Origin of the sequence: Nonomuraea sp. NPDC049625 (genome assembly GCF_040675285.1) — a bacterium.
Taxonomy (GTDB): Bacteria; Actinomycetota; Actinomycetes; order Streptosporangiales; family Streptosporangiaceae; genus Nonomuraea; species Nonomuraea angiospora_A.
In genome coordinates, this window is the sequence record NZ_JBFAOQ010000003.1 from 56059 (window position 1) to 170256 (window position 114198).

The 114198-nt window shown below is 70.7% G+C and carries 100 protein-coding genes, 6 tRNA genes and 1 riboswitch (2 of these 107 cut by a window edge); of the genes, 47 read left to right on the forward strand and 59 right to left on the reverse strand.

Annotated features, from left to right (window positions below; all coding sequences use genetic code 11):
• The 3 genes from AB0J87_RS13790 to AB0J87_RS13800 all read left to right on the forward strand — a co-directional run.
• Position 1 carries a 1-nt sliver of an NADH-quinone oxidoreductase subunit C gene (locus tag AB0J87_RS13790; protein WP_363965183.1) on the forward strand. It extends 1484 nt beyond the left edge of the window, so just 1 of its 1485 coding nucleotides falls inside the window; the start codon falls outside the window, past its left edge; only part of the stop codon is in view: it crosses the left edge, with 1 base visible at position 1.
• A 74-nt stretch (positions 2-75) separates the two neighbouring features.
• Positions 76-273: a hypothetical protein gene (locus tag AB0J87_RS13795; RefSeq protein WP_363965185.1), complete on the forward strand. Its 198-nt coding sequence runs from the start codon at positions 76-78 to the stop codon at positions 271-273.
• Positions 274-526: 253 nt separating this feature from the next.
• Complete coding sequence (locus AB0J87_RS13800; RefSeq protein ID WP_363965187.1) at positions 527-1879, forward strand: hypothetical protein; 1353 nt, start codon at positions 527-529, stop codon at positions 1877-1879.
• A 386-nt stretch (positions 1880-2265) separates the two neighbouring features.
• On the opposite strand, the gene AB0J87_RS13805 is transcribed toward AB0J87_RS13800, so the two are convergent.
• The 12 genes from AB0J87_RS13805 to AB0J87_RS13860 form a co-directional block, all read right to left on the reverse strand.
• Positions 2266-3525: a hypothetical protein gene (locus AB0J87_RS13805; protein ID WP_363965189.1), complete on the reverse strand. Its 1260-nt coding sequence runs from the start codon at positions 3523-3525 to the stop codon at positions 2266-2268.
• Positions 3526-3684: 159 nt separating this feature from the next.
• A tRNA-Leu gene (locus AB0J87_RS13810) sits at positions 3685-3758 on the reverse strand.
• A 116-nt stretch (positions 3759-3874) separates the two neighbouring features.
• Positions 3875-3950, reverse strand: a tRNA-Pro gene (locus AB0J87_RS13815).
• Between the two features lie 169 nt (positions 3951-4119).
• Complete coding sequence (locus tag AB0J87_RS13820; RefSeq protein WP_363965191.1) at positions 4120-5136, reverse strand: mechanosensitive ion channel domain-containing protein; 1017 nt, start codon at positions 5134-5136, stop codon at positions 4120-4122.
• Positions 5137-5192: 56 nt separating this feature from the next.
• Positions 5193-6188, reverse strand: a complete 996-nt coding sequence (locus tag AB0J87_RS13825; protein WP_363965193.1) for a ribonucleotide-diphosphate reductase subunit beta — start codon at positions 6186-6188, stop codon at positions 5193-5195.
• A gap of 10 nt (positions 6189-6198) precedes the next feature.
• On the reverse strand, positions 6199-8379 hold the full coding sequence (locus tag AB0J87_RS13830) for a ribonucleoside-diphosphate reductase subunit alpha (RefSeq protein WP_363965194.1): 2181 nt from the start codon (positions 8377-8379) through the stop codon (positions 6199-6201).
• Between the two features lie 124 nt (positions 8380-8503).
• Positions 8504-8699: riboswitch (cobalamin riboswitch) on the reverse strand.
• A 4-nt stretch (positions 8700-8703) separates the two neighbouring features.
• Positions 8704-9651, reverse strand: coding sequence for a tripartite tricarboxylate transporter substrate-binding protein (locus AB0J87_RS13835; RefSeq protein ID WP_363965196.1), 948 nt, complete (start codon positions 9649-9651; stop codon positions 8704-8706).
• 76 nt (positions 9652-9727) lie between these two features.
• Entirely contained in the window at positions 9728-10498 is a 771-nt protein-coding gene (locus tag AB0J87_RS13840; RefSeq protein ID WP_363965197.1) for an SAM-dependent methyltransferase, read from the reverse strand.
• A 58-nt stretch (positions 10499-10556) separates the two neighbouring features.
• Positions 10557-12377: a glutamine--fructose-6-phosphate transaminase (isomerizing) gene (glmS, locus tag AB0J87_RS13845; protein WP_350722052.1), complete on the reverse strand. Its 1821-nt coding sequence runs from the start codon at positions 12375-12377 to the stop codon at positions 10557-10559.
• A gap of 13 nt (positions 12378-12390) precedes the next feature.
• Positions 12391-12678 (reverse strand): hypothetical protein, encoded by a 288-nt coding sequence (locus AB0J87_RS13850; protein ID WP_350722054.1) that lies wholly within the window; start codon positions 12676-12678, stop codon positions 12391-12393.
• Between the two features lie 68 nt (positions 12679-12746).
• Positions 12747-13493, reverse strand: a complete 747-nt coding sequence (locus AB0J87_RS13855; protein WP_363965200.1) for an ABC transporter permease — start codon at positions 13491-13493, stop codon at positions 12747-12749.
• Positions 13483-14307, reverse strand: coding sequence for an ABC transporter ATP-binding protein (locus tag AB0J87_RS13860; protein ID WP_363965202.1), 825 nt, complete (start codon positions 14305-14307; stop codon positions 13483-13485). The genes AB0J87_RS13855 and AB0J87_RS13860 overlap by 11 nt, the downstream gene beginning before the upstream one ends.
• A gap of 56 nt (positions 14308-14363) precedes the next feature.
• Between AB0J87_RS13860 and AB0J87_RS13865 the strand changes: the two genes are divergently transcribed.
• From AB0J87_RS13865 to AB0J87_RS13890, 6 genes are all read left to right on the forward strand, one after another.
• Positions 14364-14972, forward strand: coding sequence for a TetR/AcrR family transcriptional regulator (locus AB0J87_RS13865; protein WP_350722060.1), 609 nt, complete (start codon positions 14364-14366; stop codon positions 14970-14972).
• A gap of 64 nt (positions 14973-15036) precedes the next feature.
• The gene (locus AB0J87_RS13870) at positions 15037-17265 is read left to right on the forward strand and encodes an N-acetylmuramoyl-L-alanine amidase (RefSeq protein WP_363965204.1); all 2229 of its coding nucleotides are present in this window, start codon (positions 15037-15039) and stop codon (positions 17263-17265) included.
• A gap of 91 nt (positions 17266-17356) precedes the next feature.
• Positions 17357-17428, forward strand: a tRNA-Gly gene (locus AB0J87_RS13875).
• 16 nt (positions 17429-17444) lie between these two features.
• Positions 17445-17515: transfer RNA gene (locus AB0J87_RS13880), tRNA-Cys, on the forward strand.
• 49 nt (positions 17516-17564) lie between these two features.
• Positions 17565-17636 (forward strand) — tRNA-Gly (locus tag AB0J87_RS13885).
• Positions 17637-17656: 20 nt separating this feature from the next.
• Positions 17657-17731, forward strand: a tRNA-Val gene (locus AB0J87_RS13890).
• A 367-nt stretch (positions 17732-18098) separates the two neighbouring features.
• Here AB0J87_RS13890 and AB0J87_RS13895 read toward each other — a convergent pair.
• Together AB0J87_RS13895 and AB0J87_RS13900 are read right to left on the reverse strand one after the other, a co-directional pair.
• Positions 18099-18827 (reverse strand): hypothetical protein, encoded by a 729-nt coding sequence (locus AB0J87_RS13895; RefSeq protein WP_363965206.1) that lies wholly within the window; start codon positions 18825-18827, stop codon positions 18099-18101.
• On the reverse strand, positions 18824-19312 hold the full coding sequence (locus AB0J87_RS13900) for a SigE family RNA polymerase sigma factor (RefSeq protein ID WP_363965208.1): 489 nt from the start codon (positions 19310-19312) through the stop codon (positions 18824-18826). Before AB0J87_RS13900 ends, AB0J87_RS13895 begins: the two co-directional genes overlap by 4 nt.
• Positions 19313-19583: 271 nt before the next feature.
• On the opposite strand from AB0J87_RS13900, the gene AB0J87_RS13905 reads away from it, so the two are divergent.
• Entirely contained in the window at positions 19584-20366 is a 783-nt protein-coding gene (locus tag AB0J87_RS13905; protein WP_363965210.1) for a DUF899 domain-containing protein, read from the forward strand.
• A gap of 147 nt (positions 20367-20513) precedes the next feature.
• Here the strand turns inward: AB0J87_RS13905 and AB0J87_RS13910 are convergent, their stop codons facing one another.
• The 3 genes from AB0J87_RS13910 to AB0J87_RS13920 all read right to left on the reverse strand — a co-directional run bounded on the left by AB0J87_RS13910 (position 20514) and on the right by AB0J87_RS13920 (position 23024).
• Complete coding sequence (locus AB0J87_RS13910) at positions 20514-21287, reverse strand: methyltransferase domain-containing protein (protein ID WP_363965212.1); 774 nt, start codon at positions 21285-21287, stop codon at positions 20514-20516.
• A gap of 79 nt (positions 21288-21366) precedes the next feature.
• On the reverse strand, positions 21367-22188 hold the full coding sequence (locus tag AB0J87_RS13915) for a class I SAM-dependent methyltransferase (protein WP_363965214.1): 822 nt from the start codon (positions 22186-22188) through the stop codon (positions 21367-21369).
• A 461-nt stretch (positions 22189-22649) separates the two neighbouring features.
• Positions 22650-23024, reverse strand: a complete 375-nt coding sequence (locus AB0J87_RS13920; RefSeq protein ID WP_363965216.1) for a VOC family protein — start codon at positions 23022-23024, stop codon at positions 22650-22652.
• A 127-nt stretch (positions 23025-23151) separates the two neighbouring features.
• Between AB0J87_RS13920 and AB0J87_RS13925 the strand changes: the two genes are divergently transcribed.
• Positions 23152-23967 (forward strand): hypothetical protein, encoded by an 816-nt coding sequence (locus AB0J87_RS13925; RefSeq protein ID WP_363965218.1) that lies wholly within the window; start codon positions 23152-23154, stop codon positions 23965-23967.
• A gap of 31 nt (positions 23968-23998) precedes the next feature.
• On the opposite strand, the gene AB0J87_RS13930 is transcribed toward AB0J87_RS13925, so the two are convergent.
• Genes AB0J87_RS13930 through pobA form a run of 4 tightly spaced genes read right to left on the reverse strand, consistent with a single transcriptional unit; the run spans position 23999 to position 27947 of the window.
• The gene (locus tag AB0J87_RS13930) at positions 23999-24310 is read right to left on the reverse strand and encodes a DUF6401 family natural product biosynthesis protein (RefSeq protein ID WP_363965220.1); all 312 of its coding nucleotides are present in this window, start codon (positions 24308-24310) and stop codon (positions 23999-24001) included.
• A 27-nt stretch (positions 24311-24337) separates the two neighbouring features.
• On the reverse strand, positions 24338-25459 hold the full coding sequence (gene pcaC, locus AB0J87_RS13935) for a 4-carboxymuconolactone decarboxylase (protein WP_363965222.1): 1122 nt from the start codon (positions 25457-25459) through the stop codon (positions 24338-24340).
• The gene (locus AB0J87_RS13940; protein ID WP_363965224.1) at positions 25456-26763 is read right to left on the reverse strand and encodes a lyase family protein; all 1308 of its coding nucleotides are present in this window, start codon (positions 26761-26763) and stop codon (positions 25456-25458) included. Before AB0J87_RS13940 ends, pcaC begins: the two co-directional genes overlap by 4 nt.
• 29 nt (positions 26764-26792) lie before the next feature.
• Positions 26793-27947 (reverse strand): 4-hydroxybenzoate 3-monooxygenase, encoded by a 1155-nt coding sequence (pobA, locus tag AB0J87_RS13945; protein ID WP_363965226.1) that lies wholly within the window; start codon positions 27945-27947, stop codon positions 26793-26795.
• 68 nt (positions 27948-28015) lie between these two features.
• Between pobA and AB0J87_RS13950 the strand changes: the two genes are divergently transcribed.
• Entirely contained in the window at positions 28016-28783 is a 768-nt protein-coding gene (locus tag AB0J87_RS13950) for an IclR family transcriptional regulator (RefSeq protein ID WP_363965228.1), read from the forward strand.
• Here the strand turns inward: AB0J87_RS13950 and AB0J87_RS13955 are convergent.
• Positions 28752-30512, reverse strand: coding sequence for a thiamine pyrophosphate-dependent enzyme (locus AB0J87_RS13955; protein WP_363965230.1), 1761 nt, complete (start codon positions 30510-30512; stop codon positions 28752-28754). The two genes, AB0J87_RS13950 and AB0J87_RS13955, sit on opposite strands and share 32 nt — an antisense overlap.
• A gap of 87 nt (positions 30513-30599) precedes the next feature.
• Here AB0J87_RS13955 and AB0J87_RS13960 point away from each other — a divergent pair, with 87 nt between their 5' ends.
• The 7 genes from AB0J87_RS13960 to AB0J87_RS13990 all read left to right on the forward strand — a co-directional run bounded on the left by AB0J87_RS13960 (position 30600) and on the right by AB0J87_RS13990 (position 37543).
• Positions 30600-31493, forward strand: coding sequence for an NAD(P)H-binding protein (locus tag AB0J87_RS13960; RefSeq protein WP_363965232.1), 894 nt, complete (start codon positions 30600-30602; stop codon positions 31491-31493).
• A gap of 112 nt (positions 31494-31605) precedes the next feature.
• Entirely contained in the window at positions 31606-32184 is a 579-nt protein-coding gene (locus AB0J87_RS13965) for a cupin domain-containing protein (protein WP_319711353.1), read from the forward strand.
• 32 nt (positions 32185-32216) lie between these two features.
• Positions 32217-33335 (forward strand): ABC transporter substrate-binding protein, encoded by a 1119-nt coding sequence (locus tag AB0J87_RS13970; protein ID WP_363965234.1) that lies wholly within the window; start codon positions 32217-32219, stop codon positions 33333-33335.
• Positions 33336-33341: 6 nt separating this feature from the next.
• Positions 33342-34217: an ABC transporter permease gene (locus AB0J87_RS13975; protein ID WP_363965236.1), complete on the forward strand. Its 876-nt coding sequence runs from the start codon at positions 33342-33344 to the stop codon at positions 34215-34217.
• Entirely contained in the window at positions 34214-35008 is a 795-nt protein-coding gene (locus AB0J87_RS13980; RefSeq protein WP_192786195.1) for an ABC transporter permease, read from the forward strand. The genes AB0J87_RS13975 and AB0J87_RS13980 overlap by 4 nt, the downstream gene beginning before the upstream one ends.
• Entirely contained in the window at positions 34995-36128 is a 1134-nt protein-coding gene (locus tag AB0J87_RS13985) for an ABC transporter ATP-binding protein (protein ID WP_363965239.1), read from the forward strand. The genes AB0J87_RS13980 and AB0J87_RS13985 overlap by 14 nt, the downstream gene beginning before the upstream one ends.
• Positions 36125-37543 carry an FAD-binding oxidoreductase gene (locus AB0J87_RS13990; protein ID WP_363965241.1) on the forward strand — a complete coding sequence of 473 codons (1419 nt, stop codon included), beginning with the start codon at positions 36125-36127 and terminating at the stop codon, positions 37541-37543. Before AB0J87_RS13985 ends, AB0J87_RS13990 begins: the two co-directional genes overlap by 4 nt.
• A 73-nt stretch (positions 37544-37616) precedes the next feature.
• Here AB0J87_RS13990 and ligD read toward each other — a convergent pair whose 3' ends face one another.
• Positions 37617-38819 carry a non-homologous end-joining DNA ligase gene (ligD, locus tag AB0J87_RS13995; protein WP_363965243.1) on the reverse strand — a complete coding sequence of 401 codons (1203 nt, stop codon included), beginning with the start codon at positions 38817-38819 and terminating at the stop codon, positions 37617-37619.
• 32 nt (positions 38820-38851) lie between these two features.
• Complete coding sequence (locus tag AB0J87_RS14000) at positions 38852-42034, reverse strand: BTAD domain-containing putative transcriptional regulator (RefSeq protein WP_363965245.1); 3183 nt, start codon at positions 42032-42034, stop codon at positions 38852-38854.
• Positions 42035-42100: 66 nt separating this feature from the next.
• Between AB0J87_RS14000 and AB0J87_RS14005 the strand changes: the two genes are divergently transcribed.
• Positions 42101-43381 carry an FAD-binding oxidoreductase gene (locus AB0J87_RS14005; protein ID WP_363965247.1) on the forward strand — a complete coding sequence of 427 codons (1281 nt, stop codon included), beginning with the start codon at positions 42101-42103 and terminating at the stop codon, positions 43379-43381.
• Positions 43382-43414: 33 nt separating this feature from the next.
• On the opposite strand, the gene AB0J87_RS14010 is transcribed toward AB0J87_RS14005, so the two are convergent.
• From AB0J87_RS14010 to AB0J87_RS14020, 3 genes are all read right to left on the reverse strand, one after another.
• Positions 43415-45832: a DUF4132 domain-containing protein gene (locus AB0J87_RS14010; protein ID WP_363965249.1), complete on the reverse strand. Its 2418-nt coding sequence runs from the start codon at positions 45830-45832 to the stop codon at positions 43415-43417.
• Position 45833: 1 nt separating this feature from the next.
• On the reverse strand, positions 45834-46046 hold the full coding sequence (locus AB0J87_RS14015) for a hypothetical protein (RefSeq protein ID WP_363966584.1): 213 nt from the start codon (positions 46044-46046) through the stop codon (positions 45834-45836).
• A gap of 132 nt (positions 46047-46178) precedes the next feature.
• Entirely contained in the window at positions 46179-46928 is a 750-nt protein-coding gene (locus tag AB0J87_RS14020) for a crotonase/enoyl-CoA hydratase family protein (protein WP_363965251.1), read from the reverse strand.
• Positions 46929-47308: 380 nt separating this feature from the next.
• Here AB0J87_RS14020 and AB0J87_RS14025 point away from each other — a divergent pair, with 380 nt between their 5' ends.
• Positions 47309-48907, forward strand: coding sequence for an AAA family ATPase (locus AB0J87_RS14025; RefSeq protein WP_363965253.1), 1599 nt, complete (start codon positions 47309-47311; stop codon positions 48905-48907).
• A gap of 749 nt (positions 48908-49656) precedes the next feature.
• On the opposite strand, the gene AB0J87_RS14030 is transcribed toward AB0J87_RS14025, so the two are convergent.
• The gene (locus AB0J87_RS14030; RefSeq protein WP_363965255.1) at positions 49657-51318 is read right to left on the reverse strand and encodes an acyl-CoA dehydrogenase family protein; all 1662 of its coding nucleotides are present in this window, start codon (positions 51316-51318) and stop codon (positions 49657-49659) included.
• A 31-nt stretch (positions 51319-51349) separates the two neighbouring features.
• Between AB0J87_RS14030 and AB0J87_RS14035 the strand changes: the two genes are divergently transcribed.
• Complete coding sequence (locus tag AB0J87_RS14035) at positions 51350-52078, forward strand: PaaX family transcriptional regulator C-terminal domain-containing protein (protein WP_363965257.1); 729 nt, start codon at positions 51350-51352, stop codon at positions 52076-52078.
• A 6-nt stretch (positions 52079-52084) separates the two neighbouring features.
• Here AB0J87_RS14035 and AB0J87_RS14040 read toward each other — a convergent pair whose 3' ends face one another.
• The 3 genes from AB0J87_RS14040 to AB0J87_RS14050 all read right to left on the reverse strand — a co-directional run bounded on the left by AB0J87_RS14040 (position 52085) and on the right by AB0J87_RS14050 (position 55320).
• Positions 52085-53068 (reverse strand): hypothetical protein, encoded by a 984-nt coding sequence (locus AB0J87_RS14040; RefSeq protein ID WP_363965259.1) that lies wholly within the window; start codon positions 53066-53068, stop codon positions 52085-52087.
• A 108-nt stretch (positions 53069-53176) separates the two neighbouring features.
• Positions 53177-54574, reverse strand: a complete 1398-nt coding sequence (locus tag AB0J87_RS14045) for a glutamate--cysteine ligase (RefSeq protein ID WP_363965261.1) — start codon at positions 54572-54574, stop codon at positions 53177-53179.
• A gap of 35 nt (positions 54575-54609) precedes the next feature.
• A complete protein-coding gene (locus AB0J87_RS14050; RefSeq protein ID WP_363965263.1) occupies positions 54610-55320 on the reverse strand; it encodes an SDR family oxidoreductase in 711 nt (236 codons plus the stop codon).
• Between the two features lie 103 nt (positions 55321-55423).
• On the opposite strand from AB0J87_RS14050, the gene AB0J87_RS14055 reads away from it, so the two are divergent.
• Both AB0J87_RS14055 and AB0J87_RS14060 read left to right on the forward strand, forming a co-directional pair.
• Positions 55424-56254: a helix-turn-helix transcriptional regulator gene (locus tag AB0J87_RS14055; RefSeq protein ID WP_363965265.1), complete on the forward strand. Its 831-nt coding sequence runs from the start codon at positions 55424-55426 to the stop codon at positions 56252-56254.
• A 1-nt stretch (position 56255) separates the two neighbouring features.
• Complete coding sequence (locus AB0J87_RS14060) at positions 56256-57293, forward strand: zinc-dependent alcohol dehydrogenase family protein (RefSeq protein ID WP_363965267.1); 1038 nt, start codon at positions 56256-56258, stop codon at positions 57291-57293.
• On the opposite strand, the gene AB0J87_RS14065 is transcribed toward AB0J87_RS14060, so the two are convergent.
• Positions 57271-57765, reverse strand: a complete 495-nt coding sequence (locus tag AB0J87_RS14065; protein WP_363965269.1) for a carboxymuconolactone decarboxylase family protein — start codon at positions 57763-57765, stop codon at positions 57271-57273. The two genes, AB0J87_RS14060 and AB0J87_RS14065, sit on opposite strands and share 23 nt — an antisense overlap.
• 125 nt (positions 57766-57890) lie before the next feature.
• On the opposite strand from AB0J87_RS14065, the gene AB0J87_RS14070 reads away from it, so the two are divergent.
• The gene (locus tag AB0J87_RS14070; protein ID WP_350723215.1) at positions 57891-58496 is read left to right on the forward strand and encodes a response regulator transcription factor; all 606 of its coding nucleotides are present in this window, start codon (positions 57891-57893) and stop codon (positions 58494-58496) included.
• Here AB0J87_RS14070 and AB0J87_RS14075 read toward each other — a convergent pair.
• The 6 genes from AB0J87_RS14075 to AB0J87_RS14100 form a co-directional block, all read right to left on the reverse strand.
• Complete coding sequence (locus AB0J87_RS14075; protein WP_363965271.1) at positions 58482-60443, reverse strand: prolyl oligopeptidase family serine peptidase; 1962 nt, start codon at positions 60441-60443, stop codon at positions 58482-58484. The genes AB0J87_RS14070 and AB0J87_RS14075 overlap by 15 nt on opposite strands.
• The gene (locus AB0J87_RS14080) at positions 60440-62161 is read right to left on the reverse strand and encodes an ABC transporter ATP-binding protein (protein ID WP_363965273.1); all 1722 of its coding nucleotides are present in this window, start codon (positions 62159-62161) and stop codon (positions 60440-60442) included. The genes AB0J87_RS14075 and AB0J87_RS14080 overlap by 4 nt, the downstream gene beginning before the upstream one ends.
• A complete protein-coding gene (locus AB0J87_RS14085) occupies positions 62158-63819 on the reverse strand; it encodes an ABC transporter ATP-binding protein (RefSeq protein ID WP_363965275.1) in 1662 nt (553 codons plus the stop codon). Before AB0J87_RS14085 ends, AB0J87_RS14080 begins: the two co-directional genes overlap by 4 nt.
• 65 nt (positions 63820-63884) lie before the next feature.
• Positions 63885-64016 (reverse strand): SapB/AmfS family lanthipeptide, encoded by a 132-nt coding sequence (locus AB0J87_RS14090; RefSeq protein WP_103955008.1) that lies wholly within the window; start codon positions 64014-64016, stop codon positions 63885-63887.
• Positions 64017-64019: 3 nt separating this feature from the next.
• A complete protein-coding gene (gene lanKC / locus AB0J87_RS14095) occupies positions 64020-66533 on the reverse strand; it encodes a class III lanthionine synthetase LanKC (protein ID WP_363965277.1) in 2514 nt (837 codons plus the stop codon).
• A gap of 125 nt (positions 66534-66658) precedes the next feature.
• Positions 66659-67780, reverse strand: a complete 1122-nt coding sequence (locus AB0J87_RS14100; protein WP_363965279.1) for a histidine kinase — start codon at positions 67778-67780, stop codon at positions 66659-66661.
• Between the two features lie 237 nt (positions 67781-68017).
• Between AB0J87_RS14100 and AB0J87_RS14105 the strand changes: the two genes are divergently transcribed.
• A complete protein-coding gene (locus AB0J87_RS14105; protein ID WP_363965281.1) occupies positions 68018-68986 on the forward strand; it encodes an aldo/keto reductase in 969 nt (322 codons plus the stop codon).
• A gap of 39 nt (positions 68987-69025) precedes the next feature.
• The gene (gene polX / locus AB0J87_RS14110; protein ID WP_363965283.1) at positions 69026-70705 is read left to right on the forward strand and encodes a DNA polymerase/3'-5' exonuclease PolX; all 1680 of its coding nucleotides are present in this window, start codon (positions 69026-69028) and stop codon (positions 70703-70705) included.
• 251 nt (positions 70706-70956) lie between these two features.
• Here the strand turns inward: polX and AB0J87_RS14115 are convergent, their stop codons facing one another.
• The 3 genes from AB0J87_RS14115 to AB0J87_RS14125 all read right to left on the reverse strand — a co-directional run bounded on the left by AB0J87_RS14115 (position 70957) and on the right by AB0J87_RS14125 (position 73750).
• Positions 70957-71997, reverse strand: a complete 1041-nt coding sequence (locus AB0J87_RS14115; protein ID WP_363965284.1) for a PP2C family protein-serine/threonine phosphatase — start codon at positions 71995-71997, stop codon at positions 70957-70959.
• A gap of 230 nt (positions 71998-72227) precedes the next feature.
• On the reverse strand, positions 72228-72848 hold the full coding sequence (locus AB0J87_RS14120; protein WP_363965286.1) for an L-threonylcarbamoyladenylate synthase: 621 nt from the start codon (positions 72846-72848) through the stop codon (positions 72228-72230).
• 335 nt (positions 72849-73183) lie between these two features.
• Entirely contained in the window at positions 73184-73750 is a 567-nt protein-coding gene (locus tag AB0J87_RS14125; protein WP_363965288.1) for a nucleoside deaminase, read from the reverse strand.
• 111 nt (positions 73751-73861) lie between these two features.
• Between AB0J87_RS14125 and AB0J87_RS14130 the strand changes: the two genes are divergently transcribed.
• The 4 genes from AB0J87_RS14130 to AB0J87_RS14145 all read left to right on the forward strand — a co-directional run bounded on the left by AB0J87_RS14130 (position 73862) and on the right by AB0J87_RS14145 (position 79594).
• Positions 73862-74833 carry an antibiotic biosynthesis monooxygenase gene (locus AB0J87_RS14130; RefSeq protein ID WP_363965289.1) on the forward strand — a complete coding sequence of 324 codons (972 nt, stop codon included), beginning with the start codon at positions 73862-73864 and terminating at the stop codon, positions 74831-74833.
• Positions 74834-74947: 114 nt separating this feature from the next.
• On the forward strand, positions 74948-76060 hold the full coding sequence (locus AB0J87_RS14135; RefSeq protein ID WP_363965291.1) for a serine hydrolase domain-containing protein: 1113 nt from the start codon (positions 74948-74950) through the stop codon (positions 76058-76060).
• Between the two features lie 700 nt (positions 76061-76760).
• Positions 76761-77807: a sulfite oxidase gene (locus tag AB0J87_RS14140; protein WP_363965292.1), complete on the forward strand. Its 1047-nt coding sequence runs from the start codon at positions 76761-76763 to the stop codon at positions 77805-77807.
• 143 nt (positions 77808-77950) lie between these two features.
• Positions 77951-79594 (forward strand): wax ester/triacylglycerol synthase family O-acyltransferase, encoded by a 1644-nt coding sequence (locus AB0J87_RS14145; RefSeq protein WP_363965293.1) that lies wholly within the window; start codon positions 77951-77953, stop codon positions 79592-79594.
• Here AB0J87_RS14145 and AB0J87_RS14150 read toward each other — a convergent pair.
• Positions 79532-80077: a TetR/AcrR family transcriptional regulator gene (locus tag AB0J87_RS14150; RefSeq protein ID WP_350722143.1), complete on the reverse strand. Its 546-nt coding sequence runs from the start codon at positions 80075-80077 to the stop codon at positions 79532-79534. The two genes, AB0J87_RS14145 and AB0J87_RS14150, sit on opposite strands and share 63 nt — an antisense overlap.
• 126 nt (positions 80078-80203) lie before the next feature.
• On the opposite strand from AB0J87_RS14150, the gene AB0J87_RS14155 reads away from it, so the two are divergent.
• Positions 80204-81133 carry an aldo/keto reductase gene (locus AB0J87_RS14155; protein ID WP_363965294.1) on the forward strand — a complete coding sequence of 310 codons (930 nt, stop codon included), beginning with the start codon at positions 80204-80206 and terminating at the stop codon, positions 81131-81133.
• A gap of 25 nt (positions 81134-81158) precedes the next feature.
• Here the strand turns inward: AB0J87_RS14155 and AB0J87_RS14160 are convergent, their stop codons facing one another.
• Positions 81159-82169 (reverse strand): polyprenyl synthetase family protein, encoded by a 1011-nt coding sequence (locus tag AB0J87_RS14160; protein WP_363965296.1) that lies wholly within the window; start codon positions 82167-82169, stop codon positions 81159-81161.
• A gap of 297 nt (positions 82170-82466) precedes the next feature.
• On the opposite strand from AB0J87_RS14160, the gene AB0J87_RS14165 reads away from it, so the two are divergent.
• Positions 82467-83828: a cytochrome P450 gene (locus AB0J87_RS14165; RefSeq protein ID WP_363965298.1), complete on the forward strand. Its 1362-nt coding sequence runs from the start codon at positions 82467-82469 to the stop codon at positions 83826-83828.
• Positions 83829-83839: 11 nt separating this feature from the next.
• Positions 83840-85363 (forward strand): prenyltransferase/squalene oxidase repeat-containing protein, encoded by a 1524-nt coding sequence (locus AB0J87_RS14170; protein WP_363965300.1) that lies wholly within the window; start codon positions 83840-83842, stop codon positions 85361-85363.
• Between the two features lie 17 nt (positions 85364-85380).
• Here AB0J87_RS14170 and AB0J87_RS14175 read toward each other — a convergent pair whose 3' ends face one another.
• The gene (locus AB0J87_RS14175) at positions 85381-86262 is read right to left on the reverse strand and encodes a terpene synthase family protein (RefSeq protein WP_363965302.1); all 882 of its coding nucleotides are present in this window, start codon (positions 86260-86262) and stop codon (positions 85381-85383) included.
• A gap of 609 nt (positions 86263-86871) precedes the next feature.
• On the opposite strand from AB0J87_RS14175, the gene AB0J87_RS14180 reads away from it, so the two are divergent.
• The 4 genes from AB0J87_RS14180 to AB0J87_RS14195 are packed head-to-tail and all read left to right on the forward strand — an operon-like array spanning position 86872 to position 90575.
• Positions 86872-89217 carry a nitrate- and nitrite sensing domain-containing protein gene (locus tag AB0J87_RS14180; RefSeq protein WP_363965304.1) on the forward strand — a complete coding sequence of 782 codons (2346 nt, stop codon included), beginning with the start codon at positions 86872-86874 and terminating at the stop codon, positions 89215-89217.
• Positions 89214-89633, forward strand: coding sequence for a roadblock/LC7 domain-containing protein (locus tag AB0J87_RS14185; RefSeq protein ID WP_185077532.1), 420 nt, complete (start codon positions 89214-89216; stop codon positions 89631-89633). The genes AB0J87_RS14180 and AB0J87_RS14185 overlap by 4 nt, the downstream gene beginning before the upstream one ends.
• Entirely contained in the window at positions 89630-90007 is a 378-nt protein-coding gene (locus AB0J87_RS14190; RefSeq protein WP_185077533.1) for a DUF742 domain-containing protein, read from the forward strand. The genes AB0J87_RS14185 and AB0J87_RS14190 overlap by 4 nt, the downstream gene beginning before the upstream one ends.
• The gene (locus AB0J87_RS14195; protein WP_350722156.1) at positions 89988-90575 is read left to right on the forward strand and encodes an ATP/GTP-binding protein; all 588 of its coding nucleotides are present in this window, start codon (positions 89988-89990) and stop codon (positions 90573-90575) included. The genes AB0J87_RS14190 and AB0J87_RS14195 overlap by 20 nt, the downstream gene beginning before the upstream one ends.
• Positions 90576-90619: 44 nt before the next feature.
• Here AB0J87_RS14195 and pip read toward each other — a convergent pair whose 3' ends face one another.
• Positions 90620-91552, reverse strand: a complete 933-nt coding sequence (pip, locus tag AB0J87_RS14200; RefSeq protein WP_363965307.1) for a prolyl aminopeptidase — start codon at positions 91550-91552, stop codon at positions 90620-90622.
• 50 nt (positions 91553-91602) lie between these two features.
• Positions 91603-92142, reverse strand: coding sequence for a dihydrofolate reductase family protein (locus AB0J87_RS14205; RefSeq protein ID WP_363965309.1), 540 nt, complete (start codon positions 92140-92142; stop codon positions 91603-91605).
• A gap of 131 nt (positions 92143-92273) precedes the next feature.
• On the opposite strand from AB0J87_RS14205, the gene AB0J87_RS14210 reads away from it, so the two are divergent.
• A complete protein-coding gene (locus AB0J87_RS14210; protein WP_363965311.1) occupies positions 92274-92432 on the forward strand; it encodes a hypothetical protein in 159 nt (52 codons plus the stop codon).
• A 37-nt stretch (positions 92433-92469) separates the two neighbouring features.
• Positions 92470-92934, forward strand: coding sequence for a hypothetical protein (locus tag AB0J87_RS14215; protein WP_363966586.1), 465 nt, complete (start codon positions 92470-92472; stop codon positions 92932-92934).
• Here the strand turns inward: AB0J87_RS14215 and AB0J87_RS14220 are convergent, their stop codons facing one another.
• Positions 92935-93426: a hypothetical protein gene (locus AB0J87_RS14220; protein WP_363965313.1), complete on the reverse strand. Its 492-nt coding sequence runs from the start codon at positions 93424-93426 to the stop codon at positions 92935-92937.
• Positions 93423-93728, reverse strand: coding sequence for a hypothetical protein (locus tag AB0J87_RS14225; RefSeq protein WP_363965315.1), 306 nt, complete (start codon positions 93726-93728; stop codon positions 93423-93425). The genes AB0J87_RS14220 and AB0J87_RS14225 overlap by 4 nt, the downstream gene beginning before the upstream one ends.
• A gap of 146 nt (positions 93729-93874) precedes the next feature.
• On the opposite strand from AB0J87_RS14225, the gene AB0J87_RS14230 reads away from it, so the two are divergent.
• Positions 93875-95263, forward strand: a complete 1389-nt coding sequence (locus AB0J87_RS14230) for a hypothetical protein (RefSeq protein ID WP_363965317.1) — start codon at positions 93875-93877, stop codon at positions 95261-95263.
• On the opposite strand, the gene AB0J87_RS14235 is transcribed toward AB0J87_RS14230, so the two are convergent.
• The 3 genes from AB0J87_RS14235 to AB0J87_RS14245 form a co-directional block, all read right to left on the reverse strand.
• On the reverse strand, positions 95158-95625 hold the full coding sequence (locus AB0J87_RS14235; protein WP_363965319.1) for a PPA1309 family protein: 468 nt from the start codon (positions 95623-95625) through the stop codon (positions 95158-95160). The two genes, AB0J87_RS14230 and AB0J87_RS14235, sit on opposite strands and share 106 nt — an antisense overlap.
• 152 nt (positions 95626-95777) lie before the next feature.
• Positions 95778-98327, reverse strand: coding sequence for a polysaccharide lyase family 8 super-sandwich domain-containing protein (locus tag AB0J87_RS14240; protein ID WP_363965321.1), 2550 nt, complete (start codon positions 98325-98327; stop codon positions 95778-95780).
• A gap of 59 nt (positions 98328-98386) precedes the next feature.
• On the reverse strand, positions 98387-99607 hold the full coding sequence (locus AB0J87_RS14245) for a cytochrome P450 (protein ID WP_350722173.1): 1221 nt from the start codon (positions 99605-99607) through the stop codon (positions 98387-98389).
• A 307-nt stretch (positions 99608-99914) separates the two neighbouring features.
• Between AB0J87_RS14245 and AB0J87_RS14250 the strand changes: the two genes are divergently transcribed.
• Positions 99915-100250 (forward strand): hypothetical protein, encoded by a 336-nt coding sequence (locus AB0J87_RS14250; protein WP_363965323.1) that lies wholly within the window; start codon positions 99915-99917, stop codon positions 100248-100250.
• Positions 100251-100347: 97 nt separating this feature from the next.
• Here the strand turns inward: AB0J87_RS14250 and AB0J87_RS14255 are convergent, their stop codons facing one another.
• Complete coding sequence (locus AB0J87_RS14255) at positions 100348-101052, reverse strand: TetR/AcrR family transcriptional regulator (RefSeq protein ID WP_363965325.1); 705 nt, start codon at positions 101050-101052, stop codon at positions 100348-100350.
• A gap of 94 nt (positions 101053-101146) precedes the next feature.
• On the opposite strand from AB0J87_RS14255, the gene AB0J87_RS14260 reads away from it, so the two are divergent.
• Genes AB0J87_RS14260 through AB0J87_RS14270 form a run of 3 tightly spaced genes read left to right on the forward strand, consistent with a single transcriptional unit; the run spans position 101147 to position 103680 of the window.
• Positions 101147-102553: an MFS transporter gene (locus AB0J87_RS14260; protein WP_363965327.1), complete on the forward strand. Its 1407-nt coding sequence runs from the start codon at positions 101147-101149 to the stop codon at positions 102551-102553.
• Positions 102550-102897, forward strand: a complete 348-nt coding sequence (locus AB0J87_RS14265; protein ID WP_363965329.1) for a nuclear transport factor 2 family protein — start codon at positions 102550-102552, stop codon at positions 102895-102897. The genes AB0J87_RS14260 and AB0J87_RS14265 overlap by 4 nt, the downstream gene beginning before the upstream one ends.
• A 57-nt stretch (positions 102898-102954) precedes the next feature.
• Positions 102955-103680: a DUF998 domain-containing protein gene (locus AB0J87_RS14270; protein ID WP_363965331.1), complete on the forward strand. Its 726-nt coding sequence runs from the start codon at positions 102955-102957 to the stop codon at positions 103678-103680.
• Here AB0J87_RS14270 and AB0J87_RS14275 read toward each other — a convergent pair.
• Positions 103622-104611 carry a hypothetical protein gene (locus AB0J87_RS14275; RefSeq protein ID WP_363965333.1) on the reverse strand — a complete coding sequence of 330 codons (990 nt, stop codon included), beginning with the start codon at positions 104609-104611 and terminating at the stop codon, positions 103622-103624. The genes AB0J87_RS14270 and AB0J87_RS14275 overlap by 59 nt on opposite strands.
• A 149-nt stretch (positions 104612-104760) precedes the next feature.
• Between AB0J87_RS14275 and AB0J87_RS14280 the strand changes: the two genes are divergently transcribed.
• A complete protein-coding gene (locus AB0J87_RS14280) occupies positions 104761-106254 on the forward strand; it encodes an APC family permease (RefSeq protein WP_363965335.1) in 1494 nt (497 codons plus the stop codon).
• 99 nt (positions 106255-106353) lie between these two features.
• Here AB0J87_RS14280 and AB0J87_RS14285 read toward each other — a convergent pair whose 3' ends face one another.
• The 3 genes from AB0J87_RS14285 to AB0J87_RS14295 all read right to left on the reverse strand — a co-directional run bounded on the left by AB0J87_RS14285 (position 106354) and on the right by AB0J87_RS14295 (position 110381).
• Positions 106354-107994, reverse strand: a complete 1641-nt coding sequence (locus tag AB0J87_RS14285; RefSeq protein WP_363965337.1) for a cation acetate symporter — start codon at positions 107992-107994, stop codon at positions 106354-106356.
• Entirely contained in the window at positions 107991-108320 is a 330-nt protein-coding gene (locus AB0J87_RS14290) for a DUF485 domain-containing protein (RefSeq protein WP_350722185.1), read from the reverse strand. Before AB0J87_RS14290 ends, AB0J87_RS14285 begins: the two co-directional genes overlap by 4 nt.
• Before the next feature lie 165 nt (positions 108321-108485).
• Positions 108486-110381, reverse strand: a complete 1896-nt coding sequence (locus tag AB0J87_RS14295; protein ID WP_363965339.1) for a hypothetical protein — start codon at positions 110379-110381, stop codon at positions 108486-108488.
• A 396-nt stretch (positions 110382-110777) separates the two neighbouring features.
• Here AB0J87_RS14295 and AB0J87_RS14300 point away from each other — a divergent pair, with 396 nt between their 5' ends.
• Positions 110778-111281 carry a hypothetical protein gene (locus AB0J87_RS14300; RefSeq protein WP_363965341.1) on the forward strand — a complete coding sequence of 168 codons (504 nt, stop codon included), beginning with the start codon at positions 110778-110780 and terminating at the stop codon, positions 111279-111281.
• Positions 111282-111423: 142 nt separating this feature from the next.
• On the opposite strand, the gene AB0J87_RS14305 is transcribed toward AB0J87_RS14300, so the two are convergent.
• The 3 genes in view from AB0J87_RS14305 to AB0J87_RS14315 are tightly spaced (each overlapping or abutting the next) and all read right to left on the reverse strand, a layout consistent with a single transcriptional unit that may run on beyond the window.
• Entirely contained in the window at positions 111424-112248 is an 825-nt protein-coding gene (locus tag AB0J87_RS14305) for a carbohydrate ABC transporter permease (RefSeq protein ID WP_363965343.1), read from the reverse strand.
• The gene (locus AB0J87_RS14310) at positions 112245-113129 is read right to left on the reverse strand and encodes a sugar ABC transporter permease (protein ID WP_350722188.1); all 885 of its coding nucleotides are present in this window, start codon (positions 113127-113129) and stop codon (positions 112245-112247) included. Before AB0J87_RS14310 ends, AB0J87_RS14305 begins: the two co-directional genes overlap by 4 nt.
• Positions 113126-114198 carry the 3' portion of a sugar ABC transporter substrate-binding protein gene (locus tag AB0J87_RS14315; protein ID WP_363965346.1) on the reverse strand. Its footprint extends 184 nt past the window's final position, so the window shows 1073 of its 1257 coding nt (coding positions 185-1257); its start codon lies beyond the right edge, outside the window — the gene reads right to left on this strand; its stop codon occupies positions 113126-113128. The genes AB0J87_RS14310 and AB0J87_RS14315 overlap by 4 nt, the downstream gene beginning before the upstream one ends.

Consider the following 114198-nt stretch of genomic DNA (forward strand, 5'->3'; position numbering starts at 1 on the left):
ATCGCCGCCCGCAGGACCGGCAGTCGGTTGCCGGACCGGCGCACGCGGCGGCGTCTCCTACCGGACACTGCAGCGGTGGCCGGCCCCGGCCGGCCGGTGCCGGGCCACTGGACGGTGCGGGGCATCGTCGCCGACCTCGGCCCTGCGCTGGTCACCCTCGGCGTGGAGGACACCACGAAGTATCGGAAGTCCTTCGAGTCGGGGTACCGGCGTGAGGCCACCAAGCCGAACGAGACCTGGCAGGCGACCACACCGAGCTGGACATCTGGGTGATCGACGAGCGGGGCAGGCCGACCGCCATCGAAGACGACCACTCCCGCGCCGGCCTTCCGGCACGCGATCTGGCGCACAACCAAAAGAGCCGCCATACGAGATGTATTAGGCGTTGCATCAGATATCACATCTATTGACTTATCCCTCAAACATCCATGATCGTTCTCTCATGAATCCCCCTCCAGAAGGGGCGTCTCGCGCGAGTCAGACGTCCCGAAAGTTTCGTGCTCTCCGGCGCCGCAGCCTGATCTTCGTGGCACCTACTGCCCTGATAGGGGGATTGCTGGTCGCTACTCCTGCGGCGGCGCAGCCCGAGCCCGAGTCCGATGTGATCGTCCTCGCCGCCGATCAGCAGACGCAGATCGCGCGTCCCACGCTGGACGCGATCAAGGCCGACGCGACGCAGCGCGGTGTGCCCCTGGAGGCTGCCTTAGACGCATATCTCTCTGGTGCCCGCATGAGCCTTACCAGCGAACTCGAACCCGACGGGCCCGCGGATACGCCGGAGGTCAATGTCGACGACTTGACGGCGGGTGAGCTGGAGGACCTGCGGCTCATCGCCACCCAGGACGGGATCAGCTTCGAGGAGGCCGTCGCAGCGCACGGCTGGCAGGGTGCGTTCAACGACGTCGCGGACGAGATCGAGGCGAGCTACGGGACCGAGTTCTCCGGCGCGGCCCGCAGCCAGGATGGCAAGAGCGCATGGTTCGCGTTCAAAGGCGAAGTCCCCGAGGGGGCCGTCGCGCTGGCCAGAAAACTGCCGGTGGAAGTGAAACTGCAGGGCGGACGCGGATTCACGGAGGCCGACCTGGAACAGGCGAGCCTGACGGCGCGCGATCAGGTAGCGGCCAAGCCCGAGGTCGCCGGCGTGGCCACCTGGTACGACATCGAGACCGCGACCATCGGCGTCGGGGTGCAGCTGCAGCCCTCGATCGCGAGAGACGCTTCCGCCATCGAGCAGGTCACGCCTCCGCAGCCACAGATCCCGGGTGTCGGCCTGGCGGTATCGCTCATGGATGAGGTGACCGCCCCTGAGGACAAATACATTCGCGGTGGCGGGTTGTATTCGGGGTGCACCGCCGGTTTCAACCTGAAGTACAAATCCAGTAACACCAAGCGCCAAGGCACCGCCGGCCACTGCGCACGCGGGAGCGGTGGCGCGACCCAGGCGTACAGCAATCACAGCCAAGCAGGCGGCAGCACCACCATCAAACGAGTTTGGAAACACGAAGGCCGATACGGAGACCTGGCCTACTACACGACCGGTAGCAAGACCCCGACTCGCACGTTCTACCACAACTGGAACAAGACCCGGTATGCAACCGAACGAGGTGGCCGTCCACGACGGGGCACACGGATCTGTCACTTCGGAAAGACGAGCGGCGGGAGCTGCGCCAGCGTCGCCAACAGCGTCGTCAACGTCGGCGGGATAGAGGGAATGGTGCAGATGGACCGGAACGTCAGCGAGCCAGGCGACTCCGGAGGCCCGTGGTTCTACGGCGGCACTGCCTACGGCGTGCATTACGGCAAGGTCGGCGGCAAGTCGACATTCACTCCGACGCTGCGCTTCGACTCGGCTCGCGACTACCAGGTGTGGATCAAATAGCCGATCCTCCGCCGCCTTCCAGGAGTTGCCCGCGCGCATCTCGGTGATCAGTTCGGTCGATCCTGCGGGAACGCAGCCTTGGGCCGGCGGAGCGGATTTGTTTCCTATGAGTCATCTGTGCAGCGGAACGGTGGTGGTGCGTGGCGCCCGAAGCGCGCCACCACAAGGTGTCCGTGGCCGCCTCAGCGTAGAGCCCGGCCCCGGTGCTTCGTGCTCGTCGACGGGCTGATCGCCGCCCCGCGCGGCAGCCGCGGCTGGGTCCTGCGGGCCGAGCAGAGCGTGATGGACCTCTCCCGACTTCCTTTACAACGTAGATTTCCTTGGGACAGCGGGCTGTTCGTCGAGGCGTCCGCGTCTGCCTGGCGCACATAGCCAAGCGAGCTGTTCTAGCCGGGCAGGCCGTCGAGTGTGCGGATGAGGGCGGCGCGGCCCTCGCGCAGGGCACCGGCCAGGTCGGCTCCCGCCGGACCCTGCCAGAGCAGGCGCACAACGGTGGCCCCGCGCCGGACGATCAACGCGACGTGCGCCACAGAGTCCTGGTACGTCGGCTCACGAGGCAAATCCGGACGCCGCACGGCGAGGCTCTCCATCTCACCCATCCAACCGCCCCGTCCGAAGGGCTCCACTTTGAACGGGATCCGCACCGGCTCGGCCTCACCCTCGTACCCGCAGGGCGCGATGACGTCCTTGCCCGTGACGTCGTTCTTGAACTCGTCCTCCGGCGTCACCAGCAGCCGCCGCGCCCTCTCCGCACCCGCCGCGTCAGGCATGACGAGGACCTCCTCGCGCACGGTGACCCGTCCCGTCAGGACCCTGCCGGCCACGGGAACCGCAGCAGGCAGGTTCTTGTAGAACAGGTCGTACGTGCATGTCAGATCGGACCGATCATCCTCGCCGGTCCAGGGCGCGACGTCCGGCCCGTACGCCGAGGGCCGTGGCAGGGCCGCGGCCAGCGCTCCCAGGCCCGGCCGCGGGGACGGAACGGGCATGGGGCCATCCCAGCGGCCTCCGACGGCGGTCAGCGCGGACACGGACGCCGCGACACCCTGACCCACCCAGTGCGAGTCCTCGGTCTCGCCCTGCTCGATGGGCCACCACCACGACGCCTCGGCCAGGAACTGGCCGCGGGCGGCCACGATGTAGGCCTCGGTCGACACGTCCCCCATGTCCGGACTCCGCGCGGCCGTGTTCATGAGCTGCGTCCCACGCCAGCCCTCGCGGTCGAAGGGCAGCGTGACGGTGCTGTCGTTCTCGTCCGCGCACCGCCGCGCAGCGCGGCCCGCGAGATCCGCCAGCGGCCGCGACCGCTCCGGCGGGACGACCCAGAGCCTCAATGTCAGCGACCTCGGCAACTCGGCCACCCTCAACTCCGCACTGTAGGCGGGCACGCCCATCGGCGGCCTCAGACCGCTCTCCTCCTGGCACGCCAGCATCAGAGGCACGGCGGGCGACGTCGCGACTCGCTGCCCGTCGAGCAGGTGCCTGTCATCGACGTGGCGGCGCAGGCGCTCGGCGATGTCCTCGATCGTGGCAGCCGCGGCATACGGCGTGTCGAACGGCGGCGCGGCCGGCACCTGACCACCGTAAGTGGCCAGGAGCAGCGCCGCCCCCACGGCCATGGCAAGAGCGAGTGCGCGGCTTCTCACATGACCCACATGTGGTTCGACGCAACCCGGCACGCCATGGTTCGGCGCCTTCGACGCAGCCGTGGGCGCTGATGGAATCACGTTCCGGCGGGGAGACAGGCGGATCCTCACGCCCCTCCATGGAGCAGCGGCCCGGCAGACGACACGAAAGGTCACCTGTGCCGCTCCAGGGATTCGAACCCTGAACCTCCGCCTCCTGAAGACGGCGCCTCTGCCAGTTGGGCCAGAGCGGCTGGGCCCCGGGCTTGGCTGGCGTGGGCCGGCCCGGGGCGGGGGCCGGGTCCGGCCGGGGGGCGCCAATCCCGCCGGTCAGGCCGTGGCCCGCGGCCCTCTTCTTTCAGGGCCGCTGTCCGAGTGGCAGGATTCGAACCTGCGGTGCTCCTGCTCCCAAGGCAGGCGGGCTGACCAAACTGCCCCACACTCGGTCGTCAATAAATAAGCCGCCCCGGTGCACTCCGGGACGGCTTTCCGATAATCGGCTCGGTTATCCGGAAAGCCCTTGCCACAGGCGGGGGTAGCTCACTTCGCTGCCTTTCTTTCGTGCGGCTGGACAATGTCCACGGTAAAGGAATGATCGGCGGCCTTGCCACACATTTATTTCTGCGCGCGCGATTCCGGGGTCTCCACGCGGAAGTGGGGCAGGGACTCGGGGTAGTTGTCCCTGACGTGGTTGACCAGGAACTCGCGTACGTCGCACTTGAGGTCCCACGAGGACGGCGAGTCCGCGGCGCTCATCAGGGCGCGCAGTTCCACCAGGCCGTTCGGCAGCACGTCGGTGACCTGGAGCGTCCAGTCCTTCTGGTCCCACAGCGGGTTGCCCTGCAGGAACTCGTACAGCGCCTCCCGGAGTTTGGGCACCGGCACCGACCAGTCCACGCGCAGGAACACGACGGCGAGGACGCGGCTGCCGTGCCGGGTCCAGTTCTCGAACGGGTTCTGGGTGAAGTACGACACCGGCAGGACCAGGCGGCGCTCGTCCCACAGGCGCACGACGACGTAGGTGAGGGTCAGCTCCTCGATCCGGCCCCATTCGTTCTCCACGACGACCACGTCGTCGAGCCGGAGCGCGTCGCTGAAGGCCAGTTGGAGGCCGGCGAGGGCGTTGCCGATGGTGGGCTGGGCGGCGATGCCGACGATGGCGCCGGCGATGCCCGCCGAGGCCAGGATGCCCGCGCCGAGCGCGCGGACCTGCGGGAACGAGAAGAGCATCGCGCCGATCGCGATCACGACGATGACCGCGGCGGCGATGCGGCGGACCAGCCCGATCTGCGTCATGATCCGCCGCGCCCGGCGGTTGCGCTCCCCTTCGACCAGCACCAGCCGGTCGAGCACCACGTCCGTCAGCGCGTACGTGGCCTGCACGATCAGCCAGGTGACGGCGGCGATGGTGGCCAGGCCGAGCACCCGGTTGACGGTGGCCGCGACGGCCTTCGCGTCCGCGCTCGCGCCGAACATCCCCGGCGCGAACGCCAGGTTGAAGGCCGCCACGACCGCCACGGTGAAGGCGGACCACGTGCAGTGCTCCACCAGGTGCCGGGGGAACGCCCATTTGCGTCCGGCCCTGTTCAGCACCCTCCGGACCAGCTCAACCAGGAGGATCGAGCCGATCACCGAGATTACGAGAATCGGCCAGCCTGCTGGAGACTGCACGCCTATGCCCCCAATGTCTAGAAAGTCTCGTCAAAGGTCACATTGCCCTCAACTGCCACTTGATACGCAGAGACACGCCGTTCGAAGAAATTGGCCAGCTCCTGCACGTCCTGCAGCTCCATGAACGCGAAGGGGTTGGCCGAGCCGTACCTCGTGGGCAGGCCCAGCCTGGCCAGCCGCTGGTCGGCGACGTATTCCAGGTATTGGCGCATCTGTGCGACCCCCATGCCGGGCATGCCGTCCCCGCAGAGGTCCTCGGCGAAGGCCAGCTCGGCGGCCACGGCCTCCTCCACCATGAGGGTAACCTGTTTGCCCAGCTCATCGTCGAAAAGGTCGGGCTCCTCGGCCCGCACGGTCTCCACCACGCTGAAGGCGAACTCCATGTGCATGGACTCGTCGCGGAAGACCCAGTTCGTCCCGGTGGCCAGGCCGCCGAGCAGGCCCCGGGAGCGGAACCAGTAGACGTACGCGAAGGCCCCGTAGAAGAACAGGCCCTCGATGCAGGCGGCGAAGCAGATGAGGTTGAGCAGGAAACGCCGGCGGTCGTCCCGCGTCTCCAGGCGCTGCAGCTCGTTGATCGAGTCGATCCACTTGAAGCAGAATTCCGCCTTGTCGCGGATCGAGGGGATGTGGTCGATCGCGGCGAAGGCCTTCACCCTTTCGGCGGGATCCGGCAGGTACGTGTCCAGCAGCGTCAGATAGAACTGGACGTGCACGGCCTCCTCGAACAGCTGCCTGCTGAGATAGAGGCGCGCCTCGGGCGCGTTGACGTGCTGGTAGAGGTTGAGCACGAGGTTGTTGGCCACGATGGAGTCGCCGGTGGCGAAGAACGCGACCAGCCGGTTGATCAGGTGCCGCTCCTGCGGCGTCATCCTGGCCAGGTCGGCGAGGTCGGTGTGAAGGTCCACCTCCTCGACGGTCCACGTGTTGCGGATGGCCGCGCGGTAGCGCTCGTAGAAGTCCGGGTAGCGCATGGGCCGCAGCGTGAGGTCCATACCTGGGTCGAGCAGCACAACAGTCTCCTTACTGGCAGGCTTCGCAGGTCTCGGGGTTCTCCAGGGAGCAGGCGATCGCCTCTGCGGCGGCCTCCGTGGGGGCCGCCTGGACGGTGGTCTGGGCGATGCGGGTGGCGGGCCGGGAGCGCAGGTAGTACGTGGTCTTCAGGCCCCGCTTCCAGGCGTAGGCGTACATCGACGAGAGCTTGCCGATGGTCGGGCTGGCCATGAAGAGGTTCAGGGACTGGGACTGGTCGATGTACGGCTGGCGCGCGGCGGCCAGGTCGATCAGCGCCTTCTGCGGCAGCTCCCAGGCGGTGCGGTAGAGCACCTTGAGGTCGTCGGGGATGCCGGGGACCGTCTGGACCGAGCCGTCGGCCCGCTTGATGTCGTCCCGCAGCTGCTGCGTCCACAGCCCGCGCGCCTGCAGATCGGCCACCAGATACCGGTTGACCTGGAGGAACTCGCCCGACAGCGTCTCGCGCTTGAACACGTTGGACACCTGCGGCTCGATGCACTCGTAGCAGCCGGCGATGGAGGCGATCGTGGCGGTGGGCGCGACGGCGATCATGAGCGAGTTGCGCAGGCCGGTGCGGGCGACCTTCTCCCGCACGGCGTCCCAGCGCCGCGTGCTCGTGACGTAGTGGTCCGGGTGCAGCACTCCCCCGGCCGCCCGCGTCTCGGCGTACGACGGGTGCCGGCCGCGCTCGGCCGCCAGGTCGGCCGAGGTGTCGTACGCGGCCAGCGCGATCTCCTCGGCGATCCTGGTGGACAGCTCCAGCGCCTCGGGCGAGTCGAACGGCAGCCGCAGCGTGAAGAACACGTCGGCCAGGCCCATGACGCCGAGCCCGATGGGCCGCCAGCACTTGTTCGCCGCCTCGGCCTCGGGCGTCGGGTAGAAGCCCAGGTCGATGGTCCGGTCCAGGAAGCGCACGGCCGTTCGCACGGTGCCGCGCAGCCGGTCCCAGTCCAGGTCACCGGCCAGGTCACCGGCCAGGAGGTGGGCGGCCAGGTTGATCGAGCCGAGGTTGCAGACCGCGGTCTCGGCGTCGCTGGTGACCTCCAGGATCTCGGTGCACAGGTTCGACAGGTGGATGACGTTCCCGGGGCGGCCGGTCTGGTTGGAGGTGCGGTTGGCGGCGTCCTTGAAGGTCATCCAGCCGTTCCCGGTCTGGGCGAGCGTGCGCATCATCCGGCCGTACAGGGTCCTGGCCGGGATCTGCCGGACATGTCGCCCGGCGGCCTCGTACGCGCGGTACGCCCGCGTGAACGCGTCACCGTACAGGTCGGTGAGGTCGGGCACCTCCTTCGGGTCGAACAGCGACCAGACCTCGTCCGCCTCCACCCGGCGCATGAACTCGTCGGGCACCCAGTTCGCCAGGTTCAGGTTGTGGGTGCGGCGGGCGTCCTCGCCGGTGTTGTCGCGCAGCTCCAGGAACTCCTCGATGTCGGCGTGCCAGGTCTCCAGGTAGACGCAGGCCGCGCCCTTGCGCCGCCCGCCCTGGTTGACGGCCGCGACGGACGAGTCGAGCGTGCGCAGCCACGGGACGATGCCGTTGGAGTGGCCGTTGGTGCCCCGGATCAGGGAGCCGCGCGAGCGCACCCGGGTCCAGGCGATGCCGATGCCTCCGGCGTACTTCGACAGCCGCGCCACCTGCCCGTACCGGTCGTAGATCGCCTCCAGCTCGTCGCGCGGCGAGTCGAGCAGGAAGCACGACGACAGCTGCGGGCGGCGCGCGCCCGAGTTGAACAGCGTGGGCGAGCTGGGCAGGTACGACAGCGTGGACATGAGCGCGTAGAGCTCGGCGGCCTCCGCCACCGACTCCGACAGCCCGCAGGCCACGCGGAGGAAGAAGTGCTGCGGGCGCTCCAGCACCGCCCGCGTCTCGGGGTGGCGCAGCAGGTAGCGGTCATAGACGGTGCGCAACCCGAAATACTCGAACCGGTCGTCCGCCGCCACGGAGACCAGCGCGTCCAGCTCGGCGGCGTGCGCGGCGACGAACTCCGCCAGCCCGTCCTGGATCAGCCCGGCCGCGTGGGTGGCGGCGATGGACTCGGAGAACGTCCGCACCCCGTGCGCGGCGGCCTCGTCGGCGATCTCCTCGGCCAGGAGCCGGGCGGCGACCCGGGAGTTGGCCGGGTCGGTGATGACCCGGGCGGCGGCCTCCTCGATGGCCAGGCGGCGATCGACCTCGATGATCTGCGTCACGTGCTCTCTCCTCGCGAGCTCGTCCCCCGTGAGGGCGCGCGAGAGCACGGCGGCACGGATCATCCCCCGGCCGTTTCGCTCCCCGGCCCTCCCGCGAGGCCATGGTCACTTCGTGCCGGGCGGGCGGCCCGGGCACACCGCTGGCAGGTCTTCGGGCTCGCGGGCGCGCGCATCGCTCCTAATGGCCGTCGCTTCCCAGATCGCTCCAGTGCACCTGACGGCGGTCGTTCCCGCTCACCGCTGCGGGGCAGCCCCGGAATCACACCGGGTTCCCTTTTGCTCCGCCTCCGGAGAGGCGAACCAGCGACGAGCAGGATCCTACATCTAGTGGCCGTTCCCGCAACTACCCCAGCATGTTGTGGCCTTGGTGGTGCCGAGCAGACCGAGATCCCGCAGGACGGCGCGGGTGCGCTCGACCTCGGAGCCCAGCCACTGCTTGAAGTCGGCGCCGCTGAGCGGGATCGAGATCCAGCCCGCGGACCGGCAGGCCGCCTCCCAGTCGGCCGATCCGGTCACGTCCTCGCACATGCGGATGGCCGATTCGCGGCTCTCATCCGTCATGCGCTCGGGCCCGAAGGCCGCCGCCCAGTCCACGAAGTCGACCCGTACGCCGGACTCCAGCAGCGTCGGCGCGTCGAGGCCGGGCACCTGCCTGGCCGAGGACACCGCGAGCGCCTTGACCTGGCCGGCCTTGATGCTCGCGCGCCAGTCGGCCAGCGGGCCCGCGGCCGCCGCGGCCTTGCCGGACAGCAGCGCGGTGACGGCCTCCTGGCTGCTGGGGTAGCCGGTGTACTCGAGCTGGCGGGTGTCGGCGCCGAGCCCCCTGGCGATCAGGCCGAACAGCAGGTGGTCGGGCTCCCCCTGGGGCCCGCCCGCCAGCTGCGTCTGGCCCGGACTGGCGAGCAGGTGGGCGCCGAACGCCTCGAAGTCCCCGAACGGCGAGTGGACGGGCACGACCACGACCTCGACCTCGCCGGTGAGCCTGGACAGGGGGGTCGCGGTGTCGAGGAGGGTCTGGCCGTTGTTCAGCTCGGCGGCGGCCAGCGCGGGCAGCCCGCTCACCATGATCCTGGTGCCCGCGCCGGTCTCGTATCCGGCCGTCCGGGCCGCGCCGGCGAACGCCTGCCCGACGCGCTCCCAGCGGCGCCCCTGAGGGCCGATCGAGTATCGGGCGCGCAGGCCCGCCGCGCTCCCGGCGAAGCGCTCCGTCCCGCAGCCGGCCGCGCACGCGGCCAGGCCCAGCCCCCATGCGAAGAACCGCCGACGGCGCATGTGCCTCTCCCCCGAGCATCGCGAGTCATCGCTCACTCTAAGTTATCGACACAATACGCAGAGATACACATATCTCTCATAGTGGCTTTTTGCCGACCCCGGCCATCAGGGACGACGGCAGCGACCAGTCCCCCACCAGCTTGGGCCGGTCGGGACGCCAGTCGACGGCCTGTACCAGGCCCGGCGGCTCCAGCGGGAAGTCGCCGAAGAAGGCGCGGATCTCGGCGGGCGTGCGGTCGGTGCCGCCGCTCGGATCGTCCGAGGAGGCGCCCCGGTAGCGCTGCCCGTCCTCCAGACGGCCCATCGAGGTGGCGTGGGTGATCACCAGGTAGCTGCCCGGCGCCAGCCGCTCGCGCAGGGTCGCCAGAGCCTGCTGCGGCCGCGCCGAATCCGGCAGGAAGTGCAGGATCGACACGAGCAGCACCCCGACCGGCCGGCGCAGGTCCAGGAACCCGCCCGCTCCCGCCAGCACCGCGTCGGGATCCAGGAGGTCCGCCTCGACGAGCGCGGCCCTGCCCGAGTGTCCGAGCAGGGCCGTGGCGTGTGCTGCGACGACCGGATCGCGATCGACGTAGACGACCCGGGCCTCGGGCGCCACCTCGTGCGCGCTGCCCTGGGTCGGCAGCCCGCTGCCGAGGTCGAGGAACTGCCGTACCCCGGCGGCGGCCACGTAGCGCACGGCACGCTGGAGGAAGGCCCGGTTTGCGCGGGCCAGCGGGACCGCCTCCGGGATCAGCTCGGCGAGCTGCTCGATGGCCTGGCGGTCGACCGCGAAGTTGTCCTTCCCGCCGAGCATGTAATCGTACATGCGTGCGAGATTGGGCCTCTCAGCGTCGAACTGCCGCACGTATCGAATTTATGTCGTCCGCAGCAAGATAACGAGGTTTGAGGCCAAATTAGCCTGTTTATTCAACCGTGACGCTCTTGGCGAGATTGCGAGGCTTGTCCACATCCCGGCCGAGCGCCACCGCGGCATAGTACGCGAGCAGCTGAAGCGGGATCGTGAGCAGGATCGGGTCCAGCTCGATCTCGTTCTTGGGGATCACGATCACGTCGTCGGCCAGCTTGACGTCGGGCTCGCGGTGACCGACCATGAGCACCTGCCCGCCGCGCGCGCGGATCTCGCCCAGCGTGGTGAGGTTCTTGTCGAGCAGCTCGTCGTCGGGGACGATGGCGACCGTCGGCATGTCGGGGCCGATCAGCGCGAGCGGCCCGTGCTTGAGCTCGCTGGCCGGGTACGCCTCGGCGTGCACGTACGAGATCTCCTTGAGCTTCTGCGCACCCTCCCTGGCCACCGGGTAGCCGCGCACGCGGCCCACGAACATCATGCTCGGGTGCTTGGCGTACTTCTGCGCCAGCTCGGCGATCTTGTCGCTCTGGGTGAGGATCTCCTCGATCTGCCCCGGCAGCCTGCGCAGGCCGTCGACGATGCGCCGCCCGTCGGCGGGCGACAGGTCGCGCACCCGGCCCAGGTGCAGCGCGAGCAGCGCGAACGCCAGCGACGTCGAGGTGAACGCCTTGGTCGAGGCCACCGAGACCTCGGGACCCGCGTGCAGGTAGATGCCGCCGTCCACCTCGCGGGCGATGGCGCTGCCGACCGCGTTGACGATGCCGATGACGCGGCCGCCCTTGCGCTTGAGCTCCTGCACGGCGGCGAGCGTGTCGTACGTCTCGCCCGACTGGCTGATGGCGACGTAGAGCGTGTCGGGGTCGACGACCGGGTTGCGGTAGCGGAACTCGCTGGCGGGCTCGGCGTCGGACGGGATGCGGGCCAGCTCCTCGATGAGCTGCGCCCCGATCTGTCCCGAGTAGTACGCGGACCCGCAGCCGATGATCTTCACCCGGCGGAAGCCCCGCGTCTCGCGGGCGTCCATGTTGAGCCCGCCCAGGTGGGCCACGTGGAAGCGCTCGTCGAGCCGGCCGCTCATCGTACGGGTGATCGTCTCGGGCTGCTCGGAGATCTCCTTGAGCAGGTAGTGCTCGTAGCCGCCGGTGTCGTAGTGGCCGGCGTCCCAGTCGACGGTCAGCGGCTCCTTGGCGGTCTCGCGGGCGTCGCTGGCGAAGGTGTGGAAGCCGTCGGCCTTGAGCACGGCCAGCTCGCCGTCCTCCAGGTGCACGACCTGGCGCGTGTAGCGGACGAGCGCGGCCACGTCGGACGCGGCGAACATCTCCTTCTCGCCGATGCCCAGCACGATCGGGCTGCCGTTGCGCGCCACGACCACCTCGCCGGGGCGTTCGCGGTCGATGACCGCGATGCCGTACGTGCCGACGATGCTCTTGAGCGTCTTCCTGACCGCCTCCTCCAGGGAGTCGTTCTCGTCGGCGGCGCGCGCGATCAGGTGCGCGAGCACCTCGGTGTCCGTCTCGGAGGCGAACACCACGCCGTCGGCCTCCAGCTTCGCGCGCAGCTCGCCGGCGTTCTCGATGATGCCGTTGTGCACGACCGCGATGCGCTCGTCGGAGGAAAGGTGGGGATGGGCGTTCTCGTCACTCGGCACGCCGTGCGTGGCCCAGCGGGTGTGCCCGATGCCCAGGGTGCCCTTGAACCTGGCCGGCACGACCTTGGCCAGGTCCGCCACGCGGCCCTTGACCTTGCGTAGCTTGAGCCCCCGGTTGGACACCACGACCCCGGCCGAGTCGTACCCCCGGTACTCCAGACGCTGCAGGCCCTCCAGCAGGATGGGCGCCGCGTCCCGTGGGCCGACATAGGCCACGATTCCGCACATCGAGGTCTCCTCTTCATCCGTAGACGATCCTGCGCAGCTGCCGCAGGGACAGCTCCGGTGCCGCGACCCGCCGACCGCGTAATTCGGCGGCGATCCTGGGGAAGATCTCGTCGTTGGTGTGGCCGACCGTTTTCAGCTCGGCGTGCCGGCGGCGGACGTACTCCTCGACGGACTCGGAGAAGTACGACAGCACGTCGGCGATCACCTTCGCCGCCTCACCCGGGCCCAGCGGGCTCGTCTCGGTGAGGTGGACGATGAGGTCTTCGTAGGGATGTCGTGCCGGGGACACAGACGAGGACATTACGCATCTGGAACGAGACACTTCAACATCCTGCCCGAAATCGGGCAGGAATTAACTCGAACGCCTGTCTAGAGCAGGCTGCCGCGGCCCCAGCCCTTGCCGAAGCGCCACCAGGCGAAGGCGCCGGCGACGAGACCGAGCCCGACGAGGACGGCCGCGGGACGGACCGTGCCCGCGACGTCACCCCTGACGGCGGCCTGGAGCATGGTGGTCGCCCAGTATCCGGGCGAGATCGGCGCGATGGCCTGCGCCCAGGCGGGCATCATCGCGTACGGCACCAGCGCACCGCCCAGCGCGCTGACCGACAGCGCGGCGATGTTGCAGAGCGTGCTCAGCTCCCCCTGGCTGCGCACCACCCCGGCCAGGGCCGTGCCGACGCCGAGCAGCGTGAAGCACCACGCCGCCACGGCCAGGCCCAGGGCCGGCGGCCACGCCGTCCCGGCCGGCCGCAGCCCTACCGCGATCATCCCGTACGCGAGCAGCACGACCTGCTGGAGGACCAGCACGGCGAACACCGGCAGGGCCTTGCCGATCATGATCTCCGGGACGCGGGCCCTGGTGGCCTTGAGGCGGTCCCAGGTGTGCCAGGTGCGTTCGGCGAGGCCGGCCGTGGCCACGTCGGCCATCGACAGCACCGAGAACATGACCAGCAGTCCCGTCACGACCTGGGCGGGCTCGCGCAGCATCGACTTGAAGACGAGCATGAGGACCATGGGCATGACCAGGTAGCTGACCAGGTGGGCCGGGTCGCGCCGGCGCAGGAGCACGTTGTGCGCGGTCAGGACGGCGATGCGGTGCAACGTCTCACGCGGCATCTGCGGGCTCCTTGCGAAGATCCTTGTAGAGGTCGTCGAGCGACGGCTGGCGGATGTCGATGCCGCGCACCGGGCGGTCGAGATCGCGCAGCAGGTCGGCCAGGGTGGCGGTGGGGTCGGTGGTCGCGACCGTGATCTCGTCGTCGTCCAGGGTGACGCGGACCTCGCCCGGCAGCCCCTTGAGCAGCTCGGCGCCCGTGCCCCTGGCGATCACCCGCCCGCTCCGCGCGACGGCGATCGTGGCCTTCAGCTCGGTGAGCTCGGGGAGGTAGTGCGTGCAGTAGACGACCGCCGCGCCGCCGTCCGCCCTGCGGCGCACCGCCGCCAGGAGGGCGCTGCGGGTCTCGGGGTCGGCGCCCGCCGTGGGCTCGTCGAGCAGGAGCACGTCCGGGTCCGGCAGGAGGGCGGTGGCCGCCTGCGCGCGGCGCTGCTGGCCGCCGGAGAGCACGCTCACCCGCCGGTCGAGCACTCCGGTCAGCGCCAGCTCCTCCGCCACGGCTTCGACGGCCCCGGCCAGGGCGCGCCGCCGCAGCCCGGCCAGTCCGCCGAACAGCCGCAACGTCTCCCGTACGGTGACGCCGGGGTAGAGGGCGAGCTGCTGGGGCGCCATCCCCACCTCGCCCCGCACCACGACACGCCCGGCGTCCGGGCGTGTCAGCCCGGCGGCGATCTCGAAGAACGTCGTCTTGCCCGCGCCGTTGTGGCCGACCAGCCCGACGATCTCGCCCGGCTCCACCCGCAGGTCGAAGCCGTCCAGCGCGGCGACGTCGCCGTACCGCTTGACCAGCCCGGCCGCCTCCACCAGCCCGCCCATGCGTCCCCCTTCCCTCAGTCTACGACGTAGACTGCTCTACACTGTAGACTGGCGCGGTGCGGAAGCTCAAGACCTCCCGGCAGCCGGAAATCCTCGACGCGGCCCTCGCCATCGCCGACGAGCGCGGCCTCGAAGCCCTGTCCATGCGGGCCGTCGCCGAGCGGGTCGGGGTAACACCCATGGCCTTGTACGGATATTTCCGGAACAAGGATGAGCTGCTCGACGGCCTCGTCGGCCGCCTGCTCGACCGGCTCGCGCCCGGAGATCCCGGGCAGACCTGGCAGGAGCGCCTGGGCGCGGTCGCCTGGGCCACCCGGCGACTGGCCCGCGAGCACCCGTCGGTCTTCCCGCTCCTGCTGCTGCGCACCTCGGCGACGCCCGACGGGGTCCAGGTGGTCGACCAGCTCTACCAGGCGCTGCTCGACGCGGGCGTGCCGGAGGCCGACGTCCCCCGGATCGAGCGGCTGGTGAGCACGTTCGTGATGGGGTTCGCGCTCTCCGAGGTGAGCGGGCGCTTCTCCGACGCCTCCCGGGAGATCAGGCTCAGCCGCGGTGCCGACGCGCCCGCCCACCGCCGTTTGGCCGGGCATCTGACGCCTGATGACTGGGATGCCGAGTTCGCAGCCGATCTGGCGGATCTCATGCGTATCATCCGACCCGTCTGACCCATCCCTTTCTGGGAAAGGTTACGGTGAGTAGTCGTATCGTGACCTTCCTGGGGGAGATGTCATGCGCCTCTGGCTCGCCGCCGCCCTGACCGCCGGCACGTTCACCGCGCCCGCGGACATGCCCGCATCCGGCTCTGCCCCAGCGCGACCGCCCGGCCTCGCCCTCGCGAGCTCCGGCCACCGGACCGCCCCTGCCCTCACGGGCCCACCCGGCCTCTTCGCTTGGGGCGCGCCCGGCCGCCGGACCGGCGCCCTCCCTCCCGCGAACCCTTCCGGGCGGCAGGCCGAGTTCGCCGCGGCCGCCCGGGAGTTCGGGGTGCCGGAGAGCGTGCTGCTCGGCGTCTCGTACCTGGAGTCCCGCTGGGACGCGAACGGCGGGTCGCCGAGCACGGCGGGCGGCTACGGGCCGATGCACCTGGTGGACGCGTTCCCCGCCGACACGCTCAGCCCTTTGAGCGCCGCCGCCCCATCGGCCGGGGGTGGGCACGCGTGGCCGATCGGTGACGCGCTGGGCGACGCCCGGGGGGACGACGCCCGCCCGCTGCCCCGTACGTTCGCCGAAGCCCCTCCCGCCTCGGCGCCGAGCGCGGCGCCGCCGCCCGCCACGCTGCCCGAGGCCGGGCGCCTCATCGGCGCGGACCCCGCCCGGCTGCGCACCGATCCGGCCGCCAACATCAGGGGCGGCGCCGCCCTCCTGGCCTCGTACCAGGACCGCCCGAGCGGCAACCCGGCCGACTGGTACGCGGCCGTCGCCCGCTACTCGGGCGCGGAGAACGCGGCCGCGGCACGTGAGTTCGCCGACGAGGTGTTCTCGGTGATGCGGGAGGGGGCGCGGCGGCGTACCGACGACGGCCACCTGGTACGCCTCGAACCCGTGCCCAACCTCCCCCACCCCGTGGCCGCCACCGCCAAGGACCCCGCAACCGCCAAGGACTCCGCCGCCGCCCCGCCCGTGGTCAACGAGCAGACCGACAACGACCCACCGCCCCCGTACGACGACCAGTACGACACCTTCTTCGGGGAGGAAGCCGGGTCGGACGATCAGACCGACCCGGACGGGAACTGGACAGAGCCCGGAAATGTGGAGAAGACCGGAAGCGGCAGGCAGGTGGAGTGCCCCAGCTCGCTCTCCTGCGAATGGATACCCGCCGCCTACGAGCGCTTCGGCAGGAAGAAGAACCGGGACTACGGCAACCACGACCGTCTGAGCCGGTCCCGTTCCGTCGACTACATCGTCATTCACGACACGGAGGGCTCCTACCAGGGCATCCCGTCCTTGATCCGCAACCCGAGGTACGTGAGCTGGCACTACACGATCCGCTCCCGTGACGGACATGTCGCCCAGCACGTGGCGACCAACGACATCGCCTGGCACGCGGGCAACTGGGACGTCAACACCCGTTCGATAGGGATCGAGCACGAGGGCTACCTGGCCAAGGGCACCTGGTACACGGAGGCGATGTACCGTTCGTCGGCCAAGCTGGTCAGATACCTGGCCGGCAAGTACCGCATCCCGCTCAACCGGGCCCACATCCTCGGCCACGACAACGTCCCCGGCACCACCCCGAAGATGGTCGCGGGCATGCACGAGGACCCCGGACCGTACTGGGACTGGTCCCACTACTTCGACCTGCTGGGCAAGCCGCTCAAGGGGGTGCAGAGCGGTAACTCCATCATGATCCGGCCCTCGTACGACACGAACCGGCCCCGCTTCACCGGCTGCGTCGCCGTCAAGCCGGACAAGGCGTGCCCGGAGCACGGCGCCGCCACGGTCTGGCTGCACCAGGAGCCGCGCGAGTCGTCCCCTCTGGTCAACGACCAGGGCAAACATCCGGGCAAGCCCAGCACGTACAGCGTGTACGACCACAGCGCCCGCGCCTCCACCGGCCAGCGCTTCGCGGTGGCGGACCGGCAGGACGACTGGACGGCCATCTGGTACCTCGGCCAGAAGGCCTGGTTCCACAACCCGCCCTCCGACCCCACCGCCGTCCCCGCCAGGGGCCCGCTGGTGACTCCTCTCAGGCCGAGGACCAGGGTGTACGGCCGCGCGTTCCCCGAGCAGTCCGCCTACAAGCTGGCGTCGTACCAGCCGCTGGCCCCGCTCCAGTACAAGATCGGCCCCGGCCAGACGTACACGGTGGGCGACACGATCACCGGCTCCTACTACGCCGCGGGCGCCTTCAGCCCGGCCAAACACGTCACCACGACCGGACAAACCCGCTACTACCAGATCCAGCTCGGTCACCGGGTGATGTTCGTCATGGCCAAGGACGTGCGCCTGATCCGCTGAATTTCGCCCCGCGGGCCACTCAGTGCGCACGGGCACTCCGGGAAGACGATATGGTTTTCCCGTAGCCCGGCGCATGTCGCCAGGGGTTAACGCGGAAGTGGCTCAGTGGTAGAGCATCACCTTGCCAAGGTGAGGGTCGCGGGTTCGAATCCCGTCTTCCGCTCGGAGCAAGACTCCAGGGTGGAGTGGCCGAGAGGCGAGGCAGCGGCCTGCAAAGCCGTCTACACGGGTTCAAATCCCGTCTCCACCTCGGCGACCGGCGGACCCCTCGGGATCCGCTAAAGTAAAGGCAGCACCACGCGGAAGTGGCTCAGTGGTAGAGCATCACCTTGCCAAGGTGAGGGTCGCGGGTTCGAATCCCGTCTTCCGCTCTGAGTTTCTAACTCAATATGGACGATTAGCTCAGCGGGAGAGCGCTTCCCTGACACGGAAGAGGTCACTGGTTCAATCCCAGTATCGTCCACCATCATGAGAAAGCCCCGGGTGCGATCAGCATCCGGGGTTTCTTACTGCTCCGGGTACGCGCTGACTTCGATCCTGCGAGTCGATCAAATCGCGCCCGGGTCGACCGGCCTCGGCAGGGCCGGGGGTTCGCAACATGGCCCGGGTGCGCGATCGCGGACCGGCTGGAGACCGCGGTCGCCTCCAGCGGTCCGGCCGTCTGCCGCATGGCAAGGAGAGGCCATCCCGTCGCGGGCCGGCGGCCAACGCGTGTGGCGAACAGATGCGCCCGGCGCTGTTGGAGGCCCGCTCTGCCCGGGGCGGTTGGTGGTCAGCCATTGGGCCGAGCCTGGGCCACGTCCGCGCCGGCCCGGCTCAGCCGCCTGCCGCCCTCACCCTGAAGATGAGCTCCCGTCATAGACTCCCGCGGCCCAGGTTCCGGGCTTGGCGCCCAGGTCGGCGGCCAATTCCAGGGCGACGTCGTACCTGACCAGCTCCTGAGCCACGTACCTGCCGTCGCAGGTTCCCTTCCGCTTGTCGGCCACGGCGCAGCCGTCCAGTGACGCCTGTCCGATGAGTTCGGTGGGAGGGAAGACCCACACGCGGATGGACTGGCGCCCGGCCGACCATGTGGACGGGAGCGAACCCCGGTCGTAGGCGTGCCGAGCCATGCCGCCCTGGCACCGGCTGACCTGCCCCGCGCGGCTGCCCTCGACGGCCGTGACCACCCACGACTGCGGGTCCGCGCAGGTGACGACCACAGTGGTGGCATGGCTGGCCGGCTTGACCTTGATGTCCATTCCGGTCGCGGACATCGAGGTGAGCACAGCCCCGATCCTGGTCAGGCCATCGATACTGGCCGGCAGATCGGGCGCGCGCGACGGTGCCGCGGAATCCACGCTCGACGAGGTGACCGGAGCGGCAGGGGTCGTCGCCGTCCCGGGCAGCGTCCAGATCACCACGGTCGCGGCGGCCCCCGCCAGCGCCGCGCCCGCGCCCCATCGGGCAAGCCTGCCGCGCCTGCCCCTCCATACGATCTCGGCCACGTCCACGTCCCCTCCCGGTCCGTACGCCGTGCGCTCGGCGAGCAGCTCGCGCAGGTCGTCTTCGGTATGGTTCATTGCTCCACCTCCATCAGCTCGATCGCCGGTTGCACCCGCAGCCGCGCCAGCGCCCGCCCCAGCTGCGTCTTGACCGTGCCCAGCGAGCAGCCGAGCACGTCGGCGCACTGCGGCAGTGTCAGGTCCTCGAAGTAGTGCAGGACGATGACCGCGCGCTGCCGGTCCGACAACCCCCTGATCGCCGTCCAGAGCGCGTCCTTCTCGCCGACCTCGCCGGCGAAGTCGCCGCGGGCGGTCGTGTCGGGAAGCGACTCCGTGGGCACTTCGCCGCGCCATCGTCTGCGCCACCAGGAGGCGTGCGTGTTGGTCAAGATGCGATAGACGTACGGGTCGGGATCGCCCTCGATGCGCCGCCACACCTGCCAGGCCCTGGCCAGCGTCGTCTGCACCAGGTCCTCGGCCGTGCCCCAGTCACCCGTGAGCACATAGGCGGTACGTCGCAGCCGCCCCGACCGGGCTGTCACATACTCAGCGAATCCTTCCATCACCGATCACTACTCGCCGGGGAGCCCGAACCGGATGACAGCCGCCCCAGGGATTTCTCACCGTGCCTGCGCCATCGCCGTACGGTGGCGACATGCCAGGGGCCGTGACGGTGATTGCCATGTGGCGATGGCAAGGCGTACCGGCGAAACTCACCGCCGCTCCCCGGGCACCCCTGCCGCGATGAGTTCCGGCCTGGCCGCGGGTCTGTTCTGGTGACCGTCGTTGGGCGTCTTACGACGCTGCCCGGCACGAGATACCACGGAGGACCTCATGACGACCACGCCGAGTGACCCGACCACCGCGCTGCCCGGCCGCCCGCCCATCGTCGACCTGGCCACCTGGCAGGCTGCCCGGGACGAGCTTCTGGTCCGCGAGAAGGCCCACACCCGCGAGGGCGACGCCATCGCCGCGGCCCGCCGCCGGCTGCCGATGGTGGAGTTCGACGGGACGGTCGAGGTCGTCGGACCCGACGGCCCGGTCCCGTTCCTGGACCTGTTCCAGGGCCGCGACGAGCTCGTGGTCTACAAGCACATGTGGTACGACGGCGCGCCGCACCAGGGGCAGTGCGAGGGCTGCACCACCACGGCCTGGCACCTGAAGGACGCCGTCTACCTCAACGCCCGCGGCGTCTCGTTCGCCATCCTGACCACGGGCCGCTGGGACGAGGTGGCCTCCTACGTCGAGTTCATGGGCTACACCCAGCCCTGGTACTCGGTGCGCGGTGTGGAGGAGCCGGTCGGCGGCAGCATGGGTTACCTCACCTGCTTCCTGCGCGACGGCGACCGCGTGTTCCTCACCTACTCCACGACGGGCCGTGGCAACGAGCGGGTCAGTGGGTCCTTGGGCCTGCTCGACATGACGCCCTATGGCCGCAGCGAGGCGTGGGAGGACAACCCCGAGGGCCGGCCCGAGGGGCGCAGCCCGTCCTGGAGCTGGCGCTCGGACGCGGACGGGAACGCCGTCTGGGGCCCGACCAGCCGCCCCGTGCCGCAGTGGACCCGCCCCGGCGCGACCCCCGCGCAGACCCTCGGCCGGCACGACCACCACCACTGACAGGCCTTCGTCGCCGGCGTCGGCGTCAGGTGCCGGGCGGAACCTCCGGGCGGTGCGAGTCCCAGCCCGCGCGCTCGGTCGATGGGGGGCGCCCGGAAGGTGAAGGACTCCTGCGGCGGCGCAGGAGTTTCACCTGTTCGCGGTAAGTCATACGTGGGAGCAGCCGTTGCCGGTCGGGGCCAGTGTGGCCAGATAACCTCGGAAAACCACGGTCATCTCCCCGTTCCGGAACACCTCCGCAAGCGTGCGGTGACACCAGTCGCGCGCCTGCTCGGCGCTGTCGTCCCCGCGTCCGATGGCGCTGTCGACGTTGACCTCGCCCAACACATAACGGAGGTAGTCGTCGAGTGACATCTGTAGCGGGATCTCAATGTCGGCGTAATCGAGCAGGCGCAACCCCGTCCCCTCCAGACGCAACTCCTGTGCGACCAGCGGCCGCCATCCGGATACTGATGGAAACCGCTGCTGGAACGACTTGAACCACGTCGCCAATGCGTCGCCTGTCCGCGAATACCGGCCTTGCGAGAAGTCGTACAGAAGAAAGGTTCCGTCTGGAGTCAGTACGCGGGCCACCTCGGCAAGGGCCGACGAAAGATCGGTGTAGTTCAGCGAGCCGGCGGCGACGACCAGGTCGAACGACGCCGCGGCGAATGGCAGCCCTTCCGCTGCGCCGATGACGAATCGAGCGGACGGCGCGACGGATCGTCGGTGCGCAAGCATCGCCGGGACCGGCTCCAAGCCGATCACATACTCGGCCAATGGTGCGAGCGCGGCAGTGGACACGCCGGCACCGCATCCGATATCCAGTGCTCGCCCGACCGGGCGCTTCAGGCGAGCCGACTTGAGAATCTGCTGATGCACCGGAGGCCGGTCGAAGGCATAGCTTGCGGCCAGCCGTTCGCTGTCATAGATGCTCTTCATGGCTCCTCCGAGATCGGCATCGGATACGCAAAGGACCACGCCGCATGCCTTTGAACACGTGGCTGCGGCTGAGCGGTGCTTACCCCCGGACGCCCTGATCTTCCGAGAACGCCGGACAGTACTGCCAGACGAATTCCAGCCACGGCGGAGCCACCCCCGTGAAGTGCGCCCAGCTACCCGGTTCCGCACCGGGATAATCACCTCTGACCTCGGAAAGGAACGTCAGCGTGAAGCCTTCCCGGATCAGGCTGTTGACTATCCGGCTCAGCGTCTGCCTGTACTCCCTGGGTTCGCGGATGCGACGGCCGTCCTGCTCGCGGTCGTAGACCCAGGCCTGGTCGGGATAGCTGGTCGCGGCCTCGTCCGTGTAGGAGTGCTTCAGCGTGTAGCCCTCCCCGTTCCACGAGTGGTGAGTGAGCCCGGAGAAGAATGGGTTCGCGCACATCAGGTAGTAACAGCCGCCTTCGTCGACGACTCTCGCGACCTCGCGGAAGACGATCCGGGAGTCCGGGACGAAGGTCAGCGAGTACGGATGCCAGACCAGATCGAACGAGGAGTCGTCGAGGGCCGACAGGTCCCGCATGTCCCCTTGGATCGTACGGATGCCGACGCCGTAATGCTCGGCGGCCAAGCGGTCCCGCTCCAACTGCCCGGACGAGATGTCGAGAACCGTCACGTCGGCTCCGAGCAGAGCGAAGGCCGCCGACTGCTGCCCGCCTCCTCCCGCCAGGCAGAGCACCTTCCGGCCTGCCAGGTCGCCGGCGATGCCCAGCCTCTCCAGGCCCAAATAGACCTGGGCCTTCTCCGCGTCCAGGTCGAGCATGGGACGGGTGAACAACGCGTCCGCCTCCACAAGGGCTTCCCAGCGGTCCTCGTTGTAGTGGTAGACCTCGTCCTGCACGGCAGACACCCTATCCGTCGCCTAACGGCCGGGACGAACCATATTCGGCCGGGCCTTGCTTACGGACCCGACCGGAAGGCCGAACCGGGCACCAAAAATGATCTCCTTTCGGACGCGATGAGCGCCGGATGGAATTTCTCCTCGGAGACCGAGATGGGCACGTCCAGGCGTGTCCTTGAGCCACACCTTCGCAAAGAGACCAGAGACGATCCCAACCGAGGCTCCCGCCACAAGCGCCAGCGTGACCGCTTCGCCGATCCCAGCCGGCCTCGCCTCGCATCGCCTCGCATCGCCTCGCATCGCCGAGAATTCCGGCTTCCTGTCGGGCAATCAGGGGGCGAAAGCTTTCGGGAAGGCGCCCGAGCGAAGCGAGCACCTTTGGTTCGGGGCGGGCGTCAATCGCGTCACCACCCAGATGGGCAACGGGTGGGTGAGCCCGCCGCACCTACTCTGACCGGGGGTCAGGGCCAGGTCTTCGCCTCCGCCTCGAAGCGGTCGCTCTCCGCGGGCAGCACGCAGAGCAGGTGCCCGCCGGGCACCCGCAGGATGCGGCACTCCTGCCACCGTGACACCTCCGTCGCGCCGAGCGCCAGCAGCCGCCGGGTCTCGGCCTCGACGTCGTCGGTCTCGATGTCGAGATGGAGCCTCGGCGCGTCGTCCACCGCCTGGACCGCCACGTCGAGGCCGGGAACGGCACCGTGCAACGAGGTGAACTGCTCGTACCCGGGAAGCGGGTGCGCGCTGGCCCCCAGCGCCGCGGCCCAGAACGCCGACGCCTGCTCGGCCTCGGACGCGGGGGTGTCGATCAGAAGGGCATAGACCCGGCTGCGATGCATGTCGATCATCCTAGCCCGGGAGAACATGTCCGAAATGTCGCTTTATGCGAAGTTTCGACTGCTCTGTGTGCATAAACGGCATATGTCCGGGTAGCGCCGTTGGAGTGGCTCCTCGGAGGAGGAAACCGTGGACATCAACATAGGCCAAGGCATTGAGGCCGCCTGGCGGCAGATAGCGACGTTCGTTCCGAAGTTGGTCGCGTTCCTGGTCATCCTCATCATCGGATGGATCGTGGCCAAGGCGCTGCAGAAGATCGTCGACAAGGTGCTCGAGCGCGTCGGCTTCGACCGGGCGGTGGAGCGCAGCGGCGTGCGGCGCTGGCTGGAGCAGAGCAAGTACACCGCCCGGAGCCTGCTCGCCAAGATCGTCTACTATGCGATCCTGCTGGTCACCCTCCAGCTGGCCTTCAGCGTGTTCGGGCCGAACCCGATCTCGTCGATGCTGAACAGCGTGGTGGGCTGGCTGCCCGCGGCCCTGGTCGCCATCGTGATCATCGTGGTGGCGGGCGCCATCGCCATGGGAGTCAGGGACATCATCGCCGGCGCGCTCGGCGGGCTCACCTACGGTCGCTGGGTGGCGACCGCCGCGGCGGTCTTCATCTGGGCGCTGGGCATCATCGCCGCGCTCAACCAGATCGGGGTGGCCACCACGGTCACGACTCCGGTGCTGATCACGGTCCTCGCCACCATCGGCGCGATCGTGGCGATCGGCATCGGTGGCGGGCTCGTCCGCCCGATGCAGCAGCGCTGGGAGCGCTGGCTGAGCCGGATCGAGCGGGAGGCCCCGCAGGCCAGGGCGCACGCGGAGGCGTACCAGCGAGGGCGTGAGGACGCCCGCACGATGGCAGGGGAGCCTGTACGCACCACCCCGGCGACCCCGGGAGCTCCGGGCGCTCCGACCACCCCGAGCACCCCGCCGCGCTCCGAGATGCCTCCGGACTGAACCGTCCGCCCGCCTGACCCGGGCCGATCGGTCAGGCGGGGAGGCCGTCTTCCAGGAAACCCGCTTCGCGGGCCAGCCAGCAGACCGCCGTCAGCCGGAGCGCCGCCGCGTCCGGCTCGCCGGTGAAGACCCAGTCGCGCTCCCGCAGCTCGTCGAGGAAGCCCAGCAGGTAGTCGCCCAGGGTCTCCCGGTCCAGCGGGATGGCGTCGCGCAGCACCGCCGCGTGCTGGTCGACCGCGGCGACCAGGCCGGGGTCGCCGTCCATCCGGGCGAGCTGGGCATCGCCCAGCGTGTTCATCAGCCAGCGCAGGGGCGAAATCGCCCAACCATCCTCAAAGACCACCAAACAACCTTAAAGCATCCCCCAAGGTCAGCGACCCTCCGCGTCGATGTCGGCGAGCGTGCGGCGGGCCACCGCGAAGGCGGCGTTGGCGGCCGGAACCCCGCAGTAGACGGCCGTCTGGAGCAGCACCTCCTTGATCTCCTCGCGCGTGAGCCCGTTCCGCAAAGCCGCGCGGACGTGCATGGCGAGCTCCTCCATCTGCCCCCTGGCCACGAGCGCGGTGAGCGTGACGCAGCTGCGGGCGCGCCGGTCCAGGCCGGGCCGGTTCCAGATGTCGTTCCAGGCGTAGCGGGTGATGAGCTCCTGGAAATCGCGGGTGAAGTCGGTGGTGGCGGCGACCGCCCGATCGACGTGCGCGTCCCCGAGCACCTCCCGCCTGGTGCGCATGCCCGCCGCGAAGGCGTCCTCGGCGGGCTCGTCGCGGCGCAGGTGGCCCAGGACGGCGGCGGTCACCGCGTCGGGGCGCTCCACGTTGGCCAGGTGCGAGGCCCTGGGCACCACCGTCAGGGACGCGCCCGGGATGTCGCCGGCCAGCGTGAGCGCGTGGTCGAGCGGCGTGGCCGGATCCTCGGAGCCGGCGATCACCAGCGTGGGCGCGGTGATCTCCCCCAGGCGGCCGGTCAGGTCGAAGGCGGCGATGGCCTCGCAGCAGGCCGCGTACGACTCGGCGTCCACCTCCACGAACCGGTCGAACACCCCCTGGCCGTCGAAGCCGGGGGTGAACCAGCGGGTCCTCAGCGTCGGCACGAGCGCCGCCAGACCCTTGCCGCGCACCAGCGCCGCCCGCTCCAGCCACGGCCCCGGCTCGCCGAACTTGGCCGACGTGCAGCACAGCACCAGGCTGCGCACGCGGTTCGCAGCCTTGACGGCGATGGTGGAGGCGATCGCGCCGCCGAGCGAGACGCCGCCGACCGCGAACCGCTCGTCCCCGACGAGTTCCAGCACGGCCCGCGCCAGGTCGTCGATGGTGAACCCGGCCGCGGCCGGTGCCGAGCCGCCGTGGCCCGGCAGGTCGTACCTGAGGACCCGCCAGGACTCGGTGAGCGCGGGGAGCTGGGGCTGCCAGATCTCCATCGTGGTGCCGAGCGAGGGCCCGAGCACCAGCAGCGGCGCGCCGGCCGGGCCGTCGATGCGGTGGTGGAGTTTCACGGTTGCTCCCGGTAGGTGGCGAGGATGCGATCAACGAGCTCGGGGGCCGCCCCCAGGTAAGCCGCAGGATCGAGCAGTTCGGCGTGGTCCTGCAGCGGGCCCTCCGCGGACAGGGCCTCGTCGAGCGCCTTGCGGTCGAGGTGGGCGGCCAGGCGCTCGGCGAGCAGCTGGCCTCCGGTCAGCTCGGCGTTGGCCCGCATCCGGTCGGGGAAGACCCGCAGCCCGGCCACCAGCTCGGCGGCGGTCTCGGCCGCGCCGCCCGTCAGGCGCAGCGCCTCGCGCAGGGGCAGCCACTCCGCCTGCCAGGCCCCCGCGGCCCGCTCGTGCTCGCCGACCTGCCCGAGGATCTGCGCGTACGCGGGCACCTGGAACGCGGCCGACCGGACCAGGACGGACAGGGCGGGATTGCGTTTCTGCGGCATGGCCGACGAGGAGCCGGCCGACGACTCGGCCACCTCCCCCACCTCGGTCTGGGCCATGAGGACGATGTCGGTGGCCGGTTTGCCGAGCGCGCGGGCCGTGGCGGTGAGCGCCGCGCCGAGCTCGGTGACGGGAGAGCGCTCCGCGTGCCACGGCATCGGGGGCGCCGCCAGCCCGATCTCCTCGGCGAACACCTCGGCCAGCAGCAACGCGGTGCCCGCATCGGCACCCCGCGCGCCCGCTGCCGGGGAAGACGCGCCGGATGCCGGGGAAGACGCACCCGCGTGCTCGGCGAACGCGGCCAGGGTGCCGGCCGCGCCGCCCAGCTGGGCCGGCAGCCGCAGCTCCCGGAGCCGGGCCCGGGCGCGCATGAGACCGGCCAGCCACCCCGCCGCCTTCAGCCCGAACGTGGTCGGCACCGCCTGCTGCCCCAGCGTCCGCGCGGCCATCACCGTGTCCCGGTGCCGCTCGGCCAGCTCGCTGAGATCCCGCATGATCGCGCTCAGATCGCCCACGATGCCGCGGATCGCCCGCGTGGCCACCAGCATGGCGGCGCTGTCCAGGATGTCCTGGCTGGTCGCCCCCCGGTGCACGGACGACGCCGCGCCCGGCACGGCCCGCCGCAGGTCGGCCACCAGGGGCACGACCGGGTTGGCCGACTGGCGGGCCCGCCGGGCCAGGTCGGCCGAGTCGAGCACCAGCGTGGCGGCCGTCCTGTCGATGGCCGCGGCCGCCTCAGAAGGGATGAGGTCCAGCCGTGCCTGGGCGCGGGCGAGCGCCCCCTCGGCCTCCAGCATGGCCCGCAGCCAGGCCGCGTCCGAGGTGATCGCCTCCGCCCGCGTCCCCGCCCAGACCGGGGCGAGCAAGCCGCCGTCAGAACCCACGCGGTCCACCTCCTCAGTCAGGCCATCATTCACGGCAGGCCCACGTAGTTCTCGGCCAGGGTGGTCGCCGCCGCCTCCGACGAGGTCACGTAGTCCAGGTACGACAGCTGCAGCCGCCGCGCGTACGGGTCCTCGTCCTCGAACGTGTGCAGCAGCGTCGTCATCCACCACGAGAAGTGCTGCGCCCGCCACACCCGCTTCAGGCACGCGTCGGAGTAGCCGTCGAGCAGCCCGGTCGAGCCGTCGGCGAAGTACGCGGCCAGCGCCTCGGTCAGCACGCGGACGTCGGCCACGGCCAGGTTGAGCCCCTTGGCGCCGGTCGGCGGCACGATGTGGGCGGCGTCGCCGGCGAGGTAGAGCCGCCCGTACTGCATGGGCTCGGCCACGAACGCCCGCATCGGCGTGACGCCCTTCTCCATGATCTCGCCGGTCGTCAGCGTGAAGCCGGGCACGCTCTCCAGCCGGGCCTTCAGCTCGGCCCAGATCCGCTCGTCCGGCCAGTCCTCGACCCGCGCGTCCGCCGGGACCTGCAGGTAGAAGCGGCTGACGGTGGGCGAGCGCATGCTGTGCAGGGCGAAGCCGCGCTCGGTCCTGGTGTAGATCAGCTCTTCCGACGAGGGCGCCACCCTGGCCAGGATGCCCAGCCAGGCGAAGGGATAGTCCCGCTCGTAAACGCTCAGAACGCCCTCGGGGATGGCCGGCCTGGACACGCCGTGGAAGCCGTCGCACCCGGCGATCACGTCGCAGTCGAGCCGCTCGCCGCCGAAAGTCAGATAGGGATCGGACTCCAGCGAGTGCGCCTCCACGTCCTCGACCTCGAACCTGATGTCGCCGCCCGCCGCCAGCCTGGCCGCGATCAGGTCCTTCACCACCTCCTGCTGCCCGTACACGGTGATGGACCTGCCCGGCACGAGCTTCTCGAACGCGATGCGGTGGCCCGCGCCCCCGTACCTGAGCTCGATGCCGTGGTGCGGCAGCCCCTCGCGCAGCAGGCGCTCGCCGACGCCCGCCTCGACCAGCGTGTCCACCGTGCCCTGCTCCAGCACCCCGGCCCGCACCCGCCGCTCGACGTAGTCGCGGCTGCGCTTCTCCAGCACCACGGAGGTGATGCCGCGCAGGTGGAGCAAGTGGGAAAGGAGCAGCCCGGCGGGGCCTGCCCCGATGATCCCGACCTGAGTTCGCATGAGGGAAGCATCCTGCCTTGACCGCGCTTGGCCGAGATTCTCCTTCCACTCAGTGGAAGAATGGCTCCATGGCAGGCGGGGCCCGGGAGGGCGGGCGCTCGGTGACGTCCAAGGTGCTGGCCATCCTGGGCGCGTTCGACTCCGCCCATCCGCAGCTCACGCTGACCGACGTGGCCCGGCGCAGCGGGCTGCCGCTGAGCACGGCGCACCGGCTGGTCGCCGAGCTGGAGGAGTGGCAGGCGCTGAGCCGCGCGCCCGACGGGCGGCTGCGGGTCGGGCTGCGGCTGTGGGAGCTGGGCCAGCTCGCGCCCGGCCGGCTCCACGACCTGGCCCATCCGTGGCTGCAGGAGCTGTTCGCGACCACGCGCGAGAACGTGCACCTGGCCGTGCGCGACGGGCTCGAGGTGCTGTACGTGGACAAGGTGTACGGCCGGCGGGCGGTGCCGATCGTGTCGCGGACGGGCGGCCGGCTGCCGATGCACCCGACGGGCGTGGGCAAGGCGCTGCTGGCGTACGAGCCGGACTGGTTCGTGAAGTCCTACCTGGCGCGCAAGCTCGAACGGCCCACCCCGCACACGATCACCGAGCCGGGCCGGCTGGCCAGGGAGCTGGCCGTCGTGCGGGCCCAGGGGTACGCGCTGACGTACGAGGAGATGACCCTGGGCACCTGCTCGGCGGCGGCGCCGATCCTGGTGGACGGGCGGCCCGTGGCGGCCCTGGGCATCGTGCTGTCCTCGCGGCGCGCCCGCGAGCTGCCCCAGCTGATCGACCCCCTGCTGAGCACCGCGGCGGCGATCGCGACGGCTATTCCCCCAGCCGCTGGATCCGGTCCTTGAACAGGGTCGTGGCGATGGCCGCCTTGTGCGGCTGCCCCTTGAGGAACGCCTGCGCGAAGCTCTTCGCCTGCTCGTAGGTGACCTTGGCCGGCATGGGCGGCTCGTTCGGGTTCACGTCCACGTCCACCAGCGCCGGGCCGTCGTGCGCGAGCGCCTGGCCGATCGCCATGGCGACGTCCTCCGACTTGGTGACCTTGGCCCCGAACCCGCCGCACGACCTCGCCCAGGCCGAGAAGTCGGCCTCCGGCTCCGGGAAGCGCACCCCGTGCTCCGGGTAGCCGAGCACCATCTGCTCCCACAGGATCTGCCCGAGCGAGTTGTTGTTGTTGATGATCACCTTGACCGGCAGCCGCTGCTGGACCGCCGTCAGGAACTCGCCCATCAGCATCGTGAACCCGCCGTCGCCGACGTACGCGATGACCTGCCGTCCGGGATAGGCGTGCTGCATGGCGATGGCGTACGGCAGCCCGGGGGCCATCGTCGCCAGCGTCCCGGACAGGTAGAACTGGCGCTCGCCGCGGATCGTCCAGTGCCGGGCGGCCCAGGTGGCGATGGTGCCGCTGTCGCAGGTCATGATGGCGTCGTCGGTGGCGAGCTCGTCCATGATGGACACGACGTACTGGGGCGCGATGGGATCCCGGTCCGGGTTCTCCAGAGCGTCCATGTCGGCCCGCCACTTGTCCATCATCTCCTGATATTTCCGCAGGTGGGCGTGGCGGTCCCGGGCGGTGAGCAGCGGCAGCAGCGCCCGCAGCCCCTCCTTCGCGTCGCACACCACGGGCACGTCGGTCGCGATCCGCGCCCCCGCCCTGGTCGGGTCCGCCTCGAACTGCACCACCCGCGCCTGCTCCGGCAGGAACTTGGAGTAGGGGAAGTTCGTGCCGACCATGAAGAGCACGTCGGCCTCGTCCATCAGCTCCTCGCTCGGCCGGGTGCCGAGCAGCCCGATCCCGCCCGTCGTGTACGGCGAGTCGTCCGGGATGACCGCCTTGCCGGGCAGCGTCTTGGCCACGGGAGCACCGAGCGCCTCGGCCACGGCCAGCACCTCCTGCCGGGCGTGCAGCGCCCCCTGCCCGACGAGCATGGCGGGGCGCCGGGCGTTGTTGAGCACCTCGGCCGCCCATTCGACGTCCTCCTGGCGCGGCAGGCCGGACGGGCGCAGGTAGATGGGCGCGGTCTCCGGCGGCCGCGCCGGTGCCACGGCCCGGTACGGGGCCATCCCCGCCTCGGCCACCTGCAGGTCGTTGGGCAGCGTGAGATGGGCGACCCCGCGCCGCGCGTAGGCGGTCCTGATCGCCAGGTCCACCAGCGAGGGCAGCTGCGCCGGGTTGGTGATCATCATGTTGTACTCGGCCACGTCCTCGTACAGCCGGTCGAGGTGCACCTCCTGCTGGTAGCCGGTGCCCAGCACGGACGTCTCCTGCATGCCCGTGATCGCCAGCACGGGCACGTGGTCCAGCTTGGCGTCGTAGAGGCCGTTGAGCAGGTGGATGCCACCGGGCCCCGAGGTGGCCAGGCACACGCCGATCCGGCCGGTGGCCTTGGCGTAGCCGGTGGCCATGAAGGCGGCCGCCTCCTCGTGGTGGACGAGGACGAAGCGCACCCGGTCACGGTGGCGCCGCAGCCCTTCCATGATGCCGTTGATGCCGTCGCCCGGCATGCCGAAAACGGTGTCGACACCCCACTCGGCGAGCCGCTCTACCAGGGATTCCGCTGCGATTCGAGCCATGGGAGCCGCTCTACCCCGCTCCGCAGGTCGCAGACGCTTTTACCAGATTCCTTGTCATTTCTAGGCATTCGCGGGTAGAGGGGCGTCATGCGCATTCTGGTCACGGGAGCAACGGGCACGCTGGGGGGCGCCTTGGTGCCCGCACTGCTCAGGTCGGGCCACCGGGTGCGGGCGCTGAGCCGTACCAAGCGCGAGAGCCGCGGGAACGTCGAGTGGATGTGGGGCGACCTCGTCTCCGGCAACGGTCTCGCGGAGGCCGTGCGCGACGTGGACGTCATCGCGCACCTGGCCACCGGCGGCCGCAAGGGCCGCGGCGCCGTGGACGTGGCCGGGACGCGCAAGCTGGTCGCCGCCGCCCGCCAGGCGGGGTACCCGCACCTGCTGTACGCCTCGTGCGTCGGGGCCGACAGCGTGGCCAGCGGCCACCTCCGGCACAAGCTGGAGGCCGAACGGCTGATCTCGGAGAGCGAGCTGGGCTGGACGATCCTGCGCTCCACCCACTTCCAGCAGACGCTCGACCGGCGGCTGAGCGACTTCGAGTCGCTCCCCGTGCTCGCCGTGGACCGCTCGATGCCCTGGCAGCCGGTCCACACGGGCGAGGTGGCGGCCCGCCTCAACGAGCTGATCGCCGCGGGCCCCGCGATGGACGAGATCGAGTACGGCGGTCCCCAGGTGCTCAACACGGACGAGCTGGTCAGGACCTGGCTGGAGGCCAAGGGCCTGCACCGCCCCTGCCTGCCCGTGCGCTTCCCCGGCAGCCTGTACGCGGCCCAGCGCGCCGGCGAGCTGCTGACCGACGCCGAGCCCAAGGGCCGGATCACCTGGCACGACCACCTCTTCCCGCAGCCGGTCGAGGTTTCCGACGACTTCGCCTCGGAGCACACCGCCTCGCCCACCAGCCCCGCCAACCAGCCGGAGCAGGACCCCGACCTGCACGTCTACGGAGGCGACGAGGGCTACGAGCGCCCCACCCGCGGCTGACTCCTTTACGTAGTCGTTACGTAACGCCCCCTTGATGGGCATTCGGCTACCTATGTACGGTCCTTTCATTGCCACTTAACAACTTGTTCAGTGCAGCCAATCGAGAGGTTCGATGACGGAGTCGGAGAACGCCCGCTTGGGTGCGCGAATCCGCGCCTACCGCAACATGCGCCGCATGACCGTGCGCGCACTCGCGGCGGAGGCCAGGGCGAGCGCGAGCTTCATCAGCCAGCTGGAGCGCGGGCAGACCAGCTCCAGCATCGGGATGCTCAGGCGAATCGCCTCGGCTCTCGGGCTCACGGTCGCGGATCTGTTCAACGAGGAGGACGAGGTCGGCCACCGGGTGGTGCGCCGCGACGCGCGTCCGGAGCTGCACACGGCTCCCGGCACGCGCAAGTTCCTGATCTCCCAGCGCCCGCTTCAGAACGTGGAGGTGTACGCCGGGGAATTCGATCCGGGCTCGTCCACCGGGGACGAACCGTACACCCACGGCGACTCCCAGGAGATCTTCCTGGTCATCCGCGGGCGGATCACTCTCTGGCTCGGACCCAACGGCTCCGCCGCCGCACACGTGCTGGAGCCCGGGGACAGCGTGGAGTACCGCACGTCGGTCCCCCACCGGATCGTCAACGAGAGTGACGAGACCGCCGAGGTCCTCTGGGTGGTCGCCCCACCTACTACATCCTCCTGAACCCCAGCTACACCTGCCCTAGGGGGTAACCCATGCCGAAGCACCCAGCGCGACTGGCCGCCATGGCCGGCGTCGCGGCTTCGCTCCTGCTCGCGACCGCCTGCGGAGCCGGCTCGGCGGCGCCCGCCTCGATCGATCTCGGGTCGGGGCCCGCCAAGTCGGGCACGATCAAGAAGGACGCCCTGAGCGGCCTCAACATGACCTTCGTCTCCTACGGAGGCGTCTACCAGGAGGGCCAGCAGAAGGCGGCGGTGGACCCGTTCGCCCAGGAGTCGGGCGCCAAGATCCTCCAGGACGGCCCGACCGACTACGCCAAGATCAAGGCCCAGGTCGACTCCTCCAACGTCACCTGGGACGTGATCGACGCCGACTCCATCTGGGCCGATGCCCAGTGCGGCAAGCTGCTCCAGCCGCTGGACTACTCGATCATCGACAAGTCCAAGGTCCCCGAGGGCCTGTCCGCCCAGTGCACCGTCCCCGCGATGCAGTACGGCATGGTGCTCGTCTACAACAAGGACAAGTTCGGCGCCAACCCGCCCAAGGGCTGGAAGGACTTCTTCGACACGACGAAGTTCCCCGGCAAGCGCGCCATCTCCGGCAACCCCGGCGACTCGGCGCCCGGCCCGTTCGAGGGCGCGCTGATCGCCGACGGCGTGGCGCCCGACCAGCTCTACCCGCTGGACGTCGACCGGGCGACCAAGAAGCTGCAGTCGGTCCGCTCCAACCTGGTCTTCTGGAAGACCGGCGCGGAGGCCCAGCAGCTGCTGGAGTCCGGCGAGGTGGACATGGGGATGGTCTGGAGCGGCCGGGCCTACGCCGCCGTCAAGAACGGCGCGCCGTTCCAGATCGCCTGGGACCAGTGGATGCCGATCATGGACTCGCTGGCCGTGCCGAAGAACGCCAAGAACCCGAAGGCGTCGATGGCGCTGATCAACTACTACCTGGGCGCTCAGCAGCAGGCCAAGCTGACGGAGCTGACCTCGTACTCGCCGATCAACACCGACGCCAAGCCGAGCCTCGACCAGACCGGCCAGGCGTTCCTGACCACCGCTCCGGGCGTCCCGGAGAAGGCACTCAAGATCGACTCCAAGTGGTGGGCCGAACACCAGCCGGAGATGATCGAGAAGTGGTCGGCCTGGCTCGGCGGCTGATCGCGGATGGCCTCCACCCTGCAGGCGGTAGCCCCGCCCGCCGCCGCCAGGCAGCCGGCGGACCCTGAGCGCCGCCCGGCGCTCCTGGTCCTGCCGGCGCTGGTGGCGCTCGCCGTCTTCTTCCTGTTTCCGCTGATCTCGATGGTGATCAGCGCGTTCACCGATCCGGTGCCCGGTCTGGGGAACTTCACCTGGTTCTTCAGCGAGTCCCAGAACCTGCGGGTGCTCGGGCGCACGTTCACCACCGCCCTGTGGGTGACGGTGGTCGCGCTGATCCTGTCGTACCCGTACGCGTACGCCATGACGATCGCGGGCCCGCGGGCCAGGGTCGTGCTGACGCTGCTGGTGCTGGTGCCGTTCTGGACCAGCCTGATGGTGCGGACCTTCGCGTGGGTGATCCTGCTGCAGGACACCGGCGTGGTGAACGACCTGCTCGGGACCATCGGGCTGGGTCCGTTCAGCCTGATCCGCACCCAGACGGGCGTCGTGATCGGGATGGTGCAGCTGCTGATGCCGTTCATGGCGCTGCCGCTCTACGCGGTGATGAGCGGGATCGACCGGCGGCTGCTCACCGCGGCGGGCAGCATGGGAGCGCGGCCCGTCAAGGCGTTCCTCGACGTCTACGTGCCGCTGTCGCTGCCCGGGGTGTCGGCGGGGTGCCTGACCGTGTTCATCAGCGCGCTCGGGTTCTACGTCACGCCCGCGCTGCTCGGCTCCCCCACCGACGCGCTGCTCTCCCAGCAGATCTTCACGCAGGTCAACGGCCTGCTGAAGTGGGGGCGCGGCGGCGCCATGGGCGTGGTCCTGCTCGGGCTCACGCTGGCCATGATCGCGCTGCTGGCGGTCACGCTGCGCCGCGCAGGGAAGAAGGTGACCGGATGAGCGCCCGGGTGGGACGCGGGGCGCTGTGGGCGTTCTGCGCGCTGGTCGGCGTCTGGCTGGTGGCCCCCGCGCTGATCGTGGTGCCGCTCAGCTTCACCTCGAAGGCGTCGCTCAAGTTCCCGCCGGACGGCTGGTCCACCCGCTGGTACGAGCACTTCTTCGGCGACCCGGCCTGGATGTCGGCCCTGTGGACCTCGCTCGAGGTGGGCCTGCTGGTCACCGTCGTCGCCACCACGCTCGGCACGGCGGCGGCGCTCGGCCTGACCCGGGCCAGGATGCGCGGGCTCGCGCTGGTCCAGGGGTCGATGCTGGCCCCGATGATCGTGCCCGGGGTCGTGCTGGCCATCGGCGTCTACGCCGTGTTCCTGAAGCTGCAGCTCGTCGGGACGCTCATGGGCTTCGTCATGGCGCACACCGTGCTGGCGCTGCCGTTCGTGATGATCCCGGTGACCGCGTCGCTGAGCGGGTTCGACCGGCGGCTGGAGAGCGCGGCGGCCAGCCTGGGCGCGGGCCGCTGGACCACCTTCCGCACCGTGACGCTGCCGCTGGTCGCCCCCGGCGTGGCCGCGGGCGCGCTGTTCGCGTTCGTCACGAGCTTCGACGAGGTGGTCGTCTCGCTGTTCATCCAGAGCCCCTACCTGCAGACCCTGCCGGTGAAGATGTACGCGAGCGTCACCCGCGAGACCGACCCGACCATCGCCGCGGCGGCCACGATGATCATCGTGCTGACCACGAGCCTCGTCCTGATCGCCACCTTCTTCGTCGCCAGGAGGTCACGTGCCCACCAGTAACGATCTCGCCGCCCGCGGCGCCGGCATCGAGCTGACCGGACTGACCAAGCGCTACGGCGACTTCGTCGCCGTGGACGACGTCTCGCTGTCGATCAAGCCGGGCGAGTTCATCACGCTGCTCGGGCCGAGCGGCTCGGGCAAGACGACCACGCTGAACATCATCGCCGGCTTCGACCACCCCACCACCGGCGAGCTGACCGTGGACGGGACCGCCATCGCCGCGACGCCCGCCCACAAGCGGGACATGGGCATGGTCTTCCAGCACTACGCCCTGTTCCCGCACATGACGGTCGCCGAGAACATCGCGTACCCGCTCAAACAGCGCAAGGTGCCCAAGGCCCGCCGCGCCGAGCTGGTCGCGGCCGCGCTGGCCACCGTCCACCTCGGCGAGTACGGCCACCGCTACCCGCGTGAGCTGTCCGGCGGACAGCAGCAGCGCGTGGCCGTGGCCCGCGCCATCGTCTACAGCCCGCGCGTGCTGCTGATGGACGAGCCCCTGGGCGCGCTGGACAAGAAGCTGCGCGACTGGCTCCAGCTCGAGATCAAGCGCATCCACGGCGAGCTCGGCACCACGTTCGTGTACGTCACGCACGACCAGGACGAGGCGCTGGTGCTGTCGGACCGGATCGCGGTCTTCAACCGCGGCCGCATCGAGCAGGTCGGGCCCGCCGAGGAGCTGTACGAGCGGCCCGCCACGCTGTTCGTGGCCCGCTTCCTCGGCGAGTCGACGATCCTGCGCGGCGACGTCACGCCCGACGGCATCGGCGTGTGCGCGCGGCTGCTGCGGGCGCCCGGCAGCCTGCCCGGCGGCCCGTCCGACAGCCTGGCCAACAAGGCGGGCGCGCTCGTCGTACGCCCGGAGCGGCTGGCCGTGCGCGAGGCGGGTTTCTCCCCCGATTCGGAATGGAACGCCCTGCCGGCCACCGTCACCGGCGAGATTTACCTGGGCTCCAGCAGGAAGCTGGAGCTGAGGCTGCCCGACGGCTCGTCCGCGCTGGTGCGCGAGCAGGCCGGCAGCCTCAGCGACGCCCGTGGCGGCGACGAGGTCACCCTCACGTGGCGCGTCGCCGACTCCGTCCTGCTGCCCGACTCGCCCGATGTGGAGGCTGTGCTCACGTGAAAGGCATCCCGCTCACCAAGGACTTCGCCAACGGCGGCGTCTCGTTCTGGTACCGGCAGATCGGCCTGCCGGACCGGCGTCCCCCGCTGCCGGGGCCGCGCTCGTACGACGTGGCCATCGTCGGCGGCGGCTACACCGGCCTGTGGACCGCGTACTACCTGAAGAAGGCCGAGCCGGGGCTGCGGATCGCGATCCTGGAGAAGGAGTTCGCCGGCTTCGGCGCGTCGGGGCGCAACGGCGGGTGGCTGTCGGCGGAGTTCGCCGGGTCGCGCAAGCGGCACGCCAAGGCGCGCGGCCGGCAGGCGATGATCGACCTGCAGCACGCGATGTTCGACGCCGTGGACGAGGTCATCGAGGTGACCCGCGAGGAGGCCATCGACGCCGACATCCACAAGGGCGGCCTCATCCACGTCGCGACGAACCCGGCCCAGCGGCGCCGGCTGCGCGCCGAGCTCGATGACCTGCGCACCTGGGGGTACGGTGAGGGCGACCTGCGGCTGATGGACCGCGACGAGCAGCGCGAGCGCGTGCAGGTGGCGGGCACCCTGGAGGCCACCTACTCGCCGCACTGCGCCCGCATCCAGCCCGCCAAGCTGGCCGTCGGCCTGGCCGAGGCGGTCGCCCGGCTCGGGGTGGACATCTTCGAGGACACCACGGTCACGAAGATCATCCCGCGGCGGGACGGCAGCCAGGCGGCGGCGGTCACCACGCGCGGGGCGGTCACGGCGGACTACGTCATCCGCGCCACCGAGGGCTTCACCGCCTCGCTGGCCGGGCAGCACCGGCAGTGGCTGCCGATGAACAGCTCCATGATCGTCACCGAGCCGCTGCCGCCCGAGGTGTGGAAGCACATCGGCTGGCAGGGCAACGAGCTGATCGGGGACGAGGCGCACGCCTACATCTACGCGCAGCGCACCGCCGACGACCGCATCGCGATCGGCGGCCGGGGCGTGCCCTACCGGTACGGCTCGCGTACCGACGTGCGGGGCGCCACGCAGCCGCAGACGGTCGCGCTGCTGTGGCGGATGCTGGTCAAGCTCTTCCCCGCGGCGGCGGACGCGCGGATCCAGCACTCCTGGTGCGGTGTGCTGGGCGTGCCGCGCGACTGGTGCTCGACGGTGCACCTGGACCACGCGACCGGCCTCGGCTGGGCGGGCGGCTACGTCGGCAGCGGCGTCACCACCACGAACCTGGCCGGCCGCACCCTGCGCGACCTGGTGCTGCGCCAGGACACCGAGCTGACGGCCCTGCCCTGGGTGGGACGCCAGGTGCGCCAGTGGGAGCCCGAGCCGCTCCGGTGGACGGGGGTGCAGCTCATCTACGCGCTCTTCCGCGCCGCCGACCGGCAGGAGAACGACCACGGCACCACGACGTCGCCGTTCGCGCGGCTGGCGAACCTGATCTCCGGCCGCTGACGCGTCTCCCCCGGAGCGTGCTCAACGCTCCGGGGATCCGGCGCCGCTCAACGCTCCGGGGCCCGGCACGTGCTCAGCGCTCTGAGGGCCCGGCGCCGCGCCAGGGGTCGTAGTCGACCTCCAGCGGCTCCTGCGGCGGCCGCTCGGCCTCCGGCACGTGCTGGAGGTTGACCCGGATGCGATACCACACGCTGCTGCGTCCCCGCATGCCGTCGACCAGCACGTCGGCGGGCTCCAGCCGGGCGGCGACCGCCGGGTGCCGGGCCTTCCACCGCTCGAACCCGGCCAGCGCCTCCTCCTTGTGCTCCGCCCGCGCGATCTCGATGACGGGCATGGTCTGCTGCCGGCCCCCCGTGCCCTTGGGTGGCTTGGGCGCGGGCCCGAGCTCCTCGGCCAGCGCCAAGAGCCCGTCGAGCGAGCCCGGGTGCAGGTCCATGTCCTCCCACGGGTCGCCGGCCTCGGCCAGCCGCTTGGCCACGGTGTCGATCGTGAACGCCTCGGGGCGGCAGCCGGGCACCTCGTCCCAGGTCAGCGGCGTCGAGACCCGGGCGTCGGGCACGGCCCGCACGGAGTAGGCGGAGGCCACGGTGCGGTCGTAGGCGTTCTGGTTGAAGTCGACGAACACGCCGTGCCGCTCCTCCTTCCACCACCGGCTGGTGGCCAGCTCGGGCGCGCGCCGCTCGACCTCGCGGGCCACCGTCTCGGCCGCCTTGCGCACCTTGGCGAACGGCCAGCGCCGCTCGATGCGGGCGTAGACGTGGAACCCTCGCGAACCGGACGTCTTGGGCCAGGCGACCAGCCCGTGGTCGGCCAGCACCTCGCGCGCCACCTGCGCGGTGGCCAGCACGTCGGCCCACTCGACGCCCGGCACCGGGTCGAGGTCGATGCGCAGCTCGTCGGGCCTGGACAGGTCGTCGGCGCGCACCGGATGGGGGTTGAGGTCGACGCACCCGAGGTTGACCACCCACAGCAGCTGGGCCAGGTCGGTGCAGACGACCTCCTCCGCGCTCAGCCCCGAGCGGTATTTCAGCTCGGCCACCTCGATCCAGTCGGGCCGCTTGGCCGGGGCGCGCTTCTGGAAGAACGCCTCCTGCTCGATGCCGTGCACGAACCGCTTGAGCACCATCGGCCGCCCGTGGACGCCCCGCAGCGCCGCCTCGCCCACGGCCTGGTAGAAGCGGATCAGGTCGAGCTTGGTGTGGCCGGACTGCGGGAAGACCACCTTGTCGGGGCTGGTGACGCGGACCTCGTGACCCGCGACCTCGATGTCAGGCATACGGTCACGATACGCGGGGCCACCGACAAGGCTCAGGGCGCCAGCTCGGCGCGGCGGGCGCGGCTGCGCGACTCCAGGTAGGCCAGGCCGAGCTGCCGGTGCCTGGCGATGGCCGCCCGATTGTGGTCGAGCGCCTGCTCCGTACGCCCGAGCCGGAGCGCCAGCTCGGCCAGCACGTCCTGCACGCAGCCCAGGGCCGCGCTGCCCGTGCCCAGGACGATGGGCTGGTCGGCGATCGGCAGCAGCCGCTCGTACATCTCCCCGGGGTCGGGGGTGCCGAGCTGGGCGGCCACCAGACCCCAGACCGGGAAGAAGAAGTCGGCCGACCAGTCCTCCCGCAGGTCCACGCCCCACCGCCCGAGGAGTTGCCGCGCCTGTTCGGTGCGGCCGACGTCCAGGGAGGCCAGGATGGCGAGCGGGCGCACCATGCTCATCAGCGGCTGATCGCCCGCGGCCACCAGCTCGTCCAAGAGCTCCGCCACCCGGCCCTGGCCGCGCCGGCAGGTGTAGAGGACGCCGAGGCGGCGGGCCTCCTGGCCCCACAGGCTCGCCCCGAAGGAGATCTTGGGGAAGTGCTCGGCCAGCGCCTCCGCCTCCGCCCATCGGCCGTGCAGGGCGTGGTCGGCGGTCTGCGCGACGCGGACCATGGCCTCCAGCTCGGGCCGGGCGACCTCGTGCAGCAGGTGCTCGCAGCGGGCCAGGTCCCTGCTCCACTCGGCCAGCTCGCCCGCGCGCAGCAGGCACGCCATGCGCAGCACCCGCGCCACCAGCCTGGCCTCCCTGGGCAGTCCGGGAATGGCCAGCATCTCCTCGGCCGCCGCCAGCCGCTCGGGGTTGCGGCCGGGTACGAAGCTCGCGATCACGTAGTTGTTGAGCGCCCTGGCCAGCAACATGGGGTCACCGGAGAGGCGGGCCAGGCCGACCGCGTCGAGCGCCAGCCGCTCACCCTCGGCGCGCCGGGGGCCGTAGTGCAGCTCGATGCCGAGCGTGCCCAGGAGCGCGGCCCTGGACCGGTCGTCGAGGTCGCCCGCCAGGAGATCCTCCAGGATCGCGACCATGTCCTCGTCCACGATGCCGTACGGGCGCCAGTTCCACACCGACAGGCCGCCGAAGACCGAGACCGCCGCCACCAGCGCGTCCCGGTCGCCGAGCCGCTGGGCCTGGGCGACGGCCTCGGTCAGGTCGCGGTAGGTGCCTTCGGCGTCGCCCGTGGTGCGCCGGGCCTGGCCCAGCTCGGTGAGCACGCGGCAGCGCTCGGGCGAGTCGCCGGGCGGCAGGTGGTCGAGCGCCAGCTCCCACAGCTGCACGGCCTCCTGGTAGCCGTGGCGTTCCGCGGCCTGCGCGGCGGCCCGGATGGCGTACGTGACGGCCTTGGGCGCGCCGCCCAGCCGGGCCGCGGCGGCGAAGTGGCCGGCCAGGATCGCCGGGTCGGCGCCGGGCAGGGTCTCCAGGTGCCCGGCGGCCCGCAGATGCAGGCGGGCGCGGCCGAGCCGGGTGAGGCCCTGGTCGAGCGCCTGCCGTACGAGGGCGTGGGAGAAGCGGTAGTCGGCGGCCCCGGCCGGCATCTCGGCCAGCAGCCCGGCGGCCAGCGCAGGCTCCAGCCGCGACATGACCTCCTCGACGGGGCGGTCCACGAGGGCGGTCAGCAGGTCCAGCTCCACCTCCCGGCCCGCGACCGCGGCGGCTCTGAGCAGGTCCCTGGTGGGCTCGGGGAGGCGGGCCAGGCGGCGTTCGATGACGTCGCGGGCTCCGGGCGGGACGAGGTGGCGCTCGCGTTCGGGCAGGCGGAGCAGCTCGGTCAGGTAGAACGGGTTGCCGCCCGAGCGGTCGAGCAGCTCCTGCGGGTCGGCCGCCACGTCGCGCAGGCGCAGGTAGTCGCGCACGCCCGAGGCGTCGAACGGCGCCAGCGGCAGCCGGCGGCCCTCCCTGGCCAGCGCGCCCAGGGTCTCGCGCAGCTGCTCGGGGTGGTCGCCCGGCTCGGGCCTGAGCGTGGCCACGACGAGCGCGGAGGTCCTGGCCAGCTCGCCGGCGACGTGGCCGAGCAGCTTCAGCGAGGAGGCGTCGGCCCAGTGCAGGTCCTCCAGCACCACGAGCAGGGGGCCGGTCCGCAGCTCCGCCAGCACGGCGTCGTACAGGTCGAACAGCTCGGCCTGCGGGGACGGCGGGATCAGGCCCGCGCGGGTCCACGGCCAGAACGCGGGGGCCGTGCCGCCGTCGAGGCTGCGGCCCCACTCCACCCGGAAGCCCCTGGCCGTGGCCAGGTCGGCGACGGCCCTGGCCAGGCTCGTCTTCCCGATGCCCGCCTCGCCGGTGACCAGCGCCAGCCCGCCCCTGCCGTGTCGGGCCCGCGCCAGCAGCTCCTCCAGGACCCGCAGCTCGCCCTCCCTGGCCACGAGCCTGTCGGACCCCGGCCCTGCGGGGACAGGCGCGGGAGCGGGGTCCTGGATGTGCGCCGGGTTGAGCTTGGGGCCAGGGTCGAGCTCGGGCGCCTGCTCGAACACCGCCTGCTCCAGCCGCCTCAGCTCGGGCCCCGGCTCGATGCCCAGCTCGTCGGCGAGCAGGGCGCGCACCTTGCGCAGCGCCGCGAGCGCGTCGGCCTGGCGGCCCGCCCGGTACAGCCCGAGCACCAGCAGCCCCCACGCCCGCTCCCGGTACGGGTGCGCCTCCGTCAGCGCCTCCAGGTCGGGCACGCTGGCCTCGCCGAGCGCCAGCCGGGCCTCCAGCCGGTCCTCCTCGGCCACGAGCCGCAGCTCGTCCAGCCGCGCGGACGCCGCCGGCGCCAGATCGGGGAACTCGGCCAGCGGCTCCCCCCGCCACAGCGCGAGCGCCCGGTCGAGCGTCCGCGCGCCCTCCGCGTGCCGCCCCTGCCTGACCAGGCGCGCCCCGTCGGCAGCCCACGCGGCGAAGCGGCCCACGTCCGTCTGGCCGGGCGTGACGTCCAGCACGTAGCCGGGCTCGCGGGTGAGCAGCACCCGGGGCGGCGTACGCGGCTTGCGGTCCGGCTCCAGCACCCGCCGCAGATGCGAGACGTACGCCTGCAGCGTCGCCGTGGCCTTGGCCGGCGCCTCCCCCGCCCACAGCTCCTCGATCAGCCGGTCCAGCGGCACGACGCGGCCGGGCTCCAGCGCCAGCCTGGCCAGGACCGCCCGCTGCTTGCGGGTGCCGAGGTCGAGCCGGTTGCCGTCGCCGTCGTCCACCTCAAGCGGACCGAACAATCTGAACTCCACGAACCCCAAGTCAACCTCAAATAGTTCCCAAGTGCCGAAACGCATGCTTGATCCATGAACGAACTGAAGAACCTGACCACCGGCCGCGTGCTCCTCCCCGGCGACGAGGGTTTCGACGAGGCGCGCAGGCCGTGGAACCTGGCCGTCGACCAGCGGGTGCGCGCGGTCGTCGAAGCGGCCGACGCCGACGACGTGGCGGCCGCGGTCGGCTACGCCCGCCTGAACGGGCTGGCGGTGACCGCGCAGCCGAGCGGCCACGGCGCCTCCGGCGACACCAAGGGCACGATCCTGCTGCGGACCGGCGGCCTGGGCGGAGTGGAGATCGACAACGGGGTGGCGCGCGTCGGCGCGGGTGTGAAGTGGGGCGAGGTGCTGGCGGCGGCGAGCCCGCTCGGGCTGACCGGCCTCGCGGGCAGCTCTCCCGTGGTCAGCGTGACCGGGTACACGCTGGGTGGCGGGCTGAGCTGGTTCAGCAGGAAGTACGGCTTCGCCGCCGACAGCGTGCGGGCCTTCGACGCGGTGGACGCCGGGGGCCGGCGGATCCGGGTGACGGCCGAGCGGGACCCCGAGCTGTTCTGGGCGCTGCGGGGCGGCGGCGGCGACTTCGCGGTCGTGACGGCGATGGAGTTCGATCTGCGGCCCGCCCCCTTCCTGTACGGCGGGCGGATCACGTGGCCGATCGAGCGGGCGCCCGAGGTGCTGGCCGCCTACCGCGAGGTCACCGCGACCGCGCCGGACGAGCTGACGGTCTGGTTCGACCTGCTGCAGATCCCCGGCGGGCCGGGGTTCGTCATGATCGACAGCACGTACCTGGGCCGGGACCCGGGCACGCTGCTGCGGCCCTTCGAGCTGATCGGCGGCGCACTCAGTGACAACCGGCGGCTGCTGCCGGTCGCCGAGCTGGGCTCCATCTGCGACGAACCCACCGATCCCCAGCCCGGCACCAGCCGGTGCGAGCTGCTGACCGGGCTCGACGACCAGGTGGCCGGCGTGCTGCTGGGCGAGCCGATCGACCCGATGATCAGCGTGCAGATCCGGCACCTGGGCGGCGCGCTGTCCAGGCCCGCCGACGGGGGCGGCGCCGCGGGGCACCTGGACGAGCCGTACCTGATCTACGCGATCGGCGCGCCCACCGAGGCCACGGCCGAGCGCCTGGAGCGGCTGGGCAAGGCGCTGGTGCCGTTCAGCAGCGGGCGCAGGCCGTACACGATGCTGCACGGCGGCGAGCAGGCCGCGGCGGCGTTCCCGAGCGAGTCGCTGGCCCGGCTCCGCGACCTCAAGCGCTCCCGCGACCCGCACGGCGTCATCCGAGCCAACTTCCCCGTGCTGGGGTAGAGCCGCGTTCCGGCGTGCGGGTCGCGGCGCCGCTCAGGGCCGGATCTGGTGCGTGATGGACGGGTCGGTGATCGCGGTGTCGGCGGCCAGGAGGAACGCCTTCGACAGGACGATCGACAACATGCCGCCGTCCTCCTCGAAGGGCAGGAAGACCGGGTCGCCGGAACCGCGGCGGGGGACGATGCACAGGTAGGCGTCGTTGGGTTCCATGAGGACGTTGCCCGAGCCGAGGTGGATCTTGTAGGTGCGCAGGTCACCGCGGACACGCAGGAACCGGTCGGCGATGGTGCAGCGGTCGGCGATGGCCAGGCGCGGCAACAGCCGGGTCAGCGCGTCACGGCGGATGCGGGCGGTCTCGGTCAGGTCGCCGAAGCCGTAGGACTGCCAGTACTCGCCGTCTCCCTCGGGGTCCAGGCCGGTGGAGGTGACGCCGACAGCCAGGTCGGCGTCACGCAGCGCCTCCGACAACGTCAACGGGGCCACCTCGGCCAGCGGGACTCGGCGCCCGCCGGCGTCGGTGAAGTGGAGATCGCCGCTGACGCAGATGGACACCGTGCCCAGGTCATCTCGCTCGAACGAGCCCTCATCCAGATGAAAGCCCCAGTGGGCGACCAGGCCGCCGGGGAGCTCCTTGGTGGCTTCGGCCTGGTCGGAGCCGTACTCCCAGCCCCAGTGGCCCAGTGACATCCCGGTCCAGCCGCGTCCGGTCAGCAACGCCTTCGCCTGACCGTAACGCAGCAGATGACCGGTGAAGCGGCGCGAGTGGTCGAGAGTCTCCTCTTCGGCGGGGGTGAGCAGGTAGACCTCGCGGAATGCCTGTTTGAACGGCTGGCGCAGGCCGTACTCCATGAGGTGGTCGCGCCAGGCGCGCACTTCTTCCATGCTGTGGGAGATGGGGTGCCAGAGGAGCACCGGGGTGTCAGAGTCGGGCTGGATGCGGCGCCCTGCCGGGTCGGTCAGCTCCCAGGTGCCGTCCACGAGCACCGGGCGCCCGGCCGGTCCCTGGAGGATCTCCCAGATCAAGGTCCTGCCCATGGAACCGGTGACCGGGTGGTCGAGGTAGTACTCGCACACCTCGCTCCAGCGCCAGATGCGTTCGGCGGCCAGTGCGCGCTCGATCCGGAAGCGCTCGGCCGGCAGGACCTTCTTGATCTCCTTGGCGGTGGCCTTGAGCTCGGCCAGCAGCTCCTTGTGCTCCTCGCGGACGGCCTTGGGGATCGTCTTGCGGATCTTGCCGGAGGGGTCGACGAAGCCCACGACGCCGTCGAGAGCCAACCGCAGGCCGTGTTCGGTACGGGTGCCGTCGGTGCCCAGCCCGAAGGCCGGGACCGTGCGCTCCAGCAGTTGCTCGGGCGACAGCCCGCTCTGCTCGGCGACCGCGTCCAAAGTCTTGGTCACGCCCGCCAGGATGGTCTTCTTGCGCACCTTGGCCTGCACCCGGGCCAGCTGGGCGACCACCTCCAGACCGCCGCGCCGGGCCAGCACCCCTATCGCGGCGTTGGCCAGCATCTCGCTGCGCGCGTTGGCACCGGAGCCGCCGATCCCGGTGCCGGTCGCCACGGCGACGTCGCCCAGCAGCGCGGTCACCCACGGCTTGTCGATCAGCTCGCAGGTCCACACCATGCCGCGCAGCGGTACGGCGGTGCGCTCGCGCAGGAAGACGGTCTCGGTCCACTCGCCGTCGCGGATGGGGTACCGGAGCGTGACCTCACGATGGGCGATGACCTGGCCGAGGATGTCTTTGATCAGTTCTGCGGCCTGCGGGGTCAGCAGCTCGGTAGCCCGTCTGGTCCACCTGGCGCTGGGTCTGGAGGCGGTGGCGGTGGTCCAGTGCCGCAGCAGTGGCAGGACCTCGGGAGCGGTGAGGCGGGTGGCGTGATCGGCGATCATCCGGGTGGCGAACGCGTCGTCCTCCCACATGATGTTGCGGACCGTGGCGCCGGGATCGCCGGCCTCCGGTTCGGTGAGCAGCGCCTCCAGCGGCTCGCGGAGGACCTCCCAGGCGGGCTTCCAGTACTGGGCGAACCACCTGGGCAGGGAGTTCAGCACGACGCGCCGCTCGTGGTAGGGAAGCCGGGCGGTGGCGGCCAGTGGCAGCCGGTACAGCTCGGCGTAGTTGGTGTGCCGCCAGGTCATCAGGCCGTTGGCCGCGCTCCACAGCTGGGTGACCACCGCCTTGGGAACCTCCGGCAGGTGGCCGATCACCTCGCGGATGACGTCGAGCCGGCGTTCGTCGTGATCGTGGCCGCCGTCCCAGCCGAGGCTGAGCCGCATCTGCGCCCACACGGCGAAGAGGCGTAACTCGCTCTCGTCGTACTCCGCGACCTTGAAGGCCTGATGAGCGGCGAAGGCGGAGTCGAACCGCTCGAACACCTCTTTGTGGTCATTGGCCAGATAGACGAAGTCGTAGTGGTTGTTGAGTGGAGAGTCCTTAAGAATGTCGTAGTTCACGTCAGCCCCCGACCAGGGTGACGAGCTTGACGAAGGACACCACCGGATCGACGGTCAGATCGATCCCGGTGTCCCGGTCCTCGATCTGACGGTCGCCCACCAGCAGCAGGAATCCGTTGCGGGCGAACGCGGCGTCGGCCTGCTTCTCCCAGTCCAGCCTGCGAGCGGTGCGCGTCTCCAGCTCCCGGCCTGTCGCCGTCTCATCGCGAAACATCACTGATGCCATCGAACGCCCTGTTTCTCGAAATGTCAGATGATGACGCCATCTATAGCAACGCAGGGCGACAAAACATCAGCGACAGTGGGCTCTGATGCTCTTCGAGATGTGGGCGCGAACCCGGACGTCTTAGAGGTCGCCGAAGTCACCGTGGCGGCCCGCGCCCGCGGCGAAGCGGGCGGCGCCGCCCACCGCGTCGGGCAGCGAGACGAGCCCGTGACGCAGCTCGTTCAGCATCGCCTCCTGCTCGCTCAGCCCTTCCTGCTCCAGCGCCGACATCCGGTCGCCGCGCAGGCAGGTCTGCGGGAAGCGGGCGATCTCGCGGGCCAGCTCCTCGGCCTGCCGCCGGGCCGTGCCGGTCGGCACGAGCCGGTTGGCCAGCCCCCACTCGTACGCCTCCCGCCCCTCGACGGGCCGGCCGGTGAGGATCATGTCCATCGCCCGGGAGGCGCCGACGAGGCGGGGCAGCCGTACGGTGCCGCCGTCGATGAGCGGCACCCCCCACCTGCGGCAGAACACCCCGAAGACCGCTCCCTCCTCGGCCACCCGCAGGTCGCACCAGAGGGCCAGCTCCAGCCCGCCCGCGACGGCGTGCCCGGCCACGGCGGCGATGACCGGCTTGGACAGGCGCATCCTGGTCGGGCCCATGGGCCCGTCGCCGTCCTCGCCGACGTGGTTGTCGAGTGCCTTGAGGTCGGCGCCGGCGCAGAACGTGCCGCCCTCGCCCCACAGCACCGCCACGGCGGCATCGGAGCCCTCGAAGTCACGGAACGCGGTCACCAGCGCGTCGGCCGTCTTGCGATCGACCGCGTTACGCGCCTCCGGCCTGCTGATCACCACGGTGGTGACCGGTCCCTCGCGCTCCACGCGTACGGTCATGCGGCCCTCCTCGGGGAAGTCCTCGGGGAACGGGCCGAGCGTACGTCCAAGCCGGGGTTCCCGGCCAGCAACTCACCGTCAGTGGTGGCCAAGAGACTCCAGACGGACAGGTTCCATCAAAGCGACCTGGGCACCCTCGAAGCCCGCCAGACGGATGGCGACGGTCGCTGCCGCCAACTGCCTTCCAAACAGCCGGCGTGAGGTCTTGGCGAAGCCGAACCGCGAAGTCGGTCGGCCGTTGCACCGGGTCGCGTTGGCTCGCATCGCGTGCGTCAGGGCGATCGGGCGCATGCTCGCCGAGCTGCTACGCGGAGCACGGCCTCGGCGGTCTTGATTCGGAATCTCGCAACAGGCCCAGCGGATGGTGGCAGAATGTGACCATGCGGCCACCCCAAGCGAAGTACTTCAACACCACCGGCCCGTGCGGCCCGCAGGACCACTACATGGTGCCTCCCGCGCAGCGGCTCCCGGAGGCACGGACGCTCATCGACATGGACCGCTACTTCGTGCTGCACGCGCCCCGGCAGACCGGGAAGACGACCGCGCTGCGCACCTTGGCGTCCGAGCTCACCGCCGAGGGCGACGTCGCCGCCCTGATGTTCTCCTGCGAGCGTGCCAAGGCAGCTCGTGACGACGTCGGCTGGGCGGAGTCGCTTCTGCTGGATTCCATCCGCGAGGCCGCCGAGCGGTCGGGATGGCCGGACGAGTTGCTGCCGCCGGATCCCTGGCCCCAGGTCACGCCGGGCAGTCGGTTCGGTGCGGCGCTGAGCGAGTGGTGCCACCGCTGCCCGCGCCGGGTGGTGCTGTTCTTCGACGAGATCGACGCCCTGCAGGGCACCGGCATGATCAGCATTCTCAGCCAGCTGCGTGACGGTCACAACGCGCGACACGAGGGCCGTCCCTTCCCCACGTCCGTCGTGCTGTGCGGGTTGCGCAACGTGCGTGACTACAAGGTCGCCTCGGGCCGCAATCCTGACGGGTCGAACCCGGCCAGCCCATTCAACATCATCGCCGAGTCGCTGCGCCTTGGCGACTTCACCGCCGATCACATCGCCGAGCTGTACGACCAGCACACGCAGGCGACCGGCCAGGAGTTCACCAAGGACGCGGTGGATCGGGTCTTCGAGCTGACCCAGGGACAACCGTGGCTGGTCAACGCCCTCGCCTATGAGATCACCTTCCGGATGAGGGCGACCGGCGCCATCACCGCCCGGCAGGTGGAGGAGGCCAAGGAGCGGTTGATCCGGGCGCGCGCCACCCATCTGGACGCCCTCGTGGCACGACTGCACGAGCCCCGGGTCAAGCGGGTGATGGAGCCCGTGGTCGCCGGGTCGTTCCCCAACGTCGATCCCACCTTCTCCGACGACCTCTCCTACGTCCGCGATCTGGGCCTGGTCAAGCAGAAACCTCCGCTGGAGGTGGCGAACCCGATCTATCGGGAGGTCATCCTGCGGGTGCTGGGAGATCCGTCGGAACAGTACGTGATGGCCGAGCCGCGCAGCTTCGTACTGCCGGACGGCCGTTTCGACCTGGACCGTCTGCTGAAGGAGTTCGTCGTGTTCTGGCGCGAGCACGGCGAGGTGCTCATCCGGCAGGAGGGCTACCACGAGGCCGCCTGCCAGATCATCCTCATGGCCTTCCTCCACCGGCTGGTCAACGGCGGAGGCTATCTCGACCGGGAGTACGCCGCGGGCACCAAGCGCCTGGACGTGCTGGTCCGCTGGCCCTACACCGGCCCGGAAGGCGAACGGCTGATGCAGCGCGAGGCGATGGAGCTGAAGGTCTGGCGGGCAGGCGGGGACGACCCGTTGCCCGACGGCCTCGCGCAGCTCGACCGGTATCTGGACCGGCTCAGCCTCGACACCGGCGTGCTGGTGGTCTTCGACCGGCGCCCAGAGGCCCTGCCCTGGAAGGAGCGAGGCCATTTCAAGCAGGCGCCAACGCCGTCCGGCCGCCAGGTCACCGTCCTGCGAGTGTGACGGGTGCCCGAGTCTCCGGCAAGAGCCGATCCCGCGGTTGAAGACCATGGCGATGGATGAGATACACCGCAGCCCTGCCCCGGGACCCGGTGGCCCGCCTCGACCGCCGTCTTCGCCTGCCGAGCCGCCCTCCGATGTCCAAGCGCGACCGATCCGCGATCTTGGCTGCTCCCGCCGTACAGCTCAGCGCCCTGCCGCCTGGCTCGCGGCCTGCGCGATTGGATCAACCCGCGGCGAGTGTCTGAAGCAGACGGCTGGAAGGCGCTGATATCCGCGCGGGCGAAGGCGATCTCCGCCATGCCGTTGTGACCTTGCTGCTTCAGCCACTCGGTGGGCGCCCTTTCCACGTCGTTGCTGGAGCGGCGGCAGTTCACCGGCCTGGCGTTGCCCTCCGGGTGGCGGACACACCTGCTCGAACACAGGCGTATTCGCCGTCGAGGGCCGGTCCTCGCGCTCGCCACAGGACTGCTCACGACCCAGGTCGTGACCGCCGGCGTCACCCGCGGGTGGGCTCACCTGGGTGGGGACACTCAGTAGCTTGACACCGCGTGGATGGACTGGACCCGGGACGGTGGCAGGACCTGGCTCCAGTGCGGCCCGTTCGAGGTGAGCTCCAGCGGGCAGACCAGGACCAGCGCCGCACAGCGCACCAGCGTGCTTGAGGTGGGGCCGCCACGACCCGCCCTCCATTCGCTGCACGAATTGGTGGTGATCGCCGGCTGGGGTGAGCGGACCCACCCCAGCGGTCGTCAGAGCGTGACAGCCCCCGAAACGAGCTCGTCGAACAGCTCCGAGCCCTCCGCCGGGCGGTCGATGCCGCGCAGCGGGCCGTGATCCACGAGGTGGGCCTCGGCGTAGAGCCGGGCCACCAGCGCCTTGCGGCCGTCGTCGAGCCCCCAGGCGGCCTGGTCCTCCAGGAGGGCGGCGGCGTACACGTCGGCCATGAACTGCGCCAGCGGATACAGCCGCTCCTCCGCCACCGAGGGCTCCAGCGCGGCCCACGCCGTGACGGCCTTGGCGAGGTCGTCGATACGGGCGTGGACCAGGTCGGAGGTGGCCAGGTCGCGCAGGCGGTCGAGGAAGGGCAGGTGGGCCTGCTCCTTCACCATGGCCCGCCGGACGTCGAGGCAGAGGATGTTGTCGCCGCCCTCCCAGATCGGGTTGACCTGGGCGTCGCGCAGGAGGCGGGCCACCGGCCACTGCTCGATGTAGCCGTTGCCCCCGTGCACCTCGATCGCGTCGCTCGCCGCCGTCACGCCGAGGCGGGCGGCGCGCAGCTTGATCAGGGCGGGGGCGATGCGCAGGCGGGGGCCGGCGAGGCCGTCGAAGGCGAGCGCCTGGGCGGCCTCGACCTCGACGATCAGCTCGCTCAGCTTGCGGCGCATGAGCGGCTGCTCGATGAGCGGCCGTCCGAACGCCTCGCGGGACCGGGCGTAGCAGATCGACTCCACGAGCGCGCGCCTGGCCACGCCGACGCCCATCATGGCCACGCCGAGCCTGGAGGCGTTGGTGAGCTTCATCATGGTCCCGAGCCCGGAGCCGGAGCTCTCTCCCGAGAGCGGAAAGGCCTCCGCGTCGCTGAACTCGACCTCCGCCGACGCGACCGAACGGGTGCCGAGCTTGTCCTTGAGCCGCCGGATCCGCACGCCGTTGCGGCTTCCGTCCCGCCGGTCCCACAGCACGAGGAACGGCGACACGTTCCCGTCAGGGCGCCTGGCCAGCACCACGAACGCGGATCCGTTGGCGTTGGAGGCGAACCACTTGAAGCCCGTCAGCAGCCACGCGTCGCCCGCGGGCTCCGCCGTGGCCTCCAGCGCGGCCAGGTCGGAGCCGCCCGTCCGCTCGGTGAACATCTGAGCGGCCTCGCCGGAGTAGTAGCCGTTGGCGAAGATCTCTCGCACCCGATCGCGTACGTCCTCGGGCGCGTACTTCTCGGCGAGGGAGACCACCATGTCCCCTCCGGTGCCGAGCGCGCAGCCCATCCCGATGTCGGCCTGATCGAGCAGGTACGTCCAGGCGGCGGCGAGCGCGGCCGGGTTCGCCCCGTGGGCCCGGGCCTCGGCGGCGAAGGACGGAGAGGTGAAGTTGTCCTCCATGAGCGCCCGCCGGGCCGCGTGGAACGACGGCGGCATGACGACCTCGCTGACGTCCCTGCCCCACTTGTCGTACTTCTCCAGCCGCGGCGGGTTGCGGTCGGTCTCCTCGGCGCACTCGGCCACGAGCCCGCCCATCAGCGCGCCCAGCCGGTCCAGGCGCGGCTCCGCCCAGGCGAAGCCCTCGCCCAGGTGGCGCCGCATGAGCAGGCGCAGCGTGGGATCGCAGGTCCACCAGTTGCGCCCGGCGGCGCCCTGGTAGCGCTCGGTGGCGTAACGGTCGCTGCGGTCGAAAGGTTCGATGAGATAGCGCCCCATACTCGCGAGTGTTACATATACTCGACACGCGATGGAAGAGCGTAACACCCTGAGCGCCAGATCGGCCGTGCTGAGCGCGCTGCTGGGCAGCCACCCGCCGCGGCTGCCGGCCCGGCAGCTGGTGCGCATCGGCGCGCTGTTCGGCATCGCCGAGGGCACCGTACGGGTGGCGCTGTCGCGCATGGTCGCGGCCGGCGACCTCCTCCAGGACGGCCGCTTCTACACGCTGTCGGAGCGGCTCGCCGAGCGCCAGGCCAGGCAGGACGAGAGCCGCGACCCGCACACCAGGCCGTGGGACGGCACGTGGGAGGTCGCCGTGGTCACGGCGGAGCGGCGCGCGCCCGCCGACCGGGCCGCGTTCCGGACCATGATGACCGCGCTGCGCCTGGCCGAGCTGCGCGAGGGCACCTGGATGCGGCCCGCCAACCTGGTGCGCGCGTGGCCGGAGGCCGTCACGGCGCAGTGCACGCTGATCGACGGCCGCCCGCACGACGACCCCACTCCCCTGCTGTGGGACCTGGACGGCTGGGCGGCCGAGGCCCGCAAGCTGGAGCGGGCCCTCGACCGCGCCTTTGACCGGGCCGGCGGCCTGGCCGAGGGCTTCCTGGTCTCGGCCGCCGTGCTGCGCCACCTCCTGGCAGACCCGCTGCTCCCGCGGGAGCTGCTGCCGACCGGCTGGCCGGGCGCGGAGCTGCGCGCCCGCTACGACGACTTCGACCGCCACTACCGCGAGGTGCTGTACGAGCACCTCAAGGACTGAAAACCGTCAGAGGGGCACGCCGAAGATGATCCGGCGGTTCCTGAACTCGGTGACGCTCCACAGCTTGCCGCCCTGCACCGTCAGGTCCTCCGGCCCGATGGGGAATCCCCGCGTCTCCAGCTTGCCGTCGGTCTGGACGAGCAGCTTGCCGTTGGCGTTCGCGCCGGCCGCCTGGCTCAGGTACCACTTGCCGCCCCACGAGATGGCCCCCTGGATCTTGGGCTGTCCCATCACGAAGGCGTCCTCGGGCTCGCCTCCGGCCAGGCCCAGGGGCCAGCGGCCCACCCAGCCGCCCGGGTCGTTCTCGCGGTACTCGCCGGTGACCAGCCGCGGCGTGCCGCCGCTGCGGTCGATCGAGACGAACGAGAAGAGCGGCCCCGGCTTCGCGACCTTCCAGAAGTCGGTCTGCGGCATCACGTACCGGTAGCCGAAGGCGTGGAACTTGCCGCCCTGCCGCCCGACCCGCGTGGGGTCGCCCAGGTCGTTCTGGGCGGTACGCAGGTCGAGCACATGCTTCAGGTCGAAGACGCGCAGCCCCCGCTTGGTGTCGGCGATGTAGACCAGGTCGCCGTCGCACGCGATGCCGCCCGCGTGGATGTTGATGGGCCCGTACGAGCCATCAGGCTTCGCCTCGACCAGCAGCGCATGCTGATATTTCAGGGTCTTGGGGCTGAGAAAGGACACCCTGATGCCCCGCTCACCCACCTCCGGCTTGAAATACCAGGATGCCAGGAACGCCGGCACCCCGATGGAGCCCGACTCGTCCGAGCAGGTCAGCCCCTGCGGGTACCAGTCGACCGTGTCCTGGTCCTTGATGTCGAACGCGTACCACTCGGACGGTTTCGGGCTCATCGCCCCGAGCGCGCCCGATGCCCCCTTGCGGATCGCCGTCCTGTTCGCCTGCGCCAGCACCGCCTCGACACCGGCGCCGCCGATCTCCCCCGCCAGCCTCGCCGCCCCTTCGGCCAGGTCGCCCGTTTCCCTGCGCAAGGCGAAAGGTGCCTTGTTCGTGGGTACCATCCCCGTTGCCGCCATAACTTCCTCGCTTTGCCGTCCCTTGACCTAGTTTGACGGACGGAGTGCGATAGAAGTTTGCCTTCAGGGCCACAAATGCACCGGAAGTCCCGACAGTGACAGCTCACGGTAACGCTGTACGAGTCGTTCCCTGTCGCCCTGGAAACGTTCCAGAGCCTCCCGCTGCCAGGCCGCGCCCGTGCGGCGCAGCCGGGTGCGCTGCGCGATCACGTCCAGCGCGCCGTCGGCGTCCGACGGCGTCACCCCCGCCGCGAGCAGCCCTTCCCGCGCCTCGGGCAGCAGGCGGAGCACCAGGTCGGCGGCCTCGAAGTCGACGTCGGAGCCGGGCCAGGAGAGCTTGGCGTCCAGCCCGTGCATGGCGGCGCGGTAGAAGTTCTGGTACGCCTCCCCGAACCGGAAGCCGGTCAGGTCACGCTCCGCCTGCGACAGCGTGAGCCCGAGCAGGAACGCGGTGTTGGCCGCCATGTCCGCGCACGACGGGCCCGCCGGCAGCGCCCGCATCTCGATCCGCAGGTGACCGCCGTCGGCCGGGTCGTAGACGGGCCGGTTCCACTGCCAGATCGTGCCCTGGTGCAGCCGCAGCTCCGGCACCTCGTACGGCTCCGCGTCGTCCCTCAGATCGGGCACCACGGGGTCGTAGTCCCGCACGTACCGCTCGAACAGCTCATACGCCCCCTCACGCACCCAGTCGGAGCCGAACGTGACCCGCCCGTCCCTGCGCTCGCGCCGCTGCACGTCCCGGTCGTCGGCGGCCTCCTCCATCAGCGCGATGCGCGTCTCCTCCCACAGCCGCCTGCCGAGGAAGAACGGCGAGTTCCCGCAGGCGGCCAGCACCGGGCCGATGGCGAGCTGGGCGGCGTTGAACAGCCGGGCGAAGCGGTCGGGCGGCGTGCGGATGTGCACCTGCCAGGAGGTGTTGGCACTCTCGAGGATCACGTCCTCCACCGACAGCTCCAGGTCGTCGATCTTGACCAGGAACGGCTCCAGCCGCAGCCGCCTGATGCCCCTGCTCATCGCCCGGTAGCGGTTCTGGTCGCTCATCGCGCCGACCGTGAAGTCCTCGGCGTCGAGCGTGGGCAGGATGCCGATGGGCAGCGCGCCCCCGCCCTCCACCGCCCCGTCCACCTTCACGATCGTCTCCTGAACCTCGCCGCTCAGCCGCTCGAAGGGCCGCCCGGCCAGCGGCGTCGGGGTCAGGTTCACCTCGACGTTGTAGCGGCCCAGCTCCAGCACCACGCGGGGGTCGCCGAGGGCTTCGAGCACCTGGCTGTTGCGGGGCAGCGGCCGGCCCCGCTCGTCGATCAGGAACAGCTCCAGCTCGGCCCCGACCGTCGCCGGGCCCTGGCCGAAGCCGGGGGTGGCGAGCAGCTCGCGCAGGACGCCGAGCTGCTCCCGGATCCGCTCCCCGAAGGCGGCGTACTCCGCCTCGGAGAAGCGCTCCTTATCTAGATCTCGTCCCATCACCCCCTTCTGTCCTATTCACCAGGCTTGACACATCACCAATGGATAGATCCCCTGTCCTCCAGGAACGCCCCGGTGGGGCCGTCGGCGTCGAGGGTCGCGAGCCGCACGGCGATGGCCGCCCCCTGCTCGGCGGTCTGGAACCCGCTGTGCCCGTTGAGGTCGGTGGCGCAGTAGCCGGGGTTGGCCGCGTTCACCTTGATCGGGGTGTCGATCAGCTCCTTGGCGTAGCTGACGGTGACCATGTTGAGCGCGGTCTTGGAGGAGTTGTAGGGCATGATGTTGACGTCCCAGAAGGGGCTCTCCCGGTCCATCGCCATGGTCAGCGAGCCCAGCTCGGACGTCATGTTCACGATCCGGCCGGCCTCCGACTCCCGCAGCAGCGGCAGCATCGCGTTGGTGACCGTCACCACGCCGAACACGTTCGTCTCGTAGACCTCCCTGAGCACCCCGGCGGGGGTGGCGCTGGGACTCGGGTCCATGAAGCCGCCGGTGATCCCGGCGTTGTTGACCAGGATGTCCAGCCGGCCGTACTCCTGATCGACCCACTTCGCGGCGGCGGCCACGCTCGCCTCGTCGGTCACGTCGAGCCGCACGTACGGCTGCCCCAGCCGCTCCGCGGCGGCCCGCCCGCGCTCCTCGTCGCGCGCCGCCACGATCGTGGTGACACCCTGCTCGGCCAGCAGCCGCGCGATCTCGTAGCCGATCCCCTTGTTGGCGCCCGTGATGAGGGCAATCTTCGTCATGCGTCCACGTTCGCCCAGGTCACAGCGGGTCCGGGAGAGGTCTGGAGAGGCTGGTATCACCGGTACCACCCAAGCGCGGCCGGACATCACTGAGGATGGAGGCATGAACCGCGACGAACTCGCCGACTTCCTGCGCGTCAGGCGCGCCCGTGTCACCCCCGCCGAGGTGGGCCTGCCGGGCGGCGAGCGGCGCCGCACGCCGGGCCTGCGCAGGCAGGAGGTCGCGCAGCTCGCCGGCATGTCGATCGACTACTACATCCGGCTGGAGCAGGGCCGGGGCCCGCACCCGTCCAGACAGGTGCTCAACGCGCTGGCCAGGGCGCTCATGCTGGGCCGGGACGAGCGCGCCCACCTGCTCCACCTGGCCGGACACGCGGTGGAGACGCCCCGGATCAGGGAGGACGTGCCCGAAAGCCTGCTGCACCTGATCGGGTTCATGGAGGAGGTCCCCGCGTACGTGCTGGACGCCAGGTACGACATCCGCGCCTGGAACCCCCTGGCCAGCGTGCTCATGGGCGGCCTCGACACCGTGAGCCCGGACGACCGCAACGTCATCCGCTGGGTCTTCATGTCCCCCGACATCGCCGAGTACCTCAGCGACGAGGAGAAGGGCCGCTTCGCCCGCTCCTCCGTCGCCGACCTGCGCGCCGCCGCGGGCCGCTACCCCGACGACCGCAAGATCCAGGCGCTGGTGGCCGAGATGCTCGCGCTCAGCCCGCACTTCGCCGAGCTGTGGGCCAGGTACGAGGTCGAGATCCGCAGGGAGCAGCGCAAACAGGTCACGCATCCGCTGGTCGGCACCATCGACGCGATCTGCCAGGTCATGCCCGTGCCCGACCGCGACGACCTCCGCCTCGTCCTCTACACCACCGAACCCGGTTCACCCTCCCACCAGGCCTTGCGCGACCTGCGGCAACTGACCCTAAGCTCATGAGATGCGAGCGGTTGCGTTTGACATCTTCGGCGGTGAGCTCGACGTGCGCGAGCTGCCCGACCCGTCCCCCGCCCCGCACGGAGCGGTGATCAGGGTCGAGGCGACGGGGCTGTGCCGGTCCGACTGGCACGGCTGGCAGGGGCACGACCCCGACATCAAGGTCCTGCCCCACGTGCCGGGCCACGAGCTGGCGGGCGTCGTCGAGGCGGTCGGCTCCGACGTGCGCGGCTGGCTGCCGGGGGCGCGGGTGACGGTCCCGTTCATCTGCGCCTGCGGCTCGTGCCCGTCGTGCGCCACCGGCGACCAGCAGGTGTGCGAGCGGCAGACGCAGCCCGGCTTCACCCACTGGGGCTCGTTCGCCGAGTACGTGGCCATCGACCACGCGGACGTCAACCTGATCGCGATCCCCGAGGACATGGACTACGCCACGGCGGCCGGGCTCGGCTGCCGCTTCGCCACCGCCTTCCGCGCCGTGGCGCAGGTCGGCGAGGTGCGGCCGGGCGAGTGGGTCGCGGTGCACGGGTGCGGCGGCGTGGGCCTGTCGGCCGTGATGATCGCGACGGCGGCCGGGGCCCGCGTGGTGGCCGTGGACATCAGCACCGACGCGTTGCACCTGGCGGAGCGGGCGGGCGCCACGCACTTCGTCAACGGTTCGGCCGGGGACGTGGCGGCCCAGGTCAGGGAGCTGACCAGGGGCGGCGCCCACGTGTCGATCGACGCGCTGGGCAGCCCGCAGACCTGCGCCGCCTCCATCGAGAGCCTGCGCCGCAAGGGCCGCCACGTTCAGGTGGGGCTGCTGCCGGGAGGGCCGACGCCGGTGCCGATGGGCCGCGTGATCAGCCATGAGCTGCGGCTGCTGGGCAGCCACGGCATGGCCGCGCACGCGTACCCGCCGATGCTGGAGATGATCAGGGCCGGGATCCTCCATCCCGACCAGCTCGTCACCCGCACGATCGGGCTGGCCGACGCCGGCAAGGCGCTGGCCTCGATCGGCTCGGTGCCGGGCGTCACGATGATCACTCCTCGAGCTCCACTCTGAGCGTCCTGAGCACGAGCGCCAGCATGGTGTAGTGGGCCACCAGCACGACCAGCTCGATCCGGCCCGGCTCGTCGTAGCGGTCGCAGAGCGCCGTCCAGGTGGCGTCGGTCAGGTCGCCGATGGAGTGGAGGTCGTCGGCGACCTGGAGGATGAGCTGGTCCTCGACCGGCCAGAGGGCGTCCGGGTGGCTCACCGAGGCGATCTCCAGGTCGGTGAGCCCGGCCGCGCTGCCCAGGCGCGCGTGGTGGGCCCACACGTAGGCGCTGCCGGTGTGGTAGGCGGTGCGCAGGATGGCCAGCTCCCGGTCGCGGGCGGGCAGCGTGCCGTCGAGCAGCGCGCCGCCGAAACCCAGCCACTCCTTGTAGAGCGCGGGGTGGCGGGCCAGCGTGGTGAACACGTTCTGCGGGTTCGCCTTCGTGAAATCGTCCCATTCTTCGGGCGGGAGGGGGCGTACGCGTGGTTCCATGTCCATGACCATTCCACAAAAGCGCATGTTTGGCCTGACGGTTATTTGGCAGGACTTTTCACATCTGGGTCAATAAGTCAGGATTAGGAAGCCCGCAGACGTTGCAAGCCGGCCGACCGCAAGGACGCATGGTGATTCGAACGTTGCTCGCTGAGGACATGAACCTGGTACGCGGGGCGATCGTGGCGCTGCTGGCTTATGAGGAAGACATCGAGGTCGTGGCCGAGGTCTCCAGGGGAGATCGCATCCTGGCCGCGGCCAGGGCCACCCGGCCCGACGTCGCCGTCATCGACATCGCGTTACCCGGCAAGGACGGGCTCACCGCCGCCGGCGAGCTGCACGCGAAGCTGCCCGAGTGCGGGGTGCTCATCCTGACCGGCGTGGGCACGCCGGGCCTGCTCAAGCAGGCGCTCGACGTGCACGTACGGGGCTTCATGGCCAAGGACGCCCCGCCCGACCGGCTGGCGGACGGGATCCGCCGGGTGGCCGAGGGAGAGCGGGTCATCGACTCGGAGCTGGCCATCGCGGCCATGCGGCCGCCCGAGGCGCCGCTGACGCCGCGCGAGCTGGACGTGATCGGGGCCGCCGCGGACGGGGCGTCGATCGGGGAGATCGCGGCGTCGCTGTTCCTGTCGGAGGGCACGGTACGCAACTACCTGTCCAAGACGACGGCCAAGCTGGGTGCCCGCAGCAGGATCGACGCCATCCGCATCGCCAGGGAGTCAGGCTGGATCTAGGCCGATCACCTCCAGGCCCGTGTGCGCGGCCAGGAAGGCGAGGGCGTCCGCCGCCAGCGCGACCGACCTGCTGGCCGCCCGCGCGCCGTGGCCCACGTCCGGCTCGTGCCGGAGCAGGATCGGCCGGTCCCCGCCGGCCGCCCACTGCAGGGCGGCGCACATCTTGCGCGCGTGCATCGGATCGACCCGCGTGTCGGCCGCCGAGACCGTGAACAGCGTCGCCGGGTAGTCCGTCCCCTTTCTGACGTGGTGGTAGGGCGAGTAGGCGAGCAGCCAGCCGAGCTGTTCGGGGTCGTCGGGGTCGCCGTACTCGCCGGTCCAGGAGGGGCCGAGGCCGCCGAGGTGGTAGCGGGCCATGTCGAGCAGGCCCGCCGAGCACACCGCCGCCGCGAACAGGCCGGGCCGCTGGGTGAGGGCCGCGCCGACGAGGAGGCCGCCGTTCGACTCGCCCCAGATGCCGAGCCGCCCGGGGGTCGTCCAGCCGTCGGCGATGAGCTTGCCGGCGGCGGCCGCGAAGTCGTCGAAGACGTTCTGCTTGCGCTCCAGCATGCCGTCCCGGTGCCACTCCTCGCCCTCCTCGCCGCCGCCTCTGAGGTTGGCGACGGCCAGCACGCCGCCCGCCTCGACCCAGGCCAGGGAGTCGGCGGCGTAGCCGGGCCGCAGGGGGATGCCGAAGCCGCCGTACCCGGTGAGGATCGTGGGACGGGGGCCGCCCGCCGACGGGCCCGCCACCACGACCATGCGGACGCGGGTGCCGTCGGCCGAGGCGTACTCGATGTGGTGGCTGCGCACGGCGGGCCGGCTCACGCGGCCCGGCGGGGCCGACCAGAGGGTGGTCTCGCCGGTGCGGACGTCGTGGCGCCAGACCTCGGGGGGCGTGACGGCGTCGGTGTAGGCGAACCACACCTCGGAGCCGCCGCCGGGGCGCGAGGTCAGCGAGGCGATCGTGCCGCTGCCGGGCAGCGGCACGGAGCCCAGCCGCTCCCCCGTGCGGGCGTGGTGGACGGCGATCTCCCCCACGGCGTGGCGGGTCCGGGCGACGAGCAGCCGGTCGCCGTCGAGCACGGTGAACGCGCCCAGCACCGCCTCCGGGTCCTCGGGGATCAGCTCCCGCCACGCGCCGGGCTCCGCCGGATCGGCCACGCAGAGCCTGCGCCGCGGCGCGTCCCGGTCGGTGACCAGGTAGAGGCGGCCGTCGCAGGCCACCGCGGCGGCCAGGGCGTCCGGTACGGGGCGGGGCTCGCCCCGGCCGCCCGGCTCGGCGAGCCAGAGCGAGCCGCCGGCCGAGATCGTCAGCCAGCGGCCGTCGGCGCTGATCTGCACGCCGTACCGGACCGGCCCCCGCGTGAAGACGGGGACGTCCGCCGCGTCGCCGATCGTGTGCAGGTAGACGCCCTCGTGGAAGCGCACGTAGTAGAAGGCCGCGCCGCCCGGCAGCCAGGCGACCGCGGAGTAGCGGCAGCCGCCGATGGGCCCGTCCACGACGGCCCCGGTGTCGACGTCCCTGACGTACAGGTCCGCCTTCTCGTCGCCCCGGCGCGAGATCTGGTACGCCAGCAGGCGCCCTTCCAGATCGGGCTGCCAGTCGTCCAGGGTCGTGAGGCCCGTGGGGTCGAGGTCCATGGGGTCGAGGACGACGCGGTCGCCGCAGTGGAGGACCGGGTGTTCCTGGGAAGTGGTCTGGCGCAGGTGGAAGCTCCGGTCGCCGCGCCAGACCGGCGGGGTGACCAGGCCCGTCTCCCTGAGCTCGGTGAGCCGGGCGAGGAAGCGCTCGCGCTGGGGCAACCGGGCGGCGCTGTCGTGCCACAGCCGGTCCTGCTCGGCCAGCCAGGCCTTGGTGGCGGGGTCGTCGGGGTCTTCGAGCCCGCGGTACGGGTCGTCGATCTCACCTGGCGTCGAGCTGCCGGGGAGGCGCTCGGCGCGCGGATACTTGTCCAGAAATTTCATGACACGGGCTCCGGGTGCCAGTGGCCGGCCAGGTCGGCGTAGAGCGGAGAGGTCCTGATCAGTTCGTCGTGGGTGCCGATGGTCACCCGGGTTCCGTCCATGAGGAGGATGCGGCGGGCGCGCAGCGCGGACGTGAGGCGGTGCGCGACGACGACGAGCGTGCCGCCGCGCCGCGCGAACGCGCTCTCCGCACGTGCTTCGGCGGCGGGGTCGAGGTGGCAGGTGGCCTCGTCGAGGATGACCAGGGGGGCGGGGGTGAGGTAGGCGCGGACGAGCGCGATGAGCTGGCGCTGCCCGGCCGACAGCGCCGCCGGGTCGAGGCGGGCCTCGTAGCCGCCCAGCTCGTCCACCAGCTCGCGGGCGCCGACGGCCGTGACGGCCTCGTCCAGCTTCCCGGCGAGATCGGGGGCGTCCGGCGTGCCGAGGGCCATGAGGTTCTCCATGAGGGTGCCGCGGAAGACGTACGCCTCCTGGGGGATCAGCACGCGGGCGGCGGGGTCGAGCCGGTCGGCGGGGACGCCGCCGACCAGCGCCTCGCCCGTATCGGGCTGGAGCATGCCGCTGACCAGGGCCGCGAGCGTGGACTTGCCGGCGCCGCTGGGCCCCACGACCGCGAGGTGGTCACCCTCGGGGATGGTGAGGTCCAGGCGGTCGACGACGGGGGCCGAGTGCGGGCCGTACGCGAAGGTGACGGCGGAGAGCCGCACGTCGCAGGCGCTGGGGCGGATCCGGGGCCGGGGCGGCCCGATGGACGGCCCGATGGGCGGGGCGGACGCGGCGATGCGGCCGAGCGTGGCGGCCAGCCGGATGCCGCTGACGCCGAGGCCCTGCACGAGGCCGCCGAGCGCGGGGGCCAGGGACTGCGTGACGTACGCGAGCGTGCCGGCGATCACGCCGGGGCCGAGGCCGCCGTCCAGCAGCCGTGGGGTGCCGGCCAGCACGAGAACGACCGGCAGCCAGCCGCCCACGGCCAGGGCCGCGGTGCGGGCGGCGGTCACCCGGGCGAGCGCGCGGGCGGCGGCGGCCTGCGCGCGGACCTGGCGATCCAGCCGCGCGGCCACGGGTTCGCGCAGGCCGCACGCCTCGATGTCGCGCAGGCCACCCGCCGTGGCCGTCATCTCGTCGGCCAGCCGTTCGTCGGCCAGCAGGAACGCCCGCTGCCTGCGTGCGAGGGCGGGCAACGAGGCCAGGAACAGCCCGAGCCCGATCGCGAACGGCGGCAGCACGAGCGCGAGCGCCTGCGGGGCCAGCGTCGCCAGGCCCAGCACCACGCCGGCCACCGTGAACACGAACCCCCTGACGGTCGTGACCACGGCCGCGAAGGCGTCCCTGGCCAGCTCGACCTGGAGCGTCGCCCTGGCCACCGCGGCGCTGTCGCGGCTCGCGCCCCGGTTCAGGGTCCCCTCGACGACGTGCGTCAGGAGGTCGTCCCTGAACGGCTCCGCCACCGCCGCGACCCCCAGCACGACCTGCCGCGCGGCCACCGCCCCGGCCAGCCACGCGACGCCGAGCGCGGCCAGCCACGCCAGCCCGGTCGCGGGTTCGGCCCTGGCGAACCCGTCCTCGATGGCGCGGGCGACGGCGTGCCCGATGAGGAACGCGGGCGCCGCCTCGAGCACGGACCAGAACCCGATCGCGGCCAGCCGCCGCGGCTCCCGCCCCAAGGCCCGCCAGAACACACCCCGCGCCGCCTGCCGCCGTCGGACGAGCGCCTTCATGGGGTCGCTCCCTGGAAGACGGCCCGGTAGGCCGGGTCCCGCCACAGCACGTCGTGCGGCCCCCGGGCGCGCACCCTCCCGCCCTCCAGCCAGACGACCTGGTCGGCGCGGGCGGCCGTGGCGAGCCGGTGGGCCGCGATCAGCCGGGTACGGCCCCGCCGATCGGTGGTGAGCGCCCGGCCGACCTCGCGCTCCGTCACGGTGTCGAGGCTGGAGGTGGCGTCGTCGAGCACCAGCAGCCGCTCCCCCTGCGCGAACGCCCTGGCCAGGCCGATCCGCTGCCGCTCGCCACCGGACATCGGGGCCTCGCGCAGGGGTGTGCCGTAGCCGAGCGGCAGCCGCCGGACGAACGCGTCCGCGCACGCCGCCTTCGCCGCCTCGACGGCAGGGGGCCCGGCGGCCGCCGTGATGGCCTCCGCCACGGTCTCACCCACCAGGACCGGGCGTTCGAAGGCGTACCCGATGGCCCTGCGCAGCTCCTCCCGCGACAGCTCCCGCAGCGGGACCCCGTCGAGCAGGACCGTGCCCCGCTCCGGGTCGGTCAGGCGGCCCGCCAGGGCGGCCAGCAGGGACTTGCCCGCGCCGGACCGCCCGACGACGGCGGTCACCGAGCCCCCGGGCAGCGTGAGGTCGCCGACGGTCAGGCCGTCCACCGCCACGTCGCGGAACTCGACCGTGCCCCGACCGGGCGGGAGTGTCCGCGTGCCGTGCGCGACGGGGGCGAGTTCGAAGATCTCGGCCACCCGTCCGGCTGCCGCCCGGGCCCGGGCCAGCCCGCCGACGTAGCCCAGGGAGGTGCTCAGGGACGCCCCGAGCACGGCGTAGCGGGCGGCGGCGTACAGCTCTCCGACCGTGAGCCGGCCGGAGGCGAGCATGAACCCCCCGACGATCAGCACCGCCACCTCCAGCAGCGGCACCACGAGCCCCGACTGGACCGCGGCCCCGGCGTTGGCCCGCCACAGCGACATGCCGTGGGCCCGCAGCCGGGGCAGCGGCTCCAGGACGCGCCGCGCCTCCTGGGCGGCGGTCCCCGCCGCGGCGATCGTGCGCGCCCCCTCCATGGCGTCCACGAGCCGGGCGGCGATCTCCCCCTGCACCTCCTGGTACCCGCCCGAGATCACCGTCGTCGCGCGGAGGAAGGCGCGCAGCACGAACAGGATGACGACGATGCCCACCCCGAGCGTCAGCGTCAGGACGGGCGCGATGAGCGTGAGCGCGACGAGCGCGCCCGCCGTGGGCACGAGCAGCGCGAGCGCGCCGGTCACCGTCTCGGGGGCCCGGCCCGCCTCCTCGGCGTTCAGTCCGGCCCGGGTGACCAGCTCGCCTTCCGGGAAACGCCGGGTGGCGCCCGGCCCGGCGCCGAGCACGTGGCGCAGGACGCCCAGCCGCAGCCTGGCCGCGGCGAACGCGCCGCAGGCGCCGCGGGCCCAGACGCCGAGGCTCTCGCAGAGCACGACGGCGGCGACAGCATAAGCGGAGAGCGCCAGCCAGGACGAGCCGTCCGGCCGGCGCAGGACGAAGGCGTCCACGGTGCGCCCGACGAGGTACGGGACCGCCAGCTCACCGGCCGCGCCCACGAGCGCCGTGACGGCCAGGACAGCGGGCCAGGGGCCGCTGCGCCGTACCGTGCCGATCACCAGCCGGTCTCCCGCTAGCACCCGATGCCTCCTTGAAGTCGGCGTCCCCGCGCCGTGTGACACGGCGCGGGGACCGATATAGCGGATCAGTGGCAAAGCGCGACACTGAGGTTGCTGGGCTTGCCAGAGTGACACGAGAGAACCGTCAGCGTGCTGCCACCACTGGCGACGTCGCTGGCCGCGGGCGCCTCGAGACCCTGCAGGTCGAGAAGAACCATCCGTTACACCTCCTTCCGTGACTCGTAGGGGGCGCGCCGCCCGGGAGCGGCCGCCAGGAACGGCAGGTGGCCAGGCTGGTCGCCCAGGGCCGTGCCGAGGGCGAAGAGCACGCCCGCCGTTCCGGTCGCGAAATCCATGGAGAGGCGCAGCAGCTGGTCGCCGGGGAACGCCAGTCCCCCGCCGTACGGCAGCGCGTGCCATCTCAAGCCCTTGATGTGCTCCCGCGGGTCGCCCGCGCGGGCCGCGAGCATGCCCGCCCGGCCGGTGAACAGCCCCGACTGGACGAAGAAGCCGGCGTGCCCGGCCAGCCGCAGCTCGGCCAGCGCCGTCGCGAGCTCCTCGTCGTGGTGGTGCTCGAGGTAGCGCTCCAGCACGAGGGCGATGCCGGCCGACCCCTCGTCCAGGTACGGCAGCACCCGCCAGCCCTGGTTCACCTGGAGCGAGCCGTCCGCGGCGTGCCGGCAGCGCCGCAGGTCCTGCCGGAGCGCGGTCGCCGCCAGGTCGAGCAGGGCCCGGTCGCCGGTGTGCTCGTACGCGTGCAGGAACAGCAGCGCGGGCCCCGACGAGCCGTACATGAGCCCGGCCCTCGGATGGGGGCCGCCGCTGAGCTCGGGGACGGGTTCGGCGAGCCGCTCGGCGCAGATGTCCACGGCGCGCAGGGCGAGGTCGGCGCGGCCGAAGTCGAGGAGGTTCAGCCCGATGCCGGACAGGCCGGAGAACAGCGCCGACTCCATCCGCTCCCATTTCTCGCGCAGGCAGACGTCGACCAGCTCGTGCGCGTGCTCGTGGTGTCCGAGCAGGCCCAGGACGTACGCGATGCCGTGCAGCCCGTCGTACAGGCCGAGCCCGGAGCCCTGGACGGGGCGCAGCGCCCGGTCGCGTAACCAGCGCTCGTACTCGGGGAACGGCCCGAGGCCAGCCCGGTGGAGCGCGAAGAGCACGCCGGCCGCGCCGTAGGCCAGGTTGAGCCCGCCGCCCGGCCGGAACTGGGCCACGTCGCCGGGGAAGAGCCGGTCGTCGCGCGCGGGCGTGGCGCCGGCCACGATGGCCCGGCACATCGCGTCCCGCAGCTCGGGCCAGGTGTCCGGCATGATCACGGGCTCGCCGTCTCCGCCGATGGCCGCGACGGCGGCGTCCACCGTCGCCTCCGGCACGGGGAACGTCTCCTTGACGATCTCTCCCAGCTGGGCCGCCTTCGCCCGGTGCAGCGGCAGCATGATCGTGCACTGCGGCGCGAACAGGCCGAGCCGCAGGCAGGCCAGCGCGTAGCGGTCCACGTCCACGCCCTGGCGGTCGGGGGGCGCGATGAAGGCGGGGTGGGCCAGCGCGGCGCGGGCCCCGTCCGCGACGAGGGTGGCGACCTCGTAGTCGATCAGCGCCACCCGGCCCTCGGCGGTCAGCAGGATGTTGTCCGGGTGCAGGTCGCCGAAGACGATCCCGCGCCCGTGCAGCGACTCGACGGCCCGCTCCACGCTCTCCAGCGTCTCGACCGCCCATGCCGTGTAGTCGGCCAGGTCCGGCTCGGTGCGGTCGGCGCGGGTCAGCGGGTAGCGCTGCACGAGCCGCCGCTGCAGCGGCGTCCCGTCCACGAACTCCTGCACGAGGAACTCGTGCTCGCCCAGGGCGAAGTAGCCGAGCAGCGCGGGCACGGCGGGCAGGCCGTCCAGGCGCCGGAGGATGTCGCGTTCGTGGCGGAGCCGGGTGAGGGCGTCGCGTCCGGCCGCGTCGAGCCCGGCGTGCGGCCTGGCCTCCTTGAGCACGACCCGCTCCTCCGTACGCGTGTCCCGCGCGAGGTAGACGCCGCCGCCGTTGGAGAAGTGCAGCACGCTCTCGACCCGGTACGGCAGCCCGGTCGTCGTCACGGCGTTGCGCGCGGCCAGATGCGGCTCCAGGAACCCGGGCAGCGTCGTCCACGGCGGCACCGAGAACGTCGCGCCGCGCACGTCGGGCACCAGCCGCCCGTCGCCGTCCTCGACGGCCAGCACGCGCTCGCCGGAGCCGGACAGGCAGTGCCGCTCGGCGAACCCGCCGTACCTGACGAACAGCGGGCCGGCGCCGTAGCGCAGGTCGCTGAGGATGTACGGGCCCTCGACGCCGCGCAGCAGCTCGTCGAGCTCCTTCAGGACGAGCTCCAGCTGGCCCTCGTCCCTCGGGTAGACGGTGATCAGCTTGCCGCTGGACGCCCGGGAGGCGGCCTTGGAGTTGACCATGACGAGGACGGGGGTGCCGCGCAGGAACTTGAACGCGATCCGGCGCTGCAGGCAGTAGTCCCACACGGCGGCGATGGCCTGCTCGGCGTCCTCCACGCGGGCGGACACGTGGATCTTCCAGCCTTGGGCGGGCAGGGGCGGCTCGTTGTCGGGGGCGTAATAGCACCACGTGTCGGTCAGGGCGGTGGACCAACCGTCGGGCAGGGGTTCACGCAGGATGGGAAAGTCGGCGTCTTCTGCCGTGCCGTGTTCGAGCGAGTCGTAGAAACGCGGATCCACCAGGCAGTACAGCTCGTACTTGTCCATCTGGCGCCGACCTCCAAGGCGTTGTCCCTTAGAGATTGCCGTTGGGGAGGCGATTCGGTCTAGTTACACGTAACAACAGCAAAATATGGTTATTGAAATTGCATTTGTGCGTTTTTCACAATTGGCTATTTCTTTCGTGGAACGTACGCGCTGAAGGTGAACTGCCCGGTCCGGGAGGAGGTGGCCTCGAGCCAGCCGCCGAGGCCGGAGACGCGTTCGGCCAGGTTGAGCAGGCCCTGTCCCGCGTCTTCCGGCCGGCGCGGCGGACGCACGCCGTCGTTCCTGATCGTCAGGCGGACGAGCTGGTCGCGTTCGAGGAGCTGGATCGAGCACTGCCGGGCCTCGGCATGTCTGAGGACGTTCGTCACACCTTCACGCAGCGCGTGTGTGAGCGCCTCCTCCACATCGCCCGGGAGGTCGGGGCAGGACATCTTGATCTGGCAGCGGACCCGTACCGACTCCAGGAGCGAGCGCGCCGAGCCGAGCTCCGCCGCCAGGGAGGAGCTGCGCAGGCCGTGGGCGACGGCCCGGACGTCGGCGGACAGGCTGCGCAGCAGCTCCAGCGTCTCGGACGACTCGTCCCGTGCCCGCCGGTCGCCCTCGGCCACGAGCCGCTCCAGGAGCTGCGCCTTCAGCACCAGGACGGTGAGCCGGTGGCCGACCAGGTCGTGCAGGTCACGGGTGAAGCGGCGGCGCTCCAGGGCGACGGCCTTGCGCATGACCTCGGTACGCGCCTTCGTCAGCCGCGTGACCCGCCTGCCCAGCGTCACCAGCGCGTACTCGACCAGGCCGAGCACCGGGCCGGCGAGCGCCCAGGCGGGATCGATCATCGCCCGCTCCGGCGCGGCCAGGATCACCGGGCCGCAGGCCAGGGCCAGCGCCACCAGCACGATCGAGCGGATCCGGGCCGCCATCACCAGCAGCGCGCCCGACAGCAGGGCGCACACCGGGGTCCACGCCGCGCCGAACACCGTCAGCGGCAGGTACGTCAGCCACGCCTGCACGGCCACGATCCACCACGAGCCCGCCCGCCGTACCGGGGTCTCCATGATGAACCTGACGTGCAGCGTCAGCAGGACGAACAGCGTCACCCCGCCCGCGATCCCCATCCCCGACCGCACCAGACCGAGCTGGACCGGCACCGTCACGCCGACCATCCCCGCCGCCAGCCCGAGGCCGCCCAGCCAGCCGGGGTTCTTCAGTTTGGAACGTGCCCACGACAGGAGCGCACGGTGCGTGGCTTCCACCTCACCCCCGGTATGCGGTTGGGCGCCGGATGCGGCCGTGTCGCGAGAGCCCGCCCGCCGTTGTCTCGCTTCTCCCTAATCGACCCGATCGGGCCCGCCCTGTAAAGGTCATTTCCGCTTTTGGCCACCCATGACTTCCCGTCGGACCGCCGGTTAACCAGACCAATCCGGCTCCTGCCCCTCGTCACCGTCCAGCCTGCCCGCAGACCACCACAATGCCGCCCCTATGGTGGGCCTATGGATTACACCCGACTTGGCAACACCGGCTTGAAAGTTTCGAGGATCTGCCTGGGCATGATGAGCTACGGCGACCCCGCCAGGCAGGAGTGGGCTCTGGCGCGCGACGAGGCCGAGCCGATCATCCGCAGGGCAGCCGACGCGGGCGTGACCTTTTTCGACACGGCGGACGTCTACAGCCAGGGTGCGAGCGAGACCGTGACCGGCGAGGCGCTGCGCGCGATCTTCCGCCGCCGCGAGGACTACGTGCTGGCCACCAAGGTCTACTTCCCCATGGGCAGGGGCGCCAACGACCAGGGCCTGTCGCGCAAGCACATCCACGCGGCCATTGACGCCTCGCTCGATCGGCTCGGCACCGACTACGTGGACCTGTACCAGATCCACCGGTGGGACGACGAGACGCCCATCGAGGAGACCATGGAGGCGCTGCACGACGTGGTCAAGGCGGGCAAGGCCCGCTACATCGGCGCGTCGAGCATGTGGGCCTGGCAGTTCTCCAAGGCGCAGCACGTGGCGGAGAAGAACGGCTGGACGAAGTTCGTCTCGATGCAGAACCACTACAACCTCCTCTACCGGGAGGAGGAGCGGGAGATGCTGCCGCTCTGCGCCGACCAGGGCGTGGGCGTGATCCCGTGGAGCCCGCTGGCGCGCGGCGTGCTGGCCAGGGCCGGCTCGTCCGCGACGACCGCGCGGACCGGGTCGGACGGGCGCATCGACTTCCTGTACGACCCGGAGAACGACAAGACGATCCTCGACCGGGTGGCGCACGTGGCCGGCGAGCGCGGCCTGCCGGCCGCCCAGGTGGCGCTGGCCTGGCTGCTCCACCAGCCTGCCGTGACCGCGCCCATCGTGGGGGCCACGAAGGACCGGCACGTGGACGACGCGGTGGCGGCCGCGTCGGTGTCGCTCTCGGAGGCGGAGCTGGCCCACCTCGGTGAGCCGTACCGCCCCCGTGAGGTGCGCTTCTGACGGTCCTGGATTGTCGGGGCCGACCTTTAGGGTTGTGCCATGCGGGCAAATGAGGAGGCGGCGTCGGCGCTGCAGGAGTACGCGGAGCTGTTCGCGCTCTGCGGCGGCGACGCCTTCCGGGTGCGGAGCTACCAGAAGGCGGCCAAGGCCATCGCGGGGTTCCCCGAGGACATCTCGGTGGTCGACGTGCGCAGCGTCCCCGGGGTGGGCGAGGCGATCGCCAAGAAGATGGAGGAGTTCCTGCAGCGCGGGAGCTTCCGGCAGCTCGACGACCTGCGCGGCCGGGTGCCCGACGGCGTGCGCGCGCTGACGCGGGTGCCGACGCTGGGGCCCAAGACGGCGATCATGCTGTTCGAGGACTACGGCATCGACTCCACGGTGGCCCTGCGCGAGGCGATCACCTCCGGCCGTCTCGACGGCGTCAAGGGCCTCGGCCCCAAGACGCTGGCAAACCTGCTCAAGGGCATCGAGCAGCTCGAGCAGTCCGGCCGCCGCGTCCACGTCGGGGTCGCCATGTCGCTGGCCGAGCAGGTGATGGCCTCGCTGGAGGCCGAGCGCATCGCGTACGCGGGCTCGCTGCGGCGGATGAAGGACACCATCGGCGACATCGACATCCTGGCGGTCGCGCCCGAGTCCATCATGACCGCCTTCCGCGCCCAGCCCTACGTCGCCGAGATCATCGCGGCGGGCGACAAGAAGACCTCGATCCGCACGACGTCCGGCATCCAGGTCGACCTGCGGGTGGTGCCCGCCGAGTCGTGGGGCGCGGCGATGCAGTACTTCACGGGCTCCAAGGAGCACAACGTCGCCATCCGGGAGATGGCGGTGAAGAAGGGCTGGAAGCTGTCGGAGTACGGGCTGTTCGAGGGCGAGCGGGTGATCGCCGCCGCCTCGGAGGAGGACATCTACGACGCGCTCGGCATGCAGTACGTGCCGCCGCCCATGCGCGAGGACGGCGGCGAGGTCAAGGCGGCCCTGCGCGGCGAGCTGCCGGAGCTGGTGGAGCTGGGCGACCTGAAGGGCGACCTGCACACCCATACCAACCTGACCGACGGCATCGCCTCGCTGGAGGACATGGTGGCGGCCGGGCACGCCCGCGGCTACGCCTACTACGCGGTCACCGACCACGCCCCCGACCTGGCGATGCAGCGGATGACGCTGGACAAGGCGCTGGAGCAGCGGGGGCAGGTGGCCGAGCTCCAACGGAAATATCCCGACATGCGGATCCTGCACGGCACGGAGCTCAACATCGCTCCCGACGGGTCGGTCGACTGGCCCGGGGAGGTGCTGGCCGGGTTCGACGTGTGCGTGGCGTCGGTGCACTCGCATTTCGGGATGTCGCGCGACGAGATGACCCGGCGTTTCATCGCCGCCTGCGAAAACCCGTACGTGGACATCATCGGGCACCCGACGACCCGCAAGATCGGCAAGCGTCCGCCCGTGGACGCCGACTGGGACGCGATCTTCCGGGTGGCCGCCCGCACCGGGACCGCCATGGAGATCGACTCCTTCCCCGACCGGTCCGATCTGCCGTCGGACCTGGTGCGGCTGGCCAAGCACCACGGGGTGAAGTTCTCGATCGACAGCGACTCGCACGCGATCCCGCACCTGGCCAACCAGCGGTTCGGGGTGGGGCTTGCGCAGCGGGCCTGGCTGACCACGGACGACGTCATCAACACCTGGCCCCTGGACCGGCTCCTGACATTCCTCGGCCGCTGACCGCCACGCCGCCCTCGGCCGAGCGGGGGCGACTTTCCGGCGGGGGCGGCTTTCCGGCGCGGAAGGCTTTCCGGCGCGGAAGGCTTTCCGGCGCGGGCAGCTTTCCGGCGCGGGCGGTGGAGGCACCGATGTGCTCGGGCCTCGGGAGGTTCTTCGTCGTCGGGGCTGACGTCTCCAGCTCGGCCGGCCGGGGCTCAAGCGCGGCCCGGATGCGGCGGGCCGGCTCGTACCGTACTGATGCCGGAGCGGATTCACGGGGCCGGTTCACCAGCACGCCGGGTGATCGCCAGAATCGCCATGTCGTCATCGCGCGGACCGCCGATCCAGCGCTCGACATCTCGTACCAGCACCTCGACCACCTCCTCCGGCCGCCGGAACGGGCCCCGGCCGGCGAGCCGGCTCACCGGGTCGTAGAACGTCCCGGAACGGCCTCGGGCCTCCGTCACCCCATCGGTGACGAGCAGGAGCGTGCTCCCGGTGGGGAAGGGCCAGTGATCGGGTCGTGCCCGCGGTACGCCCAGGCGGCTCATGCCCAGGGGAAGACTCGGCTCCGCGGGATCCAGGCAGGACACCGTGTCACCCTGAAGGAGGAACGGCGAGGGGTGGCCGCAGTTCAGCAGCCGTACCCGGTCCGCGTCCGAGGTGATCTCGCCGAGCACAGCGGTGACGAACCCCTCCATCCGGACGTTCTCCTCGCGCGAGGAGGCTTCCCTGATCAGTGCGCGCTCCATGCGCTCGGCCAGCATCCCGAGGTCGGCTTCCTGGTCTGCCGCCTCTCGGAACGTGCCGAGCAGGACGGCCACCGTGCCGACCGCGTCCAGGCCCTTGCCTCGCACATCCGCGATCAGCAATCTGGTGCCGTACGGCGTGTCTTGGACGGCGTAGGCGTCTCCGCCGATCAAGGCCTCGATCTGGGCGGCCTTGTAGACCGCGGCGATGGCCAGCGGACCTACCCGTGCCGGTGGTGCGGGCAGCACGGCGCGCTGGACGGCCTCGGCGACGGAACGCACCACTTGCAGCCGGCGGCTGTGGCCGGCGACCACGCGGTTCACCCCGAGGCCTATGAGCGCGGTGAACGCCGCGCTGATCAAGGAGAGTGTGCCGACGGCATGACCGAAGTAGCGATCCTTGATCAACAACACCAGCTGGACCAGGACAACGGCCGCCGCGACCGCGATCGTGTGCCGTCGCGACAGCAGCGCCCCTGCCACCACGACCGCGGCGCCCAGCAGGTAGTCGCCCCAGTAGTAACGCGGGGACAGCAGGTTGAAGACGGAGCCGATGACGATCATGGCGGCCGGTATGAAGGAGACGTACCGGGGCAACCTCGTGAAGAGTGGGTTCATCCGCGCCCCGATCCCGCAGCCGATCGACCTGTGGGGGAAGGCCGCATGACGTCCTCTGGTGGTCCCTGCACGCCATTCCCTCAGGTGCCGGATCTGATCCTTTTCTAGTGAATGTCGAATCGCCTGTCGAGGCGACACTCCCAGGGCGCCCTGAGAGCCGGCCCCTCAGGCGTCGCCTATTCGAACAGGGACGTGTCTCCCGTGCCCCGGCGGAGAATCTCGGGTTCATCCTGCGAGAAGTCGACGACGGTCGTCGGAGTGGCGCCGCATTCGCCGGAGTCGATGACCGCGTCCACCACGTGGTCGAGCCGCTCCTTGATCTCCCAGCCCTGCGTCGAAGGTTCGGTCTCGTCGGGCAGCAGCAGGGTGCTGGACACCAGCGGCTCGCCGAGCTCGGCCAGCAGCGCCTGGGTGACGACGTGATCTGGGATGCGTACGCCGACCGTCTTCTTCCGGGGATGCAGCAGCCGCCGCGGCACCTCCTTGGTCGCGGGAAGGATGAACGTGTAACCGCCGGGAGTCGCCGCCTTGACCTGGCGGAACAGGGCATTGCTCAGGTGAACGAACTGGCCGAATTGGGCGAAGTCACGGCATACCAGGGTGAAGTGGTGGTCGCTGCCAAGGCCGCGGATCTCCCTGATCCGGTCGAGGCCCTCCTTGTTGCCCGGTCGGCATCCGAGGGCATAGCACGAGTCGGTGGGGTAGGCGATGAGCCCGTCCGCCCGCAGGATCTCGACGATCTGGCTGATCAGGCGAGGCTGGGGGTTGTCCGGATGAAGATCGAAGTATCTGGCCACGCCTCGGATCCTAGGGTCCGGCAAACCGTGGCATGACAGGCGACCCCAGGGCGGTACAGTCTCGCCGCCCGGCAGCGTCTCCTGATTCAGGTGGCTGACGTCGGCGAGGAGGGCCGGTCCCCCGGCTCCATGGGCCGTGCCGGGGGTCGGGGTGAAGGGTTCGAGGCTCATCTCATGCCGGGGAGCGGTAGGCCGATCAGCGGCCGGCTTGGCCAGACGCCCGGCTGGGGCCCGGTGAGCGTCACCTGGTCCGCGATGTCCTCGTCGCCGAGTTCCGCGAGCGCGCCACCGCCGCGCTCGCACATCTGGACGAGCCCGCCTGGGCGTCCTGCGGATCAGTACGGGTGGTGGTTCGGCTTGTTCGCCCAGGCGGCGTAGGCCTGGGCGCCGAGCTCGGGATAGATCTGCTCGATCCGGATCTTGCGCTGGTCGAGGGGCCGCTGGAAGTCCTCGTACTGGAAGGCGTCGTCGAAACCGATCTTCCTCGTCGCCTCGAGGTCGGAGCTGAAGTGGACCGCGTCGATCCGCGACCAGTAGATGGCGCTCATGCACATCGGGCACGGAGCCCCGCTCGAGTAGAGGGAGTATCCCATGAGCATCCGGGCCCGCTCGGGCAGGAGGTCGGGCGATCCTTCCGGGCGCGGCACGAGTTCGAGCGTCGAGGTGTTCAGGCGGTCCTCCGCAACGGAGGGCGCCTCCGGGTTCAGGATCTGGATGGCCTTGCGGATGGCCTCGATCTCGCCGTGCGCGGTCGGGTCGCCGGTGAGCAGGACGCGGTTCTGCCCGCGGGCGAGAATCTCCCCGTCCTTGGTGATGACCGCGCCGAACGGGCCGCCCCAGCCGTTCACAACGGACTCCGTGGCGAGTCGCACGGCTTCGGCCATGAATTCCTTCGGTCCCATCTCATAACCTCCGGCAGGTAAATTACGGCTGAAATTTCGTCATGATCGACTGCCGTGCCCGAGCCATTGCCGCCATGCTTCTCCGGGCGGCCGTGGACTATACTTTCCCAGGTGAAGCCTGGTTCGAACCGTGAGGCCTCTGATCGCGGCGTGACCGTGGTCATTTCGTCAAAGGTTCGAGAAGGCCGCGAGGATGATTATCGCCGCTGGCAGCAGAAAACAAATGAGAGCATGCGCTCATTTGCCGGCTTCGAGGGGGCGGAGGCTTATCCGCCGATTCCCGGCGAGCAACCCTCCTGGGTGTCTGTTTTTCGTTTCTCGAGTATCGCCCGGCTGACCGGGTGGCTGAATTCGGAGTCGCGCAGGGCGCTGCTCGACGAGGTCCGGCCGCTGCTGGAGGAGCCGCCGGCGATGGAGGTCCTCGCGGGAAGGACTCCCGACAGCGAAGCGGTCACGGCGGTGATCTCCCACGACGTGCGGCCGGGCCGCGAGGACGACTACACGCGCTGGCAGGACAGGGTCCACAAGGCAGAGGAGAGGTTTCCCGGCTTCCTCGGATTCGAGGCGTTCGCGCCCGTGCCGGGCGTACAGCCGCACTGGGTGGTCATGACCCGGTTCGACACCCGCGAACACCTTGAGAGCTGGCTCGCGTCCGACACCCGCAGAAAGCTCCTGGACGAAGGTCGCGACTGCGTCATCGACTTCGACGTGCGCACCGTCAAGTCGGCGTTCGGCGGCTGGTTCCGGTTCGGCGGCGGAGCTGCCGGGGAGGGCGCTCCGCCCAACTGGAAGCAGGCCATGTGCGTGCTGCTGGCCCTCTATCCGACCGTGATGGCGCTGAACCTGACGGTGAGCCGGGTGCTGACCGGCGCGCGCCTGCCCCCCTACCTCGTCCTGTTCATCGGCAACGTGCTGAGCGTCGCCATCCTCACCTGGGTCCTGATGCCGCTCGTCAACAGGGCCTTCGCGGCATGGCTGCGCCCCGGTGTGCCCCGCTCGTTCCTCGCCGGCGCCGCCGGAGCGCTCGTGATCGTGCTGTGCTACGCGCTGTCCGTCGCCGTCTTCGCCGTGATCACCCGTTAGCGGCGACACACCACCCTGTACCGGCCGTGACCCCTCACCCTCCCCCGGCGGAAACCGTCAGGAAACACCCCCCGCCCTACAAAGGATCCCGCACATCACGAAGGGATCATCACCATGAATCACGCCATTACGGCACGCCTCGCCGGTCTGGCCTGCGCGATGCTGACGCTCGCCGCCGCCGCCACGCCCGCGACCGCCGCCACCCCCGAGGTAGCCAATGTGCAGCAGGCCCTGGACGCACTCGCCCGGACCAGCGGGGTGGTGGGGACGATCGGGGAGGTGTACGTGGACGGGAAGCGCGTCGGCCAGGGCTCGGCGGGTTCGCGGCTGCTCAACGGCAAGGGCGGGCGCATCCCCGCCGGTTCCCGCTACCGGATCGGGTCGCAGACCAAACTGCTGACGGGGACGGTGGCGCTCCAGCTGGTCAAGGAGGGCAGGCTGGGACTGGAGGACAAGCTGAGCGATCTCCTGCCGGAGGTGGCGAGCCGGGACATCGTGGAGCGGGCCGACGAGATCACGGTACGGCAGCTCATCCGGCACACGTCCGGCATCCCGAACTGGTTCGCTCCTGATCTGGTCGACATATACGACTTCACCACCTATTACCCGCCGATCGACCTGGTGAAGAAGTCACGCAGCCAGCCGCGCACCGGGGAGCCTGGCGAGAAGTTCTCCTACTCCAACTCCAACTACACGCTGCTCGGCATGATCATCGAGAAGGTGACCGGCCACTCGCTGGCCTCCGAGTTCGCCCGCCGGCTCTTCGTACCGCTCGGGATGAGCCGTACGTACCTGGCGGTCAAGCCGCCGCAGGGCATCGAGGGCCCGCACGGGCACGGCTACAGCACCGACGACCAAGGCCAGGTGCACGACATGGACCGGCTCAACGCGAGCTACGGGAACGGCTCCGGAGGCGTGATCTCCACCTCGCGCGACATCAGCGCCTTCTACCGCGCCTTCGGCCAGGGCAAACTCCTCCCGCCGGCCCTGCAGAAGCTGCTCACCGATCCGCCGGAGAACGCCCCTTCCCAGCCGCCCCTGTGCGGAGGCGAGCCGGAGCTGCGGGTCATCGCGGGCGGCACCGCCAGCTTCACCTCCGTCACCTTCAGCTCCCCTGACGGCCGCATCCAGTTCGCGACGTCCACCACGACGAACACCCAGGACCCGGCCGCCATCGGCCGAGCCATCAACCAGACGGCGAAGGCCGTCCTCTGCCCCGGCAAGTAGGACAGACCGCCTGCCTGCCACCCAGGTGAGCACACGAGCCCCCGCGAAGCCGAAGCCCACCGAGTCGGCGCCGACCCAGGCGACACCGCACCCCATCCACCCGAGCCGAATCCGGCCGAGCCCGATCCAGCCGAGCCCGATCCAGCCGACGAGGAGGCGCGACTCGCCGCCTGTAGAGCGCAGCCAGCCAACACCCGTGCGACACCCGCCCGCCGCCCGTGCCTCTCGCACGTCGCCACCTCCGACCCCAGCGAGCTGACCGGGCGCCGGACGGCCGGACGCGGAGCGATGAACGCGAGCCTGCGGACGCGGGACGGCCGGACGCGAGCGGAGCGGACGCGAGCGGAGCGGACGCGAGCTGACCGGACGCGGGACGGCGAATGCGGGGCGGCCGGACGCGAGCCGGGCGGGTGCGGGGCGGCCGGATCCGAGCGGGCGGGTGCGGGGCGGCCGGATCCGAGCGGGCGGGTGCGGGCGGATGCATGCGAAACGGACGCGGGCGAACGGGCGGGTGCGAGGGCTGGTGGGAGCGGCGCCGGGGCTCGTTGTGGGAGCGGCGGCTGAGGGTAAGGGGCGGGGTGGAGGAGTGGAACGTTCCCGTACCGGTCGGACAGAATTCGGCAACGAGGGGCGCCACAGGACAGCGTGAAGGGATTAAATGGTTTACAGGTAGGAAATAGCTCTTACGGAGGCGGTGTCCATGAAGCAAGCACTGGCGACGATCGTGAAGCCGCTGCCCGACCACCTGTTCAGGGTGCACGGTGCGAGCGCGGAGATGCGGTGGGAGGCCATGTCGGGGCAGGGATACCACACTCCGAACGCCCGCTTCTTCGTGCGCAACCACACCGCCACGCCGATCATCGACGTCACCACCTGGCGCCTCCTGGTGCACGGGGCGGGCGTTCGATGTCCGCGTGAGTTCGGCTACGACGAGCTGCGGGCCATGCCGTCCCGCACGCTCGACGTGGCCATCGAGTGCGCCGGGAACGGGCGGCGCTTCTACGGCACGCAGCAGCACGAGGCCGCGCCCGGCACGCAGTGGGGGCTCGGGGCGATCGGTGTCGCGCGGTGGCGCGGGGTGCCGCTGAAGTACCTGCTCAAGCAGGCCGGGGTGCTGCCGAGCGCAGTGGACGTGCTGCCCACGGGGCTGGACGCGCCGTTCGAGGGGTACGGGCACGTACGCCGGCCGCTGCCGATCGACAAGGCCATGGACGACGTCCTCGTCGCCTATGAAATGAACGGCGAGCGCCTGCCGCCGGACCACGGATTTCCGGTGCGGCTGGTGGTGCCGGGATGGGTGGGAATAGCATCGATCAAATGGCTGGGTGAAATAGAAGTTTCAACGAAAGAGCTCTTCACGCCATGGAACACGGTCTTTTACCCGGACGTCACGACGCAGCCGGTGAAGAGCGCGTTCGAACTCGCCTGGAATGCGCGCCTGTCCCGCTCCGGCCCGCACATCGTGCGCGGACGGTCATGGTCGGGACAGGGCAGGATCGTCCGGGTGGAGGTCAGCTTCGACGCCGGGCTGAGCTGGCGCCCGGCCGAGCACCACGGGCAGCACCTGGTCAGCGCCTGGCTGCCATGGCACATTTCATGGGCCCCCCGGCGCACGGGGGCGTACGTGCTCATGGCGCGCGCCACCGACGAGAGCGGGGCCACCCAACCCCTGGTCACGCCGCGTCATCCGTTCGGGTACCACTTCGACGCGGTCGTACGGCACCCCGTCGACGTGGTCAATGGATAGGTAATTGTCACCGACCGAGGCTGAGCTGGACATTCACTAAAAGCCGGCACGGCGCACCTGAATTCATCTGAAAGACTCGCGCGGAAACCTTCCAGAAATCCCATCGTGCGACGCTGCACAGATCACGGGAAAAAGGAGAGCAGATGCGCCAGCTGACCGCACTCGACGCCCAGTTCCTCAATGTCGAGACCGCGACCACCGCCGCTCACGTGGCCGGGCTGGCGATCCTCGACCCGGCCGACGGCGCGGTCAACAGGGCCGCGCTGGCCGAGCTCCTCCTCGAACGCCTGCACCTGTCGCCCGCGCTCAGCCTCCGGCTCGCCGCGGTGCCGCTCGGGCTGGACCATCCGTACTGGGCGGAGGACCCCGCGTTCGACCTCGGCAACCACCTGTTCGAGCTGACGCTGCCCGCTCCGGGGGACGACTGGCAGCTCGCGGACGCGGTGGCGGAGATCCACGCGCGGCGGCTGGACCGGGCGCACCCGCTCTGGGAGATGCACCTGATCAACGGGCTGGTGGACGGCCGGGTGGCCGTCTACACCAAGGTCCACCACGCCGCCATCGACGGCGTCTCGGGCGCGGAGACGCTCGCCACCCTGCTCGATCTCACCCCGGACGGTCACCTCAAGAGGCGCGACATCCCGACCGCGAGCGCCGACCACCTCCGCCGCTCCGGCCCCCGTCCCACGCCCGCCGCCGTCCACGTCCAGGTCGCGAACGACACCCGTCCGACGCCCGCCGCCGTCCACGTCCAGGTCGCGAACGACACCCGCCCGACACCCGCCCCCGTCCACGCCACGAACGGCACCCGCGCCCCGGAGGGCGTCCCAGGGCTGGCCGCGATGCTGGCCGGGGCGGCCATGCGGACGGCGACCCACCCCGTGCGGGCCGTCCAGTCGGTCGTCAGGGCGGCCGAGGACCTCGACGCCATCCCGCTGGCGGCGGGCATCCCGGGCGCGAAGCTGATCGCCAAGGCCGCGCGGCTGGTCGCCGGCGACCGGCACGACCGCCCCGAGCTGCCCAGCCTCACCGTCCCCCGCACCCCGTTCAACGGCCCGATCAGCGCCCGCCGCCACCTCTCGTTCGGCTCGCTGTCGCTCAAGGACGTCAAGAACGTCGCCAAGGCCCACGACATGAGCGTCAACGACATCGTCATGAGCCTGTGCACCTCGGCCCTGCGGTCATGGCTGCGCGAGCGCGACGCGCTGCCGGAGGCCCCGCTGATCGTCGCCGTGCCCGTGGCGATCCGTACGGCCGGGGCCAAGGACCTGGTCGGCAACCAGATCTCGGCCATGGTCGCCCCCATGCCCACGAACGTCCCCGACCCCAAGGAGCGGCTGCAGGCCGTCGGCTCCGTCATGGGCCGGGCCAAGCGGCGTTTCGCGCTGGCCCCGGCGACCTGGCTGAGCGAGCTGTGCTCGGTGCTTCCCGCCCCTCTCACCAGCCTGGCCACCCCGGCGATCTTCCGGCTGGCGGGCATGGCGTTCCCGCCCATCAACCTCATCATCAGCAACGTCCCGGGCCCGCAGTTCCCGCTGTATCTGTGCGGCGGGCGGGTGCTGTCGTACTACCCGCTGTCCGTGCTGACCGACGTGAGCGGCGGCCTCAACATCACCTGCTTCTCCTACGACGGCATGCTCGACTTCGGCATCGTGGCCTGCCCCGAGCGGATGGACGACGTGTGGGGCCTGCTCGGCCACCTGCGCACGGCGCTGGACGAGTTGCTAGACGAGCGAGTGGGCGATGAGTTCCGCGACGGCGTCGGGATCGATCTGGTGGCCCGTTAGCTGGCAGAGGTTTTCCTGGTAGAGCAGGACGGCGGCGAACGTGGCCGCCGCCACCTCCAGCCGGGCCAGGTCCCCGCGCGCCCCGGGCAGCGCCAGCTCCAGCGCGAACCTGGAGCGCCTGATCAGCTCGCCGTTCAGCCGCCCGAGCCGCTCCTTGACCGAGCCGTGCGTGTCGGCCTCCCTGAACAGGATGCGCCGCATCGCCGGCGAGGCCCGCAGCGGCAGGCCGCGGGCGAGCTTGGACAGGGTCCGCGCCGGATCGCCCGGCACGGCGTCGACCTCTCGCCCCTCCTCGACCAGCGTGCGCTCGTCGACCAGGGCCACCAGGACGTCGATCTTGCGCGGGAAGTAGTGGAAGATCAGCCCTTTGGGCACTTTCGCGAGCCGCGCGATGACCGCGGTCGGGGTGGCCTCATAGCCGCCGCCCGCGAACAGCTCCTCGGCCGCGTCCAGGATGCGCGTGCGCGCGTCACCGATCACCACAGCTCGCACCATAGCGTCACCCGCGACCGCCCCGCCATCCCGCGGAAGCGAGACACCCGTGTCCACCCGGCGCCGATCGAGGGGGTGCCATCGGGCCTGCTCAAGGGAGGTGCGGATAATGGCGGAATGAGATCGATAGGCACCACGGAGCTGTCCGTTTTCCCGATATCGCTCGGTACGAATGTCTTCGGCTGGACCGCCGACAAGGAGTCCTCTTTCGCCGTCCTGGACGCGTACGTCGAGGGCGGCGGCAACTTCATCGACACCGCCGATGTCTACCCGTACTGGGTGACCGGCGAGTCCACGTCAGAAATGATCATCGGCGAGTGGATGCACGTGCACCGCAACCGTGACTCGCTCGTGCTCGCCACCAAGGTCGGCATGCTGGAGGGCCTGACCGGGCTGTCCCCCGCGACCATCCGGACGGCGGTCGAGGACTCGCTGCGCCGGCTGCGTACCGACTACATCGACCTCTACTGGGCACATGTGGACGACCACGACACGCCGCTGGTGGAGTCGCTGGCGACGTTCGACGCGCTGGTCCACGAGGGCAAGATCCGGTACGTCGGCGCGTCCAACTACGGCGCGGACCGGCTGGCCGAGGCCCTCAAGACCTCCAGTGACGAAGGGCTGACCCGGTATGTGGCGCTGCAGCAGCAGTACAACCTGGTCGAGCGCGGCTACGAGAGCGAGCTGCGGGACGTGGTGGCCCGGGAGGGGCTGTCCAGCACGCCGTACTTCGGGCTGGCGCGCGGCTTCCTGACCGGCAAGTACGCGCCCGGGGTGACCATCGACAGCCCGCGGGCCGGGATGGCGGCCGAGTACCTGCAGAAGGAGCACGGGCGCCGGGCGCTGGAGGCGCTGCTCAAGGTGGCGGCCGAGCAGGAGGTGGCCCCGGCCACGGTGGCGCTGGCCTGGCTCGCCGCCCAGCCGACGATCACGGCCCCGATCGCCAGCGCCCGGGACGTGACGCAGCTCCAGCCGCTGCTGGCGGCCGCCGAGCTGACCCTGACGGAGGAGGAGCTCGCCCTCCTGAACGAGGCCTCCCAAGCCTGACGCATCCGACGGGCCGTGCCTGCGGTCAGCGGGCGCGGTCCGCCAGGGAGAGGCACAGGGCGCGCAGGTCGGCGGCGTCCGGCAGGTGCTCGTCCATCACCGCCACCGCCGCCGCGACGTACCGCTCCGCCTGGGCCTGCGCGGCGGCCCGGCCGCCGGCCTCCTCGACGAGGCGGGCGGCGTGGTGCACGGAGTCCTCGTCCGAGACCCCCTCCGCGAGGAGGTCGGAGAGCTCGCGGGCGGCGGGGTGGTCGGCGGCGAGGGCCGCGAGGACGGGGAACGTCTTCTTGTCGCGCCGCAGGTCGGAGTAGACGGGCTTGCCCGTGACGCGCGGCTCGCCCCAGATGCCCAGCATGTCGTCGACGATCTGGAACGCCACCCCCAGATCGCGCCCGGTCTTCCACATGAGGTCGCCCAGCTCGGGAGCGCCGCCCAGGGCCACCCCCGCCGCCGCGGCGGCCGCCAGCAGGCCGCCCGTCTTGCCCGCGACCATCTCTGTGTATTCGGCGATCGTGACCGCCTTGGGCCCGCGCCACGGCCGGTTCTCGAAGGCCATGTCCGCGGTCTGCCCGTTGACGAGCTCGATCAGCGCCCTCGACAGGTACGTCATCGCCTCGGGCCGTCCGGCGAGCTGGCCGACGGCCAGGGCCAGGAGGGCGTCGCCGGTCAGGAGCGCCGGCCCGACCCCGTAGGCCTTCCAGAGCGCCTCCCGGTGCCGCCGCCGCTCGTCGTGGTCGATGATGTCGTCGTGCGCCAGCGAGAAGGCGTGCACCAGTTCCACCGCCACCGCCGCCGGGAGGGCCGACTCGGCGGTGCCGCCCACGGCCTCGGCGCTGAGCATCGCGATGGCGGGCCGCACACCCTTGCCACCGTCGCCTTGGTGCGGCCTCCCGTCGGCATCCGACCAGCCCAGCGCGAACGCGGCCATCCGGGCGCCCCCCGGGTGCAGGACCGAGACAGCCTCGCGGAGAGCCGGTTCGAGCAGACCCCGGCAGCGGGCCACAGCGCCGCCGCCCAAGGGATGGCTGAGATTCAAACGGTGCTCCTACCCCGGTACGATCTTGAATCTACATGCACAAGCATGTGATACTCCACCCATCGATTGACATTTGTCAGGAAATGTCCACGGCGTGAGACGGACACGGTACGCGATGGAGGAAGCACTCGTGGCGATGGAGGCCGCCCCGCGCGACAGGCAAACCGCCACCCCCTCCCAAATAACGACAAATCGGACAATTTATTATAAATCACTTTTTTCGCGATAAATGTCCGCCTTGCAGAGATCGCATCCTAGATCCGGGAGCGCAGCCATGCCGCACGCCAAGGAACGTCCGTGACCAAGCCCGAAGTCGTTCCCTTTTACCGGGCCATCCCCCGGCTGGTGAGGAACCCCGCCATCGAACTGGCCCGGATGGGCACCGACGCCGCCGGGCGGGTCGTCCGGCTCGACCTCGGCCCCTTCCGCCCTTACCTGATCTCGCATCCGGACCACGTCCAGCAGGTGTTCAAGACGGACTGGACCAACTTCGTGCGCGCGGGCATGTTCTGGCAGCCGCTCCAGCGCCTGATCGGTCAGAGCATCATGGGCGAGGGTGAGGCCTGGGCATCCGCCAGGAAGATCCTCCAGCCGCTCTTCACCGCGCGCTACACGGCCGTACTGGCCGAGGACATGGCCGACATCATCGCCGAGCGCATCGTCGAGCTCGACGACTACGCGCTGACGGGCCGCCCGATCGACGTCGAGCACCAGATGACCTCGATCGTCAACCAGGCCGTCATCAACCTGCTGTTCGGCGGCCGGATCACCCGTGACACCGCCGAACGGCTGGCTCCCGAGTTCGCCACGTGCGCCAGCTCGATCGGCTTCCGCATGCTCTTCCCCTCCGCGCCGTACTCGATCAGGGTCCCGGGCGACCGCGCCTTCCTGCGATCCACGAGGAAGATCCACGAGATCATCAACCCCCTCATCGAGCGGGCGCAGCGCGAGGACACCGAGGGCAAGGAGAGCAAGGAGGTCGTCTCGGCGCTGCTCGCGGCCAGGCTCGAGAAGGAGGGCAAGGCCGACCTGCGGCAGATCCGCGACGACCTGGTGAACGTCTACGGCGCCGCTTCGGAGAACACGGCGATGTCGCTGATGTGGCTGTGGGCCGTGCTGGACGACCACCCGGACGTGAACGCCCGGCTGCAGGAGGAGATCGACCGGGTGATAGGCGGCGGCCCGGTGCGGCCGTCGCACGTCGCCGAGATGCCGTATCTCCGCATGGTCCTGCAGGAGCTCGTGCGGGTCTACCCGAGCGCCTGGGTCGTCCCCCGCCAGACCGTGGCGGACACGGAGATCGGCGGCGTCCGGATCAAGGCCGGCTCGCAGGTGCTGGTCAGCCCGTACGCCACCCACCGGCTGGAGGAGTTCTGGCCCCGGCCGACGGAGTTCGACCCCGAGCGCTGGGACAACGAGAGGTCCGAACGCCGGCACCGCTACTCGTTCATCCCCTTCGGCGCGGGGCCGCACGTCTGCCTCGGCCAGCACCTGTTCTATATCGAGGCATCCCTGTTGATCGCCAACCTGTTCACCAGGTACCGGCCGGCGCTGCCCTACCCGCAGAAGCTGACGCCCCTGGTGGGGGGAGCCACCTTGCGGCCCAAGGAGAAGCTCTTCCTCCAGTTGCACCCGGTCGAACGGAATCGTGCGGCGTGAGCATCGGCGAAATGGCGGACAGCACCGCGGCAGCGGAAGAACTCGTCCAGAGCCTCATGCTCAGGCCGTGGGGGCAGGTTTCGCCCTCGGTCTACGAAACCGGCCGGCTGGTCTCGCTCGCCCCCTGGCTGACCGGCCACCTGGAACGCATCGAGTACCTGATCGACACCCAGCGGCAGGACGGCGCCTGGGGCGCACCCGACGGGTACGGCGTGGTGCCGACCTTGAGCGCCACCGAGGGGATCCTCTCCGCTTTGACGCGCGGGGACCTGGACACGGACGGCGAGCGCCTGGCGGGTGCGGCGGACCGTGGCCTGCGGGTGCTCGCCACCTGGCTGAGCGGCCCGCTCGAGCTGCCCGACATGCCGGCGATCGAGCACATCGTCCCCTCCCTCGTCGACCGCATCAACCAGCACGTCGAGGGCTTACCGGGCCGGGCGCCGATCCCGTTGCCCGAGGCCATGAGCTACGACACGCTCCACGCCGTCAGATCCTGGGTCAAGTCCGGCATGGAGGTGCCGCAGAAGCTGCTCCACGCCCTGGAGATCGCGGCCGACGAGGCCGCCGGAGCGCCCGGCATCCGGCCCACGCCCATCGGCAGTGTCGGCGCCTCTCCCGCGGCGACCGCCGCCTGGCTGGGCGAGGGCGGGGGACCCGACGCGCACGAGCCGGCCCGCGGACACCTGGAGGCGGTGGTCCGGTTGTACGGGGGCCCCGTGCCCGTCGGGCTGCCCATCACCGTGTTCGAGCGAGGCTGGGTGCTGAGCTGGCTGCTCCGGGCGGGCGTGCCCGTCGAGGTGCCGCCGGAGATGGTGGCCGACATCAGAGCGGCCATAGGTCCGGCCGGCACGCCCGCGGGATCCGGGCTGCCCGCCGATGCCGACACGACGTCCGTGGCTCTGTACGCGCTGGCGCTGCTCGGCGCGCCGCACGAACCGGACAGCCTGTGGGGGTTCCGCTCCGGCACCCACTTCTCCACCTGGCCCGGCGAGCAGGGCGTCTCGGTCAGCGTCAACGCGCACGTGCTGGACGCCTTCGGCGAGTACGTCCGCCGCAGGCCCGCCGCCGCACCGCGCTACGACGAGACCATCGCCGAGCTGGCCGCCTGGATCCGGGATTGCCAGGGTCCGGACGGAAACTGGACGGACCGGTGGCACGCGTCGCCGTACTACGCCACCGTCAGCTGCGCGCTGGCGCTCGACGCCTTCGGCGGGGAGGTCTCGCGGGAGGCGGTGCGCGCGGCCGCCGAGTGGACGCTGGAGACTCAGCGGCCGGACGGCTCCTGGGGCCGCTGGGAGGGCACGGCGGAGGAGACCGCGTACGCGATGCAGATCCTGCTGCTGACCCGAGGACGTACGGATCCGCGGCATATCCGTGCGGCGGATCGGGGTCACGAATACCTGTCACGCTCGACCGGCGACGACCACCCCCCGCTCTGGCACGACAAGGACCTGTACGTCCCCCGCGCCGTGACCCGCGCCGCGGTGATCGCGTCGTCGCACCTCAGCCGTCAGGCCCGGGCGCAGGCGGTCTAGCTCCGATGAGCTCCGGCTCAGACGGTCCAAAAATCACCGCCGTCGAAGTAGAAGCCCCAGGTGATCATCATCTGGCGGCGAAGATCTTCTGCCACGCCCGGACAGGACTGCGCGAGCCGGTCCAGCGCCGGGTCACATGCCGTGCGTTCTTCGGCGATCAGTTCCCGCAGAGCGTGCTCGTCGAGCCCGAGCATCTGTGCGTTCAGGTCCGACCACTGGCGGTCGCGGTTGACGGTGCGCAGGTCGTTGACCAGGCGCATGACCCGTTGAGTCGCGTTGGCGGCCTCGATGATCGCCGGCAGGTGCTCGCGAGTGGCTTCCGGTTCGTCGGTGCTGATCAAACGGGAGACTCCGACACAGGTGGAGCCGAAGTTCGCCGCATTGCCCAGATACTCCTGCACGGTGGGTGCGGCGCCGGTCTGCCGGGCCGCGGTCTTCCAATCCCATTCCCGCGCCATCGCATCGAGCATCGCGGCCAACTCGGTGCGCCACACCGGTCCCAGCCGACCGAACGCGGGCGCGTGAGCCAGGTCGTCGCGGATGTGAGCGAGCAGCCGGGCCAGGGGCGTACGCGGGTCCTCGCCGGCGATGACGTCCTTGCATTCCTCGACGATGGCCTGCACCTGGGATCGCTCTGTCGCATCACGGTCGATGGCCGCGTCGAGCGGGAAAATCCAGAACGCCAGCCGGGAGGGACCCCGCAGCACGCCCGGGTCATGGCGCGGGGTGCCATAGACCATCATGTTCGCGATCTGACCAGGGGTGTCGGCGAACTCACCGGTGTCGAAGAGTTCGGGGTAGCACGCGGCGGTGCTGCGAAGGTCACGGGCACATTCCGCCGCTCGGGCGGCCAGCGCATCGGACGAAAGCTCATCAGGGAGGGACGGCGAGGGGCTCATGACGGCTCCTGTCAGGTACTCCCAGCCAAAAGGGATACCAGGGTTGGAAACTGCGCATTGTTCGGAATCGGTTAATGATCACACCGCGACTGAGATGACACAACGCGGGCGGCGCCCACGGCCCACTCCGACCCGGCGAGCGGGAGGGCCGAGCGTGATCTCCGTGGCGGGGAAGCGGGGTTCCGCCGCCCCGCGCCCCGAGGCACCCGATCGCGGAGGACGGGAGCCAGGCCGGCGCATCGGGGCTCGGTCGGCGATGACGGCGGCGTCGCGGGCATCGGTCTTGCCCTCGCCGCGGAGGTGTAGGGGCGCGGCCCAGCCGTGGCGAGCCCGCCGGCCGCTGTGATTGGCCAAGAAGACGGCCTGCGAGGTTGTTACGAATGCCGAAATGACTGCAGGTAGGGCGGGTCACTTGCGGTGTATACCGACACTCACATCTTTGGGTGAAAAATTGACTAATAGGCTGTCAGAACCTGACATCTGTGATTAATGTTTCTTGAGAGGCGCTTTGCGAGTGCGCTAGAGTTCCTTGATCGATACTGTATGTAACCTCGCCGCACGTAAGGTGTCCGGCAGACCAGATATGACTTGCACAGGGTGGGTATGATAATGCGCTTCCGCAAGACGGGGCTGCGGACCAAGATCACGGCTCTGCTGCTCTCCCTGGCGGCCTTGTGGGTCTTCGCTGCGTGGGTCACCCTCCGTGAGGGAGTCAACCTCCTGTGGGTCTCCCAACTCGACTCCGCCATTGCGACCCCCAGCGACCCGGTGCTCTTCGGCCTGCAAAAAGAGCGCCGGCTTTCGGTCGTGAGGCTGAGTGAGAAGACCCCCCAAACCCGCAAAGAGCTCGAAACACAGCGTAAGCAGAACGACCGCGTCATCGCCGCTTTCCAGGAGTCGGTCAACGCCGGTCTGGTGAGCTTGGCGTTGGACGAGCAGGGCGAGAAGCGGCTCGCCGACCTGCTCAAGCAGCTCGAATCGGTCAAGGAGATACGCAAGGCCATCGACGCGGGCAAGCTTGACCGCGTACAGGTGATGACCGAGTACAACGACGTCATCGACCCCATCGACCGTCTCTACGGGTCGATGGCGACGCTCGACGACAAGGAGGTCGCCAAGGACGTCCGTACCCTCATCACTCTGAGCCGCGCCAGCGAGCTCCTCACCCGGGAGGACGCGCTGCTTGCCGGCGCGCTCGCCGAGGGGCGGCTGACTCCCGCCGACCAGGCACAGTTCAGCCAGGCCGTGGGCGCCTGGCGGATCGTCGCCGGACAGGCCGCATCCGAACTGCCCGATTCCGAAAGGGCCGCCTACGACAGGCTGACCAAGAGCCGGCCGTTCGTCCAGCTCCAGACCATGGAAACGCAGGTCATGGAGCATGACCCGGCCGCTCTGAACCTGCCGTTCACCGGTGACGAGTGGAAGTCGGCGACCGAACGCTTCCTGACCGACTTCAACGGCATGGTGCTCGGCGCGGGCGACCGCATGGTGGACCGGATCGTGCCCGTCGCCGTCAACGTGATCGTCCGGCTGGTCCTGGCGGGTGGTCTCGGACTCATCGCCGTCATCGCCTCGATCATCCTGTCCATCACCACGGCCCGCGACCTGCTCGCCCAGCTGCAGAAGCTGCGCGACGCCGCGCACGAGCTGTCCGACGACCGGCTGCCCGGCGTCGTCGAGCGCATCGGCCGCGGCGAGGACGTCGACCTGGCCAAAGAGGTGCCCGCGCTGGACTTCGGTGACGACGAGATCGGCCAGGTGGGCCAGGCGTTCAACACCGTGCAGCACACCGCCGTCAGCGTCGCCGCCGAGCAGGCCGAGCTGCGCCGCAGCATCCGCGACATCCTGCTGAGCCTGGCCCGCAGGACGCAGGGCCTGGTCCACCGGCAGCTCACCGTGCTCGACGTCATGGAGCGCCGCGAGACCGACCCCGAGGAGCTGAAGGAGCTCTTCCGGCTCGACCACCTGGCCATCCGCATGCGCCGCAACGCGGAGAACCTGATCGTCCTGTCCGGCTCGGCCCCCGCCCGTACGTGGCGCCGCTCAGTCCCCATGGTGGACGTCGTCCGCGGCGCGCTGGCCGAGGTCGAGGACTACACCCGCGTCACGCTCATGCCCATGGGCGACGTGGTGCTCGTCGGCCGCGCCGTCGGTGACGTCATCCACCTGCTCGCCGAGCTGATCGAGAACGCCGTGTCGTTCTCGCCCCCTTACACGAACGTGCAGGTCAGCGGCCAGCTCGTGGCCAACGGGTACGTGATCGAGATCGAGGACCGGGGCCTGGGCATGAAGCCCGAGGACCTGGACGCCGCGAACGAGCGCATCGCGGACCCGCCCGAGTTCCGCATCACCGGCACCGCCCGGCTGGGCCTGTACGTGGTCAGCCAGCTGGCCAAGCGCCACGAGATCCAGGTGGTGCTCAAGGCGTCGCCGTACGGCGGGACGACGGTCGTGGTCCTGCTGCCGCAGGAGCTCGTACAGCTCGATCCCACGCCCGAACCGCAGGACGGCGGGCGGCGGGAGCGGCTGCCGCGCCGGACGACGGCGGTGGCCGCGGCGGCCACCGGGGCGGCCACCGCGTCGCGGCCGGTCACCGGGGAGAACGTGCGGACGCTCAAGCCCGCACGCCCGATGCCGGTCCCGGCGCCGGCGCCGGTCCCCCAGCCTGCCCGCCCGATCACCGCCGTGGAGACACAACCCGAAACGCCAGCCGAACCGGAGCAGAAGCCTGTGACCGAGTTCACGTCGAACGGGCTGCCCCTCCGGGTGCCCCAGGCCAACCTGGCGCCAGCGCTGCGGGACGACACGCCCACGCAGCCCGACTTCGAGGAGGACGATGACGAGCGCTCGCCGGAGGAGATCCGCGCGATGATGGGATCTCTGCAGTCAGGCACCCGTCTTGGCCGCACCGAAGCCGCCAAGATGCTGGATGAGCAGTCTGGAGATGAGGCATGACCCCTACCTCCGGCACCGACCTGAACTGGCTGCTCGACGACCTCGTCGGCCGTGTCAAGGAGGTCGAGCACGCCATCGTGCTGTCGTCCGACGGCTTGCTGATGGCCTCCTCCGCCGCGTTGCAGCGGACCGACGGCGAGCACCTGTCCGCCGTCGCCTCCGGGCTGCAGAGCCTGGCGAAAGGCGTCTCGGACCACATTTCCGGCGGCTCCGTGCGGCAGACGGTCGTGGAGTGGAAGAACCAGTTCCTCATCGTGACCACGGCGGGCGAGCGCGCCTGTCTGGCCGTCCTGTGCGCGCAGAACGCCGACATCGGGCTGGTCGCGTACGAGATGGCGATGATGGTGGCCCGCGTCGGCCAGTACCTCACCTCGGGCGCCCGCAACGCCGAGGCCGTCGCCAGGAGCGACCGGTGAGAGGCGCGGACGAACCGACGGATGAGCACTGGGTGGATCCGGAGATCATCCGGCCCTACGTGGTCACCCGTGGCCGTACGCAGCCCGTGCACGGCCGGTTCGACCTGATCTCCATGGCCCTCGCGGTGGGCCCGCCGCCGGGCCCCGACGCCGGGCTCGACCCGGAGCACCTGCGCATCATCCAGCTCTGCCGCGAACCGAAGTCGGTCGCCGAGATCGCGGCATACCTCGACCTGCCGGCCGGCACGATCCGGGTGCTGCTCGGCGACCTGTTCGACCGCGAACTCGTCTCTGCCCAGGAACCACAATCCGAGGTGGACATGCACGACATGAAGATGTACAGGGCGGTGCTCGATGGTCTTCGCTCGCTCTGAGCGTCCGCGCCTGCCGACGGCGATCAAGATCCTGATCGCGGGCGGCTTCGGCGCGGGCAAGACGACGATGGTGGGCGCCGTCTCCGAGACCCGGCCGCTGCGCACCGAGGAGGTCCTGACCGACCGCGGGATAGGCGTGGACGACATCTCCTCGGTGGAGGCCAAGCGCACGACCACCGTGGCGATGGACTTCGGCCGGATCACGCTGGGCAACGACTACGTCCTGTACCTGTTCGGCACACCCGGCCAGGAGCGTTTCTGGTTCGTGTGGGACGAGCTGGCGGAGGGGTCGCTGGGGGCCGTCATCCTGGCGGACACGCGGCGCCTGGCCGACTGCTTCCCGTCGGTCGACTATTTCGAGCGGCGCGGGACGCCGTTCGTGGTGGCCGTCAACTGCTTCGAGGGATCGCCGTCGTTCGAGCTGGACGAGGTACGGCTGGCACTCCAGCTCAGCCCTTCCGTCCCCATCATCATGTGCGACGCCCGCAAGAAGGACTCGAGCCGCGAGGTCCTGATCGCCCTGGTCAAACACTCGGCCCGGCTCCGCGCCGAACCGGTCGGCAGCTAGCCCCCGGGAGGCGCCCGTTCATCAGGGGCGCCTCCCGGGGTTTTTCAGCGGAAACGGTCCGTCGCGGCGACCACCTCCGCCACCATGTCCCTCCCGCCGTGTCCCTCGCCGCAGACCACGAGCTCGCTGCCCGGCCAGCTCTTGTGGAGCTCCCAAGCGGTCTCGAGCGGCCCGCTCACGTCGAGCCTGCCGTGGACCAGCACCCCCGGGATCCCCTTCAGCAGGTGAGCCTGCTCCACCAGGTCGCCCTTCTCCGGCAGGAAGCAGTCATTGCCCCAGTAGTGGGTCACCAGCCGCGCGAACGTCATCCGGAAGACGGGATCCTGGAAGCGCGGGTTCGGCTGGTACTGCGGGTCGAGGCTCACGTGGGTGTCCTCCCAGTCGCACCAGTCGCGGGCGGCCTTCTCGCAGGTGCTCGGGTCGGCCAGGAGCCTGGCGTAGGCCGCGGCCAGGTTCCCGTCACGGTCCTGTTCCGGCACTGCGTCGCGGAAGCGCTCCCACTCCTGGGGGAAGACCCGTCCCACGTCCCGGGTGATCCACTCGATCTCCTTGCGGCGGCTCGCGGTGACCGCCATCAGGATCACCTCGCTCACCCGTTCCGGGTGCCGCTGCGCGTAGGCCAGGCTCAGGGTCGAGCCCCACGAGGCCCCGACCAGCTGCCACTTCTCGATGCCCAGGTGCGCCCGCAGGAGCTCCATGTCGGCGATGAGGTGCTGAGTGGTGTTGACCGACAGGTCGGTCTCCGGCAGCCCGGCGTTCGGCGTGCTGCGCCCGCATCCCCGCTGGTGGAACAGGACGATCCGGTACACCTCGGGGTCGTGGAAGCGCCGCCAGTTGGCCGAGAACTCGCCCCCGGGACCGCCGTGCACGATCAACACCGGCTTGCCCGCCGGGTTGCCGCTCACCTCCCAGTAGACCTGGTTGCGGTCGCCCACGTCGAGCATGCCCTGGTCGTACGCTTCGATCGGAGAATACATAGGCGCCAAGGTAACGCCCGCCGGGCTTGGGGACGGCGCCGTGACCGTCCTCAAGGCGCTTCGTAGCGCAGGTTGAGCACGCCGGTCTCGAACGTCTCGGACGTGACCAGCTTAAGCGCGTGGGTAGGGCCGTCCTCGAACAGCCGCTGCCCATGGCCGACGGCGATCGGGTGGACGAGCAGGTTGAGCTCGTCGAGCAGCCCGTTGGCCAGCAGCCACCGCACGGTCGTCGCGGAGCCGGACATCTGGATGTCGCCGTCGACCCGCTCCTTGAGCTCGCGCAACCTGGCGGCGACGTCGCCGTTGACGACGGTGGTGTTCTCCCAGTCCGCCTTCTCCATGGTGCTCGACACGACGTACTTGGGAAGGGCGTTGAAGGTCGCGGCGATCTCCTTGTCGCTCTCCGCCGACGTCCAGTACGCGGACCACTCGTCGTACAGCTTGCGGCCCATCAGCATCGCCGCCGCGCTCTGCATGCCCGCCTCGACGACGGCGCCCATCTCGTCGTTCCAGTACGGGAAGTGCCACTGGTCGGGCGACTCGACCACGCCGTCGAGGGAGATGAAGAAGCTCGAAATGATCTTAGCCATGGTTCCGTTCCTTGCGTCTTGGAGGTGTTCGCCCCGTTCGGCGTGCTCAGAGCATAGGCAGCGAGGAACGCGCGCATCTTGTACAGAAGCGACAGCGCCTCCGCCGGATCCCCACTGGCACCATGGATCCCGTGACCATCGAGCTTGTGGAGCACTACACGAAGGCGACCTCCGAGAGCACACGCCTCACGAGATCGCCGCACGGCATGCTGGAGTACCGGCGTACCCAAGAGCTGCTGAGGCGCACGCTGACGCGGCCTCCCTGCCCGGCGTCACCGCGACGCCCGTGAGCTCCGTGCCCCGGATCAGAGCGCGGACGTCGTCCTGCTGCTCGGCCCTCTCTACCACTTGACCGAAGCGGCCGACCGCTCCCAGGCGCTCGCCGAAGCCCGGCGGGTGCTGCGTCCGGGAGGCCTCGTGGTGGCCGCCGCCATCAGCCGCTACCTGTCGCTCCTGGAGACCGGCACGACAGGACGGCTCACCACGGAGATGACCCCCGCGGTGAGGCACGTCATCGCCACCGGGGACTACGACGGGCACGTGGGCTTCATGCCCACCCATTTCCACACCGCGGACGAGCTGAGAGCCGAACTGGAGAGCACAGGGCTGAAGGACGTGCACGTGTACGGAGTCGAAGGGCCTGCCTGGCCTGCTCTGGACGTCGCCGGGGAACGCGAACTCGATCAGCTTGTGGACGCGGCGCTCCAGTGCGCCCGCGTCGCCGAGCAGGACCCTCTGATGATCAACGTCAGTGCCCACCTTCTCGCCGTGGCCGCCGTACCGCCGCGCTGATCAGCCCAAGGGCCTCTTCCGGGCCAGCAGCACTTCGAGGCGCACCGGTTCGAGGAACCGGCCGGTCGGGTCGGCTTCGAGCAGGGCCTCGGCGATCGCCCGCTCGAAGGCGGGCCGCCGATCACCGAGCAGCCGCCGCAGCGGCAGCGACGTCGAATACAGGTAGCCGATGATCCGCTCCGCCGTCCACGACCGCTCGAATTCATGGGCCTCCCGGGCGACGTGGGCAAACGGCGAATCAGCCAGCACCGCCGCATGCGACCTGGCCGGCGTCCCGGCACCTGTCTCGGGGAGCGGGCCCAGGAACCGGTGCTGCACCTCTTCGATGGCGTGCTGCCAGGCGGTGATCGGCCGCGCCAGGCAACCGTCATTGGCGATCACCACACCGCCGTCGTCCTCCACCATGCCGGCCAGCGCTTCCAGCACCCGCTCCCGCTCCATCCACCGGCTCAGGGTCGACGCCGTCCCAGCGAACAGCCCCTGCGGGATCATCCGAAGTTGTTGGTCTGTTCGTTGTGGTCACCGATCTGCACGCCCTTCCCCTCCTGGATGTGCACCACGGCCCCGGAGCCGGGCGGCGTCCGCGCCTCGCGCTCACCGTTCCCGGGTGCCTGCCGCTGCCGGATCCAGCCGGTGACGGCGAGCGTGAGGGCGGCCAGCTCGCAGAACGCGGCGATCACCCCGGCCGGTCCCGCCGCCTTGTCCATCCCGGCCACCGCGACGTACGCGCCCAGCCCCGCCGCGACGACCGCCCCGGCCGCCACGGCGGTCCACATCAGCACCCGCCACTTCATATCTCGCATCATTCGCCCGGACCATGATCGATGCCTATACGGGGCTGGTTGTTAAGACCTTTCCGATACGTGGCGGCCAGGGTTATCGCCTTGACGGCGGGCGGCGCGCGAGAGAAAGGTGGAGCAGGCCAGGGGGGCGAGTCGGCGTGGGCGCGTACAGGGGACATTCCAGGAGACCGGCGGCCCGCTCGGAGGAGCGGGCCCAGCCGGCGGCTCAGTCGCTGTCCGCGCAGGCCCGGCCGGACCCGGCGCCGCTCGGCGTGACGGCGAACGAGCAGGCGGCACGACGCCTCGAGGAGCGGCGCGAGCAGATCGCCGCGGAGCTCGACCGGCTCACGGCGGCCGTGCGCGGGCTGGAGGAGCGCGCGCCGTCGCCGAGCCGGTCCGCTCGGGCGCGGAAGCTCCTGACCGAGATCAAGAGCCTGGAGGCGGAGCTGCGGCGGCAGCCCGCGCGGCACCCGTTGGCGGCCGTCCTCCTGCGGGAGGACACGCCTTCGGCGAAGGCGTCGCGCCTGAGAAGACGGGTGGAGACGGTCATCGCCCAGATGCCGGGCTCGCGGCCGGAGCGTGAGCGGCAGCCGGTACGAGGCGAGACCACGCTACCGAAGGGCGCCGAGTCGCCGGCCTCGCTGGAGACTGAGCTACCGAAGAGCGCCGCGTCGCCGGCCGCGGCGGAGAACGTGCTGACCGTCGGGCGGCAGTCCGCGGACGGCGTCACCGTCAAGGAGACCTTGCTGGGCGAGCGGACCCGCAGGGTGGACATCAGCGGCTCCTGCGGCGTGGTGGTCGGTTCGGGCAACCGGCAGCACAACCACTTCCACTACCGGCTCGCCGACCGCCCGATCTCCCTGGCGGAGGTCCTCACCGCGACACCCGCCCACCAACGCGCCCTGGCCAACCTCGTCAAGAACCCCGCCAGCGCCCGCGCCAACCGCGCCATGCGCTCCTTCCTCGGCAAGGAGGCGGCCAGGGTCATGGCCCGCGACGACGCCGTCACCGCGAGGTCGGTGCCGAAGCGCGTCCGCCTGTCAGGCGTCCTCGGTCCCGGCGGCGAGATCGTGGTACGCCGCTCCGCGGGCGTCGTGGTCGGCCGGGGCAACGTCCAGAACAACCACTTCCACTACCGCCTCGAACGCCCCGACGCGCTGCTCGCACGAGCCCTGGCCGAGAACGAGGGCGCCATGCGGGCGATCGGCCAGATGTACCGGGACCCCGCGGGCCGGATGACCGACCGGGACCTGGGCGCGATGTTGACGCGGCTCGTCACGGCGAAGAGGCCGGCGGCTGACGCCGTCCAGGGCCACGGCGGCCGGACCGAGCGCGTACCGGACGGCCGCGGCGTCATGATCGGCTCGGACAACGTCCGGATCGACGAGGTCCACTCCCCCGGCCGTTCCGGATGGCGCGTGATCCTCAGGAGCGCGGCCGATCAGAACGTCCCGGCCAAGGCCGTCACCAGGCCGTCGGTCGACAGCGAATCGGGGCAGACGCGCCACTCGTCCTCGTCCCGCAACCTGAGCAGGGACAGGTGGTAGCCGTCGCGTAACACGCCGACCGCGAGCCGCGCCCGGCGTACGCCGAAGCTCTTGCCGCGCCGCCGTCTGCCGAGGCGGGTCACGACGGTCACCTCGGTCACCAGCACGCATCCGTGCACGTCGTCCGGCCAGGTCACCTTGGCCAGCTCCGTCCCGAGATCGCCCGGGCCGAGCGGGGTGAGGGGGATGGCCAGGAGGGCGTCCGGCGGCACCTCATCCAGCGGGTCCAGGGGGTAGGCGACCCCGAGATAGGTGTCGCGGTCGGTCAGGGCGTACATGCGGTGCGCCCCGTCCCATCCCTCACCGGCGGCGTCGCGCCCGGCCGCGATCACCGCGGCCGTCAACGCGTCGCGACCAGCCACGAAGGCATCATCCCCCTCGGCGGGCGAGAGGAAAAGCGCGGCCCGTTTCGAGCACTACGCCCGCCGCCTACCGGCGCTCCTTCGGCCGCCGTGATCACCATAAGGGGCTGGTGGGCAGCCCCTGACGACGTCCGATCCGCGACAGAGGAGCGTCAGCGCAGGGTGGCGGTGAAGGTGCGGCCGTGGGAGTGGCGGGTCGTCGCCTGGACGAGGGTGCCGCCCGGCACGCGCCGTACCGTCACCCCCTCGTCGGCCGCCTCCAGCCTGAGGGGCGCGCCGGTCAGGACGACGCTGACGCGGTCGCGTTTCATCGTGGGGTCCGACAGGGCGACGACCGTGCGCTCGCCGGACTTGACGATGACCGAGGCGGGGCCGTCGACGATCAGGTGCCCGGCGTGGCGGGGGCCGTCGGAGAAGACGTTGGCGGCGACGATCCCGAGCTCCTTGTGCCTGACGGCCTGCACGTGCCGGTCGTTGGCCAGGACGGTCAGCGGGCCGTCCGCGTAGCGGCGCAGGCGGGCCTCGGTCGCGTTCGGGACCAGGGCGTAGGCGAGTCCGGGGACGGCGCCGGTGGCGGGGTGGGCGATCGAGGCGGTGAAGACGTTCTTGGTCACGCCGGTGTCGGGGTTGGACGTGCGCACGACTCGGCGGCTGCGGGTCACCGTCTCCAGCCCGGCCGCGACGGTCTGCCGGGTGAGGAAGGCGTACCCGATCGCGGTGGCGCGGGTGCCGTTGGCGTAGCGCAGCCAGCGCGGCGGCGTGGTGTCGCCTGGCTGCCAGGCCCGGCCGCCCCAGCTCTCGCCGGTGAGCGCGACCGCGTCGCCCGGGGCGGCGATGCGGCTGTCCACGGTGGTCACCGCGGCCCGGCCGCCCTCACCGGAGACGCCCGCGGCCAGCACCACGATCTCGTCGTCGAGCATGAACCAGGACTTGGTCGCGCGGGCGTTGCGGTAGGCGACGAAGTCGTCGGGCAGGATGCCCGCCTGTTTGGCGGTGTAGGCGGCGTCGTCGGACTGGACCATCCCGGCCGCGCCGTACGCGCCGAGCGTCGCGCCGCCGGAGAAGACGTTCCCGGCCTTGGGGAAGTACACGTAGGTGTTCTGGGACTCCGAGGAGGAGGTGAAGTTCAGCGGGTGGCCCGGGTTCTCGTACCAGAGCCGGCCGTACAGCTCGGGCACCGTGCGCCGCTCCTCCACCGGCGCGGTGATCCCGGCCAGCCGGTACGGCGAGACGGCCGTGTAGTAGTCGACGCCGAACACCTCGCGCTGGTCCTCCCCCGCGAGGTAGAGGTAGTACGCGCCGTCGCCCTGGAACCAGGGCATGAGGTTCTCGCCGCTCATGTACTCGTATTTGCTGATCCGCTCGGAGCTGCGCGCCAGCGCGAAGGCGTAGCCGGGCCGCCGGTGGACGGTCCTGTCCATGGAGTTGAACGCCACGCAGCGCGCGGGCGGATTAAGGTCGGCGGCCGGGATGGCGGAGTCGGCGCGGATGGCCGCGTACCGGGCGACGCTGACCGGGGAGACGAAGGCGGCCGTGTCGGCGGCCGGCAGGAACCTGACGTACTTCTTCAGCGCGAGGGCCTCGGCGCCCTCGACGTGGTCGGCCAGGTCGGCGACGGCCTCCACGACCACCCCGACGTCGGCGTAGCCGGTGGTGGTGCGCGAGGCCGCCCGCCCCTTGACGATCTCCATCATCCAGCCCTCGAAGATCAGCGGGGCGAAGCCGTCGGCGACCCAGCGGTACACCACGCCGGCCAGGTCCTCGGAGGTGCCGCCGCTCGTGGCGCCCTCCAGGGTCTTGAGGGTCTGGACGACGCGGGTGAGCAGGGCTTTCCCGTAGGAACCGGTGTAGGCGACCGAGTGGTGCTGGATGAAGGAGCCGTCGCGGTAGTAGCCGTCGGTGTTGCCGTGCTGGAGGTTGTACGGGTCGATCGTGGCGAAGACGGTGGCCTGGTCGGAGATGGCCTTGCCGACGCGGGCGTCGTCGCCGGTGAGCGCGCCCTGCACGATCCGGTTGGCGGTGATGTCGGCCAGGTTCGCCCCGGTGTGGAAGCGCGAGTCGAGGTCGACGTCGCCGTTCTTGCCGTTGCGCAGGTAGGCGTCCATCGAGGCGATGTACGTCGCCGTCAGGTCGGGCCGGTCCTCCCGTACGCGGTCGGCCAGCAGGGCCAGGGTCCTGCTCACGTGGGTGGAGATGCCGATCTCCCAGTTGTGCCAGTTGCCGTAGTAGCCCGCCGGCTGATCGCCGTAGTAGCGCTCGTGCAACCACTGCAGACCGTCGAGGACCCGCCGCTGGACGGCGGTGTCACCGTCGAGCTGCCCGGCCGGCGTGCGGGTCGCGAGCGCGATCTCGAACAGGTACTGGTACGCCAGCCGCAGGTTGGCGTCGTCGGTGCCGAGCCTCAGTCCGGCGAACAGCTCCCCGGTGCCCGCCTGGTCCATGGCGGTCAGCCGCTGCCGGGCGGTCGCGGTGATCGACGCGAGCTTGCCGGCGACCTCGGGCCGGGCGTTGACCTCCGGGGTGCCCGCGAAGATCGCCACGGTGTTGGCGAGCAGCCGCGCGTGGTCGATCCCCGCGGCGGCGCGTACGGGGCCGGCCGCGGCGAGCAGACCGGCGGCGGGGAGCAGGGAGAGAACCTGGCGGCGGGACATGTGCGGCACGGCGAGCTCCAGGCCGTTGGGGGGATATGCCGGGCTCACCATACATGATCCCTTTCGCCGGGCCAGGGAGGCGAAATCCATGCTCCCAGCCCGGCGGCACGTCAGGGCTGAGCGACACCGAGGTTGACCGGCAGCGACAGCGGGCCGATCGTGAAGAACGACGGGGAGTACGGGATGTCGTCGGGGTCGATCGCGAGGCTGAGCCCCGGCAGCCGCCGGTACAGCGTGGCGAGCGCCAGCCGGCTCTCCAGCCGGGCCAGGGGCGCCCCGATGCAGTAGCGCGGGCCGTGGCCGAAGCCGAGGTTCCCGGTCTGCTCGCGGGTGATGTCGAACGCGTTCGCGCTCTCCCCGTACTCCACCGGATCGACGCCGCTCGCCTGGTAGACCACGCCCACGGCCTGGCCCTTGGGGATGTGCACCCCGGCGACGGTCACGTCCTCCGCCGTGAAACGGAAGCTGGTCATCATCACCGAGTGGCGGTAGCGCACGGTCTCCTCGACCACGTCGGCCCACCGCTCCCCCGCCTTGGCCAGCGCGAGCTGATCGGGATTCCGGGCCAGCGCCACGATGGCGTACCCGAGCAGGTGGACGGTGGTCTCGTGGCCGGCGACGAGCATGATCCACAGTACGCCGACCAGTTCGTCGGTGGTGAGCTTGTCACCCTCGTCGCGCGCCTGGACCAGGCCGGAGGTGAGGTCGTCGCCCGGCTCCCGCTGCTTGCGCTCCACCAGTTCGTGCAGGAAGGCCTGGAGGTCGTTCTGCGTCGCGAAGGCCACCTCCGGCGGGGTGGTGTGGGCGAGCAGCGTGGAGGTCCAGTTCCGCAGGCGGAGCCGGTCCTCGGCGGGGATGCCGAACAACTCGCAGATCACCCACATCGGCAGCGCCTCGGTGAAGGCGGGCACCAGGTCGACGCCGTCGCCGGCGGCCACCACCTCGTCGAGCAGCTCATCGATGATCTGCTGGATCCGCGGCTCCAGCGCCTGCACCCGGGACGGCGTGAACGCGCTGCTGATCAGACCGCGCAGGCGCCTGTGGTCGTCGCCGTCCATGGTGGACAGGTGACCGCCCTGGATGATGGCGCGCAGCGGCCAGTCCTCGGGGATCGATCCGTCGTGCAGGGCGGGCCAGTGCCGGGGATCCCTGAGGAAGGTCCTGTTGTCGCCGGCGAGGATCTCCCGTACGGCCTTGTGGGTCAGGGCCAGGTAGGCGGGCACACCCCCTGGGAACTCCACCTCGACCACGGGAGCGATCTCCCGGAACCGGATGCAGGTGTCGAGCGGGTTCTCGTCCACGGCGGGGAACGAGGGGAGGTTCGTTGTCATTTGCCGCCCTTAGGGAGTAAGTCGGTAAGTGACCAGCCGTCCCATCAAATATCCGCAGTGATCAAGAAACAACAGGGGCCGGTGTTCAGTGACGTGATGGTTACCTTGCGTTCGACCGTGCTGGTCGGGGGTTCAGAACGACGGGTTCTCGGCCGCCCGGCGGGCGCGGGTGAGGGGATGGTCTGCGCCTGAGGCCCACTCGCGGACCGGGAGCAGGACGGCAGGGTCTCGGGGGGCCGTTGCGGCGACTGCGGAGCGCGAGCAGCGCGGCGAGGCCACGTCACGGGCGCTGGTCGCCGTATCGACATTGGCGGTGGTGCTGTGCGGCGGCTCGAGCGCCCGGATCGACGAGAACGGCCGGCTCGTCAGCTGGTCCAGATGGCGGGCCGGGCAACAGCAAATGCTCCGCTGGGAAGCGTCGTCGAGGCGAATCAACAGATTGCCGCTGCCCGCCTCGCCGAACGTCACGGCCGTTCTGGCGGACGCCTTCGGCCCGACGGGCGATCCCGTGGAGCACGGTTATCGAAAGGTCGATGACCACTCCTACGAAATCGAAGAAGGGCTCGGCGTCTTTCGTCTCAGTTTCCCGACGACCTCGACCGGCGTACTTTCGAGGCCGTTGACCCGGTCGACGGGCAGGTGAAGAGCCGCGTCGGCGCGATCCGGCTCGGGGACGGCCCGGTGATCACGCCGGAGGTCCTGGAGATGACGGCCGCGGTCCCCACCGACGCCCGTTGAGGTCAGGCGGGCGGGGTCAGGCCGAGGGACGTGATCAGGGCGATCATCTCGTCGCGGTAGATCGCGGCCGGATCGCGCGTGAGCGTGCGCAGGTGGCCGTAGATCTCCAGCGCGACCAGGCCGTGCATGCGGCCCCACACCCGTAGCGTGAGCGCCACCGCGTCCGGCGGCAGGTCCGGGAACGTGGCCCGGATGTCCGCCGCCAGGCCGGGGTCGAAGTCGGACCAGGTGTAGGAGCCCGGGCCCGGCCCGGTCCAGGCCGCCGCGACCAGGCCCGTGAGCCCCCGGCATGCCCGGTGCTCGGCCTCGTTCGCCGGGCTGTCCTCCGGGGGCTGGTAGCCGGGGACCGGGTCGCCGTAGATGAGACGGAAGCCCTGCGGGTTGGCCAGGGCCCACTCGCGTACGGTCTGCGCCCAGGCCAGGACGCGGCCGCCCGGGTCGGCGGCGGGAACGGCGTCGCGGGCGGACTCCGCCCGGTCCACCAGGGCCGTGTAGAGGTCGGCGATGAGCGTGGTGACCAGGTCGTCGCGGGTGGCGAAGTAGCTGTAGATCGCGCCGGCCGTCATGCCCATGTCGCGGGCGATGGCGCGCAGCGAGATGGCGTCGGGGCCGCCGGCCGCCATGAGCTTGAGCGCGATCTCCTTGATCTCCGCCGTGGTCTCCGCGCGCAGCCGCTCGCGCCTGGTCATCGTCGTCTGATCACCCACGCTTGACAGTCTACAGCGTTGGGCTACTGTTCCCCGTGTATCAATTGAACGGCGTGTAGAAAGTGCGCGCCGTGTAAAGAGAGGGGATTCCCGAGTGACGCTTGCCACCTCTCGTGCGCCGACCGGCGTGGGCCGTTCCGGGCCCAGGCTGGCGCTCCTGGCGTTCACCCAGCTCATCGTGGCTCTCGACTACAACATCGTTTACGTGGCGCTGCCCGACATCGGGACGGCGCTGGGCTTCAGCGCGCGATCCGTGCAGTGGGTGGTGAGCGCGTACGCCATCGGGCTCGGCGGGCTGCTGCTGCTCGGCGGCCGGGCCGTGGACAAGCTCGGCGCCCGGCGCACGTTCATGCTCGGACTGGCGCTGTACGGCGTGGCCTCCCTGGCCGGCGGGCTGGCCCCCGGCTCCGGCGTGCTGATCGCCGCCCGCGCCGTCCAGGGCGTCGGCGGGGCGCTGCTCACCCCGGCCACGCTCGCGCTGATCTACCGGGGGTTCGAGGAGGGGCCCGCGCGCAACCGGGCGCTGGGCGCCTGGGGCATGGCCGGCAGCGCCGGACTGGCCGCCGGGTCGCTGCTGGGCGGCGTGCTCACCAGTGCTCTGGGCTGGGAGTGGGTGTTCTTCGTGAACGTCCCCCTGGCCGTCGGCGCCGTCCTCGCCGCGCCCCGGCTGCTCCCCTCCGACGGCCGTCCCGCGTCCGGACTGCGCGGGTTCGACGTGCCGGGCGCGCTGCTGGCGACGGCGGGGTCGACGCTGGTGGTGTTCGGCCTGGCGAGCGGGCCGGAGGCCGGATGGGGGTCGGTGCGCGGCGCCGGGTCGCTGGTCGCGGGCCTGGCGCTGCTGGGGCTGCTGGTCCTGGTCGAGGCGCGTGGCCGGGATCCGCTGATCCCGCTGCGGCTGGTCCGGCGGCGCGGCCCGGCCACCACGATGGTGGTGATCGCCGTGTTCCAGGGCACGCTGGGCGGCGCCTACTACGTGCTCACCACGTACCTGCAGCCGGTCCTCGGCTACAGCGCCCTGGAGGCGGGGCTGACGTTCCTGCCGCTCACCCTCGTCTGCATGGCCGCCGCGCTGAAGGCCGCCCCGGTGATGCTCGGCAGGTGGGGGATCCGTACGACGCTCAGCGCCGGCATGCTCGGCGCCGCGGCCGGGATCGCCCTGCTGACCGCGGGCATGCCCGCGGGCGGCGGCTTCTGGACGCTGATGCCGGGCAGCCTCGTCTGGGGATTCTTCGGCGGCGTCGCCTTCGTCGCCCTGTTCGCGGCGGCCGGCGCCGGGGTGGCACCGGAGGCGCAGGGCGTCGCGTCGGGCCTGGCCAGCACCGCCAAGGAGGTCGGCGGCGCGATGGGGCTGGCCGTCTTCGTCGCCGTCGCCACCGCCTCCTCCGACCTGCTCGGCGGGCTGCACGCGGCCGGCTGGGCCGCCGCGGCCGCCACCGCCCTGGGCGGCCTCGCCGCCCTGGCACTCGAACCGAACCGAACCACGGAAGGAATCACGTCATGATCGACGACCTCATCGGCAAGTACCTGGACGTCTGGAACGAGCGCGACGCCGCCGCCCGGGACCTCCTGATCAAGACCGTGCTCACCGACGACTCCGTCTACTCCGATCCCGACTACGCCGGGCTGCGCGGGCACGCGGAGTTGTCCGAGGCGATCGGCCGGGCCCAGGAGAACTTCGGCGACCTGGTGTTCACTCTCGGCACGCTGGTCGGCGCCCATCACGACACGGCGCTGTTCACCTGGCGGCTCGGCGCGCCGGGCTCGGAGACGCCGGTGGCGACCGGCTACGACGTCGTGGAGTTCGCGGGCGACCGCATCAGCCGCGTGGTCGGTTTCTTCGAATGAGATCTCCTTGTCAGGCTGGATTGACAGCGACTCGCTTGTCAGTCTAGCTTGACAAGCATGCGAACTCTCACACCTGCGGGCCCCGCCCCCATCGCGGGGCCCGGCGACCCGACGCCCAGCCGGCTGCTGCTGTGCGGGGTGGTCGCCGGGCCGCTGTTCGTCGTCGCGTTCCTCGTCGAGGGCGCCCTCCGTGCCCACTACGACCCGCTGCGCCACCCGGTCAGCTCGCTCGCGCTCGGGCCGGGCGGCTGGGTGCAGGCGGTCAACTTCGTCGTGGCCGGCCTCTTGATGCTCGCCTTCGCCGCCGGGCTGCGGCGGGCGCTCCACAAGGTCTGGGGCCCGGCCCTGGTGGGGGTCTGGGGCGCCGGCCTGATCGGCGCCGGGGTGTTCACCACCGACCCGGTGAGCGGTTACCCGCAGGGCACCCCCGACCTGCTGGCCGAGCACGGCAGCACGCACGCGGCGCTGCACGACTACCTCTCGCTGGCGGGATTCGCAGCGCTGATCGCGGCCTGCCTGGTCTTCGCGGTCGGGTTCGCGCGGGACCGGAAGCTCGGGTGGGCGGCGTACTCGGCCGCCAGCGGGGCCGGGTTCACGGTGGCGATGGCGCTGGCCACGATCGCCTTCAGCCAGAACCCGGCACTGGTCGCCCACGGCGGGCTCTTCCAGCGCGTCGCGGTGACCATCGGCTGGGCCTGGCTGACCCTGCTGGCGCTCCGGCTGCTCAGGCGGCGACCCGCCGGGCCGCGAACACCAGCAGGACGACCGCGGCGACCGTCATGATCGCGTTGCTGGTCAGGTCGGCAGCCGGGCTCGCGGGCACGATCACCTTCCACGGGAACGAGTGCCACGCGTACGTGAGCATGGCCCCCGCCGCGAGCGCCAGCCGGTGCGCGTCCGACCAGCCGGACCCGTGCGACCAGCGTCTCACCAGGACGCCGACCCCGGCGAACAACGCCAGATAGAGCAGCACGCTCAGCCACGCCGGGACTGACAGCCCGGCCAGCCAGGGCGACAGGCCGGTGGGGTCGCACGCGTAGAGGAGCACGAAGAACGCGCCGGCCGCCAGGGCGAACACGAACACCACCCACGGGCTCGGCGCCCGCCCCGCAACGGAGGGGGCGGTGCGGCGCAGGCGCAGGCCGAGCACGATGAACGCGACGACCAGCACCCCGGCGCCGGCGTACTGGATCGGGGTGGCGAACCAGCCGCCGAGCGCGCCCGTGGCGAAGGCTCCGAAGACGAAGTAGATCGCGAAGAACACGGCCACGGCCCAGAAGCCGCGCTTCTTCAGCCACGGCTCGGTGCGGCGCGGACCGGCCAGCGTCTCCATGACCGCGATCGGGACGCTGATGCTCCAGATCGTGTGCACGCCGACCATGAACAGCAGCCAGGGCACCCCGGTCCCCAGCGCGGGAACGTAGCCGTAGTCGAGGATGCGCACGCCGTACCAGTGCTGGTTCCACAACGTCTGGGTGAAGAACGCCTCCTCGAACATCCCGTACGCCAGCCCGAACGCCAGCATGGCCGGCCAGCCGCGCCCGGTCCGCCGGACCGCCTCGCGGATGAGCAGGGCGGCGGTCCCGTAGAGGGGAACGGTGCCGACCAGCACCCCGACATTGGTGATCGCCATGTTCCCCATCAGGAACTCGGCGGTCAGCGGCGCCAGGAAGAAGAGCCCGATCGCGGGCGCCACGCGAGCGAGTAAGGGCATCTGGTGAGTCGTTGTCACGACCTCCAGATAACACCACTTCGAGTAAAGTTACAACTGATGTAAAGATATTCGTGATGTAATCACCTGCCGGGCGCACGTGCTTGACGACGGCCGTGGCCCGGCGGATCTTTGCAGGTAGGAGGTCGCCCATGACCGAGAACGAGCTGCTGTCCGAGCGGGTGGCCGGCGGGATCCTGCCGCGGGTGCTGACCACCTTCGACATGGTGGCGATCTTCGTATCGATCGTCCTGTTCATCACGAACGCCGCCGTCATCCAGTCCGCGGGCCCGGCCGCGTTCGGGTGGTGGATCATCGCGTTCGCGCTGTTCCTCGTCCCGTGCGCGATCGTCACGGGCCAGCTCGGCGCCATGTTCCCCGGCGAGGGCTCCATCTACCTCTGGACGACCAAGGCGTTCGGGCCGTTCTGGGGATTCTTCGCCGGGTTCTGCGCCTGGTGGCCGGGTGTGCTGGTGATGGTGGCGACCGGGACGCTGACGATCTCGTTCCTCGGCTACGTCTTCCCCGCGCTCGGGGAGCTGTCCGTGGCGGCACAGGGCGGGCTGATCGTGGCGATCCTGCTGCTCGCGGCCGTGCTGGCGGTCCTGCGCTTCCGGCTGACGCAGAACGTGGTGAACGTCGTCTTCCTGGCGTACGGGCTGGCGATCCTGCTGATGTTCGCGGCCGGGATCGCGCACCTGGCCCAGGGGCACCCGGCGGCCACGAACCCGTGGGACTTCGCGGCCTGGAGCCCGTCGGCCGAGCACGGGCTCAACTTCGCGAGCTGGAGCTTCTTCGGCCTGGCCGTGCTGGCGCTGCTGGGCGTCGAGGTGCCGCTGAACATGGGGGTGGAGATCAGGCAGGAGCGGGCCGTGACCCGGTACCTGCTGTGGGGGTCGCTGGCCGTCATGGTCGCCTACCTGGTCGCCACCTGGGGCGTGATGGTGTCGGTGCCCGCCGGGGAGGCGGCGAACATCACGGCCGTGGCCGAGGCCGTGGGGATCGGGCTGGGCGGCTGGGCGGGCAAGCTGGTCGCGCTCGTGCTGGCGGCCATGTTCTTCATCATCACCGTCGTCTACAACTACTCCTTCGCCCGGCTGATCTTCGTGTCCGGGCTGGACCGGCGGCTGCCGAAGGCGGTCAGCCACGTCAACGCGCAGAAGGTGCCGGACGTGGCGGTCTGGATCCAGACCGTGCTGGCCGGGGTCTTCACGGTGGCGGCGTTCGTGGTGGTGCCCTTCGCCGCCACGAACACCGCCACCAGGCCCGCCGACGCGCAGACCGAGGTCTACAACGTCCTGCAGGCCGCGGTCACCGTGATCTGGTGCCTGTCGATCGTGGTGCTGTTCGTGGACGTGCTGATCATCCTGCGGCGCTACCGCGAGCAGTTCGAGGCGCGGCGGCTGGCCTCGCCCGCGGTGTTCTGGGTGGCCTCCGTCGTGGGGGCGCTGGCCTCGCTCGTGGGCGTGGTGGCCACGCTCTCCGGGTCGTGGACGCCGCTGATCTCCAACGACGCGGGCAAGGTCACGCTGCTCGGCGCCGAGATCGCGTACGGGATGTGGTTCTGGCTGGTCGGCGGGATCGCGCTGGCGTCGCTGCTGGTGGGCGCCCTGCTGTACCTGGTCGGGCGCCGGGTGGCCGCCTGAGGCCGGGCGGCACGGCGAAGGGCCCGGCCTCCTGGGAGGCCGGGCCCTCGGGTGCAGGCGCCTTCGGAGGGGAGGGGTGAGGCGCCTTCAGGGGGAACGTCAGTGCTGGGTCGCCTTCTCCGCGCCGACGCCGGTGAGGGAGCGGACCTCCATCTCGGCGTACTTCGCCGCGTTGTACTCCTTGCTGAGGATCGTGCCGAGCCACCCGCACAGGAAGCCGATCGGGATCGACAGGATGCCGGGGTTGCTCAGCGGGAACCAGTGGAAGTCCACGCCGACGATCAGCGCGCTCGGCTTGACGCCGGCCGGGGGCGGCGGCGCCGAGACCACCGGCGAGAAGATGACCAGGACCAGGGCCGAGATCAGGCCACCGTAGATGGCCGAGACCGCGCCCGTCGTGTTGAACCGCTTCCAGAACAGGCTGTAGAGGATCGCGGGGAGGTTGGCCGAGGCCGCGACGGCGAAGGCCAGGGCGACCAGGAAGGCCACGTTCTGGCCCTGGGCCAGGATGCCCAGGCCGATCGCGATGGCGCCGATGACCAGGGCGGAGATGCGCGCCACCACGACCTCCTGGCGCTCGCTGGCCTGGCCGCGCTTGAAGACGTGCGCGTACAGGTCGTGCGAGAAGCTGGAGGAGGAGGCCAGCGTGAGGCCCGCCACGACGGCGAGGATCGTGGCGAAGGCGACGGCGCCGATGAGCGCCAGCAGGATCGTGCCGCCGACCGAGCCGAAGATCTCCTGGCCGATGCGTTCGGCCAGCATCGGCGCGGCCGTGTTGCCCGCCGCGTCACCGGCGACGATCGCGGTCTTGCCGACCAGGGCCGCGGCGCCGAAGCCGAGGACGAGGGTCAGCAGGTAGAACACGCCGATGATGCCGATGCCCCACAGGACCGACTTGCGGGCGTCCTTGGCGGTGGGGACGGTGTAGAAGCGGATGAGGATGTGCGGCAGGCCCGCGGTGCCGAGCACCAGCGCCAGGCCAAGGCTGATGAGGTCGATCTTGCCGGCCAGCCCCTGGGCCTCGGTGCCGTACTTCAGCCCGGGGATCAGGAAGTTGCCCGGGTTCGCCTTGGGGCCGCTGGTGGTGGCGGCCTGGCCGAGCAGGGCCGACAGGTTGAAGCCGAACTTGCCCAGCACCAGCACCGTCACCAGCGCGGCGCCGCTCATCAGCAGCACGGCCTTGACGATCTGCACCCAGGTGGTGCCCTTCATGCCGCCGAAGACCACGTAGACGATCATCAGCGCGCCCACGCCGACGATGGTCCACGCCTTGCCCGCCGGGGAGGTGATGCCGAGCAGCAGGCCGACCAGCGCGCCCGCGCCGACCATCTGGGCCAGCAGGTAGAAGATGCTGACCACGATGGTGGACACGCCCGCCGCCGTGCGCACGGGACGCGGGCTCATCCGGAAGGCCAACACGTCGGCCATGGTGAACTTGCCCGAGTTCCGCATCAGCTCGGCGACCAGCAGCAGCGCGACCAGCCACGCCACCAGGAACCCGATCGAGTACAGGAACCCGTCGTAGCCGGACAGCGCGATGATGCCGGCGATGCCGAGGAAGGAGGCGGCCGACATGTAGTCGCCGCCGATGGCCAGCCCGTTCTGCACGCCGGTGAACGACCGCCCGCCGGCGTAGTAGTCGGCGGCCGTCTTGGTCTGCCGGCTCGCCCAGAACGTGATCCCCAGCGTGGCGGCGACGAAGGTGAGGAAGAGGATCATCCCCAGGGTGTGGGAGCTCACTTGGTCTTCTCCTCAACCTCGTGGCGGAGCTTGTCGGCGATCGGGTCGAGCTTCTTCTCGGCGTGCCTGGCGTACGCCCACGCGATGAGGAACGTGGAGACGAACTGGAGCAAACCGAAGACGAGGCCGACGTTGATCTCACCGAGCAGCTTGATCCCCATGAAGCCGCGCGCCCAGCCGGACAGCACCACGTAGAGCAGGTACCACGCGAGGAACGCCACGGTCATCGGGAACGTCCAGGCGCGGAATCGCCGTTTCAGATCCTGGAATTCACTGCTCTCCTGAACTTCCTCATAGACCGATGCGTCATGTTCTTTAGTAGTCACGAGACCTCCACTGTGATGCGGATCACGCCCAACGTAAGAGCGCAACCTACCCGTCGTGGAGGCCCCTGGTGACGTTGTTCGACGAGTCGCTGGGGTCCGGCGATTAGTTGGGGATGGCTTGCGGTGAAAGGTCTGTTACGCGCGACGAGCGGTTGGTCGCTCGTTTCATCGGGGCGCTTCCACGGAGAGCGCGAACAGGTGGAGCTGGGGCCGGGTGAGCGCGGGCAGGGTGAGCGAGCGCAGCTCCCTGGCCGGGTCGAGCGCCGCCTGCACCTCGAACAGCCCGACCCGTAGCGAGTTGGCGCCCGTGCGGCCGTGGCGGTGGGTGCAGCGGAGCACCTCGGAGGCCCCCGCCCCGGGCTGGCCGCCCCAGTCGGGCAGGACGAACGGCACCTGGGCGGTGGTCCCGTCGGCGTACGCGGCGGTCAGCGTGGAGGTGACGGCCCCGGAACTGGCCGCGCCCAGCAGCCGGACCTTGGCGTACTTCCCGGACGGCACGGTGATCGTCTGTCCCTGGCCGGCGACGTTGTTCCCGGCCCCGTCCCCGTACGCGGGGAAGACGAAGCTCAGGCCCTCGTGGACGAGCGGCCCGGCGGGCGGCAGCTCCTCGGCCGGATAGGTGTAGCCGGACCCGTCGAAGTCGCCGTCCGCCATCGCCTCGTGCGTGGAGACGCCGTCGTTGCCGAAGTACGGCGACAGGTCCACCGGCGTGGTGGGCCCGGGAGGCGGGATCGGCGGCAGCCCCCAGGCGTCCCCCGGCCTGCTCACCGGCACAGGTCCGATGACCGGGTCGGGCCGCGCGCCCGTGTGGACGAGCACCTCGCTCCCCTTGCCCAGGGCGATCTCCACGACGCCCTCCCCCAGGTCCTTCACCCGAGCGGGACGGCCGTCGGACAGCACGGCGGTGACCGGCCCGTCGAGCCCGTGCCTGAGCCTGAGGGGCGCCCCCGCCACGCTCCTGATGCGGATGAACGAGGTGCGGCCGCCCTTGCGCACGGCCGAGACCAGGAACGCGCCCTGAGTCCGGAAGTCGTGGATCGTGACGTCCGCCCACGAGGCGGGCACGGCCGGGAAGACGCGGACGATCCCGCCCCAGCTCTGGCAGAGCATGTCGTGAAGGGACTGGGCGGCCGACAGCGGCGTCTCGATGACCGGCCCGGCCTCGGCGTAGTGGGTGTTGGCCGTGCACGGGTAGCGGGCGGCCGGGTCGAAGAACCGGTCCAGATAGGACAGCGCGGTGTCGCCACGGCCCATCATGGCGTAGAGCGAGGCCGCGCCGGTGTAGCTGTAGCCGCGGTGCGCGCCCGTCAGCGACTGCCAGTGGGCGACCGACTTCTCGATCAGCTCGCGCTGCTCCGGCTGGTCCCAGTTGACCAGGTAGAGGGGGTAGATCATGAGGAGGTGGGAGTAGTGGCGGTGCGACTGCGCGTACGGCGTGCTCGCGCCGATCATGAAGCCGTCGGCGTCGGCCGGGTAGTCGACGAGCGTGTCCAGCACCTCCCGCCACTTCGCCGCGAGCGGGTCGTCGATCCCGAGCCGCTCGGCCGACTCGATCAGGGTCCGGCAGCCCCACCGGATCAGCGCCAGGTCGTAGTTGGTGTCCTGGGGCGGGGTGACCGGGTATTCCGGTGAGAGCGTGCTGGGCAGGTGCAACCTGCCGTCCGCGCCGGCGGCCAGGAAGTGCAGGTAGTAGTTGATCGCCCGCCGCAGCAGCGGGAAGACCGTGTCGCGCAGCAGCCTGTCGTCCATGGTGTGCCGGTAGGTCAGCCACACGTTGTGCAGCGCCCACGTGAGGTCGCCCACCTCGGCGCCCGTGCCGGGCGTGCCGACGCTCCGGTTGCAGAACATGTCGGAGCTGCGTCCCAGCCCGGCCGAGTCGGCTCGGTAGGCGGCGGGCACGTTGGCGACGAGCTGGTCGCGGTTGCGGTCGAGCGTGCTGGTGAGCGAGTCGAGCTCCAGGTGGTTGGAGCCGTGGATGAGCCAGTACTCGAGCTGCACGTTGAGGTTCCACCACACCGCCGGCCACGGGGTGGACTCCAGCCAGGGGCCGGTGGTGGCCATGACCGGGCCGCCCGTCCGGCCGGCGGAGGCGACCTTGTAGAGCTGGATCCAATAGAAGCTCTGCAGCCGCTGGTCGGGCAGGGAGACGAAGCTCTTGCCGTAGAAGTCGTGCCACCAATTACGGTGCCGCTTCCGCGTGATCCCGTACGGCGGCGCGTTCCGGATCCTGGCGAGCGCGCTCTCCTGGGCCTCGGTCGCGGACGGGAAGCTGTGGCCCACGGTGACCAGGAGCGTCCCGTCCTTGACGCGGTAGGCGGTGGCGGTCTGGCCGCCGCCGGTGAGCGGCTGGAGCACCTGCTCGACGTCGCCCGCGGTCGCGGTGGTCCAGGGCGGGTTGGGCGTGTAGCCGCTGGGCGGGGCCTCGGAGACGGATCGGGGGCTGACGGCCTCCTCGGGGTGGAAGGTCCAGCGGACCTGCTCCTCGCCGCCGGCCTCCGCCTTGGCGACGAGGACTTCGTCGTGGATGAACGCGGAGAAGGACAGCTTGCCCTTGTCCGTGGTGACGGTGCCGGTGACCTCGGCGTCCCACAGGCTGAGCCGCAGGTCGACGGCCGTGATCGTGCCGACCGGGTCGAGGGTGACGTGGCCGACGGGCAGGCGGCAGGTGCCCCAGCCGCTGCCGAACTGGGGCCGGTGGTCCTGGACGCGGCCGTGCTGGACGGTGAAGCGGATCTTGTTCTGGCCGGGCTCCTGGTAGACCATGCTGCCCAGCAGGCCGTCGCCGAGGAACGGGCCCTCGGACCAGGTCCTGGGCATCCTGCCCCAGAGCAGGTCCTGGCCCTTCATGAACTCGGCCCAGGGCACACGCTGCCGGAGCTGCCAGCCCAGGGCCGCCCCAGTGGGCTCAGCGGGCTCGGTTTCCGCGAGAGCCGGGGCGGCGGGGACGAGGGCGAGGCCTAAGCCGCCGAGCACGGCACGGCGGGTGGGGTCGTGAGAGGGGGGTGTCATGCGGGACCTCACAGACGAGACATCGGGTCTTTCGTCTGTATGACACGCAAGATGACCTTAGTCAAGGGTAGTCAACCGAAATTCATCGGATGCATCACCCCTTAACAGCGCCCGCGGTGAGCCCTTCGACGATGTAGCGGCGGATGGCGGCGAACAGCACGAGGGTCGGCAGCACCGAGATCACGGTGGCCGCGGCCATGGAACCCCAGTCGATGTCGTACTGGGTGATGAAGGAGTTCATGGCGACCGGGATGGTCTTGGCGTCCTCGCTGTCGATGAACGTGATCGCCAGGAACAGCTCGTTCCAGCACTGCACGAACGCGAAGATGAACGTGGCCGCGATGCCCGGCAGCATGACCGGGATGACCACCCGCACCATGGCCACCAGCCGCGAGGCGCCGTCCACCTGCGCGGCCTCCTCCAGCGCGACCGGCACCCGCTCGTAGAAGCCGCGCATGATGATCGTGGCGAACGGCACCAGCATGGCCACGTACACCAGCATCAGCCCGGCGAGCCGGTTGAGCAGGTCGAGGTCGGACATCAGCAGGTAGAGCGGGCCCAGCGCGATGAACAGCGGGATCATCTGCGTCACCAGGAACGCCAGCATCAGCGCGCCCCGGCCGGGGAAGGCGAAGCGGGCGAGGGTGTAGCCGCCCAGCACGCCGATCGCGGTCACCACGCCGGCCGCGACGAGCGAGACGAGCAGGCTGTTCAGCAGGTACGCGCCGAAGTCCGCGAACGAGAACAGCTCCTCGTAGTGCTCGAACGTCAGGTTGCCCGGCCAGTACCTGAGCGGCATCGAGAAGATCTCGGACTTGGGCTTGAGCGAGGTGACGACGATCCAGTAGAGGGGGAAGAGGGTGATCAGCAGCCAGGCGCCCAGCACGACGACCTTCGCTGCGGTCGCGACACGTCTCATCTGGATTTCTCGAATCTCGTCGCGTTCAGGTAGAAGACGCTGAAGGACAGCAGCAGGCCCAGGATGAGCAGGCCCACCGCGCCCGCCCGGCCGTAGTCGCCGCCGATGACCTGCTGGATGAGGAAGGTCGTGATGATGTCGGTGCCGCCGGCCGGGCCCCCGCCGGTCATCGAGTAGATGAGGTCGGGGAAGTTGAGGATCCAGATGATCCGCAGCAGCACGATGAGAGCGAGCGTGGGCCGGATGTGCGGCAGCGTCACGTGCCAGAACTGCCGCAGCCGCGACGCGCCGTCCACGGCCGCCGCCTCGTACAGCTCCTTCGGCACCGACTGCAGGGCGGCCATGATCATGATGGCGAAGAACGTGACGCCGTACCAGATGTTGGCCACGATCACCGAGGTCATCGCCCACCCGGGGGTGGCCAGGAAGCCGATGCGCTGGTCGATGAGGCCGGTCTTGAGCAGCAGGTCGTTGATCACGCCGAACTGCCCGTTGAACATCCACCGCCACAGCAGCCCGATCAGGAACCCCGACATGGCCCACGGGAAGAACACCCACGCCTGGTAGAGGCCCCGGCCGCGGAAGTGCCGGCGCAGCAGCAGCGCCAGCCCGAAGCCGAGGAAGAACTGGAAGAACAGCGAGACGACCACCCACGTGCCGGTGTTCCGCAGCGCCGTCCAGAACCGGTCCTCGGCCAGGACGGCCCGGAAGTTCTCCAGGCCGACGAAGGGCGTCGAGGTGATGTCGAACAGGTTGTAGCGCTGGAAGGCGATGACCGTGCCGCGGATCATCGGGTAGTACGTGAACAGGGTCACGAAGACCACGCCGGGCAGCAGGCACAGAGCGATGAACCTGGCCCGGCGGGCGGTGAAGAGCCTCATGAGACCTTCTTGGCCTGGTCCGTCCAGAAGGCGTCCCACGACTTGAGCACCTCGGCCGTGGTCTTCTTGCCGGTGATCAGGGCCTGGACGTCACGGTCGGAGTCGACGAGGAACTGGCTCCAGCCCGGGTAGTCGACGGGCCTGATCGTGATCACCTGCTTGGGGTCCTGCTGGGCCTGCAGGTACGCCTTCCACGCGCCCTGCGAGAACTGCGGGTCGCTCTGGGCCTGCTTGGAGATCGGGATGAGCGAGTTGCCCTTGGCGAAGGCGATGCTCTGCTTGGCCTCCGAGAGGAACTGGACCAGCTTGACCGCCTCCTTCGGGTGCGTGGTGAAGGAGGTGGCGCCCCATCCGGCGTAGCCGACGGGCTGGAAGGCGTATCCGGACGGGCCCTTGGGGATGGGGGCCGTCGACCAGGCCGTCATGCCGCTCTCCTGGACCGTCTTGATCACTTCGGGGTCCTGGATGAGCATGCCGGTGACGCCCGAGGTGAACCCCTGGACCATCTCCGGGTAGCCCCAGGAGACGGAGTCGGGCGGCGACGCCTCCTTGAAGATCTTCACGTAGAGGTCCATGGCCTGGGCGGCCTCGGGGGTGGAGAAGATCGTCCGCTTGTCCTTGAGATAGAACGATTTTTCGGGATTCAGGGCTTCGCCGTTGTACGCGCTGACCATCATGACCGCGTAGTCGGCCCCGCCCTTGCCGCCCCGGAACGAGTAGCCGAACCGATCGCCCGAGGTCATCTTCTTGCCGGCCTCGTAGAGCTCCTGCCAGGTGGCCGGCGGCTGCGTCATGCCCCGGTCCGTACGGTAGAAGATCGTGCGCTCGTAGAAGCCGTACGGGATCAGGTACGCCTTGCCGCCGACCTCGACGGCCTTCTTCTGGGCCAGCTCGGTCAGGTCCGACCAGCCGGGCCACTCCGTGGTGGGCAGCTCGGCCAGCCAGCCGTTGTTGGAGAAGGACTTGGCCGTGTGGTCGCGCACTTCCAGCACGTCCAGGTCCTTCTTCGTCTGCAGGATCTGGGTGATCTTCTGGTCGGCGCTGTCGAGCGGCGGCGAGATCAGCTCCA

Excerpts from the sequence above, each read along its gene's own strand:
- AB0J87_RS14115 (WP_363965284.1), bottom strand. The coding sequence starts at position 71,997 with ATGATCGTCATCGGCTCCGTCTTCAACCTGCTGTCCCCGCGTTACTAC.
- AB0J87_RS14170 (WP_363965300.1), top strand. The coding sequence starts at position 83,840 with ATGGCGGACAGCACCGCGGCAGCGGAAGAACTCGTCCAGAGCCTCATG.
- AB0J87_RS14060 (WP_363965267.1), top strand. The coding sequence starts at position 56,256 with ATGCGAGCGGTTGCGTTTGACATCTTCGGCGGTGAGCTCGACGTGCGC.
- glmS (WP_350722052.1), bottom strand. The coding sequence starts at position 12,377 with ATGTGCGGAATCGTGGCCTATGTCGGCCCACGGGACGCGGCGCCCATC.
- AB0J87_RS14080 (WP_363965273.1), bottom strand. The coding sequence starts at position 62,161 with ATGAAGGCGCTCGTCCGACGGCGGCAGGCGGCGCGGGGTGTGTTCTGG.
- AB0J87_RS14155 (WP_363965294.1), top strand. The coding sequence starts at position 80,204 with ATGAGATCGATAGGCACCACGGAGCTGTCCGTTTTCCCGATATCGCTC.
- AB0J87_RS14105 (WP_363965281.1), top strand. The coding sequence starts at position 68,018 with ATGGATTACACCCGACTTGGCAACACCGGCTTGAAAGTTTCGAGGATC.
- AB0J87_RS13855 (WP_363965200.1), bottom strand. The coding sequence starts at position 13,493 with ATGCCGCGTGAGACGTTGCACCGCATCGCCGTCCTGACCGCGCACAAC.
- AB0J87_RS14280 (WP_363965335.1), top strand. The coding sequence starts at position 104,761 with ATGACCGAGAACGAGCTGCTGTCCGAGCGGGTGGCCGGCGGGATCCTG.
- AB0J87_RS14295 (WP_363965339.1), bottom strand. The coding sequence starts at position 110,381 with ATGGCCACCACCGGCCCCTGGCTGGAGTCCACCCCGTGGCCGGCGGTG.
- AB0J87_RS13870 (WP_363965204.1), top strand. The coding sequence starts at position 15,037 with ATGCGCCTCTGGCTCGCCGCCGCCCTGACCGCCGGCACGTTCACCGCG.
- AB0J87_RS14225 (WP_363965315.1), bottom strand. The coding sequence starts at position 93,728 with ATGAAGTGGCGGGTGCTGATGTGGACCGCCGTGGCGGCCGGGGCGGTC.
- AB0J87_RS14195 (WP_350722156.1), top strand. The coding sequence starts at position 89,988 with ATGGTCTTCGCTCGCTCTGAGCGTCCGCGCCTGCCGACGGCGATCAAG.
- AB0J87_RS13920 (WP_363965216.1), bottom strand. The coding sequence starts at position 23,024 with ATGCATCGCAGCCGGGTCTATGCCCTTCTGATCGACACCCCCGCGTCC.
- AB0J87_RS13950 (WP_363965228.1), top strand. The coding sequence starts at position 28,016 with ATGGCAGGCGGGGCCCGGGAGGGCGGGCGCTCGGTGACGTCCAAGGTG.
- AB0J87_RS13835 (WP_363965196.1), bottom strand. The coding sequence starts at position 9,651 with ATGCGCCGTCGGCGGTTCTTCGCATGGGGGCTGGGCCTGGCCGCGTGC.
- AB0J87_RS14055 (WP_363965265.1), top strand. The coding sequence starts at position 55,424 with ATGAACCGCGACGAACTCGCCGACTTCCTGCGCGTCAGGCGCGCCCGT.
- pip (WP_363965307.1), bottom strand. The coding sequence starts at position 91,552 with ATGTATTCTCCGATCGAAGCGTACGACCAGGGCATGCTCGACGTGGGC.
- AB0J87_RS13910 (WP_363965212.1), bottom strand. The coding sequence starts at position 21,287 with ATGAAGAGCATCTATGACAGCGAACGGCTGGCCGCAAGCTATGCCTTC.
- AB0J87_RS14185 (WP_185077532.1), top strand. The coding sequence starts at position 89,214 with ATGACCCCTACCTCCGGCACCGACCTGAACTGGCTGCTCGACGACCTC.
- AB0J87_RS14020 (WP_363965251.1), bottom strand. The coding sequence starts at position 46,928 with ATGACCGTACGCGTGGAGCGCGAGGGACCGGTCACCACCGTGGTGATC.
- AB0J87_RS14125 (WP_363965288.1), bottom strand. The coding sequence starts at position 73,750 with ATGGGACCGAAGGAATTCATGGCCGAAGCCGTGCGACTCGCCACGGAG.
- AB0J87_RS13960 (WP_363965232.1), top strand. The coding sequence starts at position 30,600 with ATGCGCATTCTGGTCACGGGAGCAACGGGCACGCTGGGGGGCGCCTTG.
- lanKC (WP_363965277.1), bottom strand. The coding sequence starts at position 66,533 with ATGGACAAGTACGAGCTGTACTGCCTGGTGGATCCGCGTTTCTACGAC.
- AB0J87_RS14140 (WP_363965292.1), top strand. The coding sequence starts at position 76,761 with ATGAAGCAAGCACTGGCGACGATCGTGAAGCCGCTGCCCGACCACCTG.
- AB0J87_RS13850 (WP_350722054.1), bottom strand. The coding sequence starts at position 12,678 with ATGTCCTCGTCTGTGTCCCCGGCACGACATCCCTACGAAGACCTCATC.
- AB0J87_RS13895 (WP_363965206.1), bottom strand. The coding sequence starts at position 18,827 with ATGAACCATACCGAAGACGACCTGCGCGAGCTGCTCGCCGAGCGCACG.
- ligD (WP_363965243.1), bottom strand. The coding sequence starts at position 38,819 with ATGCCTGACATCGAGGTCGCGGGTCACGAGGTCCGCGTCACCAGCCCC.
- AB0J87_RS14245 (WP_350722173.1), bottom strand. The coding sequence starts at position 99,607 with ATGACAACGAACCTCCCCTCGTTCCCCGCCGTGGACGAGAACCCGCTC.
- AB0J87_RS14205 (WP_363965309.1), bottom strand. The coding sequence starts at position 92,142 with ATGGCTAAGATCATTTCGAGCTTCTTCATCTCCCTCGACGGCGTGGTC.
- AB0J87_RS14305 (WP_363965343.1), bottom strand. The coding sequence starts at position 112,248 with ATGAGACGTGTCGCGACCGCAGCGAAGGTCGTCGTGCTGGGCGCCTGG.
- AB0J87_RS13955 (WP_363965230.1), bottom strand. The coding sequence starts at position 30,512 with ATGGCTCGAATCGCAGCGGAATCCCTGGTAGAGCGGCTCGCCGAGTGG.
- AB0J87_RS14135 (WP_363965291.1), top strand. The coding sequence starts at position 74,948 with ATGAATCACGCCATTACGGCACGCCTCGCCGGTCTGGCCTGCGCGATG.
- AB0J87_RS14175 (WP_363965302.1), bottom strand. The coding sequence starts at position 86,262 with ATGAGCCCCTCGCCGTCCCTCCCTGATGAGCTTTCGTCCGATGCGCTG.
- AB0J87_RS13980 (WP_192786195.1), top strand. The coding sequence starts at position 34,214 with ATGAGCGCCCGGGTGGGACGCGGGGCGCTGTGGGCGTTCTGCGCGCTG.
- AB0J87_RS13970 (WP_363965234.1), top strand. The coding sequence starts at position 32,217 with ATGCCGAAGCACCCAGCGCGACTGGCCGCCATGGCCGGCGTCGCGGCT.
- AB0J87_RS14035 (WP_363965257.1), top strand. The coding sequence starts at position 51,350 with ATGGAAGAGCGTAACACCCTGAGCGCCAGATCGGCCGTGCTGAGCGCG.
- AB0J87_RS14075 (WP_363965271.1), bottom strand. The coding sequence starts at position 60,443 with ATGAAATTTCTGGACAAGTATCCGCGCGCCGAGCGCCTCCCCGGCAGC.
- AB0J87_RS14310 (WP_350722188.1), bottom strand. The coding sequence starts at position 113,129 with ATGAGGCTCTTCACCGCCCGCCGGGCCAGGTTCATCGCTCTGTGCCTG.
- AB0J87_RS14240 (WP_363965321.1), bottom strand. The coding sequence starts at position 98,327 with ATGGTGAGCCCGGCATATCCCCCCAACGGCCTGGAGCTCGCCGTGCCG.
- AB0J87_RS13900 (WP_363965208.1), bottom strand. The coding sequence starts at position 19,312 with ATGGAAGGATTCGCTGAGTATGTGACAGCCCGGTCGGGGCGGCTGCGA.
- AB0J87_RS14270 (WP_363965331.1), top strand. The coding sequence starts at position 102,955 with ATGCGAACTCTCACACCTGCGGGCCCCGCCCCCATCGCGGGGCCCGGC.
- AB0J87_RS13965 (WP_319711353.1), top strand. The coding sequence starts at position 31,606 with ATGACGGAGTCGGAGAACGCCCGCTTGGGTGCGCGAATCCGCGCCTAC.
- AB0J87_RS14220 (WP_363965313.1), bottom strand. The coding sequence starts at position 93,426 with ATGATCCCGCAGGGGCTGTTCGCTGGGACGGCGTCGACCCTGAGCCGG.
- AB0J87_RS14015 (WP_363966584.1), bottom strand. The coding sequence starts at position 46,046 with ATGTTTCGCGATGAGACGGCGACAGGCCGGGAGCTGGAGACGCGCACC.
- AB0J87_RS14180 (WP_363965304.1), top strand. The coding sequence starts at position 86,872 with ATGCGCTTCCGCAAGACGGGGCTGCGGACCAAGATCACGGCTCTGCTG.
- AB0J87_RS13905 (WP_363965210.1), top strand. The coding sequence starts at position 19,584 with ATGACGACCACGCCGAGTGACCCGACCACCGCGCTGCCCGGCCGCCCG.
- AB0J87_RS14050 (WP_363965263.1), bottom strand. The coding sequence starts at position 55,320 with ATGACGAAGATTGCCCTCATCACGGGCGCCAACAAGGGGATCGGCTAC.
- AB0J87_RS14090 (WP_103955008.1), bottom strand. The coding sequence starts at position 64,016 with ATGGTTCTTCTCGACCTGCAGGGTCTCGAGGCGCCCGCGGCCAGCGAC.
- AB0J87_RS14030 (WP_363965255.1), bottom strand. The coding sequence starts at position 51,318 with ATGGGGCGCTATCTCATCGAACCTTTCGACCGCAGCGACCGTTACGCC.
- AB0J87_RS14045 (WP_363965261.1), bottom strand. The coding sequence starts at position 54,574 with ATGGGACGAGATCTAGATAAGGAGCGCTTCTCCGAGGCGGAGTACGCC.
- AB0J87_RS14265 (WP_363965329.1), top strand. The coding sequence starts at position 102,550 with ATGATCGACGACCTCATCGGCAAGTACCTGGACGTCTGGAACGAGCGC.
- AB0J87_RS14065 (WP_363965269.1), bottom strand. The coding sequence starts at position 57,765 with ATGGACATGGAACCACGCGTACGCCCCCTCCCGCCCGAAGAATGGGAC.
- AB0J87_RS13860 (WP_363965202.1), bottom strand. The coding sequence starts at position 14,307 with ATGGGCGGGCTGGTGGAGGCGGCCGGGCTGGTCAAGCGGTACGGCGAC.
- AB0J87_RS14005 (WP_363965247.1), top strand. The coding sequence starts at position 42,101 with ATGAACGAACTGAAGAACCTGACCACCGGCCGCGTGCTCCTCCCCGGC.
- AB0J87_RS14275 (WP_363965333.1), bottom strand. The coding sequence starts at position 104,611 with ATGCCCTTACTCGCTCGCGTGGCGCCCGCGATCGGGCTCTTCTTCCTG.
- AB0J87_RS13975 (WP_363965236.1), top strand. The coding sequence starts at position 33,342 with ATGGCCTCCACCCTGCAGGCGGTAGCCCCGCCCGCCGCCGCCAGGCAG.
- polX (WP_363965283.1), top strand. The coding sequence starts at position 69,026 with ATGCGGGCAAATGAGGAGGCGGCGTCGGCGCTGCAGGAGTACGCGGAG.
- AB0J87_RS14145 (WP_363965293.1), top strand. The coding sequence starts at position 77,951 with ATGCGCCAGCTGACCGCACTCGACGCCCAGTTCCTCAATGTCGAGACC.
- AB0J87_RS14025 (WP_363965253.1), top strand. The coding sequence starts at position 47,309 with ATGCGGCCACCCCAAGCGAAGTACTTCAACACCACCGGCCCGTGCGGC.
- pobA (WP_363965226.1), bottom strand. The coding sequence starts at position 27,947 with ATGCGAACTCAGGTCGGGATCATCGGGGCAGGCCCCGCCGGGCTGCTC.